92 protein-coding genes, 2 tRNA genes, 1 pseudogene and 1 CRISPR repeat array (1 of these 96 only partly in view) are annotated in these 115343 nt (G+C 41.5%); of the genes and pseudogenes, 42 read left to right on the top strand and 53 right to left on the bottom strand.

Going from position 1 to position 115343, the window contains the following annotated elements; genetic code table 11:
* The 7 genes from ruvB to H140_RS0102070 all read right to left on the bottom strand — a co-directional run.
* Window positions 1-518 carry the 5' portion of a Holliday junction branch migration DNA helicase RuvB gene (gene ruvB, locus H140_RS0102100; RefSeq protein ID WP_019672003.1) on the bottom strand. It extends 460 nt beyond the left edge of the window, so only the first 518 of its 978 coding nucleotides appear in the window; the start codon lies at window positions 516-518; its stop codon lies beyond the left edge, outside the window.
* Between the two features lie 336 nt (window positions 519-854).
* Window positions 855-1757, bottom strand: a complete 903-nt coding sequence (locus tag H140_RS0102095; protein ID WP_026348759.1) for a LysR family transcriptional regulator — start codon at window positions 1755-1757, stop codon at window positions 855-857.
* A gap of 172 nt (window positions 1758-1929) precedes the next feature.
* The gene (dnaX, locus tag H140_RS0102090; RefSeq protein WP_019672001.1) at window positions 1930-3882 is read right to left on the bottom strand and encodes a DNA polymerase III subunit gamma/tau; all 1953 of its coding nucleotides are present in this window, start codon (window positions 3880-3882) and stop codon (window positions 1930-1932) included.
* Window positions 3883-4045: 163 nt separating this feature from the next.
* Window positions 4046-5326: a hypothetical protein gene (locus H140_RS0102085; RefSeq protein WP_156819050.1), complete on the bottom strand. Its 1281-nt coding sequence runs from the start codon at window positions 5324-5326 to the stop codon at window positions 4046-4048.
* Between the two features lie 203 nt (window positions 5327-5529).
* A complete protein-coding gene (gene lysS / locus H140_RS0102080; RefSeq protein WP_019671999.1) occupies window positions 5530-7068 on the bottom strand; it encodes a lysine--tRNA ligase in 1539 nt (512 codons plus the stop codon).
* A 75-nt stretch (window positions 7069-7143) separates the two neighbouring features.
* Entirely contained in the window at window positions 7144-8235 is a 1092-nt protein-coding gene (gene prfA, locus H140_RS0102075) for a peptide chain release factor 1 (protein WP_019671998.1), read from the bottom strand.
* A 418-nt stretch (window positions 8236-8653) separates the two neighbouring features.
* Complete coding sequence (locus H140_RS0102070; protein WP_019671997.1) at window positions 8654-9799, bottom strand: beta-ketoacyl-ACP synthase III; 1146 nt, start codon at window positions 9797-9799, stop codon at window positions 8654-8656.
* A gap of 937 nt (window positions 9800-10736) precedes the next feature.
* Here H140_RS0102070 and H140_RS0102065 point away from each other — a divergent pair.
* Window positions 10737-13259 (top strand): TonB-dependent receptor, encoded by a 2523-nt coding sequence (locus H140_RS0102065; RefSeq protein ID WP_019671996.1) that lies wholly within the window; start codon window positions 10737-10739, stop codon window positions 13257-13259.
* Between the two features lie 267 nt (window positions 13260-13526).
* On the opposite strand, the gene trpB is transcribed toward H140_RS0102065, so the two are convergent.
* A complete protein-coding gene (trpB, locus tag H140_RS0102060) occupies window positions 13527-14747 on the bottom strand; it encodes a tryptophan synthase subunit beta (RefSeq protein ID WP_019671995.1) in 1221 nt (406 codons plus the stop codon).
* Between the two features lie 389 nt (window positions 14748-15136).
* On the opposite strand from trpB, the gene H140_RS0102055 reads away from it, so the two are divergent.
* From H140_RS0102055 to H140_RS16010, 4 genes are all read left to right on the top strand, one after another.
* Window positions 15137-16510: a cation:dicarboxylate symporter family transporter gene (locus H140_RS0102055; RefSeq protein ID WP_019671994.1), complete on the top strand. Its 1374-nt coding sequence runs from the start codon at window positions 15137-15139 to the stop codon at window positions 16508-16510.
* Window positions 16511-16715: 205 nt separating this feature from the next.
* Window positions 16716-17732 (top strand): hypothetical protein, encoded by a 1017-nt coding sequence (locus H140_RS0102050; protein WP_019671993.1) that lies wholly within the window; start codon window positions 16716-16718, stop codon window positions 17730-17732.
* A gap of 380 nt (window positions 17733-18112) precedes the next feature.
* Complete coding sequence (locus H140_RS0102045) at window positions 18113-19189, top strand: alpha-hydroxy acid oxidase (protein WP_019671992.1); 1077 nt, start codon at window positions 18113-18115, stop codon at window positions 19187-19189.
* A 6-nt stretch (window positions 19190-19195) separates the two neighbouring features.
* Window positions 19196-19393, top strand: coding sequence for a hypothetical protein (locus tag H140_RS16010; RefSeq protein WP_167320779.1), 198 nt, complete (start codon window positions 19196-19198; stop codon window positions 19391-19393).
* Window positions 19394-19665: 272 nt separating this feature from the next.
* Here the strand turns inward: H140_RS16010 and H140_RS0102035 are convergent, their stop codons facing one another.
* The 3 genes from H140_RS0102035 to H140_RS15765 all read right to left on the bottom strand — a co-directional run bounded on the left by H140_RS0102035 (window position 19666) and on the right by H140_RS15765 (window position 21905).
* Entirely contained in the window at window positions 19666-20619 is a 954-nt protein-coding gene (locus tag H140_RS0102035) for an alpha-glutamyl/putrescinyl thymine pyrophosphorylase clade 3 protein (RefSeq protein ID WP_019671990.1), read from the bottom strand.
* Window positions 20619-21563 (bottom strand): DUF5655 domain-containing protein, encoded by a 945-nt coding sequence (locus H140_RS0102030; RefSeq protein ID WP_019671989.1) that lies wholly within the window; start codon window positions 21561-21563, stop codon window positions 20619-20621. The genes H140_RS0102035 and H140_RS0102030 overlap by 1 nt, the downstream gene beginning before the upstream one ends.
* Before the next feature lie 204 nt (window positions 21564-21767).
* A complete protein-coding gene (locus H140_RS15765) occupies window positions 21768-21905 on the bottom strand; it encodes a hypothetical protein (protein WP_156819049.1) in 138 nt (45 codons plus the stop codon).
* Between the two features lie 83 nt (window positions 21906-21988).
* Between H140_RS15765 and H140_RS0102025 the strand changes: the two genes are divergently transcribed.
* A complete protein-coding gene (locus tag H140_RS0102025; RefSeq protein ID WP_019671988.1) occupies window positions 21989-22207 on the top strand; it encodes a hypothetical protein in 219 nt (72 codons plus the stop codon).
* Here H140_RS0102025 and hrpA read toward each other — a convergent pair.
* The 3 genes from hrpA to sohB all read right to left on the bottom strand — a co-directional run bounded on the left by hrpA (window position 22191) and on the right by sohB (window position 29086).
* Window positions 22191-26453 (bottom strand): ATP-dependent RNA helicase HrpA, encoded by a 4263-nt coding sequence (hrpA, locus tag H140_RS0102020; RefSeq protein ID WP_051086841.1) that lies wholly within the window; start codon window positions 26451-26453, stop codon window positions 22191-22193. The genes H140_RS0102025 and hrpA overlap by 17 nt on opposite strands.
* A gap of 650 nt (window positions 26454-27103) precedes the next feature.
* Window positions 27104-27892, bottom strand: coding sequence for a metallophosphoesterase family protein (locus H140_RS0102015; RefSeq protein WP_019671986.1), 789 nt, complete (start codon window positions 27890-27892; stop codon window positions 27104-27106).
* A 195-nt stretch (window positions 27893-28087) separates the two neighbouring features.
* Window positions 28088-29086: a protease SohB gene (gene sohB, locus H140_RS0102010; RefSeq protein ID WP_019671985.1), complete on the bottom strand. Its 999-nt coding sequence runs from the start codon at window positions 29084-29086 to the stop codon at window positions 28088-28090.
* Window positions 29087-29550: 464 nt separating this feature from the next.
* Here sohB and aspS point away from each other — a divergent pair, with 464 nt between their 5' ends.
* The 6 genes from aspS (at window position 29551) to H140_RS0101980 (ending at window position 35938) form a co-directional block, all read left to right on the top strand.
* Window positions 29551-31350, top strand: a complete 1800-nt coding sequence (aspS, locus tag H140_RS0102005; protein WP_019671984.1) for an aspartate--tRNA ligase — start codon at window positions 29551-29553, stop codon at window positions 31348-31350.
* A 221-nt stretch (window positions 31351-31571) separates the two neighbouring features.
* A complete protein-coding gene (locus H140_RS0102000; RefSeq protein ID WP_019671983.1) occupies window positions 31572-32375 on the top strand; it encodes a hypothetical protein in 804 nt (267 codons plus the stop codon).
* Window positions 32376-32436: 61 nt separating this feature from the next.
* On the top strand, window positions 32437-33435 hold the full coding sequence (locus H140_RS0101995) for a Stealth CR1 domain-containing protein (RefSeq protein ID WP_019671982.1): 999 nt from the start codon (window positions 32437-32439) through the stop codon (window positions 33433-33435).
* A 66-nt stretch (window positions 33436-33501) separates the two neighbouring features.
* Entirely contained in the window at window positions 33502-34272 is a 771-nt protein-coding gene (locus tag H140_RS0101990) for a glycosyltransferase family 25 protein (RefSeq protein WP_019671981.1), read from the top strand.
* Between the two features lie 142 nt (window positions 34273-34414).
* Complete coding sequence (locus tag H140_RS0101985; RefSeq protein ID WP_019671980.1) at window positions 34415-35194, top strand: glycosyltransferase family 25 protein; 780 nt, start codon at window positions 34415-34417, stop codon at window positions 35192-35194.
* Between the two features lie 87 nt (window positions 35195-35281).
* Window positions 35282-35938, top strand: a complete 657-nt coding sequence (locus H140_RS0101980; protein ID WP_019671979.1) for a YrbL family protein — start codon at window positions 35282-35284, stop codon at window positions 35936-35938.
* A 109-nt stretch (window positions 35939-36047) separates the two neighbouring features.
* Here H140_RS0101980 and H140_RS13695 read toward each other — a convergent pair whose 3' ends face one another.
* From H140_RS13695 to H140_RS0101925, 11 genes are all read right to left on the bottom strand, one after another.
* Window positions 36048-36923: a glycosyltransferase family 2 protein gene (locus H140_RS13695; protein ID WP_019671978.1), complete on the bottom strand. Its 876-nt coding sequence runs from the start codon at window positions 36921-36923 to the stop codon at window positions 36048-36050.
* 110 nt (window positions 36924-37033) lie between these two features.
* On the bottom strand, window positions 37034-38290 hold the full coding sequence (locus H140_RS0101970; RefSeq protein ID WP_019671977.1) for a glycosyltransferase family 61 protein: 1257 nt from the start codon (window positions 38288-38290) through the stop codon (window positions 37034-37036).
* Window positions 38291-38342: 52 nt separating this feature from the next.
* A complete protein-coding gene (locus H140_RS0101965; protein WP_019671976.1) occupies window positions 38343-39443 on the bottom strand; it encodes a DegT/DnrJ/EryC1/StrS family aminotransferase in 1101 nt (366 codons plus the stop codon).
* Between the two features lie 49 nt (window positions 39444-39492).
* Window positions 39493-39897, bottom strand: a complete 405-nt coding sequence (locus H140_RS0101960) for a MaoC family dehydratase (protein ID WP_019671975.1) — start codon at window positions 39895-39897, stop codon at window positions 39493-39495.
* Between the two features lie 70 nt (window positions 39898-39967).
* Window positions 39968-40504: a GNAT family N-acetyltransferase gene (locus H140_RS0101955; protein ID WP_019671974.1), complete on the bottom strand. Its 537-nt coding sequence runs from the start codon at window positions 40502-40504 to the stop codon at window positions 39968-39970.
* The gene (locus H140_RS0101950) at window positions 40494-40907 is read right to left on the bottom strand and encodes a sugar 3,4-ketoisomerase (RefSeq protein ID WP_019671973.1); all 414 of its coding nucleotides are present in this window, start codon (window positions 40905-40907) and stop codon (window positions 40494-40496) included. The genes H140_RS0101955 and H140_RS0101950 overlap by 11 nt, the downstream gene beginning before the upstream one ends.
* Window positions 40904-41782, bottom strand: coding sequence for a glucose-1-phosphate thymidylyltransferase RfbA (gene rfbA, locus H140_RS0101945; protein WP_019671972.1), 879 nt, complete (start codon window positions 41780-41782; stop codon window positions 40904-40906). The genes H140_RS0101950 and rfbA overlap by 4 nt, the downstream gene beginning before the upstream one ends.
* A gap of 11 nt (window positions 41783-41793) precedes the next feature.
* Entirely contained in the window at window positions 41794-42852 is a 1059-nt protein-coding gene (gene rfbB, locus H140_RS0101940; RefSeq protein ID WP_019671971.1) for a dTDP-glucose 4,6-dehydratase, read from the bottom strand.
* Window positions 42853-43139: 287 nt separating this feature from the next.
* Window positions 43140-44072 carry a branched-chain amino acid transaminase gene (locus H140_RS0101935; RefSeq protein WP_019671970.1) on the bottom strand — a complete coding sequence of 311 codons (933 nt, stop codon included), beginning with the start codon at window positions 44070-44072 and terminating at the stop codon, window positions 43140-43142.
* Between the two features lie 213 nt (window positions 44073-44285).
* Window positions 44286-47147 carry a bifunctional [glutamate--ammonia ligase]-adenylyl-L-tyrosine phosphorylase/[glutamate--ammonia-ligase] adenylyltransferase gene (gene glnE, locus H140_RS0101930; RefSeq protein ID WP_019671969.1) on the bottom strand — a complete coding sequence of 954 codons (2862 nt, stop codon included), beginning with the start codon at window positions 47145-47147 and terminating at the stop codon, window positions 44286-44288.
* A gap of 403 nt (window positions 47148-47550) precedes the next feature.
* Complete coding sequence (locus tag H140_RS0101925; protein ID WP_051086840.1) at window positions 47551-48117, bottom strand: phosphatase PAP2 family protein; 567 nt, start codon at window positions 48115-48117, stop codon at window positions 47551-47553.
* Window positions 48118-48900: 783 nt separating this feature from the next.
* Here H140_RS0101925 and tusD point away from each other — a divergent pair.
* The 4 genes from tusD to H140_RS0101905 all read left to right on the top strand — a co-directional run bounded on the left by tusD (window position 48901) and on the right by H140_RS0101905 (window position 50659).
* Window positions 48901-49320 carry a sulfurtransferase complex subunit TusD gene (tusD, locus tag H140_RS0101920; RefSeq protein ID WP_019671967.1) on the top strand — a complete coding sequence of 140 codons (420 nt, stop codon included), beginning with the start codon at window positions 48901-48903 and terminating at the stop codon, window positions 49318-49320.
* Window positions 49321-49450: 130 nt separating this feature from the next.
* Window positions 49451-49774 carry a hypothetical protein gene (locus tag H140_RS0101915; protein WP_019671966.1) on the top strand — a complete coding sequence of 108 codons (324 nt, stop codon included), beginning with the start codon at window positions 49451-49453 and terminating at the stop codon, window positions 49772-49774.
* 77 nt (window positions 49775-49851) lie between these two features.
* Entirely contained in the window at window positions 49852-50199 is a 348-nt protein-coding gene (locus H140_RS0101910; protein ID WP_019671965.1) for a hypothetical protein, read from the top strand.
* 94 nt (window positions 50200-50293) lie between these two features.
* A complete protein-coding gene (locus H140_RS0101905) occupies window positions 50294-50659 on the top strand; it encodes a TusE/DsrC/DsvC family sulfur relay protein (RefSeq protein WP_019671964.1) in 366 nt (121 codons plus the stop codon).
* 188 nt (window positions 50660-50847) lie between these two features.
* Here the strand turns inward: H140_RS0101905 and H140_RS0101900 are convergent, their stop codons facing one another.
* A complete protein-coding gene (locus tag H140_RS0101900) occupies window positions 50848-51393 on the bottom strand; it encodes a tRNA (cytidine(34)-2'-O)-methyltransferase (RefSeq protein WP_019671963.1) in 546 nt (181 codons plus the stop codon).
* 439 nt (window positions 51394-51832) lie between these two features.
* Here H140_RS0101900 and H140_RS0101895 point away from each other — a divergent pair, with 439 nt between their 5' ends.
* From H140_RS0101895 to H140_RS0101885, 3 genes are all read left to right on the top strand, one after another.
* Window positions 51833-51973, top strand: a complete 141-nt coding sequence (locus tag H140_RS0101895; protein WP_019671962.1) for an entericidin A/B family lipoprotein — start codon at window positions 51833-51835, stop codon at window positions 51971-51973.
* A 273-nt stretch (window positions 51974-52246) separates the two neighbouring features.
* Window positions 52247-52777, top strand: coding sequence for an inorganic diphosphatase (locus H140_RS0101890; protein ID WP_019671961.1), 531 nt, complete (start codon window positions 52247-52249; stop codon window positions 52775-52777).
* A gap of 215 nt (window positions 52778-52992) precedes the next feature.
* Window positions 52993-53391, top strand: a complete 399-nt coding sequence (locus tag H140_RS0101885; RefSeq protein ID WP_019671960.1) for a hypothetical protein — start codon at window positions 52993-52995, stop codon at window positions 53389-53391.
* A 188-nt stretch (window positions 53392-53579) separates the two neighbouring features.
* Here the strand turns inward: H140_RS0101885 and H140_RS0101880 are convergent, their stop codons facing one another.
* Genes H140_RS0101880 through H140_RS0101870 form a run of 3 tightly spaced genes read right to left on the bottom strand, consistent with a single transcriptional unit; the run spans window position 53580 to window position 56565 of the window.
* Entirely contained in the window at window positions 53580-54731 is a 1152-nt protein-coding gene (locus tag H140_RS0101880; protein ID WP_019671959.1) for a lipase secretion chaperone, read from the bottom strand.
* A gap of 22 nt (window positions 54732-54753) precedes the next feature.
* Window positions 54754-55869: an esterase/lipase family protein gene (locus H140_RS0101875; protein ID WP_019671958.1), complete on the bottom strand. Its 1116-nt coding sequence runs from the start codon at window positions 55867-55869 to the stop codon at window positions 54754-54756.
* A gap of 24 nt (window positions 55870-55893) precedes the next feature.
* On the bottom strand, window positions 55894-56565 hold the full coding sequence (locus tag H140_RS0101870; RefSeq protein WP_019671957.1) for an alpha/beta hydrolase: 672 nt from the start codon (window positions 56563-56565) through the stop codon (window positions 55894-55896).
* Between the two features lie 280 nt (window positions 56566-56845).
* Between H140_RS0101870 and H140_RS0101865 the strand changes: the two genes are divergently transcribed.
* The 4 genes from H140_RS0101865 (at window position 56846) to creC (ending at window position 62276) form a co-directional block, all read left to right on the top strand.
* Window positions 56846-58144 carry a glycerophosphodiester phosphodiesterase family protein gene (locus tag H140_RS0101865; protein WP_019671956.1) on the top strand — a complete coding sequence of 433 codons (1299 nt, stop codon included), beginning with the start codon at window positions 56846-56848 and terminating at the stop codon, window positions 58142-58144.
* A gap of 252 nt (window positions 58145-58396) precedes the next feature.
* A complete protein-coding gene (locus H140_RS0101855) occupies window positions 58397-59173 on the top strand; it encodes a sulfite exporter TauE/SafE family protein (protein ID WP_019671954.1) in 777 nt (258 codons plus the stop codon).
* 338 nt (window positions 59174-59511) lie between these two features.
* Window positions 59512-60300: a response regulator transcription factor gene (locus tag H140_RS0101850; protein WP_156819048.1), complete on the top strand. Its 789-nt coding sequence runs from the start codon at window positions 59512-59514 to the stop codon at window positions 60298-60300.
* Window positions 60297-62276 carry a two-component system sensor histidine kinase CreC gene (creC, locus tag H140_RS0101845; RefSeq protein WP_019671952.1) on the top strand — a complete coding sequence of 660 codons (1980 nt, stop codon included), beginning with the start codon at window positions 60297-60299 and terminating at the stop codon, window positions 62274-62276. The genes H140_RS0101850 and creC overlap by 4 nt, the downstream gene beginning before the upstream one ends.
* A 91-nt stretch (window positions 62277-62367) precedes the next feature.
* Here creC and H140_RS0101840 read toward each other — a convergent pair whose 3' ends face one another.
* The 3 genes from H140_RS0101840 to ispF form a co-directional block, all read right to left on the bottom strand.
* Window positions 62368-62853, bottom strand: a complete 486-nt coding sequence (locus tag H140_RS0101840; RefSeq protein ID WP_019671951.1) for a hypothetical protein — start codon at window positions 62851-62853, stop codon at window positions 62368-62370.
* A 240-nt stretch (window positions 62854-63093) separates the two neighbouring features.
* Complete coding sequence (gene grxD / locus H140_RS0101835) at window positions 63094-63429, bottom strand: Grx4 family monothiol glutaredoxin (RefSeq protein WP_019671950.1); 336 nt, start codon at window positions 63427-63429, stop codon at window positions 63094-63096.
* A 197-nt stretch (window positions 63430-63626) separates the two neighbouring features.
* A complete protein-coding gene (gene ispF, locus H140_RS0101830) occupies window positions 63627-64187 on the bottom strand; it encodes a 2-C-methyl-D-erythritol 2,4-cyclodiphosphate synthase (protein ID WP_019671949.1) in 561 nt (186 codons plus the stop codon).
* 180 nt (window positions 64188-64367) lie between these two features.
* Here ispF and mnmA point away from each other — a divergent pair, with 180 nt between their 5' ends.
* A complete protein-coding gene (mnmA, locus tag H140_RS0101825; protein ID WP_455233766.1) occupies window positions 64368-65465 on the top strand; it encodes a tRNA 2-thiouridine(34) synthase MnmA in 1098 nt (365 codons plus the stop codon).
* Between the two features lie 314 nt (window positions 65466-65779).
* Here the strand turns inward: mnmA and H140_RS0101820 are convergent, their stop codons facing one another.
* A complete protein-coding gene (locus H140_RS0101820) occupies window positions 65780-67192 on the bottom strand; it encodes a coniferyl aldehyde dehydrogenase (RefSeq protein WP_019671947.1) in 1413 nt (470 codons plus the stop codon).
* A 324-nt stretch (window positions 67193-67516) separates the two neighbouring features.
* On the opposite strand from H140_RS0101820, the gene lipB reads away from it, so the two are divergent.
* The 3 genes from lipB to ilvD all read left to right on the top strand — a co-directional run bounded on the left by lipB (window position 67517) and on the right by ilvD (window position 71285).
* Window positions 67517-68380: a lipoyl(octanoyl) transferase LipB gene (gene lipB / locus H140_RS0101815; protein ID WP_019671946.1), complete on the top strand. Its 864-nt coding sequence runs from the start codon at window positions 67517-67519 to the stop codon at window positions 68378-68380.
* 117 nt (window positions 68381-68497) lie between these two features.
* Window positions 68498-69196, top strand: a complete 699-nt coding sequence (locus H140_RS0101810; protein WP_019671945.1) for a hypothetical protein — start codon at window positions 68498-68500, stop codon at window positions 69194-69196.
* Between the two features lie 184 nt (window positions 69197-69380).
* Window positions 69381-71285, top strand: coding sequence for a dihydroxy-acid dehydratase (ilvD, locus tag H140_RS0101805; protein WP_019671944.1), 1905 nt, complete (start codon window positions 69381-69383; stop codon window positions 71283-71285).
* A 308-nt stretch (window positions 71286-71593) separates the two neighbouring features.
* Here the strand turns inward: ilvD and H140_RS15760 are convergent, their stop codons facing one another.
* The gene (locus tag H140_RS15760; RefSeq protein WP_156819047.1) at window positions 71594-71779 is read right to left on the bottom strand and encodes a hypothetical protein; all 186 of its coding nucleotides are present in this window, start codon (window positions 71777-71779) and stop codon (window positions 71594-71596) included.
* A 78-nt stretch (window positions 71780-71857) separates the two neighbouring features.
* Window positions 71858-73606 carry a 2-isopropylmalate synthase gene (leuA, locus tag H140_RS0101795; RefSeq protein WP_019671942.1) on the bottom strand — a complete coding sequence of 583 codons (1749 nt, stop codon included), beginning with the start codon at window positions 73604-73606 and terminating at the stop codon, window positions 71858-71860.
* A 345-nt stretch (window positions 73607-73951) separates the two neighbouring features.
* Here leuA and H140_RS0101790 point away from each other — a divergent pair, with 345 nt between their 5' ends.
* Window positions 73952-74404, top strand: coding sequence for an Lrp/AsnC family transcriptional regulator (locus tag H140_RS0101790; protein ID WP_026348746.1), 453 nt, complete (start codon window positions 73952-73954; stop codon window positions 74402-74404).
* A 138-nt stretch (window positions 74405-74542) separates the two neighbouring features.
* Here H140_RS0101790 and H140_RS0101785 read toward each other — a convergent pair whose 3' ends face one another.
* The 3 genes from H140_RS0101785 to H140_RS0101775 form a co-directional block, all read right to left on the bottom strand.
* Complete coding sequence (locus tag H140_RS0101785; protein ID WP_019671940.1) at window positions 74543-75232, bottom strand: YoaK family protein; 690 nt, start codon at window positions 75230-75232, stop codon at window positions 74543-74545.
* Window positions 75233-75308: 76 nt separating this feature from the next.
* Entirely contained in the window at window positions 75309-76616 is a 1308-nt protein-coding gene (locus tag H140_RS0101780; protein ID WP_019671939.1) for an ABC1 kinase family protein, read from the bottom strand.
* A gap of 144 nt (window positions 76617-76760) precedes the next feature.
* On the bottom strand, window positions 76761-77591 hold the full coding sequence (locus H140_RS0101775; RefSeq protein WP_019671938.1) for an ion transporter: 831 nt from the start codon (window positions 77589-77591) through the stop codon (window positions 76761-76763).
* A gap of 247 nt (window positions 77592-77838) precedes the next feature.
* Between H140_RS0101775 and H140_RS0101770 the strand changes: the two genes are divergently transcribed.
* Window positions 77839-78585, top strand: a complete 747-nt coding sequence (locus tag H140_RS0101770) for a YebC/PmpR family DNA-binding transcriptional regulator (protein WP_019671937.1) — start codon at window positions 77839-77841, stop codon at window positions 78583-78585.
* Between the two features lie 180 nt (window positions 78586-78765).
* Here H140_RS0101770 and H140_RS0101765 read toward each other — a convergent pair whose 3' ends face one another.
* A complete protein-coding gene (locus H140_RS0101765; RefSeq protein ID WP_019671936.1) occupies window positions 78766-79374 on the bottom strand; it encodes a methylated-DNA--[protein]-cysteine S-methyltransferase in 609 nt (202 codons plus the stop codon).
* 398 nt (window positions 79375-79772) lie between these two features.
* Complete coding sequence (ftsY, locus tag H140_RS0101760; RefSeq protein ID WP_019671935.1) at window positions 79773-80990, bottom strand: signal recognition particle-docking protein FtsY; 1218 nt, start codon at window positions 80988-80990, stop codon at window positions 79773-79775.
* A gap of 704 nt (window positions 80991-81694) precedes the next feature.
* On the opposite strand from ftsY, the gene H140_RS0101755 reads away from it, so the two are divergent.
* From H140_RS0101755 to cas6f, 8 genes are all read left to right on the top strand, one after another.
* Window positions 81695-81770 (top strand) — tRNA-Val (locus tag H140_RS0101755).
* Window positions 81771-81828: 58 nt separating this feature from the next.
* Window positions 81829-81905 (top strand) — tRNA-Asp (locus tag H140_RS0101750).
* Window positions 81906-82348: 443 nt separating this feature from the next.
* Window positions 82349-83338: a type I-F CRISPR-associated endonuclease Cas1f gene (gene cas1f / locus H140_RS0101745; RefSeq protein WP_019671934.1), complete on the top strand. Its 990-nt coding sequence runs from the start codon at window positions 82349-82351 to the stop codon at window positions 83336-83338.
* Window positions 83339-83626: 288 nt separating this feature from the next.
* Window positions 83627-87115 carry a type I-F CRISPR-associated helicase Cas3f gene (gene cas3f / locus H140_RS0101740; RefSeq protein WP_019671933.1) on the top strand — a complete coding sequence of 1163 codons (3489 nt, stop codon included), beginning with the start codon at window positions 83627-83629 and terminating at the stop codon, window positions 87113-87115.
* A 224-nt stretch (window positions 87116-87339) separates the two neighbouring features.
* Window positions 87340-88863: a type I-F CRISPR-associated protein Csy1 gene (gene csy1, locus H140_RS0101735; RefSeq protein ID WP_019671932.1), complete on the top strand. Its 1524-nt coding sequence runs from the start codon at window positions 87340-87342 to the stop codon at window positions 88861-88863.
* Window positions 88860-90008 (top strand): type I-F CRISPR-associated protein Csy2, encoded by a 1149-nt coding sequence (locus tag H140_RS16105; RefSeq protein ID WP_019671931.1) that lies wholly within the window; start codon window positions 88860-88862, stop codon window positions 90006-90008. Before csy1 ends, H140_RS16105 begins: the two co-directional genes overlap by 4 nt.
* A gap of 18 nt (window positions 90009-90026) precedes the next feature.
* Window positions 90027-90998 carry a type I-F CRISPR-associated protein Csy3 gene (gene csy3, locus H140_RS0101725; RefSeq protein WP_019671930.1) on the top strand — a complete coding sequence of 324 codons (972 nt, stop codon included), beginning with the start codon at window positions 90027-90029 and terminating at the stop codon, window positions 90996-90998.
* On the top strand, window positions 90998-91594 hold the full coding sequence (gene cas6f / locus H140_RS0101720) for a type I-F CRISPR-associated endoribonuclease Cas6/Csy4 (protein ID WP_019671929.1): 597 nt from the start codon (window positions 90998-91000) through the stop codon (window positions 91592-91594). Before csy3 ends, cas6f begins: the two co-directional genes overlap by 1 nt.
* A 193-nt stretch (window positions 91595-91787) precedes the next feature.
* Window positions 91788-93558: direct repeats of the CRISPR family, unit length 28 nt; unit sequence CTTCACCACCGCACAGGTGGCTTAGAAA.
* A gap of 489 nt (window positions 93559-94047) precedes the next feature.
* Here cas6f and purF read toward each other — a convergent pair.
* The 9 genes from purF to prmB form a co-directional block, all read right to left on the bottom strand.
* Entirely contained in the window at window positions 94048-95592 is a 1545-nt protein-coding gene (purF, locus tag H140_RS0101715; RefSeq protein ID WP_019671928.1) for an amidophosphoribosyltransferase, read from the bottom strand.
* A gap of 159 nt (window positions 95593-95751) precedes the next feature.
* A complete protein-coding gene (locus H140_RS0101710; protein WP_019671927.1) occupies window positions 95752-96291 on the bottom strand; it encodes a CvpA family protein in 540 nt (179 codons plus the stop codon).
* A 3-nt stretch (window positions 96292-96294) separates the two neighbouring features.
* Complete coding sequence (locus H140_RS0101705) at window positions 96295-97329, bottom strand: quinone-dependent dihydroorotate dehydrogenase (protein ID WP_019671926.1); 1035 nt, start codon at window positions 97327-97329, stop codon at window positions 96295-96297.
* A gap of 195 nt (window positions 97330-97524) precedes the next feature.
* On the bottom strand, window positions 97525-98187 hold the full coding sequence (locus H140_RS0101700; protein ID WP_019671925.1) for a DUF4870 family protein: 663 nt from the start codon (window positions 98185-98187) through the stop codon (window positions 97525-97527).
* Window positions 98188-98230: 43 nt separating this feature from the next.
* Window positions 98231-98791 carry a SixA phosphatase family protein gene (locus H140_RS0101695; RefSeq protein WP_019671924.1) on the bottom strand — a complete coding sequence of 187 codons (561 nt, stop codon included), beginning with the start codon at window positions 98789-98791 and terminating at the stop codon, window positions 98231-98233.
* 178 nt (window positions 98792-98969) lie between these two features.
* Window positions 98970-100253: an NAD(P)H-dependent glycerol-3-phosphate dehydrogenase gene (locus H140_RS0101690; RefSeq protein WP_019671923.1), complete on the bottom strand. Its 1284-nt coding sequence runs from the start codon at window positions 100251-100253 to the stop codon at window positions 98970-98972.
* A 157-nt stretch (window positions 100254-100410) separates the two neighbouring features.
* Window positions 100411-100998: a nitroreductase family protein gene (locus H140_RS0101685; RefSeq protein ID WP_026348743.1), complete on the bottom strand. Its 588-nt coding sequence runs from the start codon at window positions 100996-100998 to the stop codon at window positions 100411-100413.
* A 150-nt stretch (window positions 100999-101148) separates the two neighbouring features.
* Complete coding sequence (gene aroC / locus H140_RS0101680; protein WP_019671921.1) at window positions 101149-102264, bottom strand: chorismate synthase; 1116 nt, start codon at window positions 102262-102264, stop codon at window positions 101149-101151.
* 168 nt (window positions 102265-102432) lie between these two features.
* Window positions 102433-103623, bottom strand: a complete 1191-nt coding sequence (prmB, locus tag H140_RS0101675; RefSeq protein WP_033426766.1) for a 50S ribosomal protein L3 N(5)-glutamine methyltransferase — start codon at window positions 103621-103623, stop codon at window positions 102433-102435.
* 344 nt (window positions 103624-103967) lie between these two features.
* On the opposite strand from prmB, the gene H140_RS13690 reads away from it, so the two are divergent.
* From H140_RS13690 to H140_RS0101655, 4 genes are all read left to right on the top strand, one after another.
* The gene (locus tag H140_RS13690; RefSeq protein ID WP_019671919.1) at window positions 103968-105296 is read left to right on the top strand and encodes a L,D-transpeptidase family protein; all 1329 of its coding nucleotides are present in this window, start codon (window positions 103968-103970) and stop codon (window positions 105294-105296) included.
* An 88-nt stretch (window positions 105297-105384) separates the two neighbouring features.
* Window positions 105385-106026, top strand: a complete 642-nt coding sequence (gene coq7, locus H140_RS0101665) for a 2-polyprenyl-3-methyl-6-methoxy-1,4-benzoquinone monooxygenase (protein ID WP_019671918.1) — start codon at window positions 105385-105387, stop codon at window positions 106024-106026.
* A 330-nt stretch (window positions 106027-106356) separates the two neighbouring features.
* On the top strand, window positions 106357-107253 hold the full coding sequence (locus H140_RS0101660; protein WP_019671917.1) for a tetratricopeptide repeat protein: 897 nt from the start codon (window positions 106357-106359) through the stop codon (window positions 107251-107253).
* Window positions 107254-107643: 390 nt separating this feature from the next.
* The gene (locus tag H140_RS0101655; protein ID WP_026348741.1) at window positions 107644-110241 is read left to right on the top strand and encodes an esterase/lipase family protein; all 2598 of its coding nucleotides are present in this window, start codon (window positions 107644-107646) and stop codon (window positions 110239-110241) included.
* Between the two features lie 313 nt (window positions 110242-110554).
* Here the strand turns inward: H140_RS0101655 and H140_RS0101650 are convergent, their stop codons facing one another.
* Entirely contained in the window at window positions 110555-111562 is a 1008-nt protein-coding gene (locus H140_RS0101650; protein WP_019671915.1) for a ribonuclease HII, read from the bottom strand.
* Between the two features lie 107 nt (window positions 111563-111669).
* Window positions 111670-112989, bottom strand: a complete 1320-nt coding sequence (lpxB, locus tag H140_RS0101645; protein WP_019671914.1) for a lipid-A-disaccharide synthase — start codon at window positions 112987-112989, stop codon at window positions 111670-111672.
* A gap of 376 nt (window positions 112990-113365) precedes the next feature.
* Between lpxB and H140_RS0101640 the strand changes: the two genes are divergently transcribed.
* The gene (locus tag H140_RS0101640; protein WP_019671913.1) at window positions 113366-114451 is read left to right on the top strand and encodes a 3-deoxy-7-phosphoheptulonate synthase; all 1086 of its coding nucleotides are present in this window, start codon (window positions 113366-113368) and stop codon (window positions 114449-114451) included.
* A gap of 313 nt (window positions 114452-114764) precedes the next feature.
* On the opposite strand, the gene H140_RS15755 is transcribed toward H140_RS0101640, so the two are convergent.
* Together H140_RS15755 and H140_RS13685 are read right to left on the bottom strand one after the other, a co-directional pair.
* Window positions 114765-114977 carry a hypothetical protein gene (locus H140_RS15755; RefSeq protein ID WP_156819045.1) on the bottom strand — a complete coding sequence of 71 codons (213 nt, stop codon included), beginning with the start codon at window positions 114975-114977 and terminating at the stop codon, window positions 114765-114767.
* Between the two features lie 108 nt (window positions 114978-115085).
* Window positions 115086-115343 (bottom strand): annotated as a pseudogene (locus H140_RS13685) (transposase); the annotation flags it as partial.

The following is a 115343-nucleotide window of genomic DNA, read 5'->3' as shown; positions in this document are numbered from 1 at the left end:
CCAAATCTGTCTCTTAAAGGCGACGTTAGCAATCCAGCACGTGTGGTGGCTGCGACCAAAGTAAATGGTGGCAAGTCCAACTTAATAGAACGCGCAGCTGGTCCCTCTCCAATCATAATATCTAGCTGAAAGTCTTCCATAGCAGGATACAAAATCTCTTCTATGACTGGACTTAATCGATGAATCTCATCGATAAATAACACATCGCCTTCTTCTAAGTTGGTCAGCATCGCTGCCAAGTCGCCTGCACGCTCAAGCACTGGACCTGATGTCGAGCGTAGATTACCGCCCATTTCACGGGCAATGATATTGGCCAAAGTAGTTTTACCCAGTCCAGGTGGACCAAATATCAATGTATGATCCAGCGCTTCATTGCGACGCCGAGCGGCTTCAATAAATACAGACATCTGCTCACGCACAACTGGCTGACCAATATAGTCGGCAAGGGTACTTGGACGAATATTATTGTCAACTACATCATCAACACGCTCAAGCGGATTAATTAATCTATTTTCCATAATTTTTCTATTTATCTTATCGTTATTTTACAAACATGACTGTACTTATTTTACCTGTTAAAGTCTAGAGATGCTGTTAGGCTCTAAAGCTTCCTATTAAAGCTAAAAGATTTTTTTGAAGCTAAAAATCTTAATGACAAATTATACCACTTATTCCAATCGCCACAGAGGAACTAACGCAGCTGCTATCCTCGCATAAAATAACATAAAAAAATACGCTTTAGTCGTGCTAATAGACAGTTGTAACTAACTATCAAAAGCACCACTAGAGCGTATTTTAAGTTAAAAGCCCTTTGACAGAGTCTGTTAACCTTGCATTGACAGCAGTAATATCACTTATATGGCAGCATGAAAGTGCTTCTTTAACACTTCTAGACAGCGGGTAATTTTCGCTGGTTGTTGCTCACGATCTAAGGTTACTGCATAAAGTACAAAATGTGGCAATGAGTATTCAGGTAAGACTTCAACCAGATCTCCAGACGCCAACTCTTTTTGTACATCAAGCGACATCACACGAACCAAGCCATGCCCTTCTTTCGCTAAGGTCGTAGCGAGGAATAGGTTGTTGGTTTGAATTCGAGAGTTCATCTTGATTCGATTTTTTTTGCCAGTTTCAATGCTACTAAACTCTAATAGGTTTGGATCTTTCATCAGATCAATACCAATTAACTTATGATTGGTCAAGTCTTTTGGCTTAGTAATTTTTTCGTGTTGGCGCAAGTAATGTGGTGATGCAACTAATATCTGCTTCACTTCTGCCAACGGATAAGTGGCAACTGAAGTATCTTTGATCTGCGGACTCATACGAATCGCAATATCAGCACGCTCATCAATCATATCAATGTAATGGTTGTCAGCAATAAAGTAGATGCTTAAGTCATCGTGTGCTGACATCCAAGTTGATAATGCTGGAAGAATGTGATTAACACCCAGCTCAGGAGTCGTTGCGATACGCAGACTACCCGCCAGCTCATCACGTAATTGATTTACTTTAATGCGCCCTTGATCTGCGGCGGTGACCACATCTTTTGCTGATTCATAGAAGCTTGCCCCAGCTTCAGTTAAACTCAGCTTACGTGTAGATCTATGCAGTAGAACAACACCCAAATCTTTTTCTAAAGAACGTATTTGTTGACTGACAGCACTTGTCGTAATGCCGAGTTGTCTAGCTGCCCCACTAAACGAACCATGGCTGACTACACTTGCAAATACAGCCATTCCTCTTAAATTGTCTAACATCATATTTGAATACCTAACATATGTAATATAAGTGACGTATTATAACGTATTTTGCAGACAATTGTTGACAATATATAAACTAATCTCTGTTTTTTTGCATTATTTTAGTTATTTTTTGTTTACTTATTTTACATTTTGTTTTCAGCTGCTTTTTATAATTCAAAATTCATCGTTATTTATCACCTAGCAACTTTAACTGAACAATTTTACCTTGGAAATCATGCATTAGCCTCTGCATTACTGCGCCACTAACTATCTTTTCTTTTGCGCACTCAACCGCCTTAAATTCGCGTGCTTTTTGCCTATTATGCGGCAGTAAATCAGCATCTTCACTGTTAAGTTTTGCATCAAAAGCAATACTAACTTCTGCACCAAACTGTTCGGTTAAATGTTGTGCTAAATGCCGAAAAATACTTTGCATATTCTTGGTATCAAAGGCAACTTTAAACTCACTTCTACCATGAATATCACCAGTCATGACACCTTGTCTTGCCAAGGCCAACTGATCCTGTGCTAAAGCGCCAGATTCTCGTGCTGTTTGTAACCAGTAATCCCACTTTTCTGCACTCCACTCACCTTCAAGTGCCACGGCAGGAGATTTTAATAGCTGACGTGGATCATCAACTTGTATCTGTTGAGCACCACTATCGCTAGTGGCAGAATAAACTATGGGGTCTGCTTCTTTTTTTTCAGTTAAATCATTGGGTTGAGGCTGGTTATTGACTTCAGCTTGGTTAGAAACTGTGATTATATCTGATGACTGAATACCGTTTGTTGTTGCATCGTGGTTTACATCTAGTGTATCTGCTACTGAATATATACTATCTGTCTGCTGATAATCCGCTTCTTGTTGAACTGCTTCTTGTTGAACTGCTTCTTGTTGAGTCGCTATATATTCTTGACTTATTGCACTCTGACTCATGGCTTCTTGACTAATACCAGCGTCATACTCTACATCTTGAGCGACCCTTATTTCACTAGCTCTTTCACTAGCCCCACCCTCAATCTGATTAGGAGCCACCTCATTGGTTGCCAAAGGTTTAAATGCAAGCAGACGTAACACACACATCTCAAGAGCTTGTAGCGGTGTGTTGGCCAACTTAATCTGTTCACGACCTTGCACGACAATTTGATAATACAATTGTAATACATCTGGTGTGATGTGCTGAGCCAATTGGGTAATCTGCTGTGCTTGTATCTCATTAACATTCAAGCTGACATTGGGTAAAAGTTGTACCATAGCAATTTGGTGCAGCAATTCAGCCAAGCCATCAAACATACTGCCCGCATCGACCATTTGCGCCCGCATCTGCTCAATGTGGGCGGCAACTGCTGGCGTATCACCTTGATAGATATCCAATACCAAACGCACCAAGTCCGCACTGTCAATTAAACCTAGCATCTCATTGACGGTGTCATCGGTTAACTGGCCTTGACCAAAGGCAATAGCCTGATCGGTTAATGATAACGCATCACGGACAGAACCCTTAGCTGCATTCGCCAATTGCCAAAGCGCAGGCTGAGTATAGCTTACGCCTTCTTGAGTCAATAGATTGGCCAAATGTTCACTAATGGCTTGCTGTGGCAAAGGTCTGAGCACAAATTGCAAACAACGACTAATAATGGTAATCGGTAGCTTTTGTGGATCTGTGGTTGCCAGTAAAAACTTAACATGCTCAGGTGGCTCTTCGAGCGTTTTTAATAAGGCGTTAAAACTGTGGGTCGACAGCATATGCACTTCGTCAATCAGATAGACTTTATACCTGCCTTGCGTAGGTGCATAGGGCACGTTATCAATAAGCTCACGTGTGTCTTCAACTTTCGTACGTGACGCAGCATCAATCTCAATTAAGTCAATAAAACGCCCTTGATCAATGGCGGTACAACTACTGCATACACCACAAGGTGTACTGGTTATCCCTGTTTCACAGTTTAAGCACTTTGACAAGATACGTGCAATGGTGGTCTTCCCCACCCCACGAGTCCCTGTAAATAAATAAGCATGATGCAGTCTATTATGATCTATCGCATTGATTAATGCCTTAGACACGTGGGTTTGCCCAACTAATTCGTGAAAGTTTTTTGGACGATATTTACGTGCTAAAACCTGATACTGCTGCGGCATAATGGATGCTCAACCCTTTTTATAATGTTTAAAATATCTCGTTTAACGACTTAAATCTTCAGACTACCCAGTCTTTTACTAGTTTTAAGAAATGTTCTTTTATAAATAAAATGTGCTTTTATAAATAGTTAGCAAGATACAAAAGTAAACAAGAGATGAAAGATTATTCACCAGTCACCTGCTGATACAAACGTCTTTCTGGCTCTGTCATTTGGTGACCAGAGTGATGGAAAACATCCATCTTCACTTTTACATTACCTTGACCATCATGATCTGACATATCAAAACCAAGGATAAAGTACTCTTTCATTGCTGGATCTTGTAGCTGCGCATTGATATCCGTTAATAGACTCACATAATTTTGTTCGACATATTCACGGGTATATTGAGCATGCTCACCCAGTCCATATACAATAATCACATAGTGATGACCGAAGTCATTATACGAGTGCTGATGACTCATATAACCTGTTAAGCATTCTTGTTGTGAGTGCGTTTCATACGCCATCATCTCTTCTATGATACTCAATCGAGTGTACATGGATTCAGCAACCAATAGTTTTACCTGATCGATAGGAATAGTATCGTTGGCTTCGTGGCGGCGTTTGGTTGTGCCATTAAGTAGTTTTTGGAAAGTGCTGGCATACGATTGTAACTTTGAAATTAACTCAGCTTGCTGCTGTTTAAACTCCGCACTGGCCACATATTCAGGGTTTGTCATATTGGTTAAGCGTGTTTCTACTTTAGACAGCAACCCAATTTGTACCAGCTTTTGTTGAACGGCAATTGCTCGCTCAAAGAAAGCAGCACTGCCCAAATACTGCTGCGCCAGCTCAAACTCACCATTAAAGTCATTAAAATTGACCAATAGCTGCAAATGATGATCTAAAAAGCTCAACATATCACTGGGTGTCTGTAACAACTTAATAATCTTATAAAAGCTATTAAGACTTAGCAGCTGTAATACATGATTGCCATCATCTAAATCTAATACACACTCTTCTTGGAAGAAGCGGCTGCCATACTCATGCTCAATTTGATACATCTCACCTTGATGAGTGAACACAATAGAGCTTAATCCTATGTAATGAACCTTGCTAAGCACAATCTCAGAGTGCTGATCACGAATAATCTGACCAGCTATAGGTAACTCATGCTTTACATTAAGCTGTTGAAAACGCTTATTGAGTTGGGTTGCCGCTTTTTGTTTCAGCTCTGCCAATACCCGCTTTTCAACATTGGTGCTTTCTACTTCTAACGACTCATGATGCACCAGCATATAGATACGCTGGTCACCCACTTGGAACGCATAATCAAACTTACCCGCCCCAACTAAAGGGTCGTTATTTTGAAGATAGACAGAAAAAAAAGTTCGATGGAACATAGCTGTCCAATCAAAAGAAGAAGGATGTGCTGACTGAGGGTTAGAATTTATATTTGACATAGGCTTAGTATTTTTGTTGCTATCACTTGTGAGTTAATGAGTGGCTTAATTGAGTGTGTGAGGTTTGGTTTACTAATAACAGATATCTAAAAACAAAACCCTAAAAAATATAGGACTGCTTTGACATTCACAGTCGCATGCAGTCCCATATTATCATAGATCGGCCCAACATTAGCACTGATTGAGTGTGTTGGGTATATATATTACTGGTGCTTCATACGCATATGTGGAAATAAAATCACATCACGAATGCTTGCCGCATCGGTAAACAACATCACCAAGCGATCAATACCAATACCTTCACCCGCAGTTGGCGGTAAGCCGTATGATAAGGCTTCGATATAATCGGCATCAAAATGCATCGCCTCATCATCACCAGCTTCTTTTTCTGCCACTTGATTGTGGAAGCGTTCGGCCTGATCTGCTGGATCATTAAGTTCACTAAAGCCATTAGCAATTTCACGACCACCAATAAACAGCTCAAAGCGATCCGTAATCTCTGGATTCTCATCATTGCGACGAGCCAATGGTGACGTTTCTGCTGGATATTCAGTAATGAAGGTTGGTTGACGTAATTGATGCTCCGCCGTCTCCTCAAAGATGATGGTTTGTAATTTACCGATACCAAAACCTTCTTTTACCTGCTGCTTTAACACATTTTGTGCATAATCAGCTAAGTACTCTCTGTCATCTACTTTGCTCATATCAAAGTTATCAGCATATTTGGCAATCGCATCTTTCATGCTTAGACGCTCAAAAGGTGCTTTTAAGCTGATGCTTTCGCCTTGATAAGTCAGCTCAGTGCTGCCCAGAATATCTAGCGCTAACTCATTAAACATACGCTCAGTTAAATCCATTAAGTCCTTATAATCAGCATAGGCTTGATAAAACTCAATCATAGTAAACTCAGGGTTGTGACGGGTTGACACCCCTTCGTTACGAAAGCTGCGGTTAATTTCAAAGACACGCTCAAAGCCACCAACGACCAAACGCTTCAAATAAAGCTCAGGTGCAATACGAAGATATAATGGCATATCTAACGCATTATGATGGGTAATAAATGGACGCGCTACGGCACCACCTGGAATTGGATGCATCATCGGCGTCTCTACTTCCATAAACCGTTCGTTGAGCATAAATTTACGGATGCCACTAACCACCTGACTACGAATCATAAAGGTGTCACGGCTTGATTCATTGGTCATCAAGTCCAGATGACGGTTGCGATAGCGTGCTTCTGTATCTGCTAAACCATGGAACTTGTTTGGCATTGGGCGCAGTGATTTGGTTAATAAGGTAATCTCTTCGATATGAACGTACAAATCACCTTTACCTGAACGACCAATATAACCAGATACACCAACAATATCACCAAGATCTAGCGATTTGATCAAATCTAACGTTTCTTTATCCAACTCTTTGCGTGCCACATACAGTTGAATTCGACCGGTCATATCTTGAATAACGATAAAGGCACCACGATTGAGCATCACACGACCAGCAACGTTCACTTGCGTTTTGTCACCAGCAGCTGCTTTTTCTTCAATTTCTTGCTTGCTCACGTCTTCAAACTGCTGTTGCAAATCCTTGGCATAGTCAGTGCGCTTAAACTGGTTGGGATAAGCCACCTTGCCAGCAGCGCTAATGGCATCTAGCTTGGCTTGACGCTGCGCAATCAGCTCATTGGTTTCTTCTGCGGATTGGATTTGTTCTTGATCATTGTTTGTTGCTTGATTAGACATTGCAGTTCCCAAGTTATTCAAAAAATATTAAAGTAAAAAGCTAAAGATAAAGATAAAGATAAAGATAAATTCAGGTTACGCGTCACCACTAACACTGGCCATCAAGTCTGCCTGATGCTCACGAGTTAAGGCATCCAGCAACTCGTCCAAATCACCTTCCATAATCGCATCTAACTTATATAAGGTTAGATTAATACGATGATCAGTCATGCGCCCTTGTGGGAAGTTGTAGGTACGGATACGCTCACTGCGATCACCGCTACCAACCAAGTTACGACGTAAGGCATCGGCAGTATCAACCTGCTCTTGCACCTTGGCTTGCTGAATACGGGCAATCAGCATTTGCATCGCTTTGGCACGGTTTTTGTGCTGGCTACGCTCTTGTTGACACTCTGCCACTACCCCAGTTGGAATGTGAGTCAAGCGAACCGCTGAGTCTGTGGTGTTAACGTGCTGACCACCGGCACCACTTGAGCGGAAGGTATCCATTCGGATGTCGGCTGGATTCAACTCAACCGTATCATCAATCTCTACTTCTGGCATTACTGCGACCGTACAAGCTGAGGTATGCACTCGTCCTTGGCTTTCTGTTTCAGGTACACGCTGGACGCGATGAGCACCTGACTCAAATTTTAAACGACCATAGACATCATTGCCTGAAACACGGGTAATAATCTCTTTATAACCGCCATGCTCACCCTCGTTGGCCGACAGCACTTCGATGCTCCAGCCATGGTTTGAGGCATAGCGCTCATACATACGGAATAAATCACCAGCAAATATAGCCGCTTCATCACCACCAGTACCGGCACGTATCTCTAAGAATGCTGGCACTCTGTCATTCGGATCTTTTGGCAGCATCATCACATTCAGCTCTTCTTCCATGGCTTCGATGTCTTCAGCTGCGGTATCTATCTCCTCTTGCATCATGGCTTTCATCTCAGCATCAGATGTTTCAGCAATCATCTCTTCGGCATCTTTCTTATCTTGTTCTGCCTGAAGGTAGCGCTGCCATAAAGTCGTGATGTCCGTTAAATCGCTGTGCTCCATTGACAGCTCACGAAATTTATTGTTATCACTGATAACATCTGGATCAGAGAGCAAGGCGGTCACTTCTTCATAGCGATCTACCATTTGATCTAAGCGTTCTCGTAACGAGTCTTTCATAAGCAATCTTTTATTTAGTCTAGTATTTAGTGGGATATAAGTATTTGGCAGGATTTTGTTAAGCTTCAACTTTACTTAAGAGGGTTAACGCAACTTTATAGGATTAACGCAACTTTAGAAGGTTAACGCAGTCTGGTTTAGCGCAGTATATTGTCTATTTTTGGGCATCAAATAGACTCAAAAAAGACATTAGTCTACTAAATTATCAGCTTAACTAAAAATAAATTGGCTAATTATACCAAATTTTAATCAGGGTCTGTATAACATTCAGCCATCAATAAAAAATTGCAACAATTTAACTGACAATTATCACCAAAAGGACACGCTAATCAGCCTCACTACTGGCAATTTTAATTCAAATCAGGGGCTATAAATAGCCCCTGATTATTAACCTAATAACAGCGTAAGCTTAGTGATGTTATACTTTTCTAAGCAATACAGAACCAATTGAATAACCAGCACCAAACGAACACATCACACCCAAATCACCTGACTGCAATTGGTCTTTATAGCGGTGAAACACAATGACTGGACTGGCAGAGCTAGTATTACCAAACTCATCAATCACGGTTGGCGTAATCGCTGGATCGGCATCTTTACCAACCACACTGCGTAAGATAAGATTAATCATATTAATGTTGGCCTGATGCAGCCACATCATTTTTACTTCAGATGCAGGCAAGTTATTTTCTTGCAAATGAGTGCTGATAATCTCAGACACTTTTGGACACACCTCACGGAACACTTTACGCCCATTTTGCATAAACAGCTTATCAGTCATCGGCTCTTTGATATCATCATACAGGGCTCGACCAGCTGCATAATACTCACCTCTGTCCATAAAGCCGTACTCATTTTTAATATTAATCGAATACTGAGTAAACAACTTACTATCCAATATCTCATAGCCTTTTGGCGTCTCACACTGCTCAACAATACTAGCAGTTGCGACATCACCAAAGATAAAGTGACTATCACGATTACGCCAATTTAGATGCGCAGAAGTAATCTCAACATTAACCACAGCGATACGTGTCCCAAGACCACCTTTAATAGTCCCCACCGCTTGCGCAATACCAAAAGTCGCCGCACTACAAGCGACGTTCATGTCATAGGCAAAACCGCCTATCATACCGATAGCATGCTGAATCTCAATCGCCAATGCTGGATAGGCCCGTGGCAAATTTGAACAAGCGACAATAATGCCATCCAGTTGATTAGGCTCAAGACCAGCCTCAGCAAGCGCCTGAAGCAAGGCATCACGCCCCATCTCAGCCATCACTGACAACTCCTCACCCAGCTTGCGCTCAGCGATAACTGGCATCATCACCTCTGGATCCAAAATTCCAGACTTCTCCATCACATAGCGTGACTTAATCCCCGAAACCTTTTCAATAAACTCTGCTGAAGATTTCTCTAGCGCCTCACGCTCACCAGCCTCAATATCACTGGCATACTGTGCATTATAGTTATCAACATACTGATTAAACGAGGCAACCAGCTCTTCATTACTAATGCTATATGGCGGAATATATAGCCCTGTCCCTGTAATATATGTTTTCATACGGCTTCCTATTATTATATAAATTAATTTATTATATAAACTAATTAGACTCTATTTAAGACCTATTACTAAAAATTTTAAAATTATTGTTTATTACACTATGTAAGGATAAAACCTAGAACTTTACAACTGATAAACACGCATAACTAAACCTAATATTATGCCTGTTTTAGACAATAATTCCTAGAGCACGTCTTTATCACCATGCTATATGCCATAAAAGTTTACAACTATTTTAATACCCTCCTTTTGTTAACAGTTTTAAATCAAGCGCTCTTATTATGCCAGTAAACACTCGTACACTTACAGTAAATAATATACCACAACCTCCACATCCAACCACAACCCTAAATTACCCATAACAACATTTCACCATAAAACAAAACAAAAGAACTAGCCTCAACATCAAAAATACTACCACCCTACGAAATATGCGCCTTCACATCCCAAGCTTCAATCCACAGTAGCGCGCGCCTCGTCCCTCGGCTACAACCTTATTTGTATCACCTACTTAATTTTTTCTACACCTATTTTATTTTAGCACCTATTTTTTCTACCACATCCACTTTATAAAACTTACGCCCGAGTAGAAATTATGGCGACTGGTCATCATTTATGAATCCTCTGACGGTAGAGCCAGACGCTCCATAAATAATAACCAGTCGCTTTTAAAGCCTTGAAATCGTATTTTTGCATAAGTCCTATTTATAAAATAAACGACTTATAAAATAAACGATGCTTGTTTTTCAATTTGTTATGTTATAACATCTCTATGTTAAATTACTTAACTACTTAAACATCCACCAACCATTAACGTTTATAGTCAAAGAAGTCTAAAGATACAAGGCAAGCAAGTGCAAGTACTACTCACGTAGGCTTAGCGAGACACTGCACTTAGTAGCTCTCTGACTATATATTACAAAATAGCCTATTAATTATGTCAAACTCAACTAACAACCTAGCTAACAGCGCATCTATCAAACAGCACAAACTACATCCACTATCAGGTGCTCTTCGCCAACTACACCTAACGGCCGTACCTTTATTATCGCTGTCACTACTTACAGTACCAGCACTTGCGGTCACTCAGACTGACCCAACCAATACAACCCAAGCACTCAATACAACCCAAACCCCAAAAGTCACCTTAGCCCCTATTACCGCTGTGGTACACAGCAGTCCACTTCAATCAAAAACTCAAGAGCTGGCCACTGCCACCAGTATCATTGACCAATATCAGCTCGAAACCCAGACCAAAACCACCTTAGGTGATGTACTGGCCAATGAGCCAGGCCTAGCCTCTGACAGTTTTGGTCAAGGCGCAAGTCGCCCCATCATCCGTGGCCAAACTGCGCCCAGAGTTCAAGTTATGCAAAATGGCATGAACGTACAAGATGCCTCGCATATTTCGCCAGACCACCAAGTCTCAGTACCCGTATTGGGCGCAAAACAAATTGAAGTCATCAAAGGCACCTCAGCACTTATGTATGGTGGTGGCGCTATTGGCGGTGTGGTCAATGTGGTCGATGACAGTATCCCTGGTATTGATACTGCCCTCAATATGAAAGACCAACAAAACTCGGTTAATGGACAGGTCACCTTGGTTGGACAACAGGCCACTGAAGGCTATCTAGGCTATGCACAGCTCAATGGTAAGCTGGGTGACAACTGGCTGTGGACTGGTCGCTTTCAAAAAACCGACCAAGAAGATATTAAAGTACCTCATTGGCGCAACAAAAAAATCGATAACAGCTGGTATACCCAAGATAACGGCAGCCTAGGCCTTGCTTATGTGGGCGACTTTGATTCCATTGGCTTTTCTTATCAGCGCCAAAAGTCAGAATATGGCTTACCCTTTCACGTACACAACTTTTGTCAACCTGACGACCCGTTTAGCAATCGCTTAAACTGCTCGCCAGCAGATCATGACCATCTGCATGGGCATGATGACCACGAGCACGACCATGAGCACGCAGATCATGATGAACATGCACACGGTCACGACCATGACCATGACCACGATCACGACCACAGTCACGGACATGGTCACAGTCATGAGCATGGTGCACCGCCTTTTGTAAAACTAAAATCTGATGTATTTCAAGTTCATACCGAACATCTAACGCCCATACTCGGCATCGACAAGCTAAATACCAAATTTAGCTATACCGATTATCATCATGATGAAATTGATGAAGGCGTGGTCGGTACCCGCTTTAGCAACAAAGCCTTTGGTACAAAAGTGCAAGCCACTCACAGCCTATATCCTGTGGGCAACTTAGGCTTTATGAAAGGGGTTTTCGGAGTGGACTACAACAAGAGCAACTTTAAAGCCAGAGGATTAGAAGGCTATTTACCAAAAACCGACAGCGACCAAATTGGCGTGTATTTTATTGAGCGTCTCACCCCAGGTTATTTTGGCAGTCAAATGGATGACACTCAGATTTTTAACTCAGGACAACAAGACGGACATGCTGGTCATGACCACAGCAGTGACAGCCACACTCTGGCGCAGCAGCACAACTCAGTGACAGGCTCAGGCACTGAAACAGCTACCACCCATCAAACTGCCACAACGCACAGCCATAACCATGATAGTTTAAATAAAAGCCCTTGGTATCTTGAATTTGGCGCCCGTCAAGACTACCAGCGCATCAAAGACAAAGATAACTCAATCAAGAAATCACACTCAGGCACGTCTGTTAGCTTAGAAGGTGGTCGCTACTTGGCGCCGCACCACCAGGTATCTGCACGCCTTAGCCACTCACAGCGTTTGCCTGCTTCTCAAGAGTTGTTTGCTAATGGAGCACACTTGGCAACCAATAGCTGGGAACGTGGTAATACCCAGTTGGATAAAGAAAAAACCAATGGCGTAGAGCTTACTTACCGTTATAACAACAAAGAAAACTTCGAGTTTAGCACATCTGCCTTTTATAATGACAGCCAAGACTATATCTATGCCAAAACTCAAGACTTGGTGACTGAAGGTGAATCTGCTGGATTTCGTTTGGTTGACTATGCACAAAGTGATGCCAAGCATTATGGCGGTGAAGTCACAGCGCGCTATTACTTAACCCCAAATATTAGCATCGGTAGTTTTGCAGATATTGCCATTATTAAGCTAGATGATCGCAGTTTAAATAGCCGCTATGCCCCGCGTTTGGTCGCCCCAAGAGTGGGTGGCGATATCAGTGCTCAGTTTGGTCAATTTGATTTGGTTGTTTCTGGCTATCATCGTTTTGAGCAAAACAAAGTGGCTGACTTTGAAAAAACAACGCCCAGCTATAACCGAGTCAACGCCAAACTGGTATATTACAGCCCCAGTGAGCATGATTATACAGCCTTTATTCAGTTAGAGAATGCGTTTAATAAGCTCGCTTATAACCATGCGTCTTATTTGGCAGAACACACACCGCTTAGTGAGCGCTCGATTAATGCCGGGGTTACCTATCGTTTTTAGTTACCTATCGTGTTTAGTTACCTATCGTGTTTAGTTACCTATCGTTTTTAATAGTTAACTAGCTAGTAGCTAGCTCAGTAAACTAAAGGGGTTAAGCTAATAATAAGACATACCCCTATTAAAGCAAGCCTTTATTACAAGAAAGGAAGTGTCTTTATTTTAGGATCTACAACGTCAAAACTAAAGCGGTGGTTAAACCACATAAAACCACCGCTTTATTTATGTAGAGCCTTGGTTTTTAAGTTAACGTAGAGTTATTAAAAACCGTTATAATTTAATTTTTTCTAACACATAATCAATGTCTTTATCACCACGTCCAGATAAGTTGACTAAGATGGTATCTTGTGGTGACATATCTTTGGCCACTTTCATCGCATACGCCACCGCATGCGAAGACTCAAGCGCAGGGATAATACCCTCTAACCGTGATAGCGCCATAAACGCATCCAAACATTCTTCATCAGTCACGGCCTCATAAGTCGCCAACTGTGAATCTTTTAGATATGAATGCTGTGGTCCAACACCAGGATAATCCAAGCCAGATGCAATCGAATGTACTTGTGCTGGCTGACCTTCATCATCAAGCAGGACATAACACTTAAAGCCTTGAATTTCACCCTTAACCCCTTTGGTCATGGTGGCCGCGTGATTTGGCGTATCTAGTCCCTCTCCTGCCGGCTCAACTCCAATCTTTTCGACAGTCTCATCATCTAAAAAGCCGCTGAACATTCCCATGGCGTTGGATCCACCGCCAACACAGGCCACTACTTTATTAGGCAAACTACCCGTTGTCGCCAAAAACTGCTCACGTGCCTCATGTCCAATAACTGATTGGAAGTATCCTACCATTTCAGGATACGGCGCAGGGCCTACCACAGAGCCAATGGCAAACATGCTGTTTTCAATGTCATTTAAATAAGCAACAAATGCACTGTCAACCGCTTCTTTTAAGGTTCCTGCGCCTTCAGATACTGGCACCAGCTTGGCACCTAAAATCTTCATGCGGCTAACATTTGGATGCTCTTTTTTGATATCAACCACGCCCATATGGATTTCACATTCAACGTCCATCAAGGCGGCGGCGGTTGCTAAAGCTACCCCATGTTGACCAGCGCCAGTCTCAGCGATGACTTTGGTTTTACCCAACTTCTTAGCCAGCAACACCTCGCCTAAACAGTGGTTGATCTTGTGCGCACCTGTATGGTTTAAATCTTCCCGTTTTAGATAAATTTGCGCACCACCGCAATGTTCTGACAATCTTTTGGCATGATAAATAGGACTGGGACGACCAACATAGGTCTCACGTAAGCGCTTCATTTCAGATATAAAGTCATCGTTTTTGATAATTTCGTGAAAGCCGACCTCTAGCTCTGCCAATGCTTTTGCCAATTGTGGGTGCCCTATCTTACCGCCAAACTCTCCGTATAAGCCGTCAGCATCTGGCTGAGTAGTTGGGTGCAGACCATAGCTGTTAATAATTTGTATCATTGTAGTGCCTTTTCTCTAATATTTAACTGATGCGTTATAATAGTGACTTTAAATATGATTAATTTAACTGGCTTTGTTAATTTAGATTACGCTAGACTAATCTAGATTAACGAAAGTGGATATTGTTTTGTCATTACGTGATAACTTGTTATTTTGTTCTATCGCTCTAGTACATTGATACAAATTCTAATGTAAGTTTGTTAGTGGGTCAAGTAATTAATACTTATGATTGGTTGTCTTTATTATCAAATAAGGGCAGCAATCATAGATTCTCATTTATACTAACCCTACATAACACTACTCTACTAACACTAACCTTATTAACTATAATGCAACCAAACCTACTCACTATCTAATACTATTTCACTATCTATTTAAGGGGGCTTATTATGCTGGTTGTCATTTTACTGGCAGTTTTTATTGCCTTACTGTTTGGCTTATGGCGATTTCATCGTAACAGCAACTCACTAAGCCACAGTGTGTTTTTAGGCCTATTTTTGGGCGTGGCTTATGGGCTTGTGCTGTCGGTGTTACAGATCAATATCGATGAATTCTTGCCTTGGGTAAATATCGTCGGTAATGGCTATGTGAATTTATTAAAAATGATCGCCATGCCTTTGGTGTTTATCTCGATTTTAGCGGCCATTGCACGCTTAGAAAAAGCAGCGATGATTGGCTCTATGAGCTTTTGGATTATCAGTACCCTGCTTATTACCACAGGGATAGCAGCTTTAGACGGTGCAATTATTGCTAATATTTTCCAACTTGATGCCAGCTCTATTGTCGCTGGTGAGATGGAAATTGCCCGTGGTCAAAGCATGATTGAGCGCAGTGGTGATATTGCGGATTTAACCATTCCTGGATTAATTTTAAGCTTTATTCCAACCAGTATCGGTGGCACCTTTGCTGAGCTTGCCAGCACCTCGATGATTTCTGCCGTAGTCGTCGCCAGTTTGCTAGGATTTGCGGCTTTAACAGTCAATAAAAATGATCCTGAAAAAGGGGGGCTAATTATCCGTGGCATTGATGTGCTACAAACTTGGGTGATGGAGTTGGTGCGCTTTATCATCCGCTTAACCCCTTATGGTATACTAGCCTTGATGATTAAGGTAATCGTCACCACAGATGCCACTGCCATTTGGCAACTGGCAAAGTTTTTAATTGCCTCCTATGTGGCTTTATTCATCATGCTAATTGTGCATGCCTTGATTATCATGCTCACTGGCAGATCTCCAGTAGCGCATTTTAAAAAAATTGCGCCTGTTCTTACCTTTGCGTTTACCTCACGCAGCTCAGCGGCCACTATTCCTCTAAACATCGATGCGCAAGTCAATAAGCTGGGTATTGCCAAACCCATCGCTAACTTCTCTGCATCTTTTGGTGCCACCATCGGTCAAAATGGATGTGCTGGCGTCTATCCAGCCATGCTTGCGATGATGATTGCCCCGACGATGGGAATAGATCCTTGGTCTATCAGCTTTATCGCTTCTGTGGTGGGTGTCGCTATGATTGCCTCTTTTGGCGTGGCAGGCGTCGGCGGTGGTGCAACTTTTGCCGCCATTATTGTGTTATCAACATTGGGCATGCCGCTTGAGTTAGCAGGCTTGCTTATTTCTATTGAGCCGTTAATTGATATGATGCGTACTTTAGTGAACGTCAGTGGCTCTATTACGTCAGGCGTGGTTGGCAATAAGATTTTGGGTAATAAAACCCAAGCAGAGCACTTTAATAAGGTTGACAATGAGTCCACTCAGTACAGTTAGCACTCAGTACGATTAGCAAGTTAGGTGCTAGAAAACTTGAGAGTTAGCACTAGAGAATTAAAAGGTTAGAATGAGCTCAAAGATTAGAAAGCTGGCGTTAAAAGCTGACTTTAGATAGCTAACAAGCTAGAAAAGTCAGGATTAAAAAATCAGAAACAAGCCAAAAACCCTCATATCAAGCGTATAGAACATATAGAGAGCAACCATGAGAGCCGTCCATCTTTTATTTTCCAGCGTACTGCTTCTCACCATAAGCTCTGGGCTGTATGCCGCCGCCTTTGGCCACCCTAATGGCACTGGCGGCACCGTCTATGCGCTTGGCACTGACATCATTAACTCGACAGATGCCAATGATTTTTTACGCCTGTCTGTGCCTGAAACGATGAGGTCTTGCTATGGGCATAGATTCAACTGTGCTGCATCAAATCAGGATCTCGCAAATCAGGCCAATACCAATCAGGCGTACACTTATCAAAAAAACGCTGATCAGGCTGGCACTAACAAGCTTGCCAGCAAGTTGGTATCACATTCAAATCTCTCGCCTTCTTTCTACTCCTACTCTTCTACTCTCTCTTCTACACATCCTGCCACATCTTTTCCCAGTTATCCTCCCTATACCGCTGTTAGAAGATATTATGAAATCAAACAAAAAAAATGGTTGTACAGCCGATTTTATATCTTTAGCGCACGCTATCACTCTGGCGCAACTATTGAGGTGCAAGTCAGCTATGATAATGGCAAACGCAGTTGGCAAGATGCCTATTTGGTTGGTTTGGAGTATGCCAAATTAATGGGATATATTCCGCCAAAGTTACGTGCCGCAACCCACTCTATGACCATACACAACCATTATAACGGTCTGATGGGCGGCAGCAATAACCTCATTATTTTTGAGCAACGAGGTGCTGAACATATTAAAAAAGGCTCTATTGAAGAAGCTTTGTTTCATGAAGCCACTCACAATTATTTCAACGAGATGCTGTTTAAACAACAAAATCCGCAATACGCCTTATGGAAACAAGCACAAGCCAAAGACAGCCACCATATCTCCTACTATGCCAAAACCAATGATTATGAGGACATGGCAGAAAGCTTGTTAGCCTATTATGCGGTGGCTTATAAAAGCGAACGTATTGGTGATTTAAAGCAGGTTATTTTAAACAGCATACCGCATCGCATGGCATTTTTTGAACAGCTTGATTTAAACCTGAGTCATGAGTAGCACTCAACCTCTCTAAACCTTTATAATACCTTTTCTGAAAAACAACCTATCTTTGTCAAACTCGCTAAACCTACTACTTGTGGCGTTTGCACTCTTTTTCCTCGATATCTTAATTTACAGATTTGGTATAAGTCACTTCGCTCATGAGCCAGCAACAAACCGTATTTTTAATAAATCAGTATTTTTTATACAACTTCATACAACATTGCTACATTTTGTCTGCTGGTTTAACCTATTATTGACAGACCCACCTTGCAGTCGATATAGATAGTAATAAACAAATGGCGATAAAACAATTTACCTCAACCACCTAACTTAAACAACTGACTTAAATAGCTGACCTAAAAGACAAAATCATAATTTAATAAAGGAATAGTTGTATGAAAAACATCAGCCTCCAACACGAACTCGACAACTACCCCATCAATGACTTATCACAAGTCACCAACTTATTTGACTTTGAAGTACTGGCAAAAAAACACATGAGCCAAAGCGCCTTTGCTTATGTCTCAACTGGTGCAGGCGAAGAGATTACCTTTAACAAAAATCACACCGCCTTTGATGATATCTTTTTAAATCCAAGAGTGCTCAATCCAGCTGGCGAGCTTGACACCAAGGTCAACTTATTTGGTGACACCCTAGACTATCCCATCATGGTCGATCCTTTTGCCTTCCAAAAAATCATGCACCCAGAAGGCGAACTGGCCACAGTCAAAGGCGCAGGTGAAGCCAATACTGCCTGTGTCATTAGCTCATTTACCACAACATCTTTAGAAGATATCCAACACGTTGCTACAACGCCAATTTGGTTTCAGCTCTATATCCAACAAGACACAGAGTTTGCCAAAGACGTCATCCGCCAAGCAGAAGTGAATAATTGTCGTGCCATTTGTATTACCCTAGATTCTGTCGCCTCTGCGGTACGCAACAAAGAACAAAAAATTGGCTTTAACCTGCCAGCAGACTTGGTCACGCCATACAAAATCGGCAGACCAGTTCCAGTAAGCTGGCAACTGGTGGAAGAGCTCATTGCCTATACCAAGCTGCCGGTATTAATCAAAGGCATCGTCAGTGGCGAAGATGCCCAACGGGCCATCGACATTGGCGCAGCAGGGATCATCGTCTCCAATCATGGGGGCAGAAAGCTAGACACAGCGCCGCCAACCATAGAGGCTTTGCCAAGAGTAGTCGAACGGGTAGAACAACGCATTCCTGTGTTGCTTGATGGTGGCATTCGCCGTGGCACCGATGTGTTAAAAGCCTTAGCGCTAGGCGCTGATGCGGTGCTATTAGGCAAACCCATCGCTCATGCCTTAGGCGCAGCTGGTGCTGAAGGTGTCACTAAAGCGCTACACATACTACAACATGAGTTTGAAATGGCAATGCGTCTCACTGGTCGTGACAGCCTTGATAGCATTGATGCGTCGGTGATTTGGAAGTCACGAACTTGCAAGTGATAAATTTTGCAAATAACAAGTTTGGAAATAACAAGTTTGGAAATAACAAGTTTGGAAATAACAAGTTTGGAAATAACAAGTTTGGAAATAGCAAGTTTGGAAATAGCAAGTTTGGAAATAGCAAGTTTGGAAATAGCAAGTTTGGAAATAACAAGTTTGCAAATAGCAAGTTTGCAAATAATAAAGTTGAAGCCTAACAATTAGGCTGCTCATCTACAAGAATCAAACTAGAAGAGCTAAAAAGCAAAAAAAAGGACATGCAAAAAGGATTACCCCAGTTTAAATTGTGGGTAATCCTTTTGTGCTTTTAAGTCTTTAAGTCCTTAAACTAATTAAGCTTTTAAGCTATAACCAAAGAAATCTAAAATGGTGACAAGGCAACCGAGCGCAAGTATTACAAAGGTAGGCTTAGCGAGGTTGACACCATAACCGTTTAGTATTTCACTGACTATAAGTTAATTCGCTGACTCTAGCAGTTAATGAGGCATTTTAATATATCGCTGCGGCGACTTTTGCCAATGACAAATGGCCGCTTCCATTTGCTGGTAGCCCACATCAAGATAATCTGCCAAACCCACAGCGTGATTATCCAGCTGCTCATTGGTTAACATACCAAACAACAGCTTAGCACCACGCTTGGGACCACTTGCCTCTGCAATATAACAACTGTCTGGCGCCACATCTGCCAATCCCATCTTGCCAACTAAACATAAATACTCAAAAGTCGACAACCGACCAAAGCGATAGATGTTTCGGATTAGCGAATATAGAGTCTGAAAGTAGGCTTGCTTAGCTATAACCTTTTTGTTTGGTTTAAGTGTTTTATGTGGTTTAAATAAGGCTTTATGTCCGCCCTGCTCAGTGATAAAAGCAATATAACTGTGAAATACAGCTGGCAACTGCGCCAAAGACTCATAAGCTCGGTGATGGCCAAACTTAGGCTTTGGATCATGGGCGGCTAATGCCTTGGCAAGCTGCTGCAAACTATCTTGTAACGATAAGGTCTGCTCGGTTATAAATTGCCATGTTAGCCTTGGCGCTGTTAAGCCAATACCATTATAAAGCAAACGCATAAACGCCCAATCACTCTCTGCGCTGTCATTGGTATATATCAGCAAAAAACTCAGCCAGCACGCCTCGTCATAATCTATATCTTTTATACGTACAATGGCTTTAATCGGATCAAAGTCTGGTGATTTTGGATCACAACAAGTTTGCGACAGTGGCTGATTAAATAAAGCCTCAATCTGCTGCTCTTGCTTAATGCTGTCTAACAGCTGCAACGCCAGTATCTCATAGCTAATCGCTGGTAAGCCATCGCTTAGCTGATGGACCTGTAAATACTGGCGGATGTCATGGGCAAGCTGAATTGAAGTGTCGTGTGGGTGCATGGGCTTTTCATGTATCGAATGAGTTTTAGTAAAGGTCATTATCCGCCAATTTTATTATAAGCCTTAATAATATATTGTTTGACGGATTCAAAATCCTCATCAGAGGTTATGGTGAACTCAACATCACCTGTACCATAATGCCCTATCTCTGATACATCTCTAAAATTCGGCGTGTCTTTAGCTATATCAGATGGGTTAAACTTTAAAAATAGCTTGATGTTTCGGCTTAAAATTTCCATACAAACAATATTTTGCGAAACCTTATAGGCCACATAGTATTTTTTAGGTGACTCTTCAATGGATTCATCTAAACCTAAGATAAACTCACGTATATTATTTGATAAATCAATAATCTTCTGACTCTTACCTTCTAATCGCTCTTCATAAGTATAAGTCACTGTCGCACGTGTGATTGCCGCCTTTTTACCAGCCTCTACCATCACTGGATTTTTTAACTTATTTGCTGGATTGATATTTGTGCTACTTACTGCCTTAGCGTTATGGAAGACCTCTTCAAAGTAAATGGAATCATTCGAAAACAGACGGTACTTCCATAGCTCTATATTTGCACCCATAACTTGTACCGCATGCATATCATACTTTTTATAATTAGGCGCAATACATATCACTCTGACATCAGACCAATCTACTTTTACTGACTTACCCAGTTGCTTTTGCACCGCTATTTCAAAATCTCCTTTATGATCTTGAATCCAGTGCAAATAAAAAAGACTTTGGTTAATCAGCTCTGATGACTCAACTTTTTTATATTCAATAATAACCGGATTATCTTCTTCAGATAAGGCTAAGGTATCAATTCTACCCGCATGCAACGTGCCTGTTGAAAACTCTGTCGCCACAAACCGACAGTTAAATACTGTTTCAAGGTTGTTTTCAATCAACGATTGTAGCTGTTTTTCATAGTCAAAATTGGTTTGTTCCACAGCAACCAGTTTATTACCTGAAATATTGAATATTGGCACGTTATTCATCCTTAATTTAATATGAGCAATGTTAAAAAACAAATCCATCCCCGACCCTGAGAAGCGTTGAAAAAAGCTCTGGGATAACTTTTTAGCTTCGCAAGAGTCAAGCTGTGCTTGGCTAAAGGAAAAGGAAGGGAGCAGTGCCTTGTGCGCTTTGTAGGTTGGTGTCGAGGGACGAGACCGAGCAAACCCGATGCCAGCCTACATACGATATCCTGCAAAAGCTTTGAATGTGGTCGTGGGATGCGGTTTAGCCTCGATTGAAGCGGATATACTGGCTGGCAGGACACGTTGCAGGCGCTTGCGATGCGCTGGCTCACGAAGTAAGAGACAGCACATCGCTTAGCAACTGCCGTGTCATGACGGACAGATAGTAGCGCAAAGCGAGATTGGCTCCAAATAATTAAACGCCAACCCACTTTATGCCAACCCACTTTATGCCAACCCACTTTATGCCAACCCACTTTATGCCAACCTACTTTATGCCAACCAACTTTATGCCAACCAACTTTATGCCAACCAACTTTATGCCAACCTACTTTATGTCAACCAACTTTATGTCAACCAACTTTATGTCAACCAACTTTATGTCAACCAACTTTATCACTGAGTCAACAAAGAGGATTATTTACGAGCGGTGACTTTTGCCCACATCCGCTCTAAACGCTTTTGAGATACGGCTTGACGGGTCTTCATCGGCTGTGCAAATAGCTGAATTCGAAACTCTTCAACCAGCCAGCGATACTCACTAATAGCCTCGTCATCGGCACGTCCAGCGAGGCGCTCCATATGCACATCAAGCTCATATACCGCATCAAGGTCGCCATCAAGATTGTGCTCAAGACGCTCAATACGAACCTCAAGGGCTTCAAGATAGCGAGGATACTGTTGCCAATGTTCATAGTTCATACGATAAACAAAATCGGACAAATGCAGGTCATCGAGCTGATCTTCGATGTCGTCAATCGACTCGCCAAATATCTCACGATCCAGCATCAAGAGACTGCGGCGAATGCGCTGCCAACGGGAATACACTTCTTTTAAAAGCTTTAAAACTGTTTGACCTTCTAATAAGAATTGACCTAATACTGCTTTTGCTGTTTGCTCAAACTCAATGTCGTCTAATGGCAACTGTTCAGCAAGCTGGTAGGCTGCCTCATCGGCATTGTCGGGTATGATGTCATCATGGTCTTTATAGCGAGGTGCATGGGCTTCTAAAGCTGCATCTAGGGTGGCATCGACAACAATGGTTTTTAGTTTTTCCATGTCGCCAAGTGGGGCAAATGCTAGCTTAAAGGTTTTGTCAATTTGGCTGGTGAGCTGTTTTTGTTTGGCGCCTAGCTGTAACTTGATAAGGGTCAACACCCCTTTACGATGTGTATTTAAGGCAGCGGTAACATCGGTAAATTGATAAATGGTCACAGCTTCGCCTGCCTCATCGGCAACCAAGGCAGAAAATTCTTTCATAACCACGCCAGCGCTATGACGATTTTGGCTGAATTTATAATGCTCTGGAAAGTGCGTATGAACACCTTGGGCATCTGTTTCAGAAGATATAGCTTGACTTGTTTCACTAGCATGACGTAGTTGTAATGCTTTTAAATCACGCCCTTTTTCAATAATCTGCTTTTTGTCATCGACAACACAAATTTGTGGCTGCAAATAACGGTCTATTGCAGACGGATTGAAGTCATCTGGTTTGACTCCGACCACGCCACGACGTTGCAAGGCTTGGCACAATTGATTGAGCAGCCCGACTTGATGGTTTTTTTGTAGCTCATCATACAGGCTGTCGGCCGTATCTGGAATCGGTACAATCTTACGTCTAATCTCTTTTGGTAACGACTTCAGTAGTTGTAATACTAATTCATATCGCCACCCTGGCACCCCCCATAATAGCTCAATAGCATCAAGCTGAGGGAGTGCAGCTAATGGCACACGAATGGTGACCCCGTCATCTTCAGACGCTGGATCAAAAACATATTTTAACGGCAGCTTTAGATCACCGAGTTGCCATACTTCTGGGAACTCACCCGTGGTCGGGGCAGTTTCTTTCAGCACATCTTCATCTGTGAAAAATAAGAACTTTGCATCTTCTTTTTCGACTTCTGCTCGCCAGTCTTCAAAGGCTTTACGGCTGGCAATGTGCGCTGGTATTTTGCGCTCATAAAACTGATATAAGGCCTCTTCATCAACCAGTAAGTCTCGACGACGCAATTTGTCTTCAATGCGTTCTACATCAGCAATTTTATCCATGTTGTGCTGTAAAAATGGTGCTTGTCGGCCAAAGTTACCGGTTACCAATCCGTCACGGATAAAGATTTCACGAGATTCTTCTAAGTTGATTTGCTCATAGTTGGTCAACTGTTTGGCGACCACAATAAGCCCAAATAGGCTAATCTGTGCATAGGCACGCACTCGCCCAGTTTTCTTCGACCAATGCGGTTCAAAGTAGTGATATTTGAGCAAGTTACCCGCAGCCGACACGATCCATTCTGGCTCAATCTTGGCCACCGTACGCATAAAGACTTGCGAAGTTTCGACAATCTCAAACGCCATCACCCAAGCCGGCGCTTGTTTGTAGACGGTACTGGCTGGGAAGATTTTGGTTTTTTGCTGACGGGCAGCCAAATATTCACCACGCTGATCTGTTTTGTGTGCAATGACAGACAGCAGGCCGGTTAACAAGGCACGGTGCAAATTGGCATATTTCACTGCACGTATCTCATCATCAACCTCACCAGCTTCAGCAATTAGGGCTGGTGCAACTTGGTTGGCGGTAACTTTATTAGCAATCCCTTTTTCTTTAGCTTTAGCTGGTTTGCCTTTGGCTGACTTACTTTTTACCAATTTATCTTGCGTTGCTCTGGTTAACGCTGGTTGTTGTGATAGGCTTTGTGGCATATCTTTTTTTGCTGTACCCGAATCAGTGAGCAACTTTAAGTCCGTAACCATTTGCTCAAGCTGATGATAAGTACGCTCCCATTCACGCAAGCGTGGGAAGCTTAAGTAATGCTTTTTGGCAAAACTGCGGCGCTGACTGTTGCTTAATTTATTGTTGCCATTGGCATACAAGGCTTGCCACAGGCTTAAATAAAACAAAAAGTCGGAGTCTGGCTGACGGAATAACGCATGCTTTTGATCGGCCTGTGCCCGCTTTTCTGCTGGACGCTCACGTGGGTCTTGTACCGCCAATGCTGCTACGATAATCAGCATCTCCAGCATACAATCAAAATCACTGCCGGCAACCAACATACGTGCCAGCCTTGGATCTATTGGCATGCGTGCCATTTTCTGACCAACACGGGTTAGTTTGACATCATTGAGTGTCTGCTTTGCTAGTGGCTTTTTGCTGTCAGGACGTTTGGGCTCAAGTGCACCTAGCTCATCTAGCAGCTTGCGACCATCTTTGACCAAGCGGCTATCGGGCGGCTCAATAAAATCAAAATCTTCGACAGCACCCAGACGCAAGTTCGCCATTTGTAAAATAACAGACGCTAGGTTGGTGCGTAAGATTTCAGGCTCGGTATATTCTGGACGGCTGGCAAAATCCTCCTCACTATATAGACGGATACACACCCCAGGAGCAACACGGCCACAGCGACCTTTGCGTTGGTTAGCAGCTGCTTGTGAAATGGCTTCAATAGGAAGTCGCTGTACCCGAGAGCGATAGGAATAACGTGAAATACGGGCAAACCCCAAGTCAATCACATAGCGAGTACCTGGTACCGTTAACGCTGTTTCAGCGACGTTAGTAGCGATAACAATACGCCTTCCACGCCCTGAGGGTTTAAAAATGCGCTGTTGCTCGGCATACGTTTGACGGGCAAATAACGGCAATATTTCGGTATGGCGAGGTCCATGTTGAATCAAGACCTCTTGCATCTCTCGGATTTCCGCTTCGGTTGCCGCAAAAATTAGAATATCGGCATGCTCAGGATGCCCTTTTTTGACAGCATCATCAAAACACTCTTCAACTGCTGCGACAACCGCTCGTGGCAGATTGTCTTCAAAATCATCATAACTGTCATCGTCTGAGCTGCCCACAGGCGTGTCGGTGAGCGGACGATAACGTACCTCTACCGGATAGCCACGACCTTCCACATTAATAACTGGCGCTGGTATCATCCGCTTTTTACGCTTATCATAGTGGGCAAAATATTCACTAAAACGCTGAGTATCTAAAGTAGCTGAGGTAATAATCACTTTTAAATCAGGACGCTTAGGCAATAGCTGCTTTAAATAGCCCATAATAAAGTCAATATTTAGACTACGCTCGTGTGCTTCATCAATGATAATGGTGTCATAACGGTTTAAAAACCTGTCATGCCCCAATTCGGCAAGTAAGATACCATCGGTCATCAGTTTGACGATGGATTTTGCACTGCCCTGCTCATTAAAGCGAATCTTAAAGCTGATGGTATCACCAAGTTGCTCGCCTAGCTCTTCGGCAATACGGTTTGCAACACTTCTGGCGGCAAGCCGTCTTGGCTGCGTATGTCCTATTTGCCCTGTTATCCCTCGCCCTGCCATCATAGCCAGTTTGGGCAGTTGTGTGGTTTTACCTGATCCTGTTTCGCCTGCCACAATGATGACTTGATGCTCTTTAATAGCTTGTACAATGTCTTCGGCACGCTTACTGACAGGCAACTCATCGTTAAGGCGCTCCGCCATTTTTAGCGGAATACTGTCGATACGTTCTTGCACCGCTTGCTGTGAGCGCTGTTTGATTTGTTCAAACTTGGCTTGTTTTTCTGCCAGCACTTTTGGCGGTGTGTTTTTGTTGGGACGGGTGATTTCACGTTGCAAACGGCTTAAAAAATGCCGATCTTTGGCAAGTACAGGTAGCTCATGCTGTCGGTCGTCTTGTTGCTTATTGGGTTGCATAATTAAGGCAGAAGTTTCAGATGTCATAAAAGCGTTATCATTGGTATGGTTTGAAGGTTTTGTATTTGAATGAGGATTACTTGAAGATAGGCTTGATGAATTATTTTCTGGCATTGGCTTAGGCTATTTATTATAAAGGAGGTTTTGTTTGTTGATGAGGGTGATAAGGCGATAAATCAAGGATTATGAAGGATATATTCATCGAGCTGACGTAGAATTTATACCTTTTCTATAAAACAACCTATCCATTTAAAACCCGGTCAAGCTCATTAAACCTACTAATTGCTGCGTTTAATTTATTGCGTTAGGGCTTACCTTTTAAATTTGGATAATTTTCAATATTTGATATCAAATGTATGGCGACTGGATATCCTGTAAGAGTGCATCATCAAGGCTTATCGTTGACTTTACGTCTGTTATGTATACATGATTTTGTCGCTGGAGGTCATATAATATAAGTCATGTGGCAAATGCTTAGCCCCGATTGTAGCGGATATACTGCTTAGCGAGACGAGTTGCAGTGGCTTGATTTGGCGCGGCGCACGAAGTAAGCGACTCGTCAACTCTTAGCCAATGCCTCGTATCGATAAGTAGATAGTAGCGAAAGCGGGAATGGCTAATTTATGATTTTTTATTCAACAATAGTCAAGTTACCCTCCCACTCTTCCTGTCATGAGCGCATACTCCCAATCTTTACGACCATTTCTTAAAGCGAGCTTCGCAGCACTTGCATGGTCATAAGGCACCTTAATATGACTTACCTTCCAGCTTGAAATATCATTAATAAGTTTAAGCTCAATAATGGCATAGCTTGCATGCGGCGAATAAGTTTCCATCTTATGAGAAACAGGTAAATCATCTTCATAAGCTGGATATCCAACACTACCTGTATTAACGACAATTTGACCAGTTGATAATTTTACAGTACGTGGAATATGTGTATGCCCACAAACAATAACTTGAGCTAGATTACCATTCAGTAACTGCAATATCTCTTTATCTGGACGTATCGTTGGTGCTCCAGACTCAACCTCTTCAAGTAAATAAATCATATCATCGGTTGGCGAACCATGACATAAATAAACATTTTCTGTTAAGTGATGCTCAAATGGCAAATTCTGCATCCACTTAATAGCATCAATTGGTAAATCATCCATAATAAATTTCATGGTTGAGTTTTCAGCTATTTCTTTGCTATCAGCCTCGTATATTTGTCTATCTTGATTGCCACGTATGGTAATTGTATTAGGACGCTGTGCTTGCAATACACACAACCGGTCATAAGTTGCTTTAGGTGCAATAGGCCCATATAAAATGTCGCCTAAGTTGACAATAACATCAACATTTTGAGTTTCTATATCAGTAAGCACTGCATTTAAAGCAAAAATATTACTATGAATATCTGAAATTGCAGCAATCTTTATAGGTTGTATTGTCATGGTAGGCAACTTTTTATTTATCGGTGTAGACTGGTAATTTTATCCCAATATAATTTATTTCTATTTTAATCAGCTAATTTAGAAGGCACAGCCTACTTTCAATAATATTTAAAACCCAGCTCTTGATGTGGTTAGCTATAAGAAAGAGGCTGTCAAAATGTGGTATAGCTAAGGCTTGCTTGTAGAGTACTTCCGTTAAACCTTCAACCGCTTATCTTGCTCAATTTTTGTTAAAACCTCTGGTAGTTTATTACCTATTACTTGAATTGCTGATGTCGTTGCAGTACTCACTAAGCTTGATACCGCTGCATGAGCAGCATTGGCTAGACCTAGCTTTTCTGCCAAAGTAGGCTTTTGACGTGACTGCAATGCATATACCTGATGGTGTTCCATTTGTTCTAATAAATAAGCATCAGATGTCTTTAACTCATCAACCAAGTTTAAGTTCAGAGCATCTTTACCATACCAATGATCACCATTTGCCACTTTAAACAGGTCAAGTGTTGGACGGTAAGTTGTCACAAAGTGCTTAAAGAGCTTGTGCGTTTGCTCAAGCTCTTCCTTATACTTGGCACGATCTTCATCATCATTTTCACCAAACATAGTCACTGTGCGCTTATACTCGCCAGCAGTAAACATCTCATAATCAATGTCGTGTTTTTTTAGCCATTTATTAAAGTTCGGCATTTGTGAAACGACACCGATAGATCCTATCACCGCAAAAGGTGCTGCTAATATTTTATCTGCTACACACGCCATCATATAGCCACCACTTGCTGCTATCTTATCCACACAAATGGTCAAAGTCAGCCCAGCATCTTTGAGGCGCACCAATTGAGCAGCCGCCAGACCATAGCTGTGCACCATGCCACCGCCTGACTCTAAACGCACAACAACTTCATCACCTATCTTTGCTGTACTGATGATGGCACTAATTTCTTCACGTAAGTGCTTAACCGCAGAGGCTTTGATATCACCATCAAAGTCTAAGACGAAAATGCGCTTTTCTTTATCCTTACTTTTATGCTTTTCTTTTAACTTTTGTTTTGCTTTTTTCGCCAAAGCTTTTTGAAATTTTTTGACAGTATTTTTATCTTCCACCGCTTCAATTAAGCGCTTACGGTGCTCTTGTTGACTTTTATTAAGATGAATGACTTTTAATTCAACTGGATTTTTAGCAGAATGAAACAACATAGTTAATCCTTTGGCATGATAGGTATGCGTAAATATATACGAGTATAACTCCAACCTCAAATTTTGACGTAGGCGGTGGATTAAGTCCAGCAGTCATTAGCAATTAACAAACATTGGTCCTTAAAACCACATCACTCTTATGCTAACGTGGAAAATGTTCAACAGACCTCGCTAGGTTAAAAGTACCAGCCTACTGTGGTCATAAATCAGCCTACTCTACTGTGGTCATAAGTTAAGATCGGAGTAGATATAAGAAACTAAATCAAATTTTTAACGGTTATATTCAGTATAATTAGTTTTAGTCATAAGATATTGTATTTAATATGCGACTACATTTGTATTATTTCAAGGGTGCTTGGTTGTATCAACACGCAAGATTAGGCATAATGTACGTTTGATAAAAATTCTTATTGATAGACCATTTTTATTTTTATAATTAATTATATATAGGTAGTGGATAATTTATGATGCGTACCGAGTATTGTGGAGCAGTAACTGAGGCGTTACTAGAGCAGACTATCACAGTCGTTGGCTGGATTCACCGTCGTCGTGACCATGGTGGTGTGATCTTTTTGGATATGCGTGACCGTGAAGGCATTTTGCAAGTGGTTATCGATCCAGATACGCCAGAAGCGTTTGCAACAGCAGATGCCGCACGTCCTGAATATGTATTAAAAATCACAGGCCGTGTACGTGAGCGTTATGAAGGCACTCAAAATCCAAACATGACCAGTGGTAAAGTGGAACTATTGGCCAAAGAAATTGAAGTATTGGCTAAATCAGAAACACCGCCATTCCCACTGAATGACGAAACCACCACAGTCAACGAAGATTTACGCTTAAAGTACCGCTATCTTGACATGCGCCGTCCGCAAATGCTTGAGCGTATGATGTTCCGTGCCAAAGCGACCTCTACTATCCGTCGCTATCTTGATGATCATGGCTTCTTGGATGTTGAAACCCCAATTCTAACCCGTGCGACACCTGAAGGTGCTCGTGACTATCTGGTGCCTTCACGCACACGCCCAGGTAACTTCTTTGCGCTACCTCAGTCACCGCAGCTATTCAAGCAGCTATTGATGGTATCTGGCTTTGATCGCTATTATCAAATCGCTAAGTGCTTCCGTGATGAAGACTTACGTGCCGACCGTCAGCCTGAATTTACTCAGGTGGATATCGAGACGTCATTCTTGACTGAAGAAGACATCATGAACATCAACGAAGGTCTAATCCAAGACTTATTCAAAAAGATGCTTGATGTAGATCTTGGCAAGTTCCCACGCATGACCTATGCAGATGCCATGCGTGACTATGCATCAGATAAGCCTGACTTACGTATTCCATTAAAATTAGTCGATGTAGCTGACTTAATGCAAGACGTTGAATTTAAAGTATTTGCTGGTCCTGCCAATGATCCTAAAGGCCGTGTTGCAGCCCTTCGGGTACCTAATGGTGGCTCACTAACTCGCAAACAAATTGACGAATACACTAAGTATGTTGGTATTTATGGTGCTCGTGGCTTAGCTTATATTAAAGTCAATGACGTCAGCAACATCAACAATGGTGTTGACAAAGAATCAGGCCTACAATCACCTATTATCAAAAACATGACTGATGAGGTATTGGTTAGCTTGGTTGAGCGTACTGGTGCTGAAAATGGCGACATCATCTTCTTTGGTGCGGACAAAGCTAAGATTGTTAACGATGCCATGGGCGCACTACGTGTCAAAATTGGTCTTGACATGAACATGGAAACTTGTGAGTGGGCACCGTTATGGGTTGTTGACTTCCCAATGTTTGAAGAAACAGACGATGGTCAGTGGACAGCTATGCACCACCCATTCACAATGCCAAAAGGCTCTGTTGAAGAGCTGAAAAACAGCCCAGAAACAGCACTATCAATCGCCTATGACATGGTATTAAATGGTACTGAAGTTGGTGGCGGTAGTTTACGTATTAACACGGTGGAGATGCAACGTGCTGTATTCGATGCGCTAGGTATCTCTAAAGAAGAAGCCGATGAGAAATTCAGCTTCCTACTTGACGCTCTAAAATATGGTGCGCCACCGCACGGTGGTTTGGCATTTGGTCTGGATCGTCTAATCATGTTAATGGTGGGTGCAAGCTCAATCCGTGACGTGATTGCCTTCCCGAAAACCAAAACCGCAGACTGCCCATTGACTCAAGCCCCTGCTGAAGTCGATAGCCGTCAGTTGCGTGAGCTTGGTATTCGTTTACGTGAAAAGCCAAAAACCGAAGAGTAAGCACATTTAACCTGTCCTTGATATGGTTAAGAGTTCAAATTGTTTAGCATTAAAGCGCCACTACCTGCCATCAGATAGTGGCGTTTTTTTTGAAAAAATATCTAGGGGCTGTAAGCTTAAAAGCAAGTGTTAACAAAACAAACTGATAAAATACAACAGCCTCACAGCCGATAATCTGCTAAAATCTTATTAATTAAACCATCTATTTGTACAGGTTACTCATGAGCACTACTCAGTCCAATGCTAACTTAAACACTGACAACACTGATAGCCAATCTACATCTGAACAGCGCTATATCATTTGTATGAAATGGGGTACAAAATACGGGCCCGAATATGTAAATCGTCTGTATAACATGGTCAAGCGCAACCTAACTTTAGACTTCCAAATGGTCTGCTTAACCGATGATGAAACTGGCATCGACCCCAACGTGCGCTGCTACCCAATTCCAGAGCTGAATTTGCCTGACGGTCTACCGGAGCGTGGCTGGAAAAAGCTCACCACCTTTAAGCCTGAATTGTATGACTTAAAAGGTACTGCCCTTTTTTTGGACATTGATATTGTAATTGTTGATAATATCGATGCCTTTTTTGAATATAAAGCTAAGTATGAAGACAGCGTGGTCATCATCCGTGACTGGAAAAAGCCGTGGCGTATGATCGGTAACAGCTCAGTGTATCGTTTTAAAGTTGGTCAAAATACTTACCCAAATTTGCTGAACTATTTTGAACAAAACTTTGCCAAAATCCGCTCAGAAGTGCGTCATGAGCAGGCTTATCTATCCAATTATCTGCGTCAACATCATCACTTAGAATACTGGGACAAAACGTGGTGTGTCAGCTTCAAATACCAATGTATGGCGCCTAGTCCATTGAACTTTATCAAAGCTCCTCGCTTACCTGAGGGCGCAAAAATTGTCATTTTCCATGGAGAGATTAATCCACCCGATGCGATCAAAGGTGGTGGCGGTAAGTGGTATCGTCATGTGAAGCCTAGCCCTTGGTTAAAGCAATATTGGCAGTAGATTGCGATTAATAAATCAGCACATAAACAAGCGCAAACACATCATCTTAAACGGAGAAATCATGAGTAATAATGACCAAAAAATTGACCTAGTACTCACCTGGGTGGATGGTGATGATCCGGTACTGAACAAAAAAAGAGCGCCTTACTTAAAGCAAGACGACATTCCCTCAAATGCCATTAGCCCTACTCGCTTTAATAGCTTTAATGAAATCTATTACAACGTGGCTTCTATTTTAAAATATGTGCCTTTTTGTGGTCATATTTATATTGTGACTGATGGACAAAAACCAGCCTTTATAGACGATTTTGTCACCGAAGGCATTTGTGACAAAGACAAAATTCAAATCATTGATCACACTCAAATATTCAAAGGCTATAAGCAGTATTTGCCCACCTTTAATAGTCTATCCATTGAGACCATGCTGTGGAATATTCCCGACTTATCTGATTACTATATCAGCTTAGACGATGATTTCTTTTTTAATCAACCAGCAACTATTGGTGATTTTTTAGACAATAATGGTAATATTATCATTCGAGGTCACTGGCGTAAAAAGACAGTATTAAAGACCAAGCTCACTTATAGATCGTTTTTAAGCAAAGTATTCAATAAAACCTTACAGCCAAAATATACCACAGCTCAAATGTTGGGCGCTGAGCAAGTTTATAAAGGCGATAAGTTCTTTGAAATTCATCACTATCCACACATTGTCGATAAAAAAGCCTTGCAAGATTATCTACTGGGACATCCCAAACTACTGTCCGATCAAATCAAGCATAAATTTAGAGACATTTCCCAATTTGATCCAGTATCGCTGATGAATCACTTAAAAATCAACAGCAATCAAGCCACCTTGATGCCAAATCTTCAGTTAAACTATCTAAAAAATGACAGCAGTGTGCCCAAGTTTTTAGACGACTTAACCGACACCTCGATTAAATACGGCTGTATCCAAAGCATGGATCAATTAGATCCTAAGCTATTTACTCAGGTTAGTAGTGCCATGAATAATAAACTGGCCTCGCATCTGCCGTCAGCCCTGCTTGCAAAGGCTTAACCCTATCCCTATATACCTTATACAGCATTATTATTTTATAAAAACCGACTTGGTTACGTACTTACTATGAAAACAGTCACCTATTTGATCAATCTTGACAGCAGTAAAGAGCGCTTAAACACAGCCACCGAACAGCTTAATGCCGTTAACTGGCCGTTTGAGCGTATCTCAGCCTATGACGGCCGTGGCAAACAGTTGTCTGACTTTGTAGATTATGCTGACAGCAAAGCCAGAAAAAATCTGGGTCGAAGTCTGCTAAACTCTGAAATTGGGTGCTATTTAAGCCATTACCAGTGTGCCGAGCAATTTTTGAGTACAGATGCCGACTACCTGATTGTGCTAGAGGATGACTTAAAGATTAATCCTGAGTTCAAACAGATCATGGATGCTACCCTCGCCTATTTGGATAGCCATCCTGAGCTTGACTGGTATTTAGTCAACTTGGCATCAAAAAAGAAAAAGCTGGCGCATGACATCACAACATTAGAAGGTCATAGTCTATGGCACGCCTTTTACTTCCCCATTCGTGGGCTTGGCTTGATTTGGTCACGCCAAGGTGCCAAAGAATTCGTGGCCAAAGGCAAACCGATTAGCATGCCGGTCGATATCTTTTTTCAAAACTGGTTAAGTGCAAATGGCAAAGGTCTAGGTATTTGGCCAGCACCTGTGCGCCCATTAGGCGTTGACAGTGATATTCTAGGCTCAGTAACTGAACAAAATATTGAGCGCAAAGACAGAGAAAAACGAGATGCCAGCTATAATGTCAAAAAACAACTGCGTATGTTAAAAAATAAGACTGCTGCGCTAAAGCATCTGGCCAGCGCAAAATCTAAATAGCTAAACGACTAAGTAACTCAATAAATAACTCAATTAACAGCTAAATAAGTAACGAATTAAGTCAATAAATGCAAACACGCAGACATGACAATAAATACAACAATAGATGATAACCCTAGCCGATAGGCTAATAGGATTTTTTATGAAAAATTATGTGATTAGCTTAAAATCAGCAAGCGAGCGCCGTGAGCATATCGAAAAAGAGTTTGGCAAACATCAGGTTGAGTTTGAGTTTTTTGATGCCTTAACACCTGATACTGCTAAGCAATATATCTTAGATAATAAATTGCCTTTTGAACTTGAGCCTGAGCATTTAACACCCGTTGAGTTAGCTTGTATGATGAGCCATATTGCAGTATGGAAAAAAGCACTGGCAGAAGGCGTCTCATACTTTACAGTATTTGAAGATGATGTGTATTTAGGTCAAGATGCCAGCTTTTATTTAAACAGCTCTGATTGGATTAACCCTAACTGGCATATCCTAAAAATTGAGACTGTAAACAATAAAGTAATATTAGACAACACAAAACAAATACCACTTGCCAAACAGCGAAAACTTGTTCCTTTAAAAGGCAAACATTTGGGCGCCGGTGCTTATACCCTATCACAACAAGGGGCAGAGCAGCTACTAGCTTATGCCATGCAGCATACTATGTTACCTATTGATGAGACGGTCTTTAGAGACTTTATTGAGGCTGATCAAGAGCCTGTCTATCAAATGGTTCCAGCACTATGTATCCAAGATATTGTTTTAAATGCAACTGCCGATAGCTTGCAGTTACCCAGTACGCTAGAGGCAGATCGTCGCAAAAGAATGCGCTCAGAAAAAAAAGGAGGCTTAGCTAAAATACGCCGTGAGGCAAATAGACTAGTAGAACAAACCAAGGATGCACTATTTGCGAAGCAGATACCTTTTCGGTAGGCTTTTCTTTGTTTTGATTTCCTTACTTATTTCACTTAACTTATTTATTTAACTTAAATAGACAAAGAACAATAAAACGAGATTTACATGATTGTAGTAGAAAACCTTGACTTACTTGGTAAAGGAACACAAAAGCTGGTCTATGCCTATCCAGAAGATGATGGTAAGGTAATCAAAATCATGCGACCAGAAAATGCGACTGCTGATGGTGGACGTGCTACCCAACATCACTTACGCTCACACCGTCATCAAGGCATTTATCGTCAATTTCGTCGAGAGCTACTGCAATATCTACAATTGTGCAAAAATCATTATAGTCAAAACCAATATATCTTTCCTATTGAAACCGTACATGGCTTTATTGGTACAAACCAGGGCTTAGGCTTGGTCACCGAAAAAATTATCAGCCCCACAGGTCAGTCTTTAACTTTAGAGCATTTATTGATTAAGGGCTTGTACGGTGATGAACAGCAACAAGCATTGGCACGCTTTTTTGATGATTGTTGCGACTTTCATGTGGTGTTTGGTGAAATTAATATTGGTGGTATTATGTACACTGAACAGCGCCAAGGCAGACCAGAGTTTGTATTAGTCGATGGTATTGGTGAAAAATTACTTATTCCCTTTAGATCGATGAGCAAGTCCATTAACACCAAAAATATTAGAAAAGTTGAGCAAAGGATTTATCAAGATATCATTGAATATCAAACCAAACTAAAAATTAAAAAAAATAGTTTGTTTTAAAAATAAGATGACAGTCAGAATCCAAATCAATTCTAACTAATAACCTTTATCTAGCTAATAATATTTAAGAGTTAACAATAGATAATCGATAGATACGGGAATAAACAACCTATTTATTTTTAATTTTTTTAATCGTTTGCGTTAATAATAAATTACTAGCTTTTAACGGCTTTTGTTTAAATAGCGCTTTATATCTTTCTATTTTTTCTCTACCACTACTATTTTCTATGCGTCTGCGTGCATTAGACCACAGTACTCGCTCCATCGCCTTAGGATAATACTTAGAATCTTGAAAACAATTTAGCACATCAATACGCCCTTGCATCATTTTCTCAAGATTTGCTGAGAAGTTACCCTCATGGCGTCGATAGCAACCTAAGACCTCATCCATATAATAAATTTGGCTGATCTCGCTAATTTTCAGCCACATATACCAATCTTCAAGCGCTATCGACGGATCATAACCCCCGACCTCTTTTACAATATCTAACCTTAGCATTTGAGTAGCTGCAGGAAAATCATATTTATTCATAATAATCTGTTTGAAGCTATAAATTCCAGGCTCTCTTAAAGTAACTTCAAACATTTCATCACTATCATCAATTAGCTTTGCACCAGCAAATACCGCACTAATTTCTGGATGTGCTTCTAAAAACTCAACTTGGGTAGCCGTCTTATGTGGCAAAACCATATCATCAGAAGCTAAGGCAGCAAAATACTTACCCTGACACCGCTCTATTGCCTCATTTAAAGTTGCGCTCAACCCTTTGTTCGGACGGCTTCTGAACTCAAAACGAGTAAATCTTTGCTCACAAGCCTCAATCATCTGCTCTATTTTAGCAACCGAATCATCTTTTGAACCATCATCGATGATAATTAGCTCAATGTTTTGGTAAGTTTGATCAATAACGCTTTGAATGCTATCTTGCACAAAGTCTTGATGGTTATAACAAGGAATGACGACTGAAACTAAAGGGTTGGTCATATTACTACCTAAGTTTAATACCGTTAACGTTTATATATTTATTATTATGCAAATACCACAGCTGTCTTAAGCTTAAAAAAAGTCAAAATTACGTCTCTTATCCAGCTTAACTATTTCATCTGTTTATATAGTTCTATGACTTCATTTAAATCTAACTGATAAGCAGAATGTATATCTTCATTTTCGGTTTTGTACTGCAAAAAGCGCATATCAACGCCTAACAAATTAGCTAAAGAACAATAGGTATCAAAGTATTGTAATTGACTGGGCAACCAACTGATCGCTTTCATACCTTTACTGGCAAATATTAAATTTGACCAAGACGCCCCTGTTGGGCCAACGATAAAGTCTGCATTTTGAAACAGCTGAATCTGCTCACTTAGGCTAAGCTGATCTGGATAGACACCAATAAAACCTTCTTTTTTAAAAAAACTAAATACTTCTTGTTGATTATAACGTCTATTATTGTAGCGACTAACTGAGTCTTCATTACGTAAAACAAAGATCTTATTATACTTTATATCTAGCTGATTAAGACTATTACCTATATTGCCTGTAACTGGTGTCGTGGTTAGCTTATCTGCTGCACACTTGAGTAACTGTCGATAAGCATCTATATTGCTACAATTAAAAATTGTTGTTGTTTGATAGCCATCTACTCCTTTTCGCTGATGATAAAGAGTTTGATTAAAGGTATTTATAAACAACAAGTTTTCAGCAAAAAGTATATCATTTGCATCAACATAAACTATCTTTGCTGATGGAAGGTGTTTACTACACTGGGTTAATAACCATTGATAATTATCAATTTTTTGCACACACTTATGAACTACAATCGTATCTATACCCTTTTCCTGTAACATTTCGTTAGTTATCAATAATAACTTAGGCACTAACTCTATCATCCAATGATAAAAATTAAATGACCCATTACCACCTAAGAAAAAAACTGAATCAAATCTCCTAACTTGCGATTTTTTAATATTTTTAATATATGCAAACTGTGTATCATGCCGCACTACTAACCCTGCTTTATAGTTTGCATCTTCACAAGATATATAGGGGAACTCTTCTATAAAAACATACTTTAAATCTTCAGTGACAAAATTAGCACCCTCAATATTGCAATAAACATCTTTTAATTGATACAGCTTTATAGCAACTTCTGGGTATGTCAGCTGCTGATTACAAGCATTATTATATTTTGGACTGGTTGATACATTCTCAAGTCCACACTCTTCCAAAATAGTAAAGGTCTGCAAATCCGCCAATGACTTTTTTTGCAACCTTTTATATTTTAGCTTAAATTTAACTGCTTTTAGCTGATTGGATATAAGTTGCCTACCAAGCTCAAACCTATCTTTCACTATGTGTCCCTTTTATTGAAACCCATTCACCTGCTTATTCAAAAATAAACTATTACGGTTGATACGCATTACACAGCTCAATCACCTTCTTAACATCGCTCATATCAAGTACAGGACTCATTGGCAAACTTAATACCTGCTGATGAATAGACTCAGTAACGGGATAGCTTAAATCATTCCATTCGGCATAGGCCTGTTGTTTGTGCGGCGCAATTGGATAATGAATCAAAGTTTGCACCCCGTTATCTGCCAAATACTGCTGCAACTTATCACGTTTCTCACAGCGAACCACAAACAAATGCCAAACATGCGACTCACCATAAGCTTCTGGCAAAGTTAGCGCAGGATTATTAATGCCTTCCAGATAAGCCTTGGCTATTTGGCGTCTTTGTGCTATTTCATCGTCCAGATGATCCAATTTCACACTGAGCATGGCAGCTTGTATTTCATCTAAGCGGCTATTGGTACCCTGAAAAATATTTTTATATTTCTCATGGGATCCATAGTTGCGCAACGCACGCAAAGTCTCAGCCAACTCATTGTCATTGGTAGTCACTGCACCCGCATCACCCAATGCCCCTAGGTTTTTGCCTGGATAAAAGCTAAAGCCTGCGGCGTCACCTAGGCTACCTGCTCTAACGCCGTCAATACTGGCACCATGTGCTTGGGCGGCATCTTCTAATACCAATAAATCGTGCTGCTTAGCAATCTCCATAATCTGAGTCATATCCGCCAGCTGTCCATACAGATGTACGGGCAAAATGGCTTTTGTTTTATCAGTTATGGCTGCTTGCGTATTTGTTGGACACAAATTATAAGTGACAGGATCTGGCTCAACCAAAACAGGGGTTAAATGATTGCTACTAATGGCCAAGATGCTGGCAATATAAGTGTTGGCAGGGACAATCACTTCATCACCTTGTTGTAGTTTGCCTAACAGCATCCAAGCTTTTAAAGTCAGCGTCAGTGCTTCTAAGCCATTGGCAACGCCTATGCAGTGCTTAACGCCACAATATTGAGCAAAGTTTTGTTCAAAGGTTTCAAGCTCGCTGCCAGTGATATACCAACCTGAATCAATGACACGGGTGGCCGCTTCAATAAGCGCGTCTCTATACTGCTTGTTTACTGCTTTTAAATCTAAAAAAGGAATCATTTTATATACCTAATACCTAATACCTAACTAAGGGATGCTTAAAGAATGCCTATGGAATGTAAATTTCAGCACTGCCAACAATGCACTTTTTATCTTTATTTAGTGCTACCGTTTCAAATATTAACCGTTGCTTTTCTTCAATAATCTCAACCAACTTTACAACGAAAGTAATATCCTCATTGAGGTATATCGGTCGTAAATACTTATGCTCAGCCTTCAAATAAATACACCCAGGTCCTGGCAGTTTGTTTGCAAACAAGGTAGAAAAGAGGCTTGAAGCCAATGCGCCATGCACAATTCTTGCACCAAACATCGTTTGCTTAGCATAATCATCATCTAAATGAATGGGATTGGCATCTCCTGACACTTCCGCAAACTTAATCACATCGTCACTACTAAAGCTGCGCTTAACTTCTGCTGTCATACCGACTTGAAACTGCGAAATAGATAACATAATTTATCCTAAACCTTGGGGGTTTTATCTTTAATTTTTACTAATCTGGTCTGCTCTGTATTCTTTTTATTTAATTTAAAAATTTAGCGTATTTTTCTTTATTGATCTCATATCTTTGTTTAGGGAAAACATAATAGATGTTTTGTTCATCTTCAGATACTTGCTGAGCACCCATACGTAAATGAAAATCATGCACACTTTGGTTGCCTTTCATCACATCAAAATGGCTTTGATCAAAGCCCAACTTATCAAAACCCATTTCATAAACTAATAATGCACTTTCCACTGCTGCATATTTGGTTTTATTATTATTTAAAATCCAACTGCCCCAACAAAATGATTTAGGTTCCTCTTTAAAGTCATACAAACGAACTGTTCCAACAGGGCGATTATCATCGACTCGGCAAATAATAAAGTAATACTCTTTCTTATTTTGTTCACGAGATTTATAATTTTTAATCCACTGCCTTTGTACTTCTATATCCACATCCGTTTTAGAAATAAAGGTATTGAGCTTATCATCACCTCTAAGCTGACAAACAAACTCAGCATCATCTTCTGTTAATAGCCTTAAATATATCGTCTTTGCAGTCAAATCAAATTGCATGCTGATCACCTTTTAGCGTTAAAAACTCATCATAATCACGAATATAATCTGCTTCATCATAGTGCTCACTGGCCAATACCAACAATACACAATCGTCACTAAAGTCATGCATTTCACGCCAGACCATATCACCAATTAACAAGCCCTTACTCGGTGAGTCTAGCCAAACCTCTTCTTTGGTATGACCGTCATCTAACACCATACGGCATTTGCCAGACACACAGACGGCAAGCTGCTGCAACTGATGATGCGCATGAAAGCCACGTGAGACGCCAACCTTAGTATCAAAAATATAATACACTCGCTTGACTTCAAACGGAATGGTATCTAGTGCCTCAATAGCGATCAAAGAGCCTCTATCATCGCCCAAAACAGGCAGGTCTATTAACTTAATCAAGCTCATAACTTACCTTCCGCAAGTGCTAATAGATATTGACCATAGCTATTTTTATTTAGCTTTTGTCCTTGCTCAAGTACCTGCTCTTTGGTTAACCAACCATTGTTATAAGCAATTTCCTCTAAGCAAGCAACCTTATAACCTTGTCGCTTTTCAATAGTTTCTACAAACATACCTGCTTCCAGTAAGCTTTCATGAGTACCCGTGTCTAACCAAGCAAAACCTCGACCGAGTAGCTCAACATTTAAATCACCACGCTGCAAATACATCTGATTAATACTGGTAATCTCAAGCTCCCCCCGCTCTGAAGGTTGTACCTGCTTTGCCATCTCAACCACATCGTTATCATAGAAATAAAGACCAGTCACCGCAAAGTTTGATTTGGGGTGAGTCGGCTTTTCTTCTAATGAGATAGCTCGTTGATTGTCATCAAACTCAACCACACCAAAGCGCTCAGGGTCTTTGACCTGATAGCCAAACACAGTGGCACCACTACGACGTGCTGCCGCACCTTTTAACATGGGCGTAAAGCCTTGACCGTAAAAAATATTGTCACCCAGCACCAAGCATACGTTGCTATCACCAATAAAATCTTCACCGATAACAAAGGCTTGTGCCAATCCATCTGGGCTTGGCTGAACCGCATAAGAGATATGCACGCCAAGCTGATTACCATCACCTAATAGACGCTTAAAGCCATCGATATCTTCTGGAGTACTAATGACGAGAATATCTTGGATACCCGACAACATTAATACGGACAGAGGATAATAAATCATCGGCTTATCATAAATGGGCAAAAGCTGCTTAGAAACACCCTTAGTAATTGGATATAAACGAGTGCCTGACCCACCCGCAAGAATAATGCCTTTAGTATTCATTTTTATACTCATTATGGTTGCACTCCCAATCTCTCACGTTGATAACTGCCATCTTGGACACGGCGACACCAGGTTAAATTATCTAGATACCATTGTACTGTTTTACGGATACCAGTTGCAAAAGTCTCTTCTGGCGTCCAGCCAAGCTCTTGCTGTATCTTCGAGGCATCAATCGCATAGCGTAAATCGTGACCCGGGCGGTCTTTAACGAAGGTAATCAACGACTCATAAGGCTGACCGTTGGCTTGAGGTTGCAGCGCATCGAGTATTTGACAGATGGTTTTTACCACCTCAATATTTTGCTTCTCGTTGTGACCGCCAATATTGTACGTTTCACCACATTTACCCTCAGTAATTACTTTATAAAGCGCTCTTGCATGATCTTCCACATACAGCCAATCACGAATTTGAGTACCTTCACCATATACTGGCAGCGGCTTACCTTCCAAGGCATTTAAGATAACCAAAGGAATCAGCTTTTCTGGAAAATGATAGGGCCCGTAATTATTCGAGCAATTGGTAATTAACACTGGCAAGCCATAAGTGCGATGCCAAGCTCGGACTAAATGATCTGAGCTGGCTTTGGACGCTGAATATGGCGAGCTTGGTGCGTAAGGTGTGGTTTCAGTGAATAAATCTGTTGTGTGCTCTAAGTCACCATAGACTTCATCGGTAGACACATGGTGGAATTTAAAGCCTGCTTTTTTGTCAGCTTCAAGTCCTTTCCAGTATTGACGTGCTACCTCTAATAAGGTGTAAGTGCCGACTATATTGGTATGAATAAACTCAGCAGGGCCATCAATAGAACGATCCACATGCGACTCAGCAGCCAAATGCATGATAACGTCTGGTTGAAAGCTGGCAAAGGCTTGTTCAACGGCTTGTCTGTCACAAATATCGATTTGTTGGAAGCTGTATCTGGGATTGTCCGCTATCGATAGCAAGGACTCTAAATTGCCTGCATAGGTCAATTTATCAATGTTAAGCACCTCATCTTGAGTGTTATTGATAATATGGCGCACCACAGCAGAGCCTATAAAGCCTGCACCGCCGGTCACTAATATTTTCATAATCTATAATCTTTTTTGTGTTTGCTGTTTAGTGTTTAGTGTTTAAAGTTAAATAGTTGCTTAAAGTTAAATAGTTAAAGTTAAGTCATTAAAAATAGATGTTTAAAGTGTATATGAAAGTAACCTATTATTTTATACATAAAAAATATTTTTTTATAGATAAAAACTGTTATTAATATTGTGGACTCGACAGAAATCTATACAAATAAAAAAGCAAAGGCCATACCTTTGCTTTTTTCGTTTTATCCTGACTTATACATACATTTTATATATATTATTTTGCTTGTCTATTCGTCAATAAAGCTTAACCAATGTTTGTACTGCTCGTTACGACCATGTACCACGTCAAAGTATAGGGTCTGCAATTTTTCAGTAAGCTCACCACGACCGCCATTACCAATGGTACGATCATCGTATTCACGAATTGGGGTGACTTCAGCAGCAGTACCAGTCATAAAGACTTCATCAGCTAAGTAGAATTCATCACGCGTAATACGGCGCTCAATGACTTTGATGCCTAAGTCTTCTGCAAACTGGATAATGGTGCGACGGGTAATACCGTCAAGCGCACCACCTGCTAAATCTGGAGTGTGTAGCTCACCATTTTTGACCATAAATAGGTTTTCACCAGAGCCTTGGCAGACATAACCTTGAGTATCCATCAAAATGGCTTCATCATAGCCGTTACGAGTGACTTCTTGGTTAGCCATAATAGAAACAGGGTAGTTACTAGCCGCTTTAGCTTTACACATAGTGATATTCGTCATATGGTGTGAAAATGAAGATGTTTTGACACGGATACCTTTTTGCATCCCATCTTCACCTAAGTAAGCCCCCCACTGCCAAGCAGCAACCATCGCATTGATACTGTTATCACGTGATGACAGACCCAGCTTTTCTGCACCAACCCAAATAAGCGGACGGATATACGCTGAAGCTAAGTTGTTTTGCTTAACCACATCTTTTTGTGCCTGATCTAAAGTGGCTTTGTCATAAGGCACATTCAATTGGAAAATCTTAGCTGAACCCAGTAAGCGATCCGTGTGATCATCAAGACGGAAGATGGCAGTACGACCATCATCAGTCTCATACGCACGTACCCCTTCGAATACAGCCATACCATAATGCAAACTGTGGGTTAATACGTGAACTTTAGCATCTGGCTGGTCGATCATCGTGCCATTGAGCCAAAGCTTACCTTCAGTTGTTGCCATATTCATAATATTTATTCCATGTGTGAAGTTATCGTTTTTTTGATCATTATCCGATCATTTAATGTTGTTAACCAAGATGTTACCTAGTGAGACACAGCACATAAGACGTTGATTTTAAGGACTGCTGCACTCATAGATAGCAAGTTTGTAGAACATTCAGTATAGCATTGCCTATTTAATTGACTATCAAATTTTTGTTTGCTAAAAGCCAGGTAAAAATTATACAACAATCTCATTCCATTTAGATATGACAAATTCGCGTGTCTGTTGCCAAGGCTCCGCATCAACCACAATCTCTTCATTGGCTAAGGCAATTTTGTGTATGGCTGCCCGCAAATCCAAATAGGCTTGGGTCAATCCTTCGCATGTTGCTTTATCCCATACCCCAGCAGTTGCTAAGCTTTCAAAGATACGCACATTATCACTCCACTGCGTAAGCTCTGGATATTGGTGCGCATGTGCCAATACGCCAAACTGTGCCATAAATTCGATATCAACGATGCCGCCAGCATCCTGCTTTAAATGAAACTTTCCTTGTTGCTGCGTTTGTTGATCACTGCCCAAATGGTCTTTCATTTTGTCACGCATTTCAATGACTTTTTGTTTTAACTCGTTAATGTCACAATGACGGGTGAGCACCTGACTGCGTATCTGATTAAAGGTGTGCTGTACTCGTTTGTCACCACAGATAGCACGGGCGCGCACCAAGGCTTGATGCTCCCATACCCATGCTTTCTCTAATTGATAGCGCTCAAACGAACGGCTCGATACAACCATCATCCCAGCATTGCCTGACGGTCTTAGGCGCATATCAATCTCATAGGCACGTCCATCACGAGTTTGAGTATTAAGATAAGTCATCAGCTTTTGTGCCAAGCGTGCGGTAAACTTCATTCCACTGACTGGCCGTGCGCCTGTGGTCATAGCCTGTTCATTAATTTGATGAATAAAGACTAAGTCCAAATCCGAAGTATAAGACATCTCAATACCGCCAAGTTTACCATAACCAATAATCGCAAAACCGTTATGCGACTCGGTCACCGATTCTCCTTGTTGGTTAATTGGGTAGCCATGACGATTGACCAATTCACTAAATGCACGCTCTAAAGTAAACTCTAATACCACTTCTGCAATATAAGTCAATGAGTCAGAAACTTTCATAATTGGGCGCTCAGCGATGACATCACTAGCTGCCACTGCCAATACTTGATTGTTTTTAAATAAGCGCAGCACATTAAGCAGAGTCTCTTCATCATTTGGCTCGACCCTTAATAAGCGCTGTCTTAAAATATCTGCAAGCTCCTCTTTATCTGGTAAGTGGCGGTAACGCTGTTGTAAAAAAGAATCCAATAGCACTGGATAGCGGGTCAACTCTCCTGCGATCCAAGGACTGGCAGACAGCATAGGGATTAAGTTTACGGTAGCATTGGGATTTTCTGCTAGCATTACCAGATAGATTGACCTGCGGCAAATAGCTTCTAATAAATTAAGCAATCTAGGTAACGCCACATTGGCCATGCCTTGCTTGCTTTCATGCTCTAATAATGCATGCACCAACACAGGATACGCCGTATCTAAGCGATTTTTTGCTTCTGGCGATAAGTTTTGTACTAGCTTACTATCCCAAAACTGAGCAAGCTTTTGATTATTTTCTTCCGTCAATATATTGGTCAAACTTTGACGCTCATTTTCAGTATCAACGCTAGTATTGGTCGCAATTTGACGCTCAGTGACCATCCTATCAAACGGCAGGTGTACATTTTGACGGTGTTCATTCAGGCGCTTCAAAAAATCGTCCCAGCTTTCAAAACCTAAAGTAGTTGCCAAGTTTTTCTGACAAACTGGGTCACTGGGTAGTCTTTGACTTTGCTGATCATGAATGGCTTGAATACCATGCTCAACACGGCGCAAAAAGCGATAAGCGGCTTCCAGATTTTGATAGGTCTGATCATCTAAGAAGTCAAAATCATGCAGCACTTTCATCGCCTGCAAACAGGGCTTTACTTCAAGCTGACTGTGCCGACCACCATAAATAAGCTGAAAAGCCTGCACCACAAATTCAATATCTCGGATGCCACCTGCACCCAACTTAACATTATCTAAATCCTCCCTTTGTGCCACTTGATTTTGAATCAAGGATTTCATCTCACGCAAGGCAGCAAAGGCGCTATAATCAACATAATAGCGAAAGACAAACGGCTTGGTAATATGATCTAGCTGCTCTTTAAAAGTGGCATCAATATCATTGACAATACGTGCCTTTAACCAAGCAAAACGCTCCCAGGCACGACCTTGATCTGCAAAATACTTCTCAAGCGCTGCAATATGGATGGCTAAATCACTACCCTCACCCCAAGGACGCAGACGCATATCGACTCGAAACACAAAGCCTTCAGCGGTATTACTATCTAACAGCTTAATGATACCTTGACCCAGCTTAATCATAAATCGCTTGTTATCGATACACTTGGTGCCATTGGTTTTATCACCATCCGTCTCACCACGAGCACGATGTACGAATATCAGATCTATATCACTGGACAAATTCAGCTCTTGTGCGCCAAGCTTCCCCATTGCATAAATTGCCATGTCATCCAGCTGACGCTGACCTTTTGCATCGATAAAAGTTGGCTGTCCATAGCGAGCCACCATTTGCTTCCAAACATAGTCTTTGGCAAAAATAATACAGTTATCAGCAAAGTTCGACAGCTCATTTGTTAACCGTTCAAGACTAATGATACCCAGTGCATCTTGCCAAATCCAGCGCAGCATTAACAGTTCACGTAACCGGCGCAGCCCTGTCATCACGCCTGCTTCATCAGCACGCTTCAACTCTCCTTCTAAGCCATCATCTAAAGTATAATCATCAATTAAGTCACAAATTTGTTGGTGGGTTAATCCCTCACCTAAAGGATAACTGGTCAAAAAGCTCTGACATATATTTTGTTTATTTTCCCAGATTTGATAAGCAAACGGGCTAGCGATTCTTAATTTTTCAATGTGTGCTGTCGTTAGCTGGCTGGAAGATATTGAAGGGGCTTGTGGCGTTAACGAATGGTCGGTATGGTTGGCAGATGGCATGGTAAGGCTTGGCTCCTTGAGTATTATCACTTCATGTAAAACGCTTATACAGCTCTTAGACTACCACAAAAACGATAAAAATAAGATGACTAGTGATGTTATGTTTAGGCACTGTCAATAATTCTAAACTCTCGATAGTCTACCTCCTACAACAATCGACACCCTGTAATAGTCAGCCTAATTGGTTGCTGGGTGTAATTGATTGGCGGGGCTAAAAATGAGAAATAAACTTTTGCTAATCTAGGCCTGTATAGCTACTTTTAGCTCATCAACCTTGCTTTGGCTCATCAACCTTCAAAGTAGCAATTAAGAATAGGGATATAAGAACAATAATAAAAAATAATAAGAATAAAAATAAGAATAAGAATAAGAATAAGAATAAGAAAAATGATAAGAATAAAACCTAGCCTAAATGCACCATAACTGATACGCCAATCACAATCAAGCCCTCTATATCATTAACCCAAAGCGATAAAGCATAGCCGATACCTGCGCCCACTAGAACATCTGTTGGATAATGCAAACCTAATATCATGCGTGACAAAGCAATTAAAAAAGTAAACACCAGCATAACAGGCAACAATTCAGGAACATAAACCCCAATAGATGAGGTAAATAACACAGCTTGCAATGTATGCCCAGATGGAAAACTAAATACGTCCAATGGCCTTTCTCCCAGTACAATGGCTTGGTGTACCTGATAGGGTCTTGGTCGTACCGTTTTTGCTTTTAAAAGCTTATAAACTACCAAACCTATCAAACCTACCAGTAAAGTTGCTGTTAGCGGTACAATGGCCGAAGCTCCTTGTCGTACAAAGGCACAAACTAGCATTAAATACCAAAACCAGCCATCCCCCAAACGGCTGATAATCTTAAAAAACTTAGCAATACCTCGATGATCTGAATAGCGATTAAAGTGAATACAAACACTTGTATCCCACAAAATAAGCTGATTAACAAAAGTCGCCAGAGCTGTGTTCCTTATCAATAAGCCAAATAAAGGGGTCGGTGCAGCGCTTGATACGACACTTGGCTTATTATTTATTTTAGTATCTGGCTTATTTGCTCGTTTAACGCAGTTGCGTTTCACAGATTATCCCCTATGTATTTTACTGCTTATATTGACTACTTTGGTGCTTAGGCGTGTCTTTATTTTAACAATGGTGATAAAAAAAAGATAAATCGCAGTCAGACCTTATACAGCGCCCACACTATATAGCCGTTCATTATTGTAAGCTCGTTTTTTTCTTTATCAATTACCTTGTTGTTTCTATTGTATTTTTGTTATATTAATTGGTTAGTTTTTGGTGCTTTTCTCTACTTTTTCCACTACTACTCTATGTACTAGTACTATATGCCGTCAGTTTACCTCAAATATATCACCACTTGATGACACTAGGGCATGTCCATATTTGGTCATTAAGCTAACTATGGGATAGACTTGCGCTAATCAAAGTATGTTTTGTAAAAAATAGAGATCTATTGTCAAAAAATTTGCAAAGATTAGCGAGAATATAGCCCAACGTTTAATGCCAACTAGCCCATCTATCTTTAATGTTCCAATTGGGGATATACGCTAAGTGGCAAAGCCAGCTTTCTTACTAAATTTATGTCAACCTATCTTGAGATAATGACCGACAACCCTAATACATAATTTATAACGTCTCAGTATTTATACAATCTCCTAATTTATTTGGAAATGCCCCCTAATTTATACAATCTCCTATTAAAATCAACATACAGTGGCCACACTATGACCAATTCATCAACCGCTTCAACCCTACTACTGATTACCATAGATCCTAGCCAACCATTAGCAAAGCATGCCTATCGCTATGCCAGTGCATTTTTACAACAACAAGCTAATGCATCAGCACCTGCTAAGAAGCTAACTGTATTTTTTTATGCTGATGCTGCGCATACGGCAAATGTCTTGCGTTGGCAAACGGCAGATAGAGATAATTTAATGCAGCAGTGGTCTGCGCTTAGTCAGCAGTTTAATCAAAGACTACCAGTGTGCGTTAGTACCGCATTAACCCGTGGGGTAGTCGATACTGATAATGCTGGACGCCATAAGCTAAGCGCAGACAATCTGGCTGATGGCTTTGAATTAGTTGGTCTTGGTGAATTAGCGACTGCCTTAGCAGAGGCTGATAAGGTAATCTCTTTTTAACGGCTAATAAACCGCACTAAACCAATCATTAAACCAATCATCAAACCAAAATAAACTAAACCAAACTAAACTAACAAACTAAACTAACAAATTAAACCAACAGCAATTAACCTAATAAATAGGAAACCCAGTGGCTATTTTAATTCGCTTAACAACCCCAACAGAAACCGCAACTTATGAAGGCTGCGCGCTGGCGTTGACCTTAGCAACCTTTGGTCAACAAGTACAGCTGATGCTTGGTAGCTCCGTATTTGGCATATTAATGCAACCTACCAGCCGACTACATGGTATGATCAAATCTCTTGATTTGTACGACATCCCCCCAGCCTGGTTGCCAAATGATGTGTTTAGTAGCTGGATAACCGCAATGGTAGCTAATGACGTAGCACAGCAGATTGACTTTATTCCTGAAGATTTTGATTCGAGTATTTTTGAGCAGATTTTCTCTTTTTAAACTTGCTCTTTTAATTCATTAGTTGCATACCGCTTTCTTATTTTACAGACTCTATTCCCAACTTAAAGGGCATAATCATGACCACTTTGTTTCAGTTACACGCCAATATAAATAATTTAAAAGCCTTAATTAAAGAGCTAGGTACATTATGGAAACCAGGTGACAGCATCCTATTGTTGGGTGAAACCTGTGCATATTACAGCTGGGCAAAAGCCTATATTGATGACATTAATCATGATGATGAGTCAGAGTATCAGATTGCTAATATCAAAGGATGGTATGTGCTGTCTGAAGATATCAATGCCTTAAATGATAGCGCTAAAATCAACTTAGACCTGACCGGTATCACGGCTTTGACTGATGCTGATTGGGTACAATTAACTCAAGATGTTGAGCGTGTGGTCACCTTAGATAGCACCACTTAAACAGATAGCACCACTTAAACAATCTAGCAATAATTCTAGCAATAATTTTTAATTTTTAAATCTGACAATTGATCAATTATAGAGCCGCCCAACCATGACAGATATCACCGCCCTCACCCAGTTAAGCATACACTCTGACGACCAGACAGTATTGGCACTTGATGACGAAGGTCACTTAGTCGATCACACCTTATGGAGTGAGGCTGTGGCACAGCAACTAGCCGATGTATTGGATGTGACGCTCACCGATGATCACTATGCAATCTTGCGTCAGGTGCGCCAATTTCACGCCAATTTTAACCATCCGCCGACGACCAGACCATTAATCAAATATTTGATGCAGACCTTGCCAGAGTTGGATATTAGCAATCAAAAATTGCAACAGATGTTTAATACAGGCTTAGTTGCACGTCATGTTAATCGCATTGCAGGTCTACCCAAACCCCCGAATTGCTTATAAATAGCTTATAAGTATCAATAATTAACTGAATTGAACACTCAACCAATTAATTACTAATCAAGAAGTCTGCTGCTTACCAAGATTGCGGCTGATAACTCTAATTCAATAGCCCCTGTTACTCTAGTAACTTTTATGACTCTAGTAACTTTTATGACTCTAGTAGCTCATATGTCTATAGTAGCTCAAAGCTATTTAGGGTCATATGGAGTCAATTCTGTATATCCTGTGCTACGACCCTCATCACCTATAAAGCCTTGCTGGCGCCACACTTCATAAAGGCAAATGCTGATACTATTGGCTAAGTTTAGACTGCGTGAATCTGGCAACATAGGCAATCGCAACCAGTTTTCAGCCCCAATATCAGCCCGTATCTCATCTGCCAATCCTGCGGTTTCAGAGCCAAATACCAAGGCCACGTTTTCTATTTTTTCGCCCGTTTCGGTATGTACAAAGTCATAGTCATAAAAGGGCTGACTCAGCTTAGTCGTTAACGCCACCATCCGCTCACAGCCTGCCTGTTGCAATGCCTGCTTGGCCTGTTGCCAGTCTTTATGCACTTTCATATTGGCGTACTCATGATAATCAAGACCAGCTCGGCGTAGCTTTTTATCTTCTAAATCAAAGCCCAATGGCTCTACTAAATGCAGTTGTGCACCTGTATTAGCACATAAACGAATGGCACTACCAGTATTGTTTGGAATTTTTGGATGTACAAGAACGATGTGAATGGTCATTTTTTTGCCCTTTTTGACAACTGCTATTTACAATGAAATTTTGGTTTACAATTCTATGACAGTTTTGCTTAAATTACACACATTTCTATGTTGTTGTTTTCATAAAAATTAATATACTAGGTAGTATTAATATTATTATTGCGACATTGTAATTATTACCCATTTAATAATTAACTTAATTAGCGGTTAATTTAAATTACAGGTAATAATTAACGCATAAATAACCACTTAAACTACTTAACTTTAAAATGGTTTAAATAACATATTGCAATATAATATTATTTTATTGGTAGTTATTTTATTATTGATTATCAGTGTTTTATTTATTTTTATAAGTATCAGTGTTTTATTTATTTTTATAAGTATAAGACTGCCAAATCACCTACCAATATTTTGAACACCCCAAACTTTTTTATTTCATTAACACTAAGGACTTCACATGAAGAAATTAACTCTTGCATCTTTAACTGCACTAATCCTATTAACTGGTTGCAACACGTTCAAAGGTTTTGGCCAAGATGTTTCTAAAGCAGGCGAAGGTGTTTCTAACTCTGCTGAAAAAGTTCAAGAGAAACTATAAGCTGAACTCGTCAATATACTAAGCCTTGAACATAAGGTTTAGCACAAAAAAGCAAATAGCATTACGCTATTTGCTTTTTTTATTTTGGTTAACTAAAGCCAAAAGATGTGACAAATGTTATTTTGGAATATTGTCATAACTTGGCAATTGGTCAAAAGTTGTTATAATCAGCATGATTTTATAATTATCCTTTTTAAATAACCACCCTTTCTGAGTGCTTATAACTCTGAGTGCTTATAACTGCGCTCTTATTGACCCTTATTGGAGTAAAAAATGGCAGATTTTAACGTAATTTTAGATGCAGGCGATGTTGACGGCGGCGAGATTAACGTTGTAGTAGAAATCCCAACCGGCAGCAACCACAAAATTGAATGGAACCGTGAGTTAGCGGTATTTGAGTTAGACCGTGTTGAGCCCGCTATTTTTGCTAAGCCTTGCAACTACGGTTTTATTCCACAAACACTTGATGAAGACGGTGATGAATTAGACGCACTCATCATTACTGAACAACCATTAACAACAGGTATTTTTTTGAAAGCGAAAGTCATCGGAGTGATGAAGTTTGTTGACGATGGCGAAGTTGATGACAAAATCGTTGTGGTGCCAGCCGATGACCGTAACAACGGCAACGCTTACAATAGCTTAGAAGATTTGCCAAAGCGCTTAATTGAACAGCTTGAGTTCCACTTCAGCCACTATAAAGACTTAAAAAAAGCAGGCACTACTGTGGTTCAATCTTGGGGTGATGTCGCTGAAGCCAAAGACGTCATTAAAGAAGCTATCCAGCGTTGGAAAGACAAGTAATCTTGATGAGCTCATGATTAACAGCAGTTATTGATAAACCATCACTGATATTGATAAACCATCACTGACTGTTACCATCAAATACTAACTCTATCAGCTTGTCACTTTACACCATATAAAAAAGCACTTTAAGTCAATTAAAGTGCTTTTTGTAGTTTAAGACATTATCGATGTAAAATAACTCAAACATTTAATACCAGACAATGAGAGCGCCTATGCCACACTCACAACCCCCATCCCGACCACAATCAGGCAAACTGCCAAAGCACATCGCTCAAATGGTTGAAAAAAATAATCTGGTACTGGCTATTAAAGAACTGGCCTCTGAGCAAGGCATTAGTATGGGTGATGCTAAAGTACAAATTGATGCGTATGAGGCCAAACTAAAGCAGCAACACGCTAAAAAAACGCAAGCCATCGTCAAAAAACAAAACAAACCGCTGACTAACAAACTAACGAATAGTGCTGAAAAACTCTATAACAGTGTTGACAGTCAATTAAATACAATGGGCTACAAAAAACCGCTTATCCCCTATTGGGCAAAACGCATACTAATTATTTTAATTATTTGCGCTATATTAACAGGACTGTTTTATTGGAAACTTCTGTATTAAAACTTAGCTGTAACAGAGGCTAAAGCCTAAAGTTAAGGCTTAAAACTTAAATATCACTGCCTATTGTCTAAAAAACAGTCTCTGCCAATGGCATTTTTCAATTTATAAAGCCTCTACTATAATTGTAGTCAGATAAATGAGTTACAAGGCAATCGAGTGCAAGTACTACTGAAGTAGGCTAAACGAGGTTAACGCTGTAACTCTTTTATATGGCTGTGACTATACTGCTGTTTAAACTGCTCATAACCAGCTAATCGCTTTTGTTCTGTCTTACTAAAGAGCTGATGTTGTAGCTCAGATATCTGTTGTTGCTGCGACTGTGCTGATGCTGACGAGTCTAATATCTTATCTCTGGCCTGCTGATACTTTACAAATCGTGCCTCAAACTCTGCATTTTGAGCATCCATTTCAGCCAGACGCTTAGCGGCATCCTCCCCGACCGTCTCAGCTCGCATTGCAAACAGCTCATCTTTACTACTCCCCTGCATCTGCTGAGTGCGAGTTACCAACTGCTCAATTTTGGCTTGATGCTTGGCCTGCTCTTTGAGCAAAGAATCTGGTAGTTGCTCAATATAGGTTTGCTGTGCTTGTTGTTTTTGAGATTGAGTTAACGACTTATCTTGAGCAATCTGTAATATAGCTAGATTATAATCAGACAAGGCATCATCATCACTAAAAAAAGCAACCTCCGTCTGCAGGTTAAACAGCTGTGCTCTAAGCTTTTTTATCTCTTGTTGTTGCTTCTCAATAACTGCTAAGTCTAACTTACCAACCTGGTTGTTACTATCAATTAATGTGGCAGACATTGAGCTATACTTACTTTCTATGCGTGCTACTTGTTGCAAATATGCCAGATATTGATAATACAATTGGGTGGCATGAGAGGCCGCTGGCTCAGGGGTTCGGCTACTTATGTAAGACTCCACACGCCTATTAATGGAAGCGCTGTCTTCCTCTCCTTGTGCTGACAAAAAGTAATCAAACAACCGACGCAAGCCGCGGGTGACGATCAACTCGGACTGTGCATCAACAATAATATCACCGTCAACTTGTGTGCCTTGCAAAGATCTTGGTAAGTCTTCAATCCCAGTGGTCAGAGCATCTGGAGTATAGTCTAAATTTTCAACAACATCTGTATCTGTATCAACCTCCTTTTTATTTGTCACATTCGGCATAGATCTTGCCATTTGTGGCGTTTGTTCCACACTATTACTGGCAGTGCCAGACAGCAGATATGCTATCAGCAAAAATACACCTGCCATCACGAATAGGGACAGTGCAAAAAACAACACTCGGATACGCATCGGTATTTTGGCCGATTGGTTGTGCGGATTTGGCATATACCCTCTTAGAAAAAAGCGATTAATAGCCTTCGTTTTTTAAACGATTAATATGACTGCGATAGACAGATATGGGATCCACTTCACCGCGAGAAACCAGACCAAATATCTGATTGACCGAGTCTAAATGGTTCATTTTATAGTCATCTCGAATGACATAACCAATACGGCTTGAGCAAGCAGAAACAAGGCCATCATTAGCATCATTTTTGTCAAAGGTCAGTGCAGTCAATGCTAAGATATAATCACTGGGATCAAAGCCATTGGTTATCGCTCCTACTCCTGAAAAAGAATAGTATGGAATACCATTGACGATATATTCAGTAGGAGGCTGACCACAGTATTCGCTGGGCATGGCTTCTGGGTATTTTTTGTTAAAATATTCAGTCATATACTCAGTGGTCAATCCTGTTACTGCCTTTATTGAATCTTGATGTTGTAGCTGCTCCATACTAATGCCTGAGCCATAATCGAACAATCGCCCCACTGAATTATGAAAAGCTATTAAAGCCCGTCCAAATAGATTAAATCTATCCTTCGGTGCTTCTGAAGCAGGATTTTTTTTGGATACCACAGACAGTAACCAGTCAGCCATCTTTGAGCCTTGCTCAGGGCTAGCAACAGCCGTCACCGAAGCGACTGTCTCGGGTGCTACGGCTGCCACATAACGAATATCAATACCACCTAAGCTGTGCCCCACTAGATTGACTTTTTCTTTACCAGTCACCGCTATAATAGTGCGCACTTGCTGCAATAGTTGCTCGCCACGAAATTCTGCATCTTGCATCGATGAGGTTTTAGTTACATAAACATCACTGCCACCTTGCATCAAGGCTTCTGGAATACCGTTAAAGTAGCTGAGGCTGTCAAACATCTCATTAAAGCCACCCAATCCATGTACCAACACCACTGGATATTTTGTCGCGGTTAAGTCGTTATCAGCATAAGCATTGGCTACTAGGACACAGCCACTTGGATTGGAGCAGTTGTAATACTCAGCGGCAGATGCACTATTGATAACGCCAAATGTGCTAACTGTGCCGACTATAATGGCACTAAATATTGTAAGCAGACACAGCTTGCTTGCTTGATGCCTTGCTTGCTTGTGATGGCAAACCCAACTTTTTATGCAACTCATACTGTCAGTACTCATCTCATATGACTAAGACAGATGCTTATTTAGCCATGCGCCAATCGCTTTAATCTGTGGCATACAAACTTGATGCGCCATCGGGTAAGTCGTAAACTCAACCGCATAACCGAGTTGTTTTAGCTGCTCGCTGGCACGCTGACCTAAAATTACTGGAACAACAGGGTCTTGAGTACCATGATCTATTTTAATTGGCAATGATTTATTGGCGTCACTGAATTTAGATGCGTCATCGACTGCCAAATAAGTGGACAAAGTTAATAAACCTGCCAGCTTTTTAGGATGGGTTAATGCCACTTGATAAGCAATAGCGCCCCCTTGTGAGAACCCTGCAATCACAATATCCTCTGGAGCCACGCCACGCGCAACTTCACGTTCAATTAAATCATTAATGGCGTTTGCTGACTTATTAATTTGCTCAACATCCACTTTGCGCTCAAGACTCATTTCTAAGATATCATACCAAGCTGGCATCACCATGCCACCATTAATGGTCACTGGGATTTGTGGTGCATGCGGAAATACAAAGCGTACTGCCAGCTCTGAACTTAACCCTAGCTCTGGTACCACTGGCTCAAAGTCATGACCACTAGCACCAAGGCCATGAAGCCAGATCACCGCTTTATCAATTGTCTTGTTTGTAGGGTTGTGTTCAACAATAACGCAGTCCAAATAGGTTGTCATATTTTTTCCTTCTTTATTCATAGTATAAGTTTATCAATATTTTTATCATTTTTATTATCAAGGTTGTCATTAGATTGTCAACTACTTAGGTTAGTTTAACATCTAATACCTGACTAAATATATTTCTTAGGATTTGTTTATGTTACCCTCACTATCATCCTTATTACTTAGGTCTACTCAGCCTCAACTCAAACCATATATATCTAAATTTCAATATACAACCGCATCTACTATGAAGCATCACTGTAACCTTACATATATCTCACTAATAGCACTCATATTGACAGGATGCCAAACTGAAAGCAATCGCATTTCATCTCCTCCCATCAAGGCTAAAGATGAGCCAACTCATATCTATCAACTTAAAGATAATAGGTCAGATAAAACGTCAACACAAGTCAGTTACAGTTATGGCACACGCCCATTTTACTTAGTAAATGATATGGATGAAGGGCCACTAAAAAAAGAGTTGCAATCTTGCTTAGGACAAACTCCACAAAAAACAGATTTTTCTATTTCACATCGTGGCGCACCATTGCAATATCCAGAACATACTTATGATGGCTATTTAGCAGCTGCCCACATGGGTGCAGGCGTTTTAGAGTGTGACGTCGCTTTTACTAAAGATCATCAACTGGTCTGTCGCCACGCTCAAAACGACTTACATAGCACAACCAATATTTTAGCCACACCACTGGCCAATCAATGTACCCAGCCACCTAAATTTGATGCCAAGGGTAATTTGACCAATGCCAGTCAAATAGAGTGTCGCACCTCTGATATCAGCTTAGCAGAATTCAAATCCTTGCAAGGTAAAATGGATGCTGCCAACAAAGAAGCCACCAACCTCACTGACTATATGAATGCAACGCCTGCATGGCGTACAGACTTATACAGCCAAAATGGGCAGCTACTAAGTTTAGAAGAGCATATTGCATTAACCAAGTCATTAGGTCTCAAACATACGCCTGAGCTTAAAGCTCCCAGTGTCGCCATGCCTCATATTGACGCTAATGGTAATCCATATACCCAAGCAGATTATCGCCAACAGCTTATTCATGCATACCAAAATGCGGGGATCTCTGCAAAAGAGGTCTTTCCACAGTCTTTTAATCTATCAGATATACGTGCATGGATAGAAGAGACACCAGATTTTGGTGAAAATGCAGTATATTTGATTGATGATAGTAACGAAACAGCTACCAACAAAACTTTTGATAAAGATGATCCAACAACATGGAAGCATTCACCACAGCAGTTAAAAGCCATGGGAATTAATATTATTGCACCAGCTACTTGGCTATTAGTCAGCAGCGATGGTCATGGCAATATGTTACCATCTAATTACGCCAAGCAAGCTCAGGCTGCTGGACTGGAGATGATTACTTGGTCTCTTGAGCGTTCAGGACCTCTGGCCAAAGGTGGCGGCTGGTATTACACTGGGCTTGAAGATGCCATCAATAATGATGGCGATATGTTTAACTTTATTGACGTATTGGCGCAACAAGTTGGAGTGAAAGCCATTTTTTCTGATTGGCCAGCAACTGTTACTTACTATGCCAATTGCAAAGGACTATAATAAAAAATAGAACTTACGCACGAGTAGATATGATGGCAACTGCTAATCATTTATGAATCTTCTGAAGGTAGAGCCAGACGCTGCATACATAATAACCAGCCGCTTTTAAAGCCTTGAAATCGTATTTTTGCGTAAGTCCTAATAAATACAGGCTGAATGTTAAACGAAAGCTTGCAACAATCAGCATATTCATAACAATCAGCATATTCATAACAATCAGCCTGATCATCATTAGCCCAATAATGGCACACCATGGCAACAATCTTAGATCTTATCTCAAGCCCACCTCTTTGGCACCTAGTCTCTTTATTTGTGCTAGGAGTGATGGCGTTTGTGATTTCTACAATCTCAGGTGGCGGTGGTGCGCTGTTGTTAATCCCTGCTGTATCTTGGTTAACTGGTGCACCATCAGCACCTCCAATTATAAACCTTGGCACTTTTTTATCACGTCCATCACGTATGCTATTATTTTGGCATGATATTGATTGGCGCCTAAGCAAATATTATGTGCCTAGCGCCATTGCTGGTGCTTGGCTATCAGGACTGTTATTTAGCCGATTAAATGCCAGCTGGATACAGCTTGTAGTCGGTATCTTCTTGGTATCCACCTTATTCCAATACAAGTTTGGTAAAGTTGATAAGACCTTTTATATGCCAAAGCTGGGTTTTGCGCCTTTAGGTTTTTTAGTTGCTTTTATAAGCACTTTAGTGGGCGGGCTGGGTCCTGTATTAAATCCTTTTTATATGAACTCAGGCCTTAAAAAAGAAGACTTAATTGCCACCAAAACCGCCAACTCATTTTTTGTGGGTATTGCTCAAATAGGCAGTTATACTTTTTTTGGCGTGTTAACCACCCAGCTTTGGGTCTATGGCCTGGCACTAGGCATTGGCGCCATTGTTGGTAATATCATAGGTAAGCGTTTTTTAGCAGGAATGAGTATTCATCAATTTCGTATTGCCTTGTTGGTGTTAATGAGTGTCAGTGGCATGCTAATGATTGTCAAAAACCTAGATCTAATATTAACTTAAACCCAACCTATCTTGTAACAAACCATCGCAAATACCGAGCAACTTCTTCATCAACTTTCCATCAACTACCCTTGTTTATCACATATTTAAAATAAAAGAATGTGCTAAAATTCTGTTTACAATCCGTTTTCATCGCTTAGCTTTTATTTAACCTTTGATGTTTTAGGAGCTTATTCACTTACAATGACTAAGTGTGACTAGTCTTGCTGTGTATTGACGAAAAAGGTCTCTGTCAGTGACATTTATCACTCCTATTTTATCAATCCTATACAGCCTCCTAGTTTCATACTAATGAAATTTTTTTGGTATTTTATCTGGCGTTTACTATGACTTTATCCATGCCACTATCTCAATCAGGAACTACAACTCCGCCGCATATTTTAATCGTTGAAGATGATCCCGCCATCGCCACTTCATTGCGTGTCACCTTTAAGCGTGAAGGCTGGCAAGTAACTTGGTTAGATAATGCCAGTAGCGTGATCCCAACCTTAAATCATTACTATCAACAACAACAGCCTTTATCAGGCATTGTATTAGATGTGGGCTTACCTGATGGTGATGGGCTCACTCTATGCCAAGATATCCGCCGCAACGAAGATATAGGTCACTTTAACCAACTACCCATAGTTTTCTTAACCGCACGAAGCGATGAAATAGACAGAATATTGGGGCTGGAGATGGGCGGAGATGATTATTGTCCAAAACCCTTTAGCCCAAGAGAGTTGGTTGCAAGACTCAAGGCTATTTGGCGCCGTGAGCAATTAACGGCCAATGCGACCTTAGATAACCAACAGCAGCTAGATACCAAGCCTCAACAATTTGTCTTAGATTCAGGTGTTTGGCGTTATGAGCCACTGACCTATACCTTATATTGGAATGATCATAAGCTTGAGCTTAGTAACACTGAACGCAAGCTGCTATTGGCGTTATTAGCCAATCCAGATCGGGTATTTAGCCGTGAACAGCTACTTAATGCCATCAGTGATTATCCAGATCACAGGCTGGCGCGTACTATTGACAGCCACGTCAAATCAATTCGCAAACAATTAGTACAAATCAGCGACCAACAAGATGTGGAAATTATCCACACCCATCGTGGGCTAGGCTATGGACTTTGTGCATCATGAGCAAGCATCCTATTGACCCCAATAGCAGTAATGGTAGCAATAGTATTTATAGTAGCAATAGTATTCATAGTAGCAATAGCAGTAGCCAGCAACCAACAACCCCAAACTGGTATGCCAAATTACACCCGATTGGCAAAGACAGCAGCAGCCACAGCACGGATAACAAACCCAAAAAAATCCTAAATTTAAGTCTATTTTTTAGAATCTGGATTGCGGTTGGAATCATTGTCATTATTTCAGGCATTGTGGTATTTAACCAACTGTTTACCTATGTGCGTCCCATTACTCAGCAGGTGATTGAAGACACCCTAGTCGATACCTCTAAGCTACTGTCTGCCAGCTTGCAGTCTGCAGTAGAGTCTGGTGACATCTATAACCCTAGCTATCAAGCCATGCTAGATCAAGCCTTCACTACCCCATCGCTACCGACTAAAAATCCTGATAACAGCGCTTTAAGCAGCTTAAATAGCGACACTTGGTACCACCAAAAAACCCACAGTAGCTTTCGCGTTTATATTACCGATAACCACGGCATTGTTATTTATGATTCACTACCCAAGCAAGGTGATAGCATCAATCCTAAGGGCAATGCTGAAGGTGACGACTACTCAAACTGGAATGATGTCAACCTAACCTTGCAAGGCAAATACGGTGCTCGTACCACTCGAACAGATCCAGAAGATTCCGCCTCTTCTGTGATGTATGTAGCTCAGCCCATATATAGCTCAGATGGTCATCATAATATCATCGCTGTGGTCAGTGTTGGAAAACCAACCGTAACGGTATTGCCTTATTTAGATGCCACTCGCAAGCGAATGCTAAGTGCATCGCTAATCATTAGTATAGTGACCTTAATTATGGCTGGTTTGGTAGCTTGGTGGTTGCGTCAAAGCACACTTTTGGTTACTCGCTACACTCAGTCTTTGGCACAAGATACCAAAAAGCCTTATTTTTATTTGGGTCGTGAGCTTAACGAGTTGACCGATACCATTGAAAGCATGAAACACCGACTTGAAAATCGAGCTTATGTCACCGATTATGTGCACACCTTAACCCATGAGCTAAAAAGCCCGCTGACCGCCATCCGTGCCAGTGGTGAGCTATTAGAAGAAACTGACTTAGACAGTGAAGATCGGCAGATGCTAAGTCAAACCATCACTGAACAAAGCATCAAACTGCACTCATTAATAGATCGTTTATTGCTATTGGCAAAAATTGAACAGCCTAACTTTCGACTAGCAATTCAACCCATTCATCCTGACGCTCTGATTAAAACCTTGGTTGCTGGGTGTAAAATGCAACGCCAATACCAGCATCTGGAAATTGACTATCAAAGTACACTGGATCTGCCAGAACATAGTATGATACTTGCCGATGAGTTTTGGCTCACTCAAGCACTGCAAAATGTGCTGGATAATGCCTTGTATTTTGCTCATAACAAGGTGTTAATCTGTTTGTCATCATGGCATCTAGACAAGACCCCTTATATAAAGTTATCTGTCATCAATGATGGTAATTTAATCCCAGATTATGCATTAAATAAAGTGTTTGATCGTTATTTTAGTCTGTCGCATCAGTACCAGCAAGGCTCATCACAATACAGCCAGAGTGGACAGCAAAACAATCAACCTAGCACTCGCTTACACTCGCCAGCACCCAATACGCAAGGTAAAAAAGGCACAGGACTGGGCTTAACGCTTGTAAAACAGGTCATAGAGCGCCATGGCGGTCAAGTCAGTATTCATAACTTAACATCTGCTGAAGCTGAAAATGTCAAAAAGACTATTATAGATAAGCATCACCACCATCTTGTCACTGACTCATCTATTACACATCATCAGCACCAAAAACACCTTCATCAGCAACAAAAACACCTTCATCAGCAACAACAAGTCAAAAAACAAGCCCAACTACCAATAGAAACAGGAGTTGAGCTTGTCATTTTACTACCTATTGCGCCTGCTCAATCCGTCTGAGTCTGACTGGTCGTTTAACCTTAGCATTACCTTAAACAACTGAGTTTCAAACATCTGAGTTTCAAACAACTGAGTTTCCTAACTTCAATGACTAGTCACCTTGACTTAACGGTACAATACGCTCTTTTTGACCGCTTTCGATAATGCCATGACTGCCTACCCCTTCAGGATTACTTTGTAAATAAGCGCTCATTTCAGCGATACTCTCTGCATTATCGTTGGCTAATATGCGCTGTTTGATCATCTCTACTGGTGGCACAGGCAGATTTTTTAACAGCGACAGCAACTGTTCATCATTACCTTTGGTAACCACCAGTTCAATGAGCTGACGGGCGTCAATTGGTAAGTCTGGCGTAGTCTGTGCCAACAGTGCTAAATGATAGGCACCATGCGGATCTTCATCATCCATAATGCGCCGCTCAATAGCTGTATAAGTTTCACTGGTTGCTCCACCTGCCACTCGTAATAAATGAATACATTTAAGTGAGGATTGCTCTTCTTTGTCAGCAATAGCGATAATCTTTTCTGATTGTGCTTCAAGTAATTGGCGTTGTTGTAATTGTTTGTCGTTACTCATCATTTTTTCCTAATGTTTATAAAGCGAAAGCGATAGAAAAACGGCTCTTATCGCCCAGTTGTGACTATATGTGGTGCTTATGATGATTTTATAAAGTGATCATATACAAAAACATAACAGGCCTAACTTAAGACCATCTTAGAGAGCATCTCTAATGCCATAGCCAAGAAAAAAATATAACCAATAAAAAAAGCCTTAGCATGATACTAAAGCTCTTTAACATCAACTTCTTTAACGGTATTAGCTGGCAGGACTGTGCTCTTCTACCAATGGCTTTAATTCACCTGATTGATACATTTCTAAAATAATATCAGAACCGCCCATCAACTCACCATTAATCCACAATTGTGGGAAAGTTGGCCAGTTGGCAACTTTTGGTAAAGTCGCACGAATGTCAGGGTTTTCTAAAATATTAACAAAGGCAAAAGGACGACCAATTTGAGTCAATACTTCAATAGCACGGGCAGAAAATCCGCACTGTGGAAATTGTGGCGTACCTTTCATGTATAGCAGTACTGGGTTTTCCTTAATCTGGTTACGAATTAAGGTTTCGATATCTTGTGCTTGGTCTGTCATATTAGATCCTTAGTTTTGATGGGTTTTGGTTTTAGTTTTGGGTTTAATGAACCTGTTTTTTGACAAACTGGCTATGTACTAAAACTGGCTATGTACTAAACCTACTTTTTTGAATAAGATTAGTCTTTAATGTGGGGGTTAAAATTTAAAAGTCAATTCACACCACTAGGGCGTATCTCTCCCTACTTCATCATAAGCTAGCTGTCTTTAGCAATTAATACGATAGCACTTGCAGCGATACCCTCGCCACGACCTGTAAAGCCTAGCTTTTCACTTGTGGTGGCCTTAACACTAATATTTTCTACATTGGTATCTAGATCTTCAGCTATATTGCTGCGCATCGCAAAATTATGTTTAGCAAGCTTCGGATGCTCACAAATGACGGTGATATCAGCATTAATTAGCTTAAATCCGCGCTGCTGTACAAGGGTGTAAACATGGCGTAATAGCACCCGTGAATCCAATCCAGCATTTGCCTCATCTGTATCTGGAAAATGCTGACCAATATCACCCAGTGCCAATGCACCTAATAGCGCATCTGCTAGCGCATGCAGTACCACGTCACCATCAGAGTGGGCTTTTAGGCTGTAATCATGAGGGATTTTGACTCCTGCTAATACCACATACTGCTGCTTGTTATCATATAGCAAAGCACCTTGGTGTCCATTGTGCTTATTGGCTTGTGGGGCATCCTGGTGTTGTGATTTATTTTTGTCATAAAATGCATGTACATCTAGACCTTGTCCGATTCTAATCATTATCAGCCCATATCAGTCAGGTTAATGTTATAATTTGCACAAATTCTAGCACATATTTCTTCTTTTATGATGGCTTGTAATCTAAATATGACTAACTTAAAAACAAATTTACAGCATAATTTACCACCACTTAAATTAAACGACATCAAAAACCCAGAACAAACTCGAGTGATTGTGGGTATGTCTGGTGGTGTGGATTCATCAGTTTCTGCAGTGTTATTACAACAAGCTGGCTTTTTGGTTGAAGGCCTGTTTATGAAAAACTGGGAAGAAGATGATGGTACCGAATACTGTACGGCGATGGAAGATCTAGCCGATGCACAAGCCGTGTGTGACAAAATTGGTATCAAACTACATACTGCTAACTTTGCGATGGAGTACTGGGACCGCGTATTTGAGCATTTTTTGGCCGAATACCAAGCTGGACGCACACCAAACCCAGATATTTTGTGTAACAAAGAGATTAAGTTTAAGGCCTTTTTAGATTATGCGCTGACCCTCGGTGCAGACTATATTGCCACAGGTCATTATACCCGCCGTAGCGTGAATTATCAGCGTGAAGATGGGCTTGAGGTAGCGCACTTAATGCGAGGACTGGATAATAATAAAGATCAAAGCTACTTCTTGCACGCTGTTGGTGGTGACAAAATAGCCAAAACCTTATTCCCAGTCGGTGAGTTAGAAAAACCAGAAGTACGTAAAATTGCAGAACAACATGACTTAGCTACCGCAAAGAAAAAGGACTCTACGGGTATCTGCTTTATAGGTGAGCGCCGATTCAAAGACTTCTTGCAGCAATACTTGCCAGCCAAGCCTGGCGATATCATCACGGATGACGGTGTCACTATTGGCAAACATGATGGCTTGATGTATTACACCTTGGGTCAACGTGGTGGTATTGGCATTGGTGGTGTCAAAGATCGCCCTGAAGAGCCTTGGTTTGTATTACAAAAAGATCTGACCAACAATCAGCTCATTGTCGGTCAAGGTCATGATCACCCGATGCTACTAAGTCAAAGCTTGATTGCTTATAAGCTAGACTGGGTAGAAAGGGTTGCGCCTGCAGCTATCTTTAGTGAAAAAGGTTTAAGATGCATGGCCAAAACTCGTTATCGTCAACCTGACCAATGTTGTACAGTATTTGCAGATACTAAAGACGCAAGTCGAGTTAAGGTTATCTTTGATGAGCCACAGCGCGCAGTAACACCTGGACAGTCTGCGGTATTTTATATCGGTGAGGTCTGCTTGGGTGGTGGTGTGATTGAGTCATTTGCATAGCAGACTTACAATCAACATCATCTCTAAAGTGAGTGTGCAATATCTCCTCATCCATACTGCACACTCTCCATATATACAGAACACTCTCCATATATACAGAACACTTTCCATATATACAGAACACTTTCCATCTATACTGCACTGTACATAATAGCTGGAGAGTGCATAGACTGTGTGCGCCTGCTAAAGGTACACACTTATTATACCAATATCTGAAAATTAAGATATCGAGGAAAACGAGTGCAAACACTACAAGTAGTAGGTTTAGCGAGTTTGGCAAAGATAGGTTATTTTTCAGATAAGGTATTACATGCTTATTTAGTCAAATACTGTAAGCCCTTTTTAAATAATCTGCTATACGGAGGTAACATAATACTCATTGCGTTTAGCTTGGACTGCACAAACACAGGCTTCATGTGACTCATACGCTCAAAGCCCCATTTGCCATGATAGGCGCCGATACCAGAAGCGCCCACCCCACCAAATGGCAACTCATGCTGTGCTACGTGCATAATTACTTCATTGATGGCAACTCCACCAGATACCGTATGAGTACGAACATAGTCAATATCTTTGCTATTATCACCAAAGATATATAACGCCAATGGACGTGGGCGACTGTTAACAAACTCTACTGCATCACGCAAACCATTGACATGAACTAAAGGTAAAATCGGCGCAAACAGCTCATTTTGCATAACTTGGGTATCAGGCTCTGGATTAAGCACAATCACAGGTGGCATTAAACGCGTCTCAGTGTCTGCTGCCACATCTGTTAAAGGAATTACTTGCTCTTTTGGCAAGGATGTAAGATAACCCTGCAAACGCTGAAAATTAGCATCATTAATTATTCGGGTGTAATCTGGGTTGTCACTGATATTAGGATAATGTTTTATCATCCACTCTTTTGCCATCTTGACAAATTTACTATGTAATGATGAATGTATCAGCACATAATCTGGTGCAATACAAGTCTGACCAGCATTTAAGGTTTTGCCCATCATTACCCGATTAACCACATTATCAAGGTCAGCATCATCGAGTACTATGACTGGTGACTTACCGCCTAGCTCTAAGGTAACAGGGGTTAAATTTGGTGCAGCGGCCGCCATTACTTTTTTGCCAACTTCGGTTGAACCAGTATAAAGTAGATGGTCAAAAGGCAGGCTACTAAAGGCAGCAGCAATATCAACATCACCGACTACCACCGATACCATATCTGGAGAAAAGTGCTGGGCTACTGCTTGAGCAAAGGCTTCAGCAAACAATGGCGCTGATTCACTCATCTTGATCATTACTCGGTTACCAGCAACCAGGGCATCTATCATGGGACCGATTGATAAAAATATTGGATAATTCCAAGGCGCAATCACCCCAACCAGACCCAATGGCTGCGGCTGTAATTCATTATAAGCTGGGCGAAATAGAGTTGAGATACCAGCTCTACGAGTTTTCATCCAGGATTTACCATGCTTTTTAGCATGACGAATTCCTTGAAAACTTGGAAAAAGCTCAGCAAAGTTGGTTTCATCTTGACTGCGATGACCGAAATCCTGGCTAATTGCATCGGCAAAATCTTGTTTATACTCCACCAACATCGCTTCTAGACTATCAAGTAACGCCTCTCTATCAATCCAAGAGTTGAGTGGATTTTTGCGGGTTAATCCCTGCATATGATTAAATTGTGACTGTAACTGATCAATAGTGGTGATAATACTTTGACTCATACAAATATCCTTTTAGTATGTTGCTTACGATGGTGAATTGAAATTTTTGTTGCTGGCAAGTTGAAATTTTTGTAACTTAACAAATTAACATAAAAAGTAGCTTTAGTGTGTATTAAATCAATAATTTAAATTAAGGGCAATATGATAAAAAACCAATAAACCCCCGTAATAAAATAGTGGCGTCATTTAAACAACTTTATAATAATACAACTTTTGGTTTAAATGATACCATACAGCAATCATAGGCTAAGACAAACTCTAAGCTATGGCGGCACTCACAGACTCATGATATGCTATATCCCTCAAAAAAAACAATAGTCGACTATGAAACCTATAACCCAGCACCCAAAAGCAGACACCCTTATCGTCCGCACCTTACTCAATGCCGATTATGAAAGCACCCATCAGCAAATGCTGCAAAAAACACTGGCACGTATTGACAAAAAAAAGCAAGGCATCATCACCGCAGATGAACTGTGGATTGTTGAGCATAATGACGTATATACCTTAGGTCAAGCAGGCAAAAAAGAACATATTTTGCAACACACAGACACCCCCATTATCCAAACAGACCGTGGCGGACAAGTCACTTGGCACGGCAAAGGGCAACTGGTTATCTACTGGCTAATAGACCTTAATAATCTTGGCTGGTCAGTACGTGACTTAGTGTCCCATGCTGAGCAAAGCATCGAGGATGTACTCAATGACTACTTGCAAGCAGTACAGCCTTCAAACCAGCCAAATCAGTCTCAGTTTTATGCCAAAGCTCGTCAAGACGCACCTGGAGTCTATATTTATAATCAAGATCACTTAATGCTAGGAAAAATTGCCTCGCTAGGGTTTAAAATTAAGCATGGTTTTAGCTACCATGGTATTGCATTAAATTTGACCTGTGACTTGAGTGCTTTTAACGCTATTAACCCCTGTGGATATGCTGGAATGCAGATGCTAAGACTGGCTGATTTTGTTGATTTGGTCAAGCTAGACAGCAACTTTAAACTCAATGAAACAGAAGATTCGCCAAGACTTGACGTTTCTACTTCTGAGCCAAATACCTATGCTTCCAAGCTAGACAGCAATACTAACAGCATCACAATGCTAAAAGTTACCCATGATTTATTAGCTAATATCAGACAGCGCGAAGCAGGTAATATTGCCCTACGCCGTGCGCCTGATAGCAAGCGCTAATAGACCAGGCGCTAACCGAACCAAATAAAAGCAACATACTATACTAAAAGCCATACCCTAAAAACCATATGCTAAGAGCCAGCCATACACTGCAAGCAATATACTAAGAGCAACAATATGACCACAGCCCAGATGACGGACAACCCCTCTTTTCAGCCGACACCAGAGTCTCATACTGATGCAACTGATCCGAACCTACTAACCGATCCAAATATCTTGCATCTGGATCATATTATTAGTGATCAAACTATCCCTTGGCAGATTCATAACTGCAAAATTATCGACAAGCTCGTCACCCAAGATGAAAAGCTACCCTTTATTTATCATTATGACGCCCTAACAGATGAGCTCAAAGCAGTGCGCCCGCTAACTCCAGAGCTATTAAAACAGTTTCAAACGCCGATGTACGCCAGCGAAGCCGCCCAGCTATTAACGCTAGACCCCAAACTCACCCCAACCCCTTGGCAGGCTAAAGTTACCGGTACCTTGGTGATGTTTTGTGAGCGTTTACAGCTAGCGTTACGGCTCAAGTTTACCAATACTGCTAAGACACTCGATCCTATTTATAGCAAAACCCAAGAACAAGCACTAAAGCTGGCACTACAAAACTGGCACTTTTATGGTGAGGTGTTTGTGTTATATAAAGGCAATCACCCATTAGTGATGACCCTTGATGATGACTGGCTGAGCATACCTAGTTTAGATGGCTATCAGCTATTACCAGCACAATACTCACTGGCGACTTTAGTGTTATTAGAACAACAAAAGCAACATTTACCGCAGCTAACCGAGACCATTGAGCAACGCTTACTCTAAATCATAATTTAAACTTATATATACCAAAGATTTTTTGCTTTAACCCAAATAGCTTTTATAGGTTATAATAACTTATAGCTCACTAAGGCTCTAAACACTATTTGCTTACGAGATAAAAAGCTACTTACGAAATAAAAAGCTTACGAAATAAAAAGCCCGTATTTAAGGTAAAAAAGGAAACACTATGCAATATCGCTCTAAAACCTCCACTTCAGGCCGTAACATGGCAGGCGCTCGTGCTCTTTGGCGCGCCACAGGGATGACAGATGGCGACTTTGACAAACCCATTATCGCCATTGCCAACTCCTTTACCCAATTTGTGCCTGGTCATGTACACTTAAAAGACATGGGGCAATTAGTTGCCCGTGAAATTGAACGTGTGGGTGGTGTTGCCAAAGAATTTAATACCATCGCTGTTGATGACGGTATCGCCATGGGTCACAGCGGCATGCTGTACTCGCTGCCCAGTCGTGACCTAATCGCTGACTCAGTAGAATATATGGTCAATGCCCATTGCGCAGATGCCTTGGTGTGTATTTCAAACTGTGACAAAATCACCCCTGGTATGTTAATGGCAGCCATGCGTCTTAATATTCCTGTCATTTTTGTTTCAGGGGGGCCTATGGAAGCGGGTAAAGTACTCGCTGAAGACTTAGCGCCTAGTCACAACCTTGATGCACCAGTCAACGAAAATGGCAAAAAAATCCGTAAGCTTGACTTAGTCGATGCCATGATTGATGCAGCTGATGATAATGTCAGTGATGCCGATGTACTAGAAATTGAGCGCTCAGCGTGCCCAACCTGTGGCTCCTGCTCAGGGATGTTCACCGCCAACTCTATGAACTGCTTAACCGAAGCGCTGGGTCTGTCACTGCCAGGCAACGGCTCATTATTAGCCACCCATGCCAAGCGTGAAGAACTATTTTTAGAAGCCGGTCGCCGCATTGTTGATCTAGCCAAGCGCCGTTACGAGCAAGACGATGAGTCGGTACTGCCACGCTCTATCGCCACCAAGCAGGCCTTTGAAAATGCCATGAGCCTAGATATCGCCATGGGTGGCTCAACCAACACCATTTTGCACTTATTGGCAGCGGCTCATGAAGCGGAAGTTGACTTTAAAATGGCAGACATTGACCAATTAAGTCGCCGCGTGCCCTGTCTATCAAAAGTGGCACCAGCCACTCAAAAATATCACATGGAAGATGTGCACCGTGCTGGTGGCGTATTAGGTATTTTGGCCGAGCTCAATCGTGCTGGTCTATTGCACACTGACCTGCCCACCGTCCATGCCAAAACCTTACAAGAAGCGCTTGATATGTGGGATGTGATGAATACGGATCATCCAAACCATCAAGCCGCCCGTGACTTATATATAGCTGCCCCAGGTGGCGTACGCACCACACAAGCCTTTTCACAAAATAAAGCTTGGTCGAACCTAGATATCAACCGTGAGTCTGGCTGTATTCGATCCGTTGAAAACGCCTACTCAAAAGATGGTGGACTAGCAGTATTATTCGGTAATATTGCTGAACGTGGCTGTGTGGTAAAAACGGCTGGCGTTGATGATAGTATCCTCACCTTTACTGGTCGTGCACGGGTATTTGAGTCACAAGATGATGCGGTTGACGCCATCTTGGCTGACAAAGTGGTTGCTGGCGATATCGTTATTATCCGCTATGAAGGTCCAAAAGGTGGTCCTGGCATGCAAGAGATGCTTTATCCAACCTCATATTTAAAATCAAAAGGCTTAGGCAAAGAGTGCGCCCTACTCACTGATGGTCGCTTCTCTGGCGGTACGTCAGGTCTGTCTATCGGTCATGCTAGCCCAGAAGCTGCTGAAGGCGGTGCCATTGGTCTGGTCAATGAAGGCGACACCATTCATATCGACATTCCAAATCGCAGCATCCATTTGGATGTCTCTGACAGCGAGTTGGCACGCCGCCGTGAAGAGATGGAAGCACGTGGTAGCAAAGCGTGGAAACCGGTCAACCGTGATCGTCAAGTCAGTGTTGCGCTGCGTGCTTATGCGGCCATGACCACCAGTGCCGATACTGGTGCGGTACGTGATGTGAGTCAAGTTGAGCGTTAATGCGTTAATGGTCAATGCGTTGCGTTAATGCGCCAAACTGAATCGGTTAAAGTGGCTTGTCTTTATTTATTTAAGGCAAGTCATTTTTTTTGGGTATTACACCCTCGCTACGTTCTTCCTTTGATGCAAATGTGCTGGGTGTCGTTACCTCCACACCAGCCACAGCCACAGCCACAGCCATATCTTACAAGGGTTTTCGTTATTCGCCACTTGCACAATTTGTAGGTTGGATAGAGTTTGCGACACCAAACATTTGAACGGAAGAAATGTGTTTTATTTGCATCTTGAATGTGGCCTTGGGATGCGGTTTAGCCTCGACAGTAGCGGATATCCTTGGTAAAGCACAGGGGTGCAGGCGCTTGGCTAGGGGCAGTCTCGTGGCGCAGGAATGGCGCTAGCCGGTAGCGCCTGCCCCTGTGCAAGCCAAGATATGAGCGGATGGCGGGATTGGCTCCAAAATGTGCTGGATGTGATTCAAGTATGTGATTTGCCATTATCACTGATATAAGGGGGATAAAAAAGGCCTGCAATTGCAGACCTTATTGATATGAAGATAGGTGTTGATATATAGCTTACACAGCTTGCGATAGCGCCGATAAAGCACCTTTTAACATCGCAGATACCGTGCTGGTATGGGTGCCGATGCCAGAGTAAATCTCGCCATCAACGTTAAGCTGGATATAGGCGGCAGCACTGGCATTGGTTTTGTCCGAGGTTTCATCATTGTCATCGGCGATGCTCTTAACATCCTGTGCAGGCTGACTGATGGCGTGCTCGGCATAGTTGATGATGTGTAGCTGTTTGCCAGTGTGAGCGGCTACACCATCGATAAAGGCCGATAATGGGCCGTTGCCTTTGCCTGAGACACTGACGGGCTCGCCATGCAAGGTAATTTGACCTTTAAACTCTACCTCTCCGCTAACATTATTCACGCTGTAATCTAGTAGCTCATAACCTGTGTTTTGTAGATAGGTGTTTTCAAAGGTCTCTAAGATTTCCTCATTTTTTAGCTCACGTGCCACATCTTCTGCTTTTTGTTGTACCACACGGCTAAAGTCGATCTGCATCCAGCGTGGCAAGTTAAAGCCATAGTTGCGCTGTAGGATATAGGCGACACCACCTTTACCAGACTGGCTGTTGATGCGTACCACGTCTTGATAGCCACGGCCAATGTGCGCAGGGTCAATCGGCAAGTAGGCCACATCCCAGACATTTTTGGTCTCTTCGCTGTGTTTTTCGTTGTAGTCCAGTGATTTTTTGATAGCATCCTGATGCGAGCCACTAAAGGCGGTAAATACCAATTCACCAACATAGGGATGGCGTGGGTGTACCGGTAAGTTGTTACACTCGCTAACCACTTGCACAATGCGGTTCATGTCGCTTAGATCTAGCTCAGGATCGACGCCTTGGCTGTATAAGTTCATCGCCATGATCATGATGTCCATGTTACCCGTGCGCTCACCATTGCCCAGTAGCGTACCTTCGATCCGATCTGCGCCGGCCAAGACACCCAGCTCAGCGGCGGCTACCGCACTGCCTCTGTCGTTATGGGTATGCAAGCTGATAATGACGTGTTCACGATTTTTTAGATTGCGGCAGAAGTATTCCACTTGGTCGGCATAGACGTTTGGCATCGATGACTCAACGGTGGCCGGCAAGTTAATAATCACTTGTTGCCCCTCTTCTGGCTTCCACACCTCATTGACCGCATTGACCACTTCAATGGCGTAATCTGGCTCAGTTTGGCTAAAGCTTTCTGGTGAATACTGGAACACCCACTCTGTCTCTGGGTGCTTGGCTGCATGATCTTGTAGCATTTTTGCGCCTTTGATCGCAATTTGCTTAATCTCTTCTAGGTTTTTGGCATAGACCTTGTCACGTTGCACACGGCTGGTCGAGTTATAGACGTGAACCACAGCACGGCGTACACCTTTTAGCGCCTCAAAGGTACGCTCAATAAGATGCTCACGAGCTTGAACCAAGACTTGGATCGTAACATCGTCAGGAATATGGTTTTCTTCAATCAACTTGCGGGCAAAGTCAAATTCAACTTGTGCGGCTGATGGAAAGCCGATTTCAATTTCTTTAAAGCCCACATCGACCAAGAGTTTAAAAAAATTCATTTTTTGATCAAGAGTCATTGGGTCAATGAGCGCTTGGTTACCATCACGTAAGTCGACGCTGGCCCACATTGGCGCTTTTTCAATGGTTTTATCTGGCCAAGTGCGGTCTGGCAGGTTTGGTGCAAAGGCAAACGGACGATATTTACGAAAATCAAAGGCATCAAACTTTGGCTTAATTTTGGGTTCTACCTGGCTCATGGACTGTCCTCTTCGATCTGTTGTCGGTTATTGAATGAATGATTGGGTTAATTTATGGTTTTTTTGCGATAAATATTAGCGATAAAACCAAACATACCTGCTTAACAAGCTACGCTGGTGTAACTTGTTACTATCATAGCAAAGTTTTTAAAAAACATTCCTGCAAAAAACATCCTTTTTTGGCGTATAATTAGCGAATAGCTCTAATTTTTAATTAATTACTAGTGAAAACCTCTAATTATTGTAATAAAGGCATCATATATGACCAAACCAGCAATACGTAAAACTCCAAGTCTATCCACTCGTACAAGTACCACACAAAATGATGCGCTTGACGCTTATGAAATGGACGCCACAGATCGACATATACTCGAGCTACTTCAACAAGATGCTCGCATGAGCATTACTGATATTGCTGAGGCAGTGCATTTGTCCGCCACACCCTGCGCCCGCCGTATCAAACGCCTTGAAGATGCTGGTATTATTATGGGCTATCACACCCTAGTTAATCCGCAAAAGCTGGGGTTTAGCTTAGCACTGTATATCTCGGTTAGCATGGACAGGCACACCGCAGAGCGCTTTGCTCAATTTGAACAAAAGATTCAAAGCTTTGAGGAAGTCATTAGTTGCAGCATTGTCACTGGACGTACTGAGGATTATTTGTTAAAGGTAGTGGTACGTGATATGGCACATTATGAAGAGTTTTTGTTGCATCGCCTTAATCGTATTGAAGGCGTCAGTCAAGTACACACAAGCTTTGAGCTGCGACAGGTCTTTAACCGTAGCGTACTCTGTTAAGTCTTTAGTCGCTTATAGTTGTCATCAACTTATAGCTTAGTAAACAGCTGTTAGTTATCAATAGTATTTAGCTATCAATAGTATTTAGCTATCAATAGTATATTAGGGGCTGTATCACAAGCTAATTACACAATACCTTTAGTTTGTGTTACTAATATCCGTACGTTTGGCGGGCAAACGATTTGATGCCGTTTGATAAAAAATAGCTGCCAATAATACAATGCTAATGGGAATTAACATCGCTGCATAGCCAAACTTAAAATAACCGTAAGCGCCCACCACGCCACCACCACAAAAACAATACCAAATAATAGCTTGAAATCCTAAAGTCATTTTATTAATGGGACGCCCTGCTAGCCAATTACCAATAGCAGCGCCCATATCTGAAGTCAATCCAGTTAAGTGAGTTGTACGGATAACCGCACCACTATAAGTTGCAACCATTGCATTTTGCAGGCCACAAGCTGCTGCTGCTAATAGTTGACCAAAATAGTCGTGATGAAAAAATAAAAAACAACTTAAAGCCAATAAGGCAGCTTCTACCACTAATGCCACACCGTATTGACGACCAAGACTTAACGAGCGTTGTCCAATTAACAAACCACTTAAAATAGCCCCTGCCAAAAAAGACAGCAAAGAGGCGCCAATAAACAACACTGTTGGCCAATCTAATCTAGCAAGTGCTGCTGAAAACAAACTAACATTGCCGGTGACGTGTGAGACAGATAAGTTGGTAAAGCCACTCAGTGCAATAATATTCACACAGCCTGCACTAAAGGCTAAAATAGCGCCACCAATTAATATCCAGCGAGGTAATTTGGTTATCATTATTCCCTACTTTTTAGCGTGTTATCTTTTGGTAGAGTTAGAGCTGTTGTAGGCTCATTCTTAGACTAACTCAAGATTAAGCGGTTGCCTGCCCTAACAAGCTTACTCGAGCATCATTAAACATATCCATATCTGGTGCCAACGTACGCATAAAGCGATCAAAATATAGCATCTGTTTGGTTAATAACGCAAAATCACGTGGGAAATGAATACCATGACGCTTGCCCACTTCCACAATCTCTAGCATCATCTTATTTAGCTCATCAGCTTGCTCTTTGCTATTAAAGGGCTTGCCGCTGGTATAGGTCTTATCCTCAGCCATAATACGGGTAATCATTTTTGCCAAATCACCCGCCAACTGCGCTTGATCTACTTTGCTACGCTCATGGGTCATGCCCATGTCTATCATACAGCCAGCCATAGTGACATAATCGCTTTCTTGTAGCGCTTGCATCATCCCCATACACGCCTGCCAGCTCTCTGGCGCCAGCTTACCGACGATACCAAAGTCAATAAAACCAATACGTCCATCATTAAGTAACATTAAGTTGCCAGCATGCAAGTCCGCATGAAAGCTATTGGCAAACATCAAGCTTGCAAACCACGTATTTAAAGTATCCGCCATTATCTGAGCTGGATCGTCACAATACTGGCGCATCGCCACCTCATCCACCATAGAAATACCATGCAAACGGCTCATGGTCAAAACCCGCTTGGTGCTCAGCGTCTCTATCACATCCGGTGCCACTACTCTGGTATTGCCAGTTGCCTGTAAAAACTGCTGAAAATCACGAATATTAGCCGCTTCTGCGATAAAATCGGTCTCTGCCAACATGCGGGTACGTATCTCATCAATTACAGGTGACAAACTGGCAAAACGCATCTGTGGCATTAAGCGCTCAAGCAAGCGAGTCACAGCGTGTAGCACCCCAAGATCTATCTGCATGATGACATCGACATCTGGCTTTTGTACCTTTAATACCACTTCACGGCCATCTGGCAAGGTGGCAGCGTGTACTTGGGCGATACTGGCTGAGGCCAATGGCTTGCGCTCAATATGAGCAAACAGATCATCCAAGCTTTGATTGCCTTGTAGCAGCTCTTCTTTGAGTACTTGCTCGATATATTTATAAGGTAGCGGTGTTGTTTGATCTAAAAAGCCTTGAAAGGCGATCACGTACTCACGTGGGAATAATGAAGGAGTGCTGGCAATAAACTGACCAATTTTTATATAGGTGGTACCCAGTTGTTCAAAGGTCTCACGCAATAGCACCGCATCTGGGCGCTCACCTTTTGCTACTCGTAATGCGGATAGGCCGACTACACTGGCAGTCTGGCGCACACGATTGGCAACATTAAAGGATTTTTTTAATAAATTGGGCATTGGGTTATCCGTATTTATTTCATCGAAATTCTGCTTGAACAGCGACTATCTTAGCACACCTGGCTTTAAGAGCTTGTATTCACTATTTATTACCATTAGGACATGCATAACTTATGAACACAAACTCTCACATACAGTCTCTAATTAAATATGTAAATCATGACCGCAGCGATCACAAAATTGTGCACCAGAAGCATGGCCAAACTTACCACAATTGGGACAAGTTACAGGATGCAACTGCGGGCGCATACTTTTGGTTAGTTCCGCAGTAAAGATACCCGTTGGTACCGCAATGATAGAGTAACCCGTCATCATCACCATGGTTGCAATAAACTGACCTAGTGGGGTTTTGGGTGACATATCGCCATAACCTACCGTAGTCAACGTTACTGTTGCCCAGTAAATCGATACAGGTATGCTGGTAAAGCCATTTTCTGGACCTTCAACCACATATACCACCGAACCAAAGATCATCACTAGCAATACTAAAGATAAGAAAAATACGGTAATCTTGTGCTGGCTAGTCTTTAATGCAGATGCTAAAAAACCAGCTTGCTGCATATAAGACTTTAGCTTTAATACCCGAAACACACGAAGAATACGTAAAATTCGTACGACAATCAGATACTGAACACCACCAAATATCAAACTTAAATAGCTGGGCAGTACTGATAATAAATCAACCACACCAAAAAAGCTAAACGCATAGCGAAAACGATTTGGTGCTGAGAAGAGGCGTAAGATATACTCTAAGGTAAACAAAATGGTAAAAAACCATTCTGCGTAAAAAAATATTCTTCCGTATTGCAAACGCAAATACAGCACACTATCAAGCATTACCACCGCAACACTAGCAGCAATGGCAATCAATAAGAAAATATCAAAAAACTTACCTAACGGCGTGTCCGTACCTTCAATGACAACATGAATACGATCGCGTAAGTTATTTAGCGTGTTCTTAGAGAGTTTTTTCATAAATATAGGTAACTGGTCTATAATAGCTACTCATTATACGTGAATATATTGGCAATGTTATCACTTACCCCAACTTTGTTGTTACTCAGTAGTTGTTTGTTGCCTTAGAGATTATATAGAATTCATTTTTTTGATTTTAGGCTTAGTTTTGTAGATTGTTATTCATTGTAGATTGTTATTCACTTAACCCATACACTCACTTAACCCATACACTGTTAACTATTAATTTTAATAAGGATAATTCATTATGGCAGGTCATTCTAAATGGGCAAACATCAAGCACAAGAAGGCCAAAGAAGATGCCAAGCGTGGCAAAATCTTTACCAAAATTATTCGTGAGCTGGTATCAGCAACTAAGCAAGGCGATCCAGACCCAGAAACCAACCCACGTCTGCGTGCTGCTGTTGAAAAAGCGCTGTCAGCAAATATGACCAAAGACACCATCAAGCGTGCCATCGAACGTGGTGCTGGTAACACCGAAGGCGGTGAAATGGATGAGCTGACCTATGAAGGTTACGGCGTTGGCGGTGTGGCAGTATTGGTTGAGACCATGACCGATAACGTCAACCGTACCGTCAGTGAGGTGCGTCATGCTTTCACTAAGTTTGATGGAAATTTGGGTACAGCGGGCTCGGTAGCATACTTATTTAGCAAACGTGGTGAAATTATTTTTGATGATGTGTCTTTAGAAGATGACATTATGCTGGTTGCATTAGATGCTGGCGCGCTAGATATCGAAAACGATGGTGAGTCATTACTGGTGGTCACTGAGCCTGATAACTTTGGTAAAGTAAAAGATGCTCTGACCGAAGCTGGCTTTGAATCAAGTAATGCAGAAGTCACCATGTCACCCTCGACCACAGCTCTCATTGATAATATTGAGGATGCTGAAAAAGTAATGAAGATGATTGATATGCTAGAAGATCTCGATGATGTTCAAGATGTCTATACTAACGTGGACTTCCCTGATGAGATTTTAGAGCAGTTAAGTTGAATCTTTTTTAGCCTATTAAGCTATTAAACCCTGAAAAACAGCCCACCAAGCAAAAACTGGTGGGCTGTTTTTTTGATAGCTGTGCTGTCGTTCTATGCCGCCCTTGTAGATTGTTGACTATATTTTGCTTGTTACTCTTTTACTTGTTGCTCTCTCTTTGATTGCCCTCTTTCTCTTTGATTACCCTCTTTCTCTTTGATTGCCCTCTTTGCTATTGTCCTGATTTGACTGCCATTCTAACTGCAATAACCAGCGCTTTTTGTCCAATCCACCGGTATATCCCCCTAGCCCACCATCACTGGCAATGACCCGATGACAAGGAATAACAATGCTAAATGGGTTTTTGCCATTGGCATTGGCAACCGCTCTATACGCTGTCGGTTTGCCTATATGTTGTGCAAGCGTGGCGTAGCTGATGGTGTCACCATAAGCAATCTGTCTCAATGCTTGCCACACGCTTTGTTGAAAAGCTGTGCCCATTGATAAATCTAACGGTAAATCAAATTGACAGCGCTTACCAGTTTCGTATTGGCTAAGTTGATGAATGGCGGTTAATAAGAGTAATTGGGCGGGGTTATCTTTGCTTAGGCTATTTTTATTAATGAATGAAATGTGGCTATCGGCTAGCTGATAGTGGATTTTTATCTTATTTAATGATTTTGAGCGTTGCCAGTGGTCATCGTTTAGCCAGTTGATAAACACCAGTACGGGCTTGCCGCTTGGCTCATGAGAGTGGCTTGCAAGCAGTAAGGAGTGGTTGGCAAAAGTGGTACTGGTAAGGATTAGCATGGGTTTATCGTGAATGTTTGGTGATTGTATGGATATAGGCTGTATTGATAAAGGTTTTATATATCCCACTCTCAACTTATTACAATCCGGTGTAGGCTGGCGCTTTTAGCTCAGCGAAATGTATTTATTAAGCTGATATGCTGGGCTAAAGCACCAGCCTACGCAAAGCGTTGAGAGTGGGGTTTTTATAAGCTGAGGGTGGACTGAAGGTGCGGTTTAGCCTCGATTGTAGCGGATATACTTGGTGACGCACAGGGTTGCAGGCGCTTGGCTAGAGGTGGTATCGCTGAGTCAGGAACACATCTAGCCTTAGCGCCTGCCCCTGTGCAAACCAAGATAGTAGCGAAAAGCGAGATGAGCTACTATTTATCCATCTTTATTATACGCTTTGTTATGCGTTACTCGTCAGTCTCAAATAAGGCGGCAACAAATTGCTTGGGACTAAAGGCGCGTAGGTCATCAATCGACTCGCCAACGCCAATATAGCGAATGGGAATGTCGGTGGTATTGGCAATATTGAACACCACACCGCCTTTGGCAGTGCCGTCAAGTTTGGTAATAGTGATGCCAGTTAAAGGTACGGCGTCATTGAAAATTTGCACCTGATTGATGGCATTTTGACCGGTGCCAGCGTCTAGCACAATCATGCCTTCGTGCGGTGCGGTAGGGTCGGCTTTGCGCATAACACGCACCACTTTTTTTAGCTCGTCCATCAAGTAGGTTTTGTTTTGTAGACGTCCTGCGGTATCGGCTATGAGCACATCGATATTTTTGGCTTTGGCAGATTGCATCGCATCGAATACCACTGAGGCACTATCGGCACCATGACCTTGCGCTACCACAGGAATGTTATTGCGCTCGCCCCAGACCTGTAACTGCTCGGTGGCAGCGGCACGGAAGGTGTCACCTGCGGCAAGCATCACTGACTTGCCTTCTGCTTGTAAACGCTTGGCAAGCTTACCAATAGTGGTCGTTTTGCCGACACCGTTGACCCCTACCACTAGGATTACAAAGGGTTTTTTGCTGGTATCAATAATCAGTGGCGCAACTTTGGGCTCTAATATTTCTACCAGCTCTTTTTGAAGTGCTTTATATAAAGAGTGGGAGTAAATCAAGTCGCCACGGGCGGCTTGCTCAGTGAGGCTTTTGATAATTTTATTGGTTGCATCTACCCCAATATCGGCAACCAGTAGCTGGTCTTCGACCTCTTCTAACAGCTCATCATCAATCTCTTTGCCGCCGATAAGGATGTTGGCGACCCCTTCGGCTAGGTTTTTGCGTGATTTTGTCAGTCCTGACTTCATGCGTGCAAACCAACCGCCACGCTTTTTGTTCTGTGCTGATTGCTCAGACGCATCTTGTGGCTTAGGCTGTGATTCAGGGGCTGGCGTGATCGCTTGGGTAGGCTCAGGCTCAGCAGTTGGCTGTGATTGCGCTTGTGGTACTGCTCCTGATTTGGTTTCTGGCTGTTGCGACTGTGCCACTCGTGGGGTCTCGATAATGCCAATGTCTGGCGTTACTGGCAGGCTCGGTAAGGTGATGTCATCGTCATCTAGCTCATCTAAGCTACCATCTAAATCTATGACGACTCGAGTTGGGTTGTTTGTATTGTTCATGGACGTCTCTTGTTAGGTTTATGATTATAAAGTGATGGTTTGGTTGATATAAAACCTGATAATGCTTAGTTTATCATAACTCGGGCATGGCTTGAGCTTGATAACTGTTTATAATAGGGATGAGTTGGCTTAGAGAATCTAATAATTGTTTGCTAGGAGTTACTAAAATATTAGAAGGTGCTTTTACAGTTGGTGTTTTTATTTATTGCGTATAAAGAGCAGTTTAAACAGAAGGTAATGCCTTTTTATGAACTTTGGGGAGTTTAAAACTATATCTGTTTAATTTTGTCGGATTACTTATAAAAATTTAAAAGCCACTTTTTTCAAAGTAATTTCAAAAAAAAATTTGACAACAAAAATTTAGCCTATATAATACGCACCTACATTCAGAGGATATATGGTTCTTTTGTTTGTTGTAAGTTAGATTTTTTGGAAATCCTATTTAAAGGATTTCCCTTGTAAGATCTAGCAGGAATTTAAGTTATCAGAAAATCCCCTCTAAGGGATTTTCTCTTGCGCAATCTATCTTTAATAGATGTTGCAAGGTATTTGGCTTTTAGCCAAGCACAGCTTGGCTCTTGCGAAGCTAAAAAGGTAGTGACTCTTTATAGTCATTAAAGGTATTTAAGTTATCAGAAAATCCCCTCTAAGGGATTTTCTCTTGCGCAAGGGATGAAGCAGTGCTTCATCTGTATCCTTGCTCAGGGTGATTAGCTCAGTTGGTAGAGCGTCTGCCTTACACGCAGAATGTCGGCAGTTCGAGCCTGTCATCACCCACCACTCTTTTATTGAGTAAACCACTTATTTTAGAAAGTGGCTAAATATTCTAAAGCGACTAGCAGCGGTAGTTCAGTTGGTTAGAATACCGGCCTGTCACGCCGGGGGTCGCGGGTTCGAGTCCCGTCCGCTGCGCCATATTTAAAACTTAAGTTATCTTTTAATTAAGTACAAAGTTTCAACCCTAAGCGTTCATTTGCTTAGGGTTTTTTTTGTGGGTGGTGGTTTTGCTTAGCCTTATAATACGTAGTTTTTAGGCTATAACTAATAAACATTACTATTTATTTTGTGGATTCTTATAGGCTTTGATATTCACTAGAACTGATTATTGGCTAATTAGCATTACTAATAAGAGGAGTTACGCTCAGCTTTATAACAAGACTGACTCAATGTGATATTTAAACGATAACTGATATTATAATTTAACTAACACCATCATTTAACTGAGGCTGTAATTTGGACGACAATTACTGTCGCCTATTGTGTTGGTTGCTATTGTCTGTGTGTCACTTTTTGTTTATCATCAATTAATGCAGATATTAATAAAGATGTTAATTAAAAAGTGACTTCAAGGACGACTCATGCCAGCCAAAAACCCCTACCTTGACACCAGCTTTGTCTCCTCAGATCTAAAGACCATCTTGCACTCCAAACGTGCCAATATCTACTATTTATCTCACTGTCGCATCCTTCAGAAAGATGGTAGGGTGCTGTACCTCACCGAAGAAGACAAAGCCAATCAATACTTTAACATCCCCATCGCCAACACCACCTCCCTACTTCTCGGCACAGGCACCTCCATCACCCAAGCCGCCATGCGCTTGCTATCACAAGCTGGCGTACTCGTCGGTTTTTGTGGCGGTGGTGGTACGCCGCTGTTTATGGGTAGCGAGAAAGAAATCTTTGTCGAATGGCTGACCCCACAAAGCGAATACCGACCTACTGAATACATTCAAGGCTGGATGAGCTGGTGGTTTGATGATGACAAACGTCTGCAAGCGGCTCAACTCATGCAACTGGCACGCATCGAATTTTTACGCTCCGTATGGCAGCGCAACAAAGCATTCAAACAACATGGCTTTGACAGCCAGCAACCAGATATCACAAGCTTACTAGATAAGCACCAAAGCCAAATTTCGTTGCAAAATAGCGTCATGCACCTACTGCAACTAGAGGCCCGCTTAACCAAATCTTTGTACAAAGTGGCCGCAGAAAATACCAATTATAATGGCTTTAGCAGAGAGCACGACGGACTTGATAAAGCCAATGCATTCCTAAATCATGGCAATTATCTAGCTTACGGGCTTGGCGCAACCACTGCTTGGGTGCTCGGCATCCCCCATGGCTTTGCGGTGATGCATGGTAAAACCAGACGTGGCGCATTGGTATTTGATATCGCTGACATTGTGAAGGATGCGCTGGTGTTACCACTGTCCTTTATTTGCGCTAGCGAAAACCGCAGCGAGCAAGAGTTTCGCCAAGAGTGCTTAAACTACTTTACTCAATATAAGGCGCTTGATGAGATGTTCGATGTGGTTAAGGGATTGGCATTAAAAACCGATTGGAATTAAGCCGCTAGCTTTTAAACTGCTACTTGTTGAACAGCTCGTTTTGTAGCTTATCCTGCCATACGCTACTATCTTGCTTGCCACTTGGGCGGTGACTAATAGCCAGCAGTGTTCCTGTTATCTCGATACCCCTTCTGGCTAAGTCACCGCAACCAAGTGGTCAAGCAAGTATATCCGCTACTGTCAGGGCTAAACCGCTCTATATATTCAAACTTATTTTGAAATACAGAGCTTTAACATCTAAATCCAAAAAAACATAAATAATCGAAGACATCGCTCAAGGAAACCCCCATGCTCGTCACCCTCGTCTCTCAATGTGAGAAAAAAGCCTTAAAGCGTACTCGGCGTATTTTGGATGCCTTTGCCAATCGTATTGGCGATAATGTGTGGCAAACGGCGATTACCGAAGAGGGTTTGGTTACAGTTAAAAAGCTATTAAGACAATCAGCAACCCGCTCAACGGCGGTTAGTTGCCACCGAGTGCGTACCCGCCAACGTACTGAGCTGGTTTGGATTGTGGGTAATAAACGTAAATTTAATGAAGTGGGGATTGTGCCGGTTAACTGGACCGAAGATGATATAACGGCTTATCAAGACAGTTTTGAGTGGAAAAGTTTACCCCTAATTCAATATGCCAGTGCTATAGCAGGTTTATTCCATGATTTTGGCAAAGCTAATAAATTATTTCAAGATAAAATAAATCCTAATCTTAAAACAGAGACTTTTGAACCTTATCGCCATGAGTGGGTGTCGTTAAGATTATTTGAGGCTTTTGTTAGAGATAACGACGATGAAACATGGCTAAATAAATTAGCGAATGGTCACTTTGAGAATACGACTAATATATACCGTGATGGTATTGATAAAATTTCAATAGAAAATCGTAATCCATTTAATAGATTACCTCCTTTTGCTCAACTGGTCGCATGGCTGATTGTGTCGCATCATAAACTGCCTATTTATCCTCAATACAAAAACAACCTTGAAAATAAAAATAAAAACAATCTTAAAGACCCTCTACCACTATTTGAGGATATACCTAAGTGGTTTAAGTATTTTAAAGATTTTTGGAACTCACCTAATTGTGTTGATGATGAGCAAGCATCACGTATCAAAGACAATTGGTCATTTAATGAAAATACTCTACCTTATCATAGTCATCAATGGCGCTCTCATGCCTGCTTAATAGCAAGTGAAGCAAAAGGTGAATTACAACCCTACCTAAATAGTCTAACTCATCGGGAAGATGCCACACCTAAACTTAGCCTATTACATGATAGATTATTTAGCACTCACCTATCACGTTTGGCTTTGATGATGGCAGACCATTATGTTTCCTCATTAGATATTGAAACCAGTAAGAGCGCTCGGCATTTAGGTAAATATAAAGATGATAGATATAGCGTTTACGCCAATACCGATTGGGATGAAAATGACACCAAAGTTTATAAACAACAGCTTGACCAGCACCTCGTCGGCGTGGGTCGAGAAGCTGAAGAAATTAGTAAAAACCTACCTCGCCTAAAGCGTGAGTTAAACGGCTTACTCGATAATGACTTTTTGGCAAACTTACTTAAAGATAACCTTAAGGAGCAAAATCTAACTAAAGATAAAGCAAAGCTACTGGTTGAAAAGTTTAGCTGGCAAGACGATGCACAAAAGCTCGCTAAATCAATAGGTAGTAACACAGATAAAAATGGGTTTTTTGGCATCAATATGGCGTCTACTGGTAGTGGTAAAACGCTTTGTAACGCTAAAATCCTCTATGCTATCGGACAACAAACAGGACGGGTTCGCTTTAATGTTGCGCTTGGACTTAGAACTCTAACCTTACAGACTGGTAAAGAGTTTCAAGAAGTCATGAAACTAACTGAAGAAGATTTATCTATTGCCGTAGGCGGTATTACAGTAAAAGCTTTATTTGAGAAAAATCAAAATAAGCATCAAGATTCTGTAAAGAAAGAAGACACTGAAACGCTAGGCAGTGAATCTGCTGATGATTTTATTAATGCAGAGCTTTATCTCGACTATCAAGGTAAAGTAACCAATCATCCTTTAACCAAATGGACTAAAAATAAACCTCGTATCAATAAGCTATTATTACCTCCAGTTTTAGTTTGTACCATTGACCATTTAATTCCTGCTACAGAAGGCATTAGAGGCGGGCAACAAATTGCCCCCATGCTTCGACTTCTAACTAGTGACTTAATCCTCGATGAACCTGATGACTTTGGATTAAGCGATTTACCAGCGTTATGTAGACTTATCCACTGGTCGGCAATGCTAGGTAGCCGTGTGCTTTTATCAACCGCTACCATGCCCCCTGCTCTAGTTTTTGCCTGTTTTGAAGCTTATAAAAGTGGTTGGAAAGAATATGCGAAAGCAAATATTGCGGATTGGGACAATAACATTCAATGCGCTTGGTTTGACGAAACCCAAAAGCCAATTGAAGCTTTGATTGAATTTGATAATTTCAAAGGATTTAAGACTGCCCATGAAAAATTTGTTACTACTCGTATAAACGCTCTAAAAAAGCTACCGCCAAAGCGTATTGGTAAAATCGCAATTATAAATGAAGATGCTACTTTAACTGCTCATGAAAATATGGCAAATACAATCTATGATGAAATTAGCCAGCTTCACCAAGCTCATCATCTAAGCAAAGATAACAAGCATGTCTCAATCGGGTTGGTTCGTATGGCAAATATTGATCCCTTGATACAAGTTGCTAAATATCTATTGGCAAAGGATGCACCCAAAGATACCATCATTCATTATTGTATTTATCACAGTCGTTTTCCCCTAGCTATTCGCTCTCACATTGAACAAAACCTTGATACCATATTGAAGCGTAAAGACCCTAAGCAAATTTGGACTATTGATAAAGGAGTTGGCGCAAACATCAATTCAAGCTCGCATACACATCATGTATTTGTCGTTTTAGCATCGCCTGTTGCCGAAGTTGGACGTGACCATGATTATGATTGGGCGATAGTTGAGCCTAGCTCTATTCGCTCAATGGTGCAGTTGGCTGGTCGAGTATTGCGTCATCGAGACCACCATCCTACATCTGCTAATATTAGCTTGCTCAATAAAAATGTTAGAGCCTTAAAAAACGAAGAAAAATGTTTTGTTAAACCTGGATTCGAGCAAAAAAAATTAAAATTAACTGACCACGATTTAAGCAATGTTTTACAAGAAGCCAATTATTTAAGCATTGATTCAACTTCGAAAATTATTAATCCTGTTAATTTCCAACCTAACAATCCTAAAACCCAGTATCTTGATGAACTTGAACACAAAGCATTACACAGACAACTGCTTCATGATACACAAACTCATCAACATGCTTCTAACTGGTGGAAACATCATCCGCATTGGAGTGGTGAAATCCAACGCCAACAGCGTTTTAGAAAGTCAGTTAAAAGTGATTCATATCACTTATGGTTAACAGATACGTTTATTAAGCCTACCTTTAAATGGGCTAACCCTGATGAGCATGACCCTACCAAACGTTTTCATCCAGCTAAAAACGTAGGTGTTACTTTTCATATTAAAGATAATGACGAATTATTAAAAGGTGCTGGTAATAAATTCTGGTTTGATTTAAACCCTTTATCTGTTTATCAAAAGCTTATTGAAGATTTCTCTAATGAAGATAAAAACTACGATTTAGAGAGTATCAGTCAGAAGTTTGGTGAAATAAAACCATCACCCTATCAAAATGATAACGTACCCTTTATTTATCAGTATCAGTTAGGCTTATATCAAGAACAATGACTCGATATCTTTATATTAAGCCACCTGTGCGGTGGTAAAAGAATTTTACTAAGCTACTACTCTCTAAGTCACCTTAGCGGTGATAGGTGCATAATAGATTAAAAATCATATACTGTAAAATATATATTTTCTATTAATAAGCTACTACGGTTATTGTTTTTTTAAAAATCTTAATGTATTATCTTATTTAATGATTAATTAACTAAAAACTATAAGGACTTGCTATGTCATCCGAAGCGAAAAAATCTTGGCGAGACGTCATAACTCAATACATCGATGACCTAGGTGAACAAAACAAAATCGATAAAATGAAAGGTGCAATTATTGCGACCGCTTTGTTCAATCATTTAGTTACCGCCAAGGCTGATGACACTAAGCAGAATAAAGCGTTGCAAAAAGAGCTTAATAGACTGAACAAGATGTCGCTTAATGAAAGAAGTTTACCCAAAATCGAAAAAATGTATCAGGATTTTATTGATAATGAATGGATCACGTCCATTGATGACACACTCAACAAATTAAGGTCGATGACTGATTATCATCATATATGGTTACGCTATGCTTTGTTACAAATCGACTATGTCACTCCAGCGACTCATGTCGCCAAGCTTACCCATTCTAGCAGTGGTGGCTCATCAATTATGGATGAAGTTGATGATGTTAAAGCTGAATATCTTACTACTAGTTCATTAAATAATATTACCTATGATGGTGCTTATCCTAATGCCAGTTTATCCAAAATAGCTAAATTTCTATTACTGACTATAGACGACAAACCCTTAGGTAAACTGTTGAAAGCTAGCAATAGCGTACCTTTTCAAAATATTCTAAAAGAGGATGAGTTAAACGAGCTAATAACTGGTTTTAAAAATAAATTAAATCCTAAACCTAAAGCTGACTCACTTGCCAAACAAGTCTATTACCCTGTCGATGACGACTATCATTTACTGGTGGTATTAAAACCATCCTCATTGATACAAGCTATTTATGACAACTATTTCTTTAAAGATATTAGAAAAGAGCGAGATAAAGTTTACAAACAAAAAGAAAAAGGTAAATACAGCGCCGACATATTACAAAGCCTACCAAACATCGTCACTTTATCAACTGTAATGAGCCAACCTCAAAACGTATCGGTGAATAATGGCAGTCGGGGCGGTAACATTCGTTTGTTTAACAGTGCACCTCCAGTTTGGCAAAGTCAGTTAAACCCACCAATAAAATTAAAAAGTATGTTCAATGCTCGCCTACTAAACCGTTACGCTTGGGACAATATTGTAGCGCTTCGAAAAATGTTAATGACTTTTGAGAATGCAGATATTAGCTTTAAAGACCCCAACAGATTAAAAGGTATCAGTAATTGGGTGAAAGCTATCGCTCATAATGTCATTGATTACTCGCAGACCCTTGCCATATTACCTGCTGGCTGGACGAATGACTCAGAATGTAATTTGCCTATAGCCCAGCAAATATTCTTAGACTTTGATAGAAAGGATGACGAGTTTGTGAAGCTAAAACAACAAAGCGACTGGCAAGGGCAATTGGTTAAAGATTTCGTGGTCTGGCTTAACAAAGCTCTTAAAGGAAAAAATAACGAATTTATTGCCAGTAGTGAGCATAGCCGTGTTTGGCGTGATATTTTTGCAAATATACTACGAGAACACATGGAGGTTATAAATGAAGATAGTGGTGATTGGAAGAATGTTCAAAATAATGACTCTAGTATGCAACAGGAGGCTACGGTATGAAGCTGATATGTCTTAATCGCATTAAAGTACAAAATGCTAATGCGGTAGCTGGTCTGACTACAGGGTCGATTAGTCCTACTGCTATTATGGGGGTTACTCATGCGCTACAACGAAAAATGGATGACCATTTCAAAGATGACTCCTTAGAGTTATTAGGCACAGCAATGATAGTGCATGAACACCATCAGCACACCTTTAGAAACGACAATGGCGCAATCAAATTCACTCAATCACGTAACTCACCTTATTTACATGGATTGACGGATGAGAAAAAACGCAGTACCGCCTCTGTCATTGAAGAGGGCAAGATGAATGTGAATTTATCATTGTTAATTGCATACGAAGGTTTTGTTATTGATAGTGACGATGTTATTAGCTGGTTAAATACGCATTGCCGTTTATTGCGTATTGCTGGCGGTAGTATCTTAGATATTGATAACATTGATTTAATATCGATTAATGCCAGTGACGATGCGACTCAAAAACGACAATTGAGACAACTTGTACGCTCATTGCTCCCCGGCTTTGTATTATATGAGCGTGGTGACTTACTTGCCTCTCATGCCAAAGAGCAAGGGCTTGATACCTTAACTGCTTGGATTGACTTTGCCTCGCTAAAGCAATCTGCTCGACCTGAGCATACGTTACTTGATAAACACCTAGAGTACTTAGAAGATGTCTCTCTCTGGCAAACCTGGCAAAAATATTTATCAACACCCTATCACAATACTGAAATACCAACCGTTATTAGTCAATATTTCGACGGTCTTGAAGATAATAAATCACTAAAAAAACTCTTAAAACAATGGCAAGATTATATCAATCCTGATAATAAAACGGTGGCAGATTGGGAGTATGTACCCAAACCTGCTTCGGGATATTTAGTCCCTATCATGACAGGTTATAAAGCCATTAGTCCTGTTTATAAAAATGATGACGTTGACAATACTCGCGATGCTAGTACAGACGTTTGCTTTGTAGAAGCCGTACATAGCATTGGTGAATGGCAAAGTGTACACCGCATTGAAGATTTAAAGCAATTACAACAATCATTATGGTGCTATGACTACCAACCTAACTGGTATTTATGTAAGCAAAACTATCAACCTAAAGTAGATAACAATATCGACCCTTACTTGATTTAACTTACTGGAGATTTAATTATGAATATCGACCTACCAAACTTACTATCATTTGAGCGCAAGCTTGAAAATTCTGATGCGCTTATGTTTTCAGGAAACTGGGATGACAAAGATGCTAACGATTGGCAACCTATCAAAATCATTCCTCGTTTAAACCGTTCTACGCAAAGTGCTCAAGGCATTAGTGATGATAAAAAGACTCGCCCCAACCCTGTTGCATCAAGTAACGATGATGCAAACCTACCTTTAGAGCATGATACTTTAAAGGTTAGCTTCACCCTACGCCTTATCGGTAATCTAGGATTACCTTTTGCTTGTAATAGCCCCGAGTTTGAGACCGCAATTAAGCAAAAAGTTGATGAATTTAAACAAACAGATATGCTAGATGAGCTTGCCAAACGCTATGCTTATAATATAGCAAATGGTCGCTTTTTATGGCGTAACCGTGTCGGTGCTAAGAACATTACTATTAAAGTTACGATTGATAGACAAGATAGTGATGGGCAAAGCGAATCTTTAAGATTTAATGCTTACGATTATAGTTTAAATAATTTCAACGATGCTGATGAAAAAATAACTAAATTAGCAGACGCTATCAAAGAAGGTCTTGCTAGCGATACGTTTGTTTTTATTGCCGTCGATGCGTTTGTTGAACTTGGTAGCGGACAGCGTGTATTTCCATCTCAAGAAATGAACATGGGTGAAAAACGCAAAGTATTATTTAAGATTAATGACCAAGCCGCTATGCATAATGTCAAAGTTGGCAATGCTTTACGTACGGTTGATGATTGGTTTGCAGATGCTGAATTTCCTATTGCCGCAGAACCTTTTGGTGCAGTGACCCAACGTGGACAAGCTTATCGTAAAAGCAAAAATGACTTATATACTTTAATGGTTGCATGGGTAAATGATGCTGAATTAGCTGATGAGGATAAAGCTTATATCGTCGCTAACTTAATCAGAGGTGGTGTGTTTAGTAAAGGTGGCGATTAATGAAATATTATCAAGAACTCACTATTCTCCCTGATCCTGAAATCAGTGGCTACTTTATCTGGAGTAAGCTGTATAACCAGCTTCATATCGCACTGGCAGATATTAAAAACACACATAAAATTGAGACGATTGGCGTAAGCTTCCCTGACTATTACTTTGATAGTAAAAACGGTAAATCATCTAAACTGGGTAATAAACTGCGTGTGTTTGCGCCTAATAAGGAGGGTTTAGAGAATCTTAACCTTAACAAATGGCTTGAGCGTTTGACTGACTATGTGCATATTAAGCCCATAAAAGATGTGCCTGATAAAATAGAGGGTTACTTAAGCGTTCATCGCTACCGCTTTAAACCAGTTGAAATACAAGCAAGGTCATTGGCTAAAAAATTAGGAATTAGTTTAGATGATGCGATGGCAACAATCGCTAAACGAAAGCCCGAAAAGCCAGTGCCCTACATTAGGCTAATGAGCGAAACCAATAAATCGCCATATATGCTTAAGGTATTACAACAACCTGCTGACAAACCAACACTGGGAGAGTTTAATACTTATGGTATGAATGGCATGAGTGATAATATCACTGTACCACATTGGTAAAATAGCTTTTATAGTTATAAAACTAGGTAATGACGAATGACCCAAAAAGAGGATGTAAAAAACCCTCTTTTTGACCTATTTAAAAACTTGTAATAGAATCAAAGAGTTATGATATAGTCAAAGAAAGAGGGTAAAAACAGGGTTTTTACCCTCTAAGCATTGTCATAACTCACTTTTTTGAGGTATAATTCCTCTTCACCACCGCACAGGTGGCTTAGAAATACGTCTTCCGGCATCTTCTCTCTGTGTGTAGCTTCACCACCGCACAGGTGGCTTAGAAATCACGGCATACCAACTCAAAACCAAGTTGATTCTTCACCACCGCACAGGTGGCTTAGAAATTAATCACTTTATGCTTATAATTATATTATATCTTCACCACCGCACAGGTGGCTTAGAAATTAATCACTTTATGCTTATAATTATATTATATCTTCACCACCGCACAGGTGGCTTAGAAACCCGAACAGCTACCAACTGTTCGAGGGATTCTGCTTCACCACCGCACAGGTGGCTTAGAAATAACTGTTTATTAATACTACTCCTTGAACCTTCTTCACCACCGCACAGGTGGCTTAGAAACACAGCAAGCAAATGGGGCAAACACTGCTTGACTTCACCACCGCACAGGTGGCTTAGAAATGTTCTATAATTCTCATAATCTATTACTCCCACTTCACCACCGCACAGGTGGCTTAGAAATCTACCGTGATGATTTTAGATAGGGTTTCTTGCTTCACCACCGCACAGGTGGCTTAGAAATCCTGAGGATATAGCTCATACTGAGCAAAGTCCTTCACCACCGCACAGGTGGCTTAGAAAACTCGCAAGCTGGAACGCTTGGAAAGCGGTAGCTTCACCACCGCACAGGTGGCTTAGAAAAATGCCCCTAGAGTCTTAATAGCTTTCACATCCTTCACCACCGCACAGGTGGCTTAGAAAAGTTTTACGATGCGCTTAGCACAACTACTGTACTTCACCACCGCACAGGTGGCTTAGAAAAATCGTGTGATAGACCTTATCGAATTCACCTTCTTCACCACCGCACAGGTGGCTTAGAAATTTGAGGTTGTTGATAGCAATGGTAGTGTCCACTTCACCACCGCACAGGTGGCTTAGAAAAACGTGGATTTAAAACATGGGCGAGCCTTCCACTTCACCACCGCACAGGTGGCTTAGAAAACCTGATTCAGGGCTGTAAGCGACGTTTATTCCTTCACCACCGCACAGGTGGCTTAGAAAAGTATTCATAATTGTTAATATCACAAACTTGGCTTCACCACCGCACAGGTGGCTTAGAAATCAAGCGAATTGGTGGCGATTGCAAATACAGACTTCACCACCGCACAGGTGGCTTAGAAAAAACGAATAAACACCTTCACTCTCACTATCATCTTCACCACCGCACAGGTGGCTTAGAAATATCGACGAGCAAGAACGCATCAAACGCAAGCCTTCACCACCGCACAGGTGGCTTAGAAAGACCAGCATACGAAAAGCAGTCGCTCTAAACCCTTCACCACCGCACAGGTGGCTTAGAAATTACCCTTAGTTGATATGAATATTATATTCCTCTTCACCACCGCACAGGTGGCTTAGAAAATGAGTTGATTTTGGTTTGATAGCTTGGAATTCTTCACCACCGCACAGGTGGCTTAGAAATGCTTTGAATTTAGTGACCTTCACAAAGACGACTTCACCACCGCACAGGTGGCTTAGAAACATCTGTTGTTGCTATTACCCAGTCTGTCCAGCTTCACCACCGCACAGGTGGCTTAGAAATTCAATCAGTGCATTAGACTTTGATATAACAATCTTCACCACCGCACAGGTGGCTTAGAAAACACGTCAGCAGGGACTTTGTATTTTTTTAAGCTTCACCACCGCACAGGTGGCTTAGAAATGCTTAGAAAGTGAATCTAGCTTTGAGAAGTTACTTCACCACCGCACAGGTGGCTTATGAGAGCCGTTAAAACCACTTGAAATTAGCCACTGCAATTTAACTTCGAGCATAGCTCTACGTCTTGCGCATCGGGCAAGTATGCCCCACATACTTGCTATTCCTCGCTCACGCAAGGGAAATCCTTTGAATAGGATTTCCAAAGAGTCTAACACCCAGCTAAACTTGATAAAATAAAACCACCGCACAGGTGGCTGGTTGCGTTCGTTTGGATACTCTGTGACCTTTTATGTTGAGGCTTTGAGTGTGAATTGAAGGTGCGGTTTAGCCTCGATTGTAGCGGTTATCCTTGGGTGACCACTGGCTTGCAGTGACTTAGCTAGGTGTGGTCGCTCGAATGTTGGAACATGCCTAGCGAGTAGTCACTGCGCCAGTGGGTGCGCAAGATAATAGCGAAAAGCGAGATTGGCTCTTGTTATATTTGGTTAGGTTTAAAAAAACCTGCCTTGATCTCAAGACAGGTTGTTTGTGATGATAAGTGTTTGGGGGTGGTTTAGGAGGCTTCGTCTTCTGGTACGCCAGTCATATCGACTGGAGTGTCAGTGATGACTTGGACGTTGCCTTGTTTGTTTTTGGCTTTGTCGTTGCGTTGTTGTTGTAGGTATTGTAAGTATTCTTCGGTGATATTACCTGTGATGTATTTTCCATCAAATACGGCACAGTCAAAGCCTTCGACTTTGCTGTGCTTGGTGTCTTGTACTGCGTCAACTAGGTCGTCTAGTTCTTGGAAAATAAGGCGGTCAGCACCGATAATCTGGCGTACTTCTTCTACGCTATGTCCTGAGGCGATGAGCTCTTGGCGTACTGGCATGTCGATGCCGTAAACATTGGGGAATTTGACTGGTGGTGCTGCGCTGGCAAAAAATACTTTGTTGGCGCCAGCGTCACGTGCCATTTGGATGATTTCTTGGCAGGTGGTGCCTCGGACGATTGAGTCATCGACCAATAAAACGTTTTTGTTTTTGAATTCTAGGGGTACTGCATTTAGCTTTTGACGTACTGATTTTTTGCGCTGTTGTTGACCTGGCATGATGAAAGTGCGGCCAATGTAGCGGTTTTTCATAAAGCCTTCACGATATTTGATATTTAAGTTGAGCGCTAGCTCCATTGCTGAGGTGCGTGAGGTGTCTGGTATGGGGATGACGACGTCTATATCGTGATCTTCACCCCATTCATGGCGAATTTTTTGTGCTAGTTTTTCGCCCATGCGTAGGCGGGCTTTATAGACGGAGATGTTGTCGATGATGGAGTCTGGACGGGCAAAATATACATACTCGAACATACATGGGGTGTGTTCCTTGGGTTCGATACACTGATGGGTATGTAGGTTGTTTTCTAAGTCAATAAAGATGGCTTCGCCAGGCTTGACGTCACGCACGACTTTGAAGCCTGAGCCAGTTAAGGCAACTGACTCTGAGGCGACCATATATTCTGTGCCACCATCTGCTGCTAGGCGTTCACCATAAATGAGTGGGCGAATGCCGTTAGGATCTCGAAAGGCAATCAAGCCTTGACCGGTGATCAAGGCCACGACTGCATAGGCACCCTCGATGCGCTTATACATGGAGCTTATGCCAGTGAAAATGTCTTGGGGGGTTGGTTTGGTTTTACCCAGTGCTTGAATTTCATGCGCCAATACATTTAATAGTACCTCTGAGTCTGAGTTGGTATTAAGGTGGCGCAAGTCATCCTGATATAGCTCTTTGGCAAGCGTTTCGGCATTGGTTAGGTTGCCATTATGCGCCAGCGTTATGCCATAAGGAGAATTGACGTAAAAGGGCTGTGCCTCTGCGCTACTTGAGGTGCCAGCGGTGGGGTATCTAACGTGGCCAACGCCAAAATCACCAACCAATCGCACCATATGGCGCGTCATAAATACATCACGCACCATGCCGTTGTCTTTACGTAGGAAAAAACGCCCATCTTTCATGGTCACAATACCAGCGGCATCTTGACCCCTGTGTTGTAGTACTGTCAAAGCATCGTATAACATCTGATTGACTGGTTCGTGCGCTGCGATACCTACAACTCCACACATACTCTATCCTTTTAAAAAAGTCTTTATTGGTTAGAAGATTAATTTAGTGGTGGCTAAATCAAACTTATTACTGAGGTTATCAGCTTGTAACTGAGACCGGCTATACGGACACGCTTTCTTTATGTGATGTGGCGCTATGCCTAACATAAAGCACTGCGTTTAATAAGTATTAGCTTGGTCATCTATTGCATCAACGTCTTGTTCGGGCATGTCAATTTGTTCCCATGCACCGCTTAATACGTCAGCTGCAAATTCTTGGGCAAAAGGAGCATATGGCATTAGCTCTGGTGCCATAATTGATGATTGCCACATGGAGGTTGTCATCAGTGCTGGCGCTGAGACACTCAGCAATACCAACACCACTAAAATATTTTTGGCAGCACCCAAAATACCACCCAAAAACTTGTCGACAAAGCCAAGTTTTAGGCTGTTAACTATGCCAGATACTATTAAGGTAAATAGCTGGATGACCAGTAACACTACCAGCACCACTACTAAAAACCCAGCGCCCATTTGCAACACAGGTGATTGTACAACCCCTGCCAAATGCGGTGCCACATCATCTGCCAAACGGGTGGCCGCCAATAAGGCGATAAACCAACCCACTAAGGAGATAGAGCTACGAATAAAGCCGGCAGCAAAGCCTCGCCACAATCCAAATAAAACAATTAGGGCAATAATGATATCTATCGCACCCATAATCTATCTCTGCTGACTGTCACGATGACTGGCAATGGCTTCGATACATTGTTGTACCAATTTTGGCCCCTTATAAATCATACCGCTATACAGTTGTATCATTTGTGCGCCTGCTTTAATTTTGCGTACTGCCTTATCACTACTATCAATACCACCAACGCCTATAATTGGTAACTTACCTTCCAATCGTTCGGCAAATTGTTCGATAATTTGGTTACTTAGATGCCCCACAGGACGACCAGATAATCCACCAGCTTCATCACCATAACGTAAGTCTTCAACACCCGTACGACTTAAAGTGGTATTGGTTGCAATCAAGCCGTCAATATCAAAATCAATCAGTTGCTGGGCAATATAATCTACTTGCTCGGTTGTTAAGTCTGGCGCAACTTTTAGCACCATAGGCACATAAAAGCCATATTCGGTTGCCAACTGGTTATGACGAGTTTTGATCGCATCTAACAGCTCGGTTAATGCATCACCACTTTGTAAATCACGTAGATTTTTGGTATTTGGTGATGAGATATTTATGGTGATATACGAGGCATATGGATAAACACGCTCAAGACAATATATATAGTCATTAGCTGCATTTTCAACGGGTGTCACAGCATTTTTTCCAATATTAATACCGATAACCCCTTGATATTTGCACTTTTTTACATTGTTAACCAGATGCTCAACGCCTAAGTTATTAAACCCCATACGGTTGATAATCGCACCAGCCTCTTTTATTCTAAACAATCTCGGTTTGTCATTACCTGCTTGTGGCTTTGGAGTGACTGTGCCTATTTCAAGGTAGCCAAAACCCAGCTCGGCTAAGGCATCAATATAATCCCCGTTTTTATCCAGACCTGCCGCCAACCCGACTGGGTTGGAAAATTGAATACCCATACACTGAGTCGGCAATGACTGCTGAGAATAAATAAAGCCAAGCGCATGCGCTTTATGGGCTTTGTCAAGTAATTTTAATGTTAGGTCATGGGCGTGCTCTGGATCTAAATTGAATAAAAAAGGACGTAATAAGGCATAAGACATAACGTTGGGTAACCTGTTATGGATAAGTGATTTATAAGGAGCAGCTCAGATCAAGTTAATCATGCTATTTGCGCTACTCACGCAAAGACGATACTAAAACACAGACGATTATAACAGCATAACTGATGCAATTCATTGGTTTGTCATAACAAAAAATAACCTAAAAAGTCGCAATAAAGCTGTACTTCACACAGATTAAGCGACAGGTCTATGATCTGTTAACGCAATCCAACCTTTAACAATGCGATAAATATACCAAACAAAAGAAAATAAAAACATTGCACCACCGACCACACTCATCAGCACTGAGCCAATCGCCACGCCACTGCTGTCAGCAAAAATGCCGATACCTAAACCACCTAAGCCTAACAGCGCAACAAATAAGCCACCATAGACTAAAATCAGGCTATACCAAAAAGTTTTTATCTGCCAATCAAAGTGCGTCGCTAGCCAGCTTTGCTCTGCCTCACCACGGCGGGCATAATTCATAACAATTGGCACAATCCATAGTAAGCCAGCTGAGAATAGACTAAGAGCGTATAGCAAATAGCTCAGATGGTTATAACGCACTAAAGAGGCTTGTTGCTTGAGCGTCAGTTGCTTGTTAGATGCGGATACAGATTGCTGGTTTAGTATAGACAACTGATGTAGTCGCTGCCGTTCTACTTCTTGCTCTTTTATCAGCATGAATGGATCGGAAGTGGTCAAGTCCGCATCTTTGAAGCGAGTGGTGTGTGTGGTTGCTGAGTTAATAGAACCTACTGCTTTAAAAGCATCTGGTGGCTCAAGCGGATTGCGCTCAGGCTGCAATTGAGAGTCTTGCTGTTTATAGCTGTTGTTGTCATTGTTAGCGGTCATAGGTATCCATCATTATTATCAATTAGTCACTCAGCCAGTTGACTCAACGCGCGATAGGCTCAACACGATCTATCTCGATGCCCATATCCGCAGCTATCAGCTCAGTTTCAAATACTCTAGCCTCTGCCAGTCCATAGGCTTCTGCCGACTGAGCGGTTAACAATCCAGCCATTTTGGCCACGATAGGCATATGGCAGACTACCAGCACACACTGCAATGGACTAAGATCCTGCGCTTTGTATATCTCATTCGCCTCTAAGGTTAAGTTTAGCAAGGCGTGCAAGGCTTTTAGCGGATTGGCATCAGGGGTAATGCTTTCTAGCTCAATCACAGGGGTGAAATTAGCACTTAGTGCCAACTCAACGCTAGAAGCATGAGGCACTTGTGGCTGGTTTAAAGTAAATGCTTCTAGGGTCTGTTTGGCTCTAATATAAGGGCTAACCACATACAAATCTGGCTGATAATGCTTAAAAATGGCTTCCGCTGTTTGTTGCGCTTGTTGTCTGCCCACTGCCGTCAGTTGCCTTTCGGCATCACTATTAACTGGGGTGTTATCGGCATTATAATAACCTGCCTGCCCATGACGCATTAAGATAAGCTGCATTGCCCTACCTCTATGTTTAAAATTGATTAGGGGTCATATGGAGTTGTTATACCAAATCTGAAAATTAAGATATCGAGGAATACGAGCGCAAACACTACAAATAGTAGGTTAGCGAGTTTGACAAGCATAGGCTATTTTTCAGAAAAGGTATTAGTTATATAAAGTCGTTATACGCTACTTATTTACGGGTTGCCGCAGCAATCTGTTCATTGAGTGCTTCATTGCTATATTCATGCGGCATAACGAACTCCACATCACTCCTAAAACCAGACTCCATTAGATTTAGCGCCACACCCAAGGCTGCCTGATCCTCAAAAATAACCGCATATAACGCATGAGTGATGGGCATATAAATACCTTGCTGGGTTGCCTTCTCGTGTACTTGCTGAATGGTGTTTACCCCTTCTGCGGTCTGGCCTAACTTTTTGATGGCCGCCTCTAAGCTAATGCCTTTACCCAGCATATTACCAATGCGGTAGTTACGGCTGAGCTCCGAGTTACAAGTGGCATACAAGTCACCCACACCAGATAAGCCTAAAAAAGTTAACGGATTGGCACCAGATGCGGCACCAAAACGACTCATCTCAGCCAGCGCACGGGTTAGCAACATCGCCTTAGTGTTTTCACCCACGTTATAAGAGGCGGCCATCCCCATCGCAATAGCATAGATGTTTTTTAAGGCACCGCCAAGCTCAACACCTTTGACATCATCTGAGGCAAATATTCTAAAGAAGGCACTATGTAGAGCAGATTGTACCGCATGACGTAAATGCTCGGAATCACTGGCAATCACTGAGGCTGATGGCATATTTTGCATGATTTCTACTGCCAAGTTAGGGCCTGACATCACACCATAATTGACCTCTGGTAGCTCTTCTCTGATAATATCACTCATCAAGCTAAAAGTATCTTTTTCCATTCCTTTGGTCAAAGAAACGACTGCTTGTCCTGTTAAATAAGGGCGAATCTTTTGCAGGGTTTCACGAAACGCAGAACTGGGGACAGCCACAAAAATAATATCTTTATTTAATACTGCCGCCTTTAAATCATACTCATATTTTAATCGTTCATCTAAGGTATAATCAGGTAGGTATTTTTTATTTACTCGTGTTCTTTGTAGTGATTTAACAGTGCGTTTGTTACGTACCCATAAAGTAGAATCACATCCGTTACGAGCCGCTAGGTTTGACATGGCTGTACCAAAACTACCACCGCCTAAAAATGCCAAACGCAAGTTATACATGGTTTGAGGCACTTGTGGTTCATGCATATGACTGACCACATCATCTACTGCAACAGGATCAAAAGCTGGTGCACGTTTGCCTTTACTTACTTTTTCAAACAAACTAGCTAAGATACCTGCATTGAATATTGGCTTTTCTTCAGAAGTCTGATTATCGGTATCAAGCGCAGCATTATCCTGAACCTTATCCTTGTTGTTTTTAAACTGTTTGTCTTTCATTGACTGTTTCTCATCTTTTTTATAAATTCATTGATTGTTGTGATTCTTTGTTGCAACTGTTTGGCATAATTAATTGTTACGAAGGTTGTCTTTAAGTTAACCTAAATTGAGGTAATAAACAATCAACCTGTTGTGAGTGTATCTGTCTTAATTCTTGCTACTCACTTAAATAGCTCACATAATCACTAATATCTATCTCGTTACGTGTCGGCATCGCACAGTGGCTGCTGCCGACATAAACAAAAGCACAAATATAATCTTCTGCGCTCACATTAAAATAGCGCTTTACTGCTGGCTCATTGGCCAAAGGCCCTGTACGCCAAACACTACTATAACCTTGAGCTTGTAACGCCAAAATCAAATTCTGAACGGCCGCCCCTGCACTTAACAACTGCTCAAATGGTGGCACTTTTTCATGATAGCGCATACGTGTGGTAACGGTAATAATCATCGGTGCGCGTAGTGGCATCTTTAGAGTCTTGTCTTGTGTGCGCTCATCAAGCACCTCCCCATCACGCTCAGCTTTGGCTTGAGCAGCTTCTAACAGGGCTCGGCCCATAGCGTGACGCGCTTGTCCTTGCACCACACTAAAGCGCCAAGGAGTTAGCTTCTTGTGATCTGGTGCGCTCATGGCACACTCAATGGCTGCTTGTAATTGCGCTGGCTTGGGTGCTGGAATGGTTAAGTTGCCAATACTGCGCCGAGATTTTATCCAATTGATCACTTGTTCATCAGTGACTGCCATGGAGCTACTGCTATGATTTATTAAATCGGTTGCCTGCTGCTTCATCCCTTCTTATCCTGTTTGAATGGTTATTCTATTTAAAAATGACTATTCTATACTAACGGCTATCCTATTTTTAATTGTTATCTTGTTAGACGGCTTGCTACAATCTCAGCTTTTAACGGGGGCAATCGGCGCAAGTGGTTGGATGACATCTGCATTTTGACCACGATGACGCAAATAATGATCCATCAGTACAATCGCCAACATCGCCTCAGCAATCGGTGTAGCACGTACTCCAACGCAAGGATCATGACGCCCCTTGGTCAGCATCTGTACTGGATTACCTTGATTATCAATACTATTGCCAGCAGTGGTAATACTTGAGGTTGGCTTTAGTGCAATGCTTACTTGAATATCTTGACCAGAAGAAATACCGCCTAAAATACCGCCTGAGTGATTGGCGCTAAACCCTTGAGGGGTAAGCTCATCTCTGGCAACATGACCGAACTGTCCAGCAACTTGCATACCATCACCGATTTCTACACCTTTAACCGCATTAATACTCATCATAGCGTGGGCAATATCGGCATCTAACCGATCAAAGACAGGCTCACCCAAACCCACTGGTACACCAGAGGCAATTACTTCAAGCTTAGCACCACAGCTACTGCCCTCTTTGCGAAGTCTGGTAATTAAGTCCTCAAAGCGTGGAATGGCATCGGCATCGGCACAAAAAAATGGGTTACTGTTCACAAACTGCCAATCAATCTGACTGCTGTCTTGCGCCTTGGCAAACTCATTACCAATTTGCACCACATGACCATGAATGCTGATACCTAGCTGCTGTTGTAAATACTTTTTAGCAATAGCACCCGCTGCCACCCGCATGGCTGTTTCGCGTGCTGAAGAACGACCACCACCACGATAGTCACGAAACCCATACTTCATACTATAAGTATAATCAGCATGACCTGGACGAAAGGTGTCTTTAATATCGCTATAATCTTTTGATTTTTGATTGGTATTTCGAATTAAAAGACCTATTGAAGTGCCTGTAGTTTTACCTTCAAAGACACCAGAGATTATCTCCACCTCATCCGGCTCACGGCGTTGGGTGGCAAACTTTGAAGTCCCAGGCTTACGTCTGTCCAAGTCCAATTGCAAATCAGCCGCTGTCAGCTCAAGTCCAGGTGGTACGCCATCCACAATTGCTAACAATCCTGGGCCATGTGACTCACCACAAGTGGTAAGGGTAAATGCCTGCCCGATACTATTTCCTGCCATATCTTATGCTCTATTTTTATGTGATTAATTTTTTTTGACTAGGGTCTATTGAACGTTGCAATACATACATATTGTAATACATACACATCGTAATACATGCAAGTTGTCATACATACAGTATGTAAATTTGCATCATCAATGTTTAACAGATCTCATTCACCCTTACAATTAGCGTAACTGAGCAACTTGCTCAGCAAACAATTCGCGATAATTCATCAAAGCCCCACGATCTATTGCAAATACCCCATGACCACCATGCACAAAACTTAGCCAGTCAAATTGAATCTCAGGATAGGCTTGACGCAATGCCCATTCGCTATCCCCAACCTCACAAACCAACAAACCTTCAGTAGTTAAATAATCAGGAGCTTCATACAATATTCTGTGTACCAAATCCAACCCATCCTGTCCTGCTGCCAGCGCATGCTCTGGCTCATGGATAAACTCAGGTGGTAATTCTGCCATAGCTGCAGCATCAACATAAGGCGGGTTAGTGACGATCAGTTCATATTGATTTTCTGCTGGAATTTTACTAAACAAATCAGACTCTATGAGATTTAGCTGGTGCTCCATACCATGGTGCTCGACATTTACCGCAGCTACCTCCAACGCTTCTCTATCAATATCTGCGGCATCGACCAAGGCATCTTTAAAGCGACTAGCAAGCGCAATAGCAATACAACCAGAACCTGTGCATAAATCCAATATCCGCTCAGGCTGATATAACTGCTTATCTTCTAAACCATGCAAATAAAATAGCGGAATATCGGTAGTTGACTCTGGCGCTAATGGCTGTGCTGCTTCATTGGTTTCAAAATAAGGATAAAACTGCTGGCGAATCAGCTCTGCAATCGGAGATCTTGGAATAAGCACCCGCTCATCGACATAAAAAGGCAGATCACAAAAATAAGCCAAATTCACCAAATAGCTTAATGGCTTACGATAAATAATGCGTGACTGTAATAAAGACAGCACCTCGCCTTTTTCAGATGGGGTTAATCGACAATCCAAAATCTGCTCTTCAGCCGACCAATCTAGCGATAAGCTATGCAATACTATGGCGGCTGCTTCAGCAAATACATCATTAGTGCCTTGTGCCACCACCACATCATAGTTACGTAGCTGTGTAACACTAAAGCGAATAAAATCACGTATGGTCAATAATGAGCTAAGCGCTTCATCACAATCGGCAATCAAAGCATCAAACTGACCATCTTGCTGTAAGCTGATGACATCATCTACTGTCGCACTACTGCCTTGGATTTGTGCCAATAGCGCTTGTGGATCTATATTGGTTGATAAAGTTGATTGATCATCTATATTGTTTGTTGACCTTGATTCTGTATCATTTGTTGACATAGTATTAGTATTTATTGACATAGTATTTGTTGACATAGTATTAGTATTTATTGACATAGTATTAGCCTGTTATTTGATTTATTCGTTAGTTGTTTTATTAGATAATTGGTTTTAAAGTACATTTTAACCACTTTTATATACAGCAACCACTTTATATCTTACGAACTTACCCTTACTTATATTGTCTTATACTTAACTTATATTATCTTATACTTATTTGCACTTTTAGCTGCGATAAATGGCACAAATGTTACACTTATTTTTGATTTTGTGGCAAATATTTGCCTGTTAGCCAAATTCATCGCATAATAGCAGGACTTTATAATAGTGAACCTGATATGACTATGATTTTAAAAAACTCTACCCCAAACTATCTTACCAGACTTCTAGTAACAGGCGTAGCCAGTGGCTTACTTGCTTTTAGCAGTCCTGCACTGGCACAACAAAGCAGCACGACAAGCAATGAAGATCCTGCGTCTCTCAACAATGACACAGGAGCTGTTGATAGGCTACAACAGCTCATTGATGAAACCGAAGCTACTGCCGATACTCAAGCCAGACAACAACAAACCAACCCTCAACAAGCAAGCACTGACAACCTTGATACTGACAAAATAACGGCTGACAGTACCGCAGTTGATAAACAAGTTGATCAAGAGATAGCAACTCAAAACAATACAGAAGAAGATGCGGGTCAAGCCGTTGCAGGTACAGCTTTAGATATAGATGAAGGCTCTATCAAAAGCATAGAAAATAAAAATGGTAAAATATATACCACCACCAATCTATCAAGCTATGCTAGAGCAGTTAACAGCGCTGTTTGGTCCCCAAATATGCGCAAAAATACTGCTATGACTGTCAAAATGCAAGCCCTGCTAGATTGGAATCACGCCTCACCAGGTCCGATTGACGGTGGCTGGGGTATGAATAGCATCAAAGCACTGGCCAACTTCCAAACCATGCGTGGCTTACCAGCCACTGGCAAAATGGACAGTGCTACTTGGACAGAGCTGACCAAAAATATCGACCCCAAACAGCCTGTATTGGTTGAATACACCATTACCAAAGACGATGTCAAAACCACTTTTGCACCAACACCATCTGGATCTGAAGCCAAATCAAAAGTAAAAGGCTTATATTACCAAAGTATCCAAGAGATGTTTGGTGAACGCTTTCATATGGACATCCGCTATCTAAATAAGCTCAATAAAGGCAAACGCTTCGTTGAAGGTGAAACCATTACGGTCATCAATGTTGGTGAGCCACTAAAAGCCAAAGTAAACCGAGTGGTGGCCAACAAAGCAGACAAAACCTTATATGCCTATGCCGGTGACAAACTGGTTGCCACCTATCCAACCACAGTGGGCAGCACCGCCACCCCATCACCCACAGGCACCTTTAAAATTGTTAATAAAGTTAAAATGCCTTGGTATCGCTCAACCGTCAATAAAGGTACAGATAAAAAACAAGTCTTTATGCTGCCACCAGGACCAAACAACCCTGTCGGCGTGGTATGGATGGGTTTATCTAAACCCTCCTATGGTATTCATGGCTCACCTGTACCAGAAGGCATTAGTCGTCAAGCCTCTGCTGGCTGTGTACGCTTAACCAACTGGGACGTACTTGAGCTATACGCTAACATAGAAAAAGGCGCAACTGTTGAGCTAAAATAACAGGGTTGACACCTTAATTTTAACTGTTGATATAATTAAGACCTCCTACATAAAAATCAGCCAATCAGTAACTTAAAGGGCGTGTATTATGGCAACAAAACTAACCTTAATTGATAAAGCAATTGTCGGATTTGATAGCAGCTTACGTGCCATCATACCACACTCTAACCCTAGCACACGCCCATTGCCAGTCAGCTCAGAGAGCTTGCCTCAATTGTCTATCAATGAGTCACGCCATGTTGCTGGCTTGATGCGAATTAACCACACAGGTGAAGTATGTGCGCAGGGTTTGTATCATGGTCAAGCGTTAACTGCCAAAAATCCACATGTTAAACATGCCATGCAGCATTCAGCCGATGAAGAAATAGATCATCTGGTCTGGTGCGAAACTCGTCTTGATGAGCTAGGCAGTCATCCAAGCGTATTCACTCCTGTATGGTATGGCCTGTCATTTGGGTTAGGTGCTATTGCTGGCTTGATCTCAGATGAGTTTAGCTTAGGTTTTGTCGCTGAGACAGAAGCACAGGTCAGTGAGCATTTAGAGGATCATATCGCCCAACTGCCTGAACAAGACAACCGTAGCAAAGAAATTTTGGCACAAATGAATATCGAAGAACTTGAGCATCGCCAAGCCGCCTTAGACTATGGTGGCAAAGCGCTATCCACTCCAGTTAGGCTAAGTATGCGCTGGATGGCCAATCAGATGAAAGCTGTGGCTTATCATTTTTAGTTTAGTCATAATCAGAGCTTGTCTTTAGGCATATCTTTATCCTATATGTCTCCAACCTAATTGCTACTCTGAAGATTGATGTGCTAAAAGATATCAGTAAAATGCTCATAGTGGCTAATCATAGCCTGTCAAGACGATGACCATTTACAACCTGCCTCTTTTATCCTGATTATAAAATTGTTATCTTATGGGCTGAAATTTTTTATCCAATAACACAATAACAAATCACAGTTTTAAACCACTCATAACACTCGTAGCCATTTCTATAATATAAGTCAATCCTATTTGACTATTTGTGTTGTGCTATGAGGTTATAACAAGGAACTTATTATGAATAAGCAAGTCTCTATTAAACTTCTTTCAAGTGCCACTTTATTAGCACTTGCTGCCACAGGGTGTGAAACCTTGTCTATCCCAGGTGCAACTGGCACAGCAACTAGTACAGTTGCCGTCCCATCAGAGCAACAAACACAAGCTGCTATCGCTGTCTCAACTGGTGACCATAAAGATAGATACAAGCCAAATGAACTAGCCAATGATCCCTTATATCAAGCCACAGATATCAGCACCAACCGCTTAACTGGCATTCCAACCCCAATGGTCAGTGTTGCCAACAATAGCTATATTGCAACTGTTATCATTCCAAAGATGCAAAACAACCCATTAGATCAACTTGACGTTAGCTTACTTGATGATTTTATTGACTCTATTAGCCCCAATGCACGCCACTATCCACCAAACTTTAAATCACCATCTGAGCGCTACTACGCCAAAGAAAAACTAAAAGAGCTAGAAGAGTGGCTGCGTCCATTTGCAGAAAACCCAGACGCCTCTTATGAAGTATTATTGCGTGCAGCTAAGCTCAACGGCATGGGTCGCAACCTAGACTTAGGCTCAGATTATGCGGTACGTGGCAGTACCTTTATCGCCAAAGCCATCGACAGACAGCCAAACAGTGCTGAAGCCAACTTTATCTATGGCATGATGCTATCTGAAGGCGGCGGCTTTAAAGAAGGTAGAAAGTATTTGCTAAAAGCAGCCGAACAAAGCTATAAAGAAGCAGAGCAAAGTATTGCCCAAGCAGACTTGTTAAGCGACAACCGCCCTGCCGCATTAGAGCGTTTAAAGCGCTTACAGCAAAAACATCCTGGCGATGCTACTATTGCCAAACAAATTGCAATTATTGAATCTGGTAAATACTATATCTGGGATTTGCCAGCCAACTAAGCAACGAAGCATTAACAAAACATTGAATTTAAACCTGATGTAATTTAAACCTGATGTAATTTAAACCTGATGTATTGTTAAAAGCATGTTGCTAAAAGCGTGTTAGCAGCAAAGATACAAGGAAGTAAAGCCACTATCATAGTGGCTTTACTTGTTTTTAATCTACCCCTTATGCCGCCGTTAAATCTAGCTATTGATTTTATATTTCTATTTTTTAGCCACTCTTTTTTGATTTTATTTTAATTATATTGTTGTTAATCTGTTATATTATTTGCCATCTGTATTATTTTTTAATTTGTAATTTATAACTTGTAGTTTTTAATTTTTAGTTTCTAATTTCTGATTTACATGAGTCGTTATTGATTCATAAATACCAAAAGCCTTAACCTTATGTCAAAATCTACCCAAAAAACAGCGAGCCGCTTCAAACACCGCCTTAGTTCTACCTTAGCGCTAAGCCTCCTAATGACGGCCTGTAACACCGTCTCTGTTACTGAAAAAAGCGCCAACAAAACCATCGTCAAGCAGCGTGATAATATCGTCACCAAAAACAGCTTGAGTAATAAAAGCGCCTCTGTCTTGGTATCTATGGGGGTGCCAGCCATTCAGTGCTATGATAATTTTGATACCTGTATCTCCAAAGTACATGCTGGTATCTTAAATAAAGACAGCCGTGAATCTATGGCACTCTTTGCTGAGCTTTATATGGCCAGAGCCAGACAAATCAAAGCCTCTGAAGACTGTGTACAAAAGATTTTGCGCCCGCCATTAGACCCTTATTATGCCAATGCGCCCATCACTCCCGAAGAAAATCTAGAGCGAATGCAATATTTGCGCCAGTGTAATACTGATTATCGAGACAACCTGTTAAGTGCGATCAAATACAGCTATGCCTATTTGTTTTACAATCAGCTAACTGCCGATGACAGCGCAAAAGGTGGCGCCCATCAAAAAGAGGAAGAGCCCAGTAATTTAATTACCAATTTGGACATCCAAACCCAAGATGTCTATGAGGCAGCCACAGATGCGCTGATCAAACAACTGTATGCCAATAAAGACCACAGTCAACAAGTGGCAAAAATGACCTCATATATTAGCCCTAAGCTCATCGATGACTCGAAGAGCGCCATGTCGACCAGTGCCATAGAAAAAGACAACAGCAAATACGGACAACAGCTAAAAGTCATTAACTTTACCTTCCCGCCCATCACGGAAGATCCCTATTTTAATGACTTATTAGAGCACCTAGAAAGCACTGAGGCTGAAGAAGACGCCAACCAAATAGCAGCAGAGGCCAAACAAGACGAAGCTAAACAAGATGAAGCTAAGTTTAAACTTGGTTCACAGACGGTTTCGTTAGATGTTTATTTACCCAACGAGCCTGAGTATCTACAAAACACCCACACTCACAATAAAAGCATTGATGAGTTGTATGCTAGCCATGATTTGAGCTTTTCAGGGCTTAATACCATCAGTGAGCGTGAGGGTTTTGGCGTTAGTTATGTCACCTTGTTTGAAGATAGAATGGACACCTCGGTTACTGGATTAATTCGTTCTAGTAATAAGGGCATTAACTCTGAAGACCCCCTAGATCGTATTCATTCAACTGGGAATTTGTTACTGACGTCTGTCATCATACCTGAAGGGAATACACTACAAAAGGTGCTAGACAGTCATAACTTTGATATTCATCTATATAATCCATACCATACCAAAGTCATTGATATTTTAGGTAAACCCTATTATCTTGCTGCCAACTTCTCGGCAAGCTATGGAATGTGGTTGGCTGAAAACCGTTTAAGCAATGTGGGCTATTTTAACTTATTGGCGAAACAGCAAAGCCTTACTCAACCCCAGCTATTTATGCTTGAGCCGTATGACCCGAATAAACGTATTATTATCATGCTACACGGGCTAGCATCAAGTCCAGCAACTTGGGTGAGCATTACCAACGATATCTCAAATGATCCTAAGCTACGTGACAACTATCAAGTGTGGCAGATATTTTATCCCACCAATATCCCTATGTTAGAAAATAGATACCGGATCCAAGAACTAATTGAAACTGCATATAAAATAAATGACCCTAATGCACAGCATATCGCCAGTCAAAATACTGTGTTGATCGGTCACAGTATGGGGGCAGTCATTGGGCGGATGCTGGTCTCTAATGACAACTTAGAAGCTAAGTTTAATCAGATGGCAGAAAGCAAAAAAGACCGAAAAGTTAGTCAATTGCTACATGATCAGTTTAGTCAATTGCGTATTAATAATCGTCTGCATCTTCACAAACTTGCCAGCGTTGATACAGCTGTCTTTATCTCAGCACCATTTAGAGGCACAGACTTCGCAGACCGCTGGTTTACCCAGCTATTGCGCCGTATTGTACAGCTGCCACTTGGCTTTGCCCAGACCATTAAAGGCAACTTAACCAGTATCGTCACTGAAGGGGAATTGGTCGCCAACCCACTAGGGGCATTGATTTTTGAAAATGGTGCCAGTCAGCTTAGCGACAAGTCATCATTTATGCAGCTTACTGCAGACTTGAAAATTGCTGATGACGTAACTTATCACTCAATAATCGCCAATAGAGATTCTGACTTGTATCAAGGTTTGATGCGTCTCAGTATTGCCTCTCCACCCGAGACATCATTGTCAGATCAGCCATCAGTGGCAGGTGTTGGTCTAACAAATAACCAGACTCATAATACTGATAACCAAGCGAGCACTGCAGAAGATCCTGAGGCTACTGATGAAGCAGAAGCTAAATATAAAAATCTAGCTGAGGGTATTACACAATCTATATCCCCCCATATCTCAGATGGCATTGTTCCTTATAGTAGCTCGCATTTAGAAGGCGCTGCCAGTGAGACCATCATCTCTGGTGGTCACAGTATTCAAGAGTCACCTGAAGCGGTCTTAACTTTACGTAAGATTTTGCATCAACACTTACGTCAGCATCCACTGGATCGCCATGACCTCAATTAACTGCTATTAATACAGCTTAAAAAAACAAGCCAATCAACATTAAATGTAGATTGGCTTGTTTAGGTTTTAGACTGCTGTTATACCAAATATAGTCACAGCCATATAAAAGAGTTACAGCGTTAACCTCGTTTAGCCTACTTCAGTAGTACTTGCACTCGGTTGCCTTGTAACTCATTTATCTGGTTACAACTATATGAAAATTAAGATATCGAGGAAAACGAGTGCAAACGCTACAAGTAATAGGTTTAGCGAATTTGACAAAGATAGGTTATTTTTCAGAAAAGGTATTACTTTACCTAAGGGTTGGGTTGGGTTACTTTAAGGACTCTTGCTTTAACGCCTCTTGGATTGGCTTATAGCTACGCCTATGTTCTGGCAGCACCCCCAGCTCATTAATGGCTTGCAAATGCGCCTTAGTCGGATAACCTTTGTGCTTTTCTAAGCCATAACCTGGATAGCGTGCGCCATCGGCAATCAGTTGTCGGTCACGGGTGACTTTAGCCAAGATACTGGCAGCGGCAATGGCAGTATGACGGCCATCCCCTTTGACCCAAGCCTCAGCCTCTAATGCCCATGTTTGCATCGAAACAGGCGCATGACTGTCTTTGTCTTTTCCTTGGTCTTGGTCTTTGTCCTCATTGTTAATGCCATTCGCAGCCAACCCTTGACGGTCAAACTCTGGTAGCTTATTGCCATCAATTAACAATTTAAAGCCCATTATTGGTGCTTTAGTTGCCACTTTATTTACCTGTGCTTGCGCCCGTTTATCATAAGCATCCTGAGCTGCTACTAGCTTGACCACCGCCAACATCAACTGCTCACAGGCCAGTCGCATCGCTTGCAGGGTAGCTTGCAAAATATTCATCTCATCAATCACCGCTGCTGGCACATCCACTATCACATAAGCCAGCGCCTTTTGTTTGATTGGCTCAAACAGACGCTCACGCTTAGCCTCGGTCAGCTTTTTGGAGTCAGCAACCTTAGCCAATACAGTGTCTTGCAGGCATAATTTATCAGTTTCATCAGACCAAGCTTCTGGCAAGATAACAGCTGCGACCACCACGCTACCATATAAAGGTCCTCGCCCAACCTCATCAACACCAATGGTTAGCCAGTTTGTTGCTTTTGTTCTGACACTGTCTGTATTGCCTCGCCAGTTTTTAATTTGTGCCATCAATGCTTCATCGTCTATCTGACCAGATAGCAAAATAGGAGTAGCAAGTGGTAATGGCAAGCTGGCTTGTTGTAGTGAGTTTGGCTTATTTGAATTAGGCTCTAAATTGAGATCTAAACTGTTTATTTGTTGTGTAATTTGGGTCATTTTTTAGCTTATTATTTTTACTTTTTTAGCTTATTATTTTTACATAGGGTTTGTATAGGGTCTATTTTTTAGAAGCTGTTGCTTATAAAAGTTGCCTTATGCCGCCTCTACCTACGATTTATATAATCATACCAAGTATCAATCACTGCTGACACTGGACTTTGGCTACTTTGCTGCTTTAACCAAGTACTGGTATCCTCAAGATTTTGTAACTGTGTTTCATAAGCTCTTGGGTTCATCAAGCGTGTCACCTCTCGACAAATATTTTCCCCTGTCGCCTCATCTTGAATCAACTCTGGTACTATCTGCTGCTGTGCCAAAATATTGGGTAAGGACACAAAAGGCACTTTTACCAAACGCTTGGCAATGGCATAGGTCATCTTATTCATCTGATACACCACCACCATAGGGCGGCTTAACAGCATCGCCTCCAGCGTGGCCGTTCCTGAAGCCAGCACCACCATATCGCTCATGGCCATAATTGACTGGCTAAAATGGGTTTGCGTTTGCGATTCATCATAAGCCACTGCCACCGCTTGGCGCAGCGACTCATTTTGTCTGTCTATCAAATCTTGGACGATATATTGATGGTTTTTGTCGACAGTCGGAATCACAAAGCACAAATGCTCATCGACATGCAGCAAACGGGTAATGGCATCTAACATTAATGGCAAAATGGCATTGATCTCAGAGCGCCGTGAGCCTGGCATCAGGCAAATCATTAGACTAATATCTTCTTTGCGCTTGACAAAAAACTGGTTCAATTCAGAGTTATGCCAGATCAACTCACGTCGTTGCTCTTGGGTAGATATCTCAACCAACTCTTTGGGCAAATTATGTAAAAGTGGGTGACCAACACACACTGCTGGGTGATTATGACGCTGATAGACTTCAAGCTCAAATGGGAATAAACACAAAACCAAATGCGTTGCCTGCTTAATCGACTTAATACGTGACTCACGCCAAGCCCAAATTGACGGGCTGACATATTGCACACAAAAGATGCCTTTTGGCTTTAGCTTTTGCGCCACTCTTAAATTAAAGTCAGGAGCGTCAATCCCAATGAACCAATCAATCCGAGCTTGAGTAAAGGCCATTACCAGCTCTTTGCGTGCCTTGAGCAAATCTGGTAGTTGTGATAACACTTCGACTAGTCCCATCACTGCTAAGCGCTCTAACGAAAACAAAGACTGCAAGCCTTGAGCCTGCATTTTTGGCCCGCCAACTCCTATCCAAATCACATCATCAGACAACTCATTCATTTGCGCCATAAAGTCAGCACCTAAGCTATCGCCTGATGCTTCCCCTGCCACAATGCCGATAATCAACGGCTTTTTTGACTGAGTCGCTGCTGCCAAGTCATTACTGACTGCTTTGTTTGCAACTTTATTTAAGATCATTGACTGACTTGCCACACTTGCTAACATAACCAAACTCTACTATTAGATAAAAATAGAAAATTAAAACCAGTATAACAAAAATTTAGCCCATCCATTCCTTATATCAGGCAATAAGATGCGCCTAACCCTTGTCAATCTGACACGAACCCCCCATAATAAAGTTAAGCACTATTTGGTTTTAATAACTTGATGTAACTAACCTAAGCCCACCTGTTAATAATTGACTTAATAACTGATAGATTAGTTAATTCAATCGATAATTTTAACTTTCAAGGCTTGTATGTCCTTAAAAAATTACTTAAATTAAAAGCATAGCCCAAAAAAATCCTAAATAAACATAAGGATATACCGATAATTAATCTTCAAACTTTTACCAAAATTTTTAAACTAGGCACTGATAACTATGACCACAAATATGACTACCCACACAGCAGATATTGATGACGTGAATATTGAAAAGTTTATCCCGCTAATCACCCCTGCCAGCTTAAAAGCCGAGTACCCTTTATCAGAAAAGGCATATCAAACTGTGCTGACAGGTCGTACTACCATCCAAAACATCTTGGACGGTACAGATAAACGTCTCTTGGTCGTGGTAGGTCCCTGCTCTATCCATGACGTCAAAGCCGCCAACGAATATGCGGACAGACTGGTCGAACTGGCCGAAGAGCTAAAAGACAGCATCTACATCGTCATGCGTGTCTATTTTGAAAAACCACGCACCACAGTCGGCTGGAAAGGGTTGATTAACGACCCGGATATGAATGACAGCTTTGATATCGAAAAAGGCCTACGCATCGCCCGCAAGCTATTACTCGACTTGAACGAAAAGGGCCTACCTTGTGCCACAGAAGCACTAGATCCTAACACGCCCCAGTACATTCAAGACCTTATCAGTTGGTCAGCCATCGGTGCACGCACCACAGAAAGCCAGACTCACCGTGAAATGAGCTCAGGCTTATCTTGTCCAGTCGGCTTCAAAAACGGCACAGACGGTGGTATGACTGTTGCTGTCAACGCCATGAACGCGGTTAAATCAGGCCACAACTTCTTAGGTCTATCCAGCGATGGCCAAGTGTGTATCATCAAGTCTAAAGGCAACCCATACGCCCACGTCGTCTTGCGTGGCGGTAACGGCAAACCCAACTATGACCAATCCTCTGTTGAAAAAGCCGAAAATGAACTGGAAAAAGGCAACGCCAAAGTCAAAATCATGATTGACTCAAGCCACGCCAACTCAGGCAAAGACCCCTACTTACAACCTATGGTCATCCAAAACGTCGCTGAGCAAATCCGCAACGGTAACAAGTCGATCATGGGGTTAATGATTGAAAGCCATCTAAAAGGTGGCAACCAAAAGCTCACTGACGACCCAAGCCAGCTAGAATATGGCAAATCTATCACTGATGGTTGTCTTGACTGGGAAGGCACTATGGCCTCGCTACGCAACTTGCGTAATACCATTAAGGATGTGTTACCTAACCGCTAAGATGATAATTTATTACACCTTTATTAGGTATACCCCAATCTCAACTCTTTGCGTAGGCTGTGGCTTTAGCCCAGCATATTTAGCTAAAAATTAGGTTTTGCTGGGCTAAAAGCACCAGCCTACATGGGATTGTAATTAGTTGAGAGTGGGGTTAGGTATAAAACAAAAAACGCCTAGCAATCCGTTAGGCGTTTTTTTTGTTGCGGTGTTTTAGGTTTGCACGATTTGTGCTTGCTGTCGAGGTACGATACCCAACGTTTTATCGGAAGAAATGTGCTTTATTGATGTCTTGAATGTGGCCTTGGGATGCGGTTTAGCCCCGACAGTAGCGGGTATCCTTGGTGAAGCACAGGGTTGCAGGCGCTTGGCTAGGGGCAGTCTCGTGGCGCAGGAATGGCGCTAGCCGGTAGCGCCTGCCCCTGTGCAAGCCAAGATATGAGCGGATGGCGGGATTGGCTCCAATATGTGTTGGATTTGGATGGTTATATAACACCAATCTCAACTTAGAATGCAGGCGGTGGCTCATGAAGGGTTTGACTCCCTTCCTTTTCCAAAGGAAGGGCTGGGGATGGATTTTTAATTTTAATAAATATCACAAAATCCCCCTAAATCCCCCCTTTGAGAACATAGGTATCTACATAAATTTACTAGCAGCATCAGCAAAGTACTTTAGCTTATCAGGGGGATAATGATTAACAAGCTCGGTAAAGTTAAGCCACTGGAACAACCCAGCCATTAGCGCAGGCGCAGTTATCGGTTTGTTGTGCTTCATTTGCCGACCTGACAGACGCACAAGAAACAAAGCAAACTCTTGAGACTGCTTATCCGATGCTTGCATAATACGCCACCCTAATGTACATGCCTGAGATGCAATCAACAAGCGCTTAAAATA

This window comes from Psychrobacter lutiphocae DSM 21542, from assembly GCF_000382145.1.
GTDB classification, from domain to species: Bacteria; Pseudomonadota; Gammaproteobacteria; order Pseudomonadales; family Moraxellaceae; genus Psychrobacter; species Psychrobacter lutiphocae.
This window is presented reverse-complemented; position numbering and strand designations above follow the sequence as displayed.

Excerpts from the sequence above, each read along its gene's own strand:
- H140_RS0102095 (WP_026348759.1), bottom strand. The coding sequence starts at position 1,757 with ATGTTAGACAATTTAAGAGGAATGGCTGTATTTGCAAGTGTAGTCAGC.
- dnaX (WP_019672001.1), bottom strand. The coding sequence starts at position 3,882 with ATGCCGCAGCAGTATCAGGTTTTAGCACGTAAATATCGTCCAAAAAAC.
- H140_RS0102085 (WP_156819050.1), bottom strand. The coding sequence starts at position 5,326 with ATGTCAAATATAAATTCTAACCCTCAGTCAGCACATCCTTCTTCTTTT.
- lysS (WP_019671999.1), bottom strand. The coding sequence starts at position 7,068 with ATGTCTAATCAAGCAACAAACAATGATCAAGAACAAATCCAATCCGCA.
- prfA (WP_019671998.1), bottom strand. The coding sequence starts at position 8,235 with ATGAAAGACTCGTTACGAGAACGCTTAGATCAAATGGTAGATCGCTAT.
- H140_RS0102070 (WP_019671997.1), bottom strand. The coding sequence starts at position 9,799 with ATGAAAACATATATTACAGGGACAGGGCTATATATTCCGCCATATAGC.
- H140_RS0102065 (WP_019671996.1), top strand. The coding sequence starts at position 10,737 with ATGTCAAACTCAACTAACAACCTAGCTAACAGCGCATCTATCAAACAG.
- trpB (WP_019671995.1), bottom strand. The coding sequence starts at position 14,747 with ATGATACAAATTATTAACAGCTATGGTCTGCACCCAACTACTCAGCCA.
- H140_RS0102055 (WP_019671994.1), top strand. The coding sequence starts at position 15,137 with ATGCTGGTTGTCATTTTACTGGCAGTTTTTATTGCCTTACTGTTTGGC.
- H140_RS0102050 (WP_019671993.1), top strand. The coding sequence starts at position 16,716 with ATGAGAGCCGTCCATCTTTTATTTTCCAGCGTACTGCTTCTCACCATA.
- H140_RS0102045 (WP_019671992.1), top strand. The coding sequence starts at position 18,113 with ATGAAAAACATCAGCCTCCAACACGAACTCGACAACTACCCCATCAAT.
- H140_RS0102035 (WP_019671990.1), bottom strand. The coding sequence starts at position 20,619 with ATGACCTTTACTAAAACTCATTCGATACATGAAAAGCCCATGCACCCA.
- H140_RS15765 (WP_156819049.1), bottom strand. The coding sequence starts at position 21,905 with ATGTGCTGTCTCTTACTTCGTGAGCCAGCGCATCGCAAGCGCCTGCAA.
- H140_RS0102025 (WP_019671988.1), top strand. The coding sequence starts at position 21,989 with ATGCCAACCCACTTTATGCCAACCCACTTTATGCCAACCCACTTTATG.
- hrpA (WP_051086841.1), bottom strand. The coding sequence starts at position 26,453 with ATGCAACCCAATAAGCAACAAGACGACCGACAGCATGAGCTACCTGTA.
- H140_RS0102015 (WP_019671986.1), bottom strand. The coding sequence starts at position 27,892 with ATGACAATACAACCTATAAAGATTGCTGCAATTTCAGATATTCATAGT.
- sohB (WP_019671985.1), bottom strand. The coding sequence starts at position 29,086 with ATGTTGTTTCATTCTGCTAAAAATCCAGTTGAATTAAAAGTCATTCAT.
- aspS (WP_019671984.1), top strand. The coding sequence starts at position 29,551 with ATGATGCGTACCGAGTATTGTGGAGCAGTAACTGAGGCGTTACTAGAG.
- H140_RS0102000 (WP_019671983.1), top strand. The coding sequence starts at position 31,572 with ATGAGCACTACTCAGTCCAATGCTAACTTAAACACTGACAACACTGAT.
- H140_RS0101995 (WP_019671982.1), top strand. The coding sequence starts at position 32,437 with ATGAGTAATAATGACCAAAAAATTGACCTAGTACTCACCTGGGTGGAT.
- H140_RS0101990 (WP_019671981.1), top strand. The coding sequence starts at position 33,502 with ATGAAAACAGTCACCTATTTGATCAATCTTGACAGCAGTAAAGAGCGC.
- H140_RS0101985 (WP_019671980.1), top strand. The coding sequence starts at position 34,415 with ATGAAAAATTATGTGATTAGCTTAAAATCAGCAAGCGAGCGCCGTGAG.
- H140_RS0101980 (WP_019671979.1), top strand. The coding sequence starts at position 35,282 with ATGATTGTAGTAGAAAACCTTGACTTACTTGGTAAAGGAACACAAAAG.
- H140_RS13695 (WP_019671978.1), bottom strand. The coding sequence starts at position 36,923 with ATGACCAACCCTTTAGTTTCAGTCGTCATTCCTTGTTATAACCATCAA.
- H140_RS0101965 (WP_019671976.1), bottom strand. The coding sequence starts at position 39,443 with ATGATTCCTTTTTTAGATTTAAAAGCAGTAAACAAGCAGTATAGAGAC.
- H140_RS0101960 (WP_019671975.1), bottom strand. The coding sequence starts at position 39,897 with ATGTTATCTATTTCGCAGTTTCAAGTCGGTATGACAGCAGAAGTTAAG.
- H140_RS0101955 (WP_019671974.1), bottom strand. The coding sequence starts at position 40,504 with ATGCAATTTGATTTGACTGCAAAGACGATATATTTAAGGCTATTAACA.
- H140_RS0101950 (WP_019671973.1), bottom strand. The coding sequence starts at position 40,907 with ATGAGCTTGATTAAGTTAATAGACCTGCCTGTTTTGGGCGATGATAGA.
- rfbA (WP_019671972.1), bottom strand. The coding sequence starts at position 41,782 with ATGAATACTAAAGGCATTATTCTTGCGGGTGGGTCAGGCACTCGTTTA.
- rfbB (WP_019671971.1), bottom strand. The coding sequence starts at position 42,852 with ATGAAAATATTAGTGACCGGCGGTGCAGGCTTTATAGGCTCTGCTGTG.
- H140_RS0101935 (WP_019671970.1), bottom strand. The coding sequence starts at position 44,072 with ATGAATATGGCAACAACTGAAGGTAAGCTTTGGCTCAATGGCACGATG.
- glnE (WP_019671969.1), bottom strand. The coding sequence starts at position 47,147 with ATGCCATCTGCCAACCATACCGACCATTCGTTAACGCCACAAGCCCCT.
- tusD (WP_019671967.1), top strand. The coding sequence starts at position 48,901 with ATGACCAATTCATCAACCGCTTCAACCCTACTACTGATTACCATAGAT.
- H140_RS0101910 (WP_019671965.1), top strand. The coding sequence starts at position 49,852 with ATGACCACTTTGTTTCAGTTACACGCCAATATAAATAATTTAAAAGCC.
- H140_RS0101905 (WP_019671964.1), top strand. The coding sequence starts at position 50,294 with ATGACAGATATCACCGCCCTCACCCAGTTAAGCATACACTCTGACGAC.
- H140_RS0101900 (WP_019671963.1), bottom strand. The coding sequence starts at position 51,393 with ATGACCATTCACATCGTTCTTGTACATCCAAAAATTCCAAACAATACT.
- H140_RS0101895 (WP_019671962.1), top strand. The coding sequence starts at position 51,833 with ATGAAGAAATTAACTCTTGCATCTTTAACTGCACTAATCCTATTAACT.
- H140_RS0101890 (WP_019671961.1), top strand. The coding sequence starts at position 52,247 with ATGGCAGATTTTAACGTAATTTTAGATGCAGGCGATGTTGACGGCGGC.
- H140_RS0101885 (WP_019671960.1), top strand. The coding sequence starts at position 52,993 with ATGCCACACTCACAACCCCCATCCCGACCACAATCAGGCAAACTGCCA.
- H140_RS0101880 (WP_019671959.1), bottom strand. The coding sequence starts at position 54,731 with ATGCCAAATCCGCACAACCAATCGGCCAAAATACCGATGCGTATCCGA.
- H140_RS0101875 (WP_019671958.1), bottom strand. The coding sequence starts at position 55,869 with ATGAGTTGCATAAAAAGTTGGGTTTGCCATCACAAGCAAGCAAGGCAT.
- H140_RS0101870 (WP_019671957.1), bottom strand. The coding sequence starts at position 56,565 with ATGACAACCTATTTGGACTGCGTTATTGTTGAACACAACCCTACAAAC.
- H140_RS0101855 (WP_019671954.1), top strand. The coding sequence starts at position 58,397 with ATGGCAACAATCTTAGATCTTATCTCAAGCCCACCTCTTTGGCACCTA.
- H140_RS0101850 (WP_156819048.1), top strand. The coding sequence starts at position 59,512 with ATGCCACTATCTCAATCAGGAACTACAACTCCGCCGCATATTTTAATC.
- creC (WP_019671952.1), top strand. The coding sequence starts at position 60,297 with ATGAGCAAGCATCCTATTGACCCCAATAGCAGTAATGGTAGCAATAGT.
- H140_RS0101840 (WP_019671951.1), bottom strand. The coding sequence starts at position 62,853 with ATGAGTAACGACAAACAATTACAACAACGCCAATTACTTGAAGCACAA.
- grxD (WP_019671950.1), bottom strand. The coding sequence starts at position 63,429 with ATGACAGACCAAGCACAAGATATCGAAACCTTAATTCGTAACCAGATT.
- ispF (WP_019671949.1), bottom strand. The coding sequence starts at position 64,187 with ATGATTAGAATCGGACAAGGTCTAGATGTACATGCATTTTATGACAAA.
- mnmA (WP_455233766.1), top strand. The coding sequence starts at position 64,368 with ATGTCTGGTGGTGTGGATTCATCAGTTTCTGCAGTGTTATTACAACAA.
- H140_RS0101820 (WP_019671947.1), bottom strand. The coding sequence starts at position 67,192 with ATGAGTCAAAGTATTATCACCACTATTGATCAGTTACAGTCACAATTT.
- lipB (WP_019671946.1), top strand. The coding sequence starts at position 67,517 with ATGAAACCTATAACCCAGCACCCAAAAGCAGACACCCTTATCGTCCGC.
- H140_RS0101810 (WP_019671945.1), top strand. The coding sequence starts at position 68,498 with ATGACCACAGCCCAGATGACGGACAACCCCTCTTTTCAGCCGACACCA.
- ilvD (WP_019671944.1), top strand. The coding sequence starts at position 69,381 with ATGCAATATCGCTCTAAAACCTCCACTTCAGGCCGTAACATGGCAGGC.
- H140_RS15760 (WP_156819047.1), bottom strand. The coding sequence starts at position 71,779 with ATGGCAAATCACATACTTGAATCACATCCAGCACATTTTGGAGCCAAT.
- leuA (WP_019671942.1), bottom strand. The coding sequence starts at position 73,606 with ATGAGCCAGGTAGAACCCAAAATTAAGCCAAAGTTTGATGCCTTTGAT.
- H140_RS0101790 (WP_026348746.1), top strand. The coding sequence starts at position 73,952 with ATGGACGCCACAGATCGACATATACTCGAGCTACTTCAACAAGATGCT.
- H140_RS0101785 (WP_019671940.1), bottom strand. The coding sequence starts at position 75,232 with ATGATAACCAAATTACCTCGCTGGATATTAATTGGTGGCGCTATTTTA.
- H140_RS0101780 (WP_019671939.1), bottom strand. The coding sequence starts at position 76,616 with ATGCCCAATTTATTAAAAAAATCCTTTAATGTTGCCAATCGTGTGCGC.
- H140_RS0101775 (WP_019671938.1), bottom strand. The coding sequence starts at position 77,591 with ATGAAAAAACTCTCTAAGAACACGCTAAATAACTTACGCGATCGTATT.
- H140_RS0101770 (WP_019671937.1), top strand. The coding sequence starts at position 77,839 with ATGGCAGGTCATTCTAAATGGGCAAACATCAAGCACAAGAAGGCCAAA.
- H140_RS0101765 (WP_019671936.1), bottom strand. The coding sequence starts at position 79,374 with ATGCTAATCCTTACCAGTACCACTTTTGCCAACCACTCCTTACTGCTT.
- ftsY (WP_019671935.1), bottom strand. The coding sequence starts at position 80,990 with ATGAACAATACAAACAACCCAACTCGAGTCGTCATAGATTTAGATGGT.
- cas1f (WP_019671934.1), top strand. The coding sequence starts at position 82,349 with ATGCCAGCCAAAAACCCCTACCTTGACACCAGCTTTGTCTCCTCAGAT.
- cas3f (WP_019671933.1), top strand. The coding sequence starts at position 83,627 with ATGCTCGTCACCCTCGTCTCTCAATGTGAGAAAAAAGCCTTAAAGCGT.
- csy1 (WP_019671932.1), top strand. The coding sequence starts at position 87,340 with ATGTCATCCGAAGCGAAAAAATCTTGGCGAGACGTCATAACTCAATAC.
- H140_RS16105 (WP_019671931.1), top strand. The coding sequence starts at position 88,860 with ATGAAGCTGATATGTCTTAATCGCATTAAAGTACAAAATGCTAATGCG.
- csy3 (WP_019671930.1), top strand. The coding sequence starts at position 90,027 with ATGAATATCGACCTACCAAACTTACTATCATTTGAGCGCAAGCTTGAA.
- cas6f (WP_019671929.1), top strand. The coding sequence starts at position 90,998 with ATGAAATATTATCAAGAACTCACTATTCTCCCTGATCCTGAAATCAGT.
- purF (WP_019671928.1), bottom strand. The coding sequence starts at position 95,592 with ATGTGTGGAGTTGTAGGTATCGCAGCGCACGAACCAGTCAATCAGATG.
- H140_RS0101710 (WP_019671927.1), bottom strand. The coding sequence starts at position 96,291 with ATGGGTGCGATAGATATCATTATTGCCCTAATTGTTTTATTTGGATTG.
- H140_RS0101705 (WP_019671926.1), bottom strand. The coding sequence starts at position 97,329 with ATGTCTTATGCCTTATTACGTCCTTTTTTATTCAATTTAGATCCAGAG.
- H140_RS0101700 (WP_019671925.1), bottom strand. The coding sequence starts at position 98,187 with ATGACCGCTAACAATGACAACAACAGCTATAAACAGCAAGACTCTCAA.
- H140_RS0101695 (WP_019671924.1), bottom strand. The coding sequence starts at position 98,791 with ATGCAGCTTATCTTAATGCGTCATGGGCAGGCAGGTTATTATAATGCC.
- H140_RS0101690 (WP_019671923.1), bottom strand. The coding sequence starts at position 100,253 with ATGAAAGACAAACAGTTTAAAAACAACAAGGATAAGGTTCAGGATAAT.
- H140_RS0101685 (WP_026348743.1), bottom strand. The coding sequence starts at position 100,998 with ATGGCAGTCACTGATGAACAAGTGATCAATTGGATAAAATCTCGGCGC.
- aroC (WP_019671921.1), bottom strand. The coding sequence starts at position 102,264 with ATGGCAGGAAATAGTATCGGGCAGGCATTTACCCTTACCACTTGTGGT.
- prmB (WP_033426766.1), bottom strand. The coding sequence starts at position 103,623 with ATGTCAACAAATGATACAGAATCAAGGTCAACAAACAATATAGATGAT.
- H140_RS13690 (WP_019671919.1), top strand. The coding sequence starts at position 103,968 with ATGATTTTAAAAAACTCTACCCCAAACTATCTTACCAGACTTCTAGTA.
- coq7 (WP_019671918.1), top strand. The coding sequence starts at position 105,385 with ATGGCAACAAAACTAACCTTAATTGATAAAGCAATTGTCGGATTTGAT.
- H140_RS0101660 (WP_019671917.1), top strand. The coding sequence starts at position 106,357 with ATGAATAAGCAAGTCTCTATTAAACTTCTTTCAAGTGCCACTTTATTA.
- H140_RS0101655 (WP_026348741.1), top strand. The coding sequence starts at position 107,644 with ATGTCAAAATCTACCCAAAAAACAGCGAGCCGCTTCAAACACCGCCTT.
- H140_RS0101650 (WP_019671915.1), bottom strand. The coding sequence starts at position 111,562 with ATGACCCAAATTACACAACAAATAAACAGTTTAGATCTCAATTTAGAG.
- lpxB (WP_019671914.1), bottom strand. The coding sequence starts at position 112,989 with ATGTTAGCAAGTGTGGCAAGTCAGTCAATGATCTTAAATAAAGTTGCA.
- H140_RS0101640 (WP_019671913.1), top strand. The coding sequence starts at position 113,366 with ATGACCACAAATATGACTACCCACACAGCAGATATTGATGACGTGAAT.
- H140_RS15755 (WP_156819045.1), bottom strand. The coding sequence starts at position 114,977 with ATGAGCCACCGCCTGCATTCTAAGTTGAGATTGGTGTTATATAACCAT.